The 84473-nt window shown below is 67.2% G+C and carries 81 protein-coding genes and 1 pseudogene (1 of these 82 running past the window's edge); 42 read left to right on the forward strand and 40 right to left on the reverse strand.

Annotated elements, in window-relative coordinates; translation table 11 throughout:
- A protein-coding gene (locus tag DFR72_RS05615; RefSeq protein ID WP_143086631.1) for an NsdA family TPR-like regulatory protein crosses the window boundary here: on the reverse strand, window positions 1-756 show its 5' portion. Its footprint begins 618 nt before the window's first position; 756 of the gene's 1374 nt are visible here — the first part of the coding sequence; it begins with the start codon at window positions 754-756; its stop codon lies beyond the left edge, outside the window.
- 543 nt (window positions 757-1299) lie between these two features.
- On the opposite strand from DFR72_RS05615, the gene DFR72_RS05625 reads away from it, so the two are divergent.
- The gene (locus tag DFR72_RS05625) at window positions 1300-1533 is read left to right on the forward strand and encodes a hypothetical protein (RefSeq protein ID WP_143086630.1); all 234 of its coding nucleotides are present in this window, start codon (window positions 1300-1302) and stop codon (window positions 1531-1533) included.
- Window positions 1534-1835: 302 nt separating this feature from the next.
- Here DFR72_RS05625 and DFR72_RS05630 read toward each other — a convergent pair whose 3' ends face one another.
- Both DFR72_RS05630 and DFR72_RS05635 read right to left on the reverse strand, forming a co-directional pair.
- On the reverse strand, window positions 1836-3071 hold the full coding sequence (locus DFR72_RS05630; RefSeq protein ID WP_090063713.1) for a pentapeptide repeat-containing protein: 1236 nt from the start codon (window positions 3069-3071) through the stop codon (window positions 1836-1838).
- 144 nt (window positions 3072-3215) lie between these two features.
- Complete coding sequence (locus tag DFR72_RS05635) at window positions 3216-4028, reverse strand: DUF5677 domain-containing protein (RefSeq protein WP_090063712.1); 813 nt, start codon at window positions 4026-4028, stop codon at window positions 3216-3218.
- A gap of 200 nt (window positions 4029-4228) precedes the next feature.
- Here DFR72_RS05635 and DFR72_RS05640 point away from each other — a divergent pair, with 200 nt between their 5' ends.
- Window positions 4229-5104, forward strand: coding sequence for a hypothetical protein (locus DFR72_RS05640; protein ID WP_090063711.1), 876 nt, complete (start codon window positions 4229-4231; stop codon window positions 5102-5104).
- 53 nt (window positions 5105-5157) lie between these two features.
- On the opposite strand, the gene DFR72_RS05645 is transcribed toward DFR72_RS05640, so the two are convergent.
- Both DFR72_RS05645 and DFR72_RS05650 read right to left on the reverse strand, forming a co-directional pair.
- A complete protein-coding gene (locus DFR72_RS05645) occupies window positions 5158-5496 on the reverse strand; it encodes a hypothetical protein (protein WP_090063710.1) in 339 nt (112 codons plus the stop codon).
- Window positions 5493-5756: a hypothetical protein gene (locus DFR72_RS05650; protein WP_090063709.1), complete on the reverse strand. Its 264-nt coding sequence runs from the start codon at window positions 5754-5756 to the stop codon at window positions 5493-5495. Before DFR72_RS05650 ends, DFR72_RS05645 begins: the two co-directional genes overlap by 4 nt.
- A gap of 117 nt (window positions 5757-5873) precedes the next feature.
- On the opposite strand from DFR72_RS05650, the gene DFR72_RS05655 reads away from it, so the two are divergent.
- From DFR72_RS05655 to DFR72_RS05665, 3 genes are all read left to right on the forward strand, one after another.
- Window positions 5874-7202, forward strand: a complete 1329-nt coding sequence (locus tag DFR72_RS05655; protein WP_090063708.1) for an NsdA family TPR-like regulatory protein — start codon at window positions 5874-5876, stop codon at window positions 7200-7202.
- A 16-nt stretch (window positions 7203-7218) separates the two neighbouring features.
- A complete protein-coding gene (locus DFR72_RS05660) occupies window positions 7219-7845 on the forward strand; it encodes a 2'-5' RNA ligase family protein (RefSeq protein WP_211335317.1) in 627 nt (208 codons plus the stop codon).
- A 494-nt stretch (window positions 7846-8339) separates the two neighbouring features.
- Window positions 8340-9089 carry a DUF3800 domain-containing protein gene (locus DFR72_RS05665; protein WP_090063707.1) on the forward strand — a complete coding sequence of 250 codons (750 nt, stop codon included), beginning with the start codon at window positions 8340-8342 and terminating at the stop codon, window positions 9087-9089.
- Between the two features lie 534 nt (window positions 9090-9623).
- On the opposite strand, the gene DFR72_RS05670 is transcribed toward DFR72_RS05665, so the two are convergent.
- Window positions 9624-10496 carry a hypothetical protein gene (locus DFR72_RS05670; protein WP_143086629.1) on the reverse strand — a complete coding sequence of 291 codons (873 nt, stop codon included), beginning with the start codon at window positions 10494-10496 and terminating at the stop codon, window positions 9624-9626.
- A 557-nt stretch (window positions 10497-11053) separates the two neighbouring features.
- Between DFR72_RS05670 and DFR72_RS05675 the strand changes: the two genes are divergently transcribed.
- Window positions 11054-13345, forward strand: coding sequence for an ATP-binding protein (locus DFR72_RS05675; RefSeq protein ID WP_143086628.1), 2292 nt, complete (start codon window positions 11054-11056; stop codon window positions 13343-13345).
- Between the two features lie 31 nt (window positions 13346-13376).
- On the opposite strand, the gene DFR72_RS05680 is transcribed toward DFR72_RS05675, so the two are convergent.
- A complete protein-coding gene (locus DFR72_RS05680; protein ID WP_090063704.1) occupies window positions 13377-14594 on the reverse strand; it encodes a cytochrome P450 in 1218 nt (405 codons plus the stop codon).
- Window positions 14595-15331: 737 nt separating this feature from the next.
- Between DFR72_RS05680 and DFR72_RS05685 the strand changes: the two genes are divergently transcribed.
- The 27 genes from DFR72_RS05685 to DFR72_RS05815 all read left to right on the forward strand — a co-directional run bounded on the left by DFR72_RS05685 (window position 15332) and on the right by DFR72_RS05815 (window position 44692).
- Window positions 15332-17575: a LuxR C-terminal-related transcriptional regulator gene (locus DFR72_RS05685; RefSeq protein ID WP_170176133.1), complete on the forward strand. Its 2244-nt coding sequence runs from the start codon at window positions 15332-15334 to the stop codon at window positions 17573-17575.
- A gap of 695 nt (window positions 17576-18270) precedes the next feature.
- Window positions 18271-19494, forward strand: coding sequence for a hypothetical protein (locus DFR72_RS05690; protein WP_143086626.1), 1224 nt, complete (start codon window positions 18271-18273; stop codon window positions 19492-19494).
- Between the two features lie 376 nt (window positions 19495-19870).
- Window positions 19871-21793 (forward strand): S53 family peptidase, encoded by a 1923-nt coding sequence (locus DFR72_RS05695; RefSeq protein WP_245982536.1) that lies wholly within the window; start codon window positions 19871-19873, stop codon window positions 21791-21793.
- Between the two features lie 136 nt (window positions 21794-21929).
- Complete coding sequence (locus tag DFR72_RS05700; protein WP_090063700.1) at window positions 21930-22250, forward strand: hypothetical protein; 321 nt, start codon at window positions 21930-21932, stop codon at window positions 22248-22250.
- A 54-nt stretch (window positions 22251-22304) separates the two neighbouring features.
- Window positions 22305-23360, forward strand: a complete 1056-nt coding sequence (locus DFR72_RS44855; protein ID WP_143086625.1) for a hypothetical protein — start codon at window positions 22305-22307, stop codon at window positions 23358-23360.
- Window positions 23357-24088, forward strand: coding sequence for a hypothetical protein (locus tag DFR72_RS05710; protein ID WP_090063698.1), 732 nt, complete (start codon window positions 23357-23359; stop codon window positions 24086-24088). The genes DFR72_RS44855 and DFR72_RS05710 overlap by 4 nt, the downstream gene beginning before the upstream one ends.
- A gap of 25 nt (window positions 24089-24113) precedes the next feature.
- A complete protein-coding gene (locus DFR72_RS05715; protein WP_090063697.1) occupies window positions 24114-24731 on the forward strand; it encodes a DUF3558 domain-containing protein in 618 nt (205 codons plus the stop codon).
- Entirely contained in the window at window positions 24728-25852 is a 1125-nt protein-coding gene (locus DFR72_RS05720; RefSeq protein WP_090063696.1) for a hypothetical protein, read from the forward strand. The genes DFR72_RS05715 and DFR72_RS05720 overlap by 4 nt, the downstream gene beginning before the upstream one ends.
- A gap of 99 nt (window positions 25853-25951) precedes the next feature.
- Entirely contained in the window at window positions 25952-26941 is a 990-nt protein-coding gene (locus tag DFR72_RS05725; RefSeq protein WP_090063695.1) for a L,D-transpeptidase, read from the forward strand.
- Window positions 26942-26989: 48 nt separating this feature from the next.
- Window positions 26990-27682 (forward strand): hypothetical protein, encoded by a 693-nt coding sequence (locus DFR72_RS44860; protein WP_090063694.1) that lies wholly within the window; start codon window positions 26990-26992, stop codon window positions 27680-27682.
- Window positions 27683-27796: 114 nt separating this feature from the next.
- Window positions 27797-28375: a hypothetical protein gene (locus DFR72_RS05735; RefSeq protein WP_143086624.1), complete on the forward strand. Its 579-nt coding sequence runs from the start codon at window positions 27797-27799 to the stop codon at window positions 28373-28375.
- Between the two features lie 8 nt (window positions 28376-28383).
- The gene (locus tag DFR72_RS05740) at window positions 28384-29265 is read left to right on the forward strand and encodes a thioesterase II family protein (protein ID WP_143086623.1); all 882 of its coding nucleotides are present in this window, start codon (window positions 28384-28386) and stop codon (window positions 29263-29265) included.
- The gene (locus DFR72_RS05745) at window positions 29262-29747 is read left to right on the forward strand and encodes a GNAT family N-acetyltransferase (RefSeq protein ID WP_143086622.1); all 486 of its coding nucleotides are present in this window, start codon (window positions 29262-29264) and stop codon (window positions 29745-29747) included. Before DFR72_RS05740 ends, DFR72_RS05745 begins: the two co-directional genes overlap by 4 nt.
- 369 nt (window positions 29748-30116) lie before the next feature.
- The gene (locus DFR72_RS05750; RefSeq protein ID WP_143086621.1) at window positions 30117-30806 is read left to right on the forward strand and encodes a YczE/YyaS/YitT family protein; all 690 of its coding nucleotides are present in this window, start codon (window positions 30117-30119) and stop codon (window positions 30804-30806) included.
- Entirely contained in the window at window positions 30806-31573 is a 768-nt protein-coding gene (locus tag DFR72_RS05755; protein WP_090063689.1) for a GP88 family protein, read from the forward strand. Before DFR72_RS05750 ends, DFR72_RS05755 begins: the two co-directional genes overlap by 1 nt.
- An 82-nt stretch (window positions 31574-31655) precedes the next feature.
- A complete protein-coding gene (locus DFR72_RS44865) occupies window positions 31656-32291 on the forward strand; it encodes a hypothetical protein (protein ID WP_143086620.1) in 636 nt (211 codons plus the stop codon).
- Window positions 32291-33412: a C40 family peptidase gene (locus DFR72_RS47430; protein ID WP_090063687.1), complete on the forward strand. Its 1122-nt coding sequence runs from the start codon at window positions 32291-32293 to the stop codon at window positions 33410-33412. The genes DFR72_RS44865 and DFR72_RS47430 overlap by 1 nt, the downstream gene beginning before the upstream one ends.
- Before the next feature lie 195 nt (window positions 33413-33607).
- Entirely contained in the window at window positions 33608-34222 is a 615-nt protein-coding gene (locus DFR72_RS05770) for a hypothetical protein (protein WP_090063686.1), read from the forward strand.
- A complete protein-coding gene (locus DFR72_RS05775; protein WP_090063685.1) occupies window positions 34216-35406 on the forward strand; it encodes a MinD/ParA family ATP-binding protein in 1191 nt (396 codons plus the stop codon). Before DFR72_RS05770 ends, DFR72_RS05775 begins: the two co-directional genes overlap by 7 nt.
- 23 nt (window positions 35407-35429) lie before the next feature.
- Window positions 35430-35759 (forward strand): hypothetical protein, encoded by a 330-nt coding sequence (locus tag DFR72_RS05780; RefSeq protein WP_090064473.1) that lies wholly within the window; start codon window positions 35430-35432, stop codon window positions 35757-35759.
- A 19-nt stretch (window positions 35760-35778) separates the two neighbouring features.
- Window positions 35779-36486, forward strand: coding sequence for a DUF8175 domain-containg protein (locus tag DFR72_RS05785; protein ID WP_090063684.1), 708 nt, complete (start codon window positions 35779-35781; stop codon window positions 36484-36486).
- 22 nt (window positions 36487-36508) lie between these two features.
- Window positions 36509-38701 carry a hypothetical protein gene (locus tag DFR72_RS05790; protein WP_090063683.1) on the forward strand — a complete coding sequence of 731 codons (2193 nt, stop codon included), beginning with the start codon at window positions 36509-36511 and terminating at the stop codon, window positions 38699-38701.
- On the forward strand, window positions 38698-40194 hold the full coding sequence (locus DFR72_RS05795) for an SCO6880 family protein (RefSeq protein WP_090063682.1): 1497 nt from the start codon (window positions 38698-38700) through the stop codon (window positions 40192-40194). Before DFR72_RS05790 ends, DFR72_RS05795 begins: the two co-directional genes overlap by 4 nt.
- Window positions 40194-40586, forward strand: coding sequence for a WhiB family transcriptional regulator (locus DFR72_RS05800; protein ID WP_090064472.1), 393 nt, complete (start codon window positions 40194-40196; stop codon window positions 40584-40586). The genes DFR72_RS05795 and DFR72_RS05800 overlap by 1 nt, the downstream gene beginning before the upstream one ends.
- A 251-nt stretch (window positions 40587-40837) precedes the next feature.
- A complete protein-coding gene (locus DFR72_RS05805; protein ID WP_177224503.1) occupies window positions 40838-42064 on the forward strand; it encodes an ATP/GTP-binding protein in 1227 nt (408 codons plus the stop codon).
- A gap of 278 nt (window positions 42065-42342) precedes the next feature.
- Window positions 42343-43959: a type IV secretory system conjugative DNA transfer family protein gene (locus DFR72_RS05810; RefSeq protein ID WP_170176134.1), complete on the forward strand. Its 1617-nt coding sequence runs from the start codon at window positions 42343-42345 to the stop codon at window positions 43957-43959.
- Window positions 43952-44692 (forward strand): hypothetical protein, encoded by a 741-nt coding sequence (locus tag DFR72_RS05815; protein WP_143086619.1) that lies wholly within the window; start codon window positions 43952-43954, stop codon window positions 44690-44692. The genes DFR72_RS05810 and DFR72_RS05815 overlap by 8 nt, the downstream gene beginning before the upstream one ends.
- 152 nt (window positions 44693-44844) lie before the next feature.
- Here DFR72_RS05815 and DFR72_RS05820 read toward each other — a convergent pair whose 3' ends face one another.
- The 10 genes from DFR72_RS05820 to DFR72_RS05865 all read right to left on the reverse strand — a co-directional run bounded on the left by DFR72_RS05820 (window position 44845) and on the right by DFR72_RS05865 (window position 52678).
- Window positions 44845-45090, reverse strand: coding sequence for a cell division protein SepF (locus DFR72_RS05820; protein ID WP_170176135.1), 246 nt, complete (start codon window positions 45088-45090; stop codon window positions 44845-44847).
- 18 nt (window positions 45091-45108) lie between these two features.
- Window positions 45109-45303 (reverse strand): hypothetical protein, encoded by a 195-nt coding sequence (locus DFR72_RS05825; protein WP_090063678.1) that lies wholly within the window; start codon window positions 45301-45303, stop codon window positions 45109-45111.
- A gap of 632 nt (window positions 45304-45935) precedes the next feature.
- The gene (locus DFR72_RS44870) at window positions 45936-46205 is read right to left on the reverse strand and encodes a hypothetical protein (protein ID WP_143086618.1); all 270 of its coding nucleotides are present in this window, start codon (window positions 46203-46205) and stop codon (window positions 45936-45938) included.
- Window positions 46202-47080 carry a cytochrome c biogenesis CcdA family protein gene (locus DFR72_RS05835; protein ID WP_090063677.1) on the reverse strand — a complete coding sequence of 293 codons (879 nt, stop codon included), beginning with the start codon at window positions 47078-47080 and terminating at the stop codon, window positions 46202-46204. Before DFR72_RS05835 ends, DFR72_RS44870 begins: the two co-directional genes overlap by 4 nt.
- Window positions 47077-47448: a TlpA family protein disulfide reductase gene (locus tag DFR72_RS05840; RefSeq protein WP_170176136.1), complete on the reverse strand. Its 372-nt coding sequence runs from the start codon at window positions 47446-47448 to the stop codon at window positions 47077-47079. The genes DFR72_RS05835 and DFR72_RS05840 overlap by 4 nt, the downstream gene beginning before the upstream one ends.
- Window positions 47449-47667: 219 nt before the next feature.
- On the reverse strand, window positions 47668-48390 hold the full coding sequence (locus tag DFR72_RS05845; RefSeq protein ID WP_090063675.1) for a DUF169 domain-containing protein: 723 nt from the start codon (window positions 48388-48390) through the stop codon (window positions 47668-47670).
- A gap of 62 nt (window positions 48391-48452) precedes the next feature.
- Window positions 48453-50456, reverse strand: a complete 2004-nt coding sequence (locus DFR72_RS05850) for a heavy metal translocating P-type ATPase (RefSeq protein ID WP_090063674.1) — start codon at window positions 50454-50456, stop codon at window positions 48453-48455.
- 51 nt (window positions 50457-50507) lie between these two features.
- Complete coding sequence (locus DFR72_RS05855; protein ID WP_090063673.1) at window positions 50508-51563, reverse strand: HgcAB-like fusion protein; 1056 nt, start codon at window positions 51561-51563, stop codon at window positions 50508-50510.
- Entirely contained in the window at window positions 51539-52219 is a 681-nt protein-coding gene (gene cpaM, locus DFR72_RS05860) for a corrinoid protein-associated methyltransferase CpaM (RefSeq protein ID WP_090063672.1), read from the reverse strand. The genes DFR72_RS05855 and cpaM overlap by 25 nt, the downstream gene beginning before the upstream one ends.
- 12 nt (window positions 52220-52231) lie before the next feature.
- Entirely contained in the window at window positions 52232-52678 is a 447-nt protein-coding gene (locus DFR72_RS05865; protein ID WP_143086617.1) for a hypothetical protein, read from the reverse strand.
- Window positions 52679-52884: 206 nt separating this feature from the next.
- Between DFR72_RS05865 and DFR72_RS05870 the strand changes: the two genes are divergently transcribed.
- Window positions 52885-53850 carry a GntR family transcriptional regulator gene (locus DFR72_RS05870; protein WP_170176137.1) on the forward strand — a complete coding sequence of 322 codons (966 nt, stop codon included), beginning with the start codon at window positions 52885-52887 and terminating at the stop codon, window positions 53848-53850.
- A 24-nt stretch (window positions 53851-53874) separates the two neighbouring features.
- Here DFR72_RS05870 and DFR72_RS05875 read toward each other — a convergent pair whose 3' ends face one another.
- Both DFR72_RS05875 and merA read right to left on the reverse strand, forming a co-directional pair.
- Window positions 53875-54555, reverse strand: coding sequence for an alkylmercury lyase family protein (locus DFR72_RS05875; RefSeq protein WP_090063669.1), 681 nt, complete (start codon window positions 54553-54555; stop codon window positions 53875-53877).
- Window positions 54556-54566: 11 nt separating this feature from the next.
- On the reverse strand, window positions 54567-56045 hold the full coding sequence (gene merA / locus DFR72_RS05880) for a mercury(II) reductase (protein ID WP_425459870.1): 1479 nt from the start codon (window positions 56043-56045) through the stop codon (window positions 54567-54569).
- A gap of 27 nt (window positions 56046-56072) precedes the next feature.
- On the opposite strand from merA, the gene DFR72_RS05885 reads away from it, so the two are divergent.
- From DFR72_RS05885 to DFR72_RS05905, 5 genes are all read left to right on the forward strand, one after another.
- On the forward strand, window positions 56073-56465 hold the full coding sequence (locus DFR72_RS05885; RefSeq protein WP_090064471.1) for an ArsR/SmtB family transcription factor: 393 nt from the start codon (window positions 56073-56075) through the stop codon (window positions 56463-56465).
- Window positions 56466-57668: 1203 nt separating this feature from the next.
- The gene (locus DFR72_RS05890) at window positions 57669-58373 is read left to right on the forward strand and encodes a DUF169 domain-containing protein (protein ID WP_170176138.1); all 705 of its coding nucleotides are present in this window, start codon (window positions 57669-57671) and stop codon (window positions 58371-58373) included.
- 154 nt (window positions 58374-58527) lie between these two features.
- Window positions 58528-58968, forward strand: a complete 441-nt coding sequence (locus DFR72_RS05895; protein ID WP_211335318.1) for an ArsR/SmtB family transcription factor — start codon at window positions 58528-58530, stop codon at window positions 58966-58968.
- Window positions 58968-59183 carry a hypothetical protein gene (locus DFR72_RS05900; RefSeq protein ID WP_143086616.1) on the forward strand — a complete coding sequence of 72 codons (216 nt, stop codon included), beginning with the start codon at window positions 58968-58970 and terminating at the stop codon, window positions 59181-59183. Before DFR72_RS05895 ends, DFR72_RS05900 begins: the two co-directional genes overlap by 1 nt.
- Entirely contained in the window at window positions 59183-61432 is a 2250-nt protein-coding gene (locus DFR72_RS05905; protein WP_143086615.1) for a peptidase domain-containing ABC transporter, read from the forward strand. The genes DFR72_RS05900 and DFR72_RS05905 overlap by 1 nt, the downstream gene beginning before the upstream one ends.
- Window positions 61433-61800: 368 nt before the next feature.
- Here DFR72_RS05905 and DFR72_RS05910 read toward each other — a convergent pair whose 3' ends face one another.
- Both DFR72_RS05910 and DFR72_RS05915 read right to left on the reverse strand, forming a co-directional pair.
- Window positions 61801-62235 (reverse strand): hypothetical protein, encoded by a 435-nt coding sequence (locus DFR72_RS05910; RefSeq protein ID WP_090063664.1) that lies wholly within the window; start codon window positions 62233-62235, stop codon window positions 61801-61803.
- Window positions 62232-63101, reverse strand: coding sequence for a hypothetical protein (locus DFR72_RS05915; RefSeq protein WP_211335319.1), 870 nt, complete (start codon window positions 63099-63101; stop codon window positions 62232-62234). The genes DFR72_RS05910 and DFR72_RS05915 overlap by 4 nt, the downstream gene beginning before the upstream one ends.
- A 143-nt stretch (window positions 63102-63244) precedes the next feature.
- On the opposite strand from DFR72_RS05915, the gene DFR72_RS05920 reads away from it, so the two are divergent.
- Window positions 63245-63604: a hypothetical protein gene (locus DFR72_RS05920; protein WP_090063663.1), complete on the forward strand. Its 360-nt coding sequence runs from the start codon at window positions 63245-63247 to the stop codon at window positions 63602-63604.
- 38 nt (window positions 63605-63642) lie between these two features.
- Here DFR72_RS05920 and mobF read toward each other — a convergent pair whose 3' ends face one another.
- Window positions 63643-68082 (reverse strand): MobF family relaxase, encoded by a 4440-nt coding sequence (gene mobF, locus DFR72_RS05925; RefSeq protein WP_170176139.1) that lies wholly within the window; start codon window positions 68080-68082, stop codon window positions 63643-63645.
- Window positions 68083-68390: 308 nt separating this feature from the next.
- Here mobF and DFR72_RS05930 point away from each other — a divergent pair, with 308 nt between their 5' ends.
- Complete coding sequence (locus DFR72_RS05930; RefSeq protein WP_114773612.1) at window positions 68391-68900, forward strand: hypothetical protein; 510 nt, start codon at window positions 68391-68393, stop codon at window positions 68898-68900.
- A gap of 169 nt (window positions 68901-69069) precedes the next feature.
- On the opposite strand, the gene DFR72_RS05935 is transcribed toward DFR72_RS05930, so the two are convergent.
- The 9 genes from DFR72_RS05935 to DFR72_RS44875 all read right to left on the reverse strand — a co-directional run bounded on the left by DFR72_RS05935 (window position 69070) and on the right by DFR72_RS44875 (window position 76842).
- Complete coding sequence (locus DFR72_RS05935) at window positions 69070-69990, reverse strand: hypothetical protein (protein ID WP_143086614.1); 921 nt, start codon at window positions 69988-69990, stop codon at window positions 69070-69072.
- 885 nt (window positions 69991-70875) lie between these two features.
- Complete coding sequence (locus DFR72_RS05940) at window positions 70876-71358, reverse strand: single stranded DNA-binding domain-containing protein (protein WP_090063659.1); 483 nt, start codon at window positions 71356-71358, stop codon at window positions 70876-70878.
- Window positions 71359-71516: 158 nt separating this feature from the next.
- Entirely contained in the window at window positions 71517-72047 is a 531-nt protein-coding gene (locus tag DFR72_RS05945) for a hypothetical protein (RefSeq protein WP_090063658.1), read from the reverse strand.
- Between the two features lie 133 nt (window positions 72048-72180).
- Window positions 72181-72675, reverse strand: a complete 495-nt coding sequence (locus DFR72_RS05950; RefSeq protein ID WP_090063657.1) for a hypothetical protein — start codon at window positions 72673-72675, stop codon at window positions 72181-72183.
- Window positions 72672-73040: a hypothetical protein gene (locus DFR72_RS05955; protein WP_090063656.1), complete on the reverse strand. Its 369-nt coding sequence runs from the start codon at window positions 73038-73040 to the stop codon at window positions 72672-72674. Before DFR72_RS05955 ends, DFR72_RS05950 begins: the two co-directional genes overlap by 4 nt.
- 117 nt (window positions 73041-73157) lie before the next feature.
- Window positions 73158-74336: a hypothetical protein gene (locus tag DFR72_RS05960; protein WP_090063655.1), complete on the reverse strand. Its 1179-nt coding sequence runs from the start codon at window positions 74334-74336 to the stop codon at window positions 73158-73160.
- Between the two features lie 242 nt (window positions 74337-74578).
- On the reverse strand, window positions 74579-74917 hold the full coding sequence (locus tag DFR72_RS05965) for a hypothetical protein (protein WP_114773613.1): 339 nt from the start codon (window positions 74915-74917) through the stop codon (window positions 74579-74581).
- Between the two features lie 65 nt (window positions 74918-74982).
- Window positions 74983-75840 carry a hypothetical protein gene (locus DFR72_RS05970; protein WP_143086613.1) on the reverse strand — a complete coding sequence of 286 codons (858 nt, stop codon included), beginning with the start codon at window positions 75838-75840 and terminating at the stop codon, window positions 74983-74985.
- Window positions 75841-76032: 192 nt separating this feature from the next.
- Window positions 76033-76842, reverse strand: a complete 810-nt coding sequence (locus DFR72_RS44875) for a hypothetical protein (protein WP_143086612.1) — start codon at window positions 76840-76842, stop codon at window positions 76033-76035.
- Between the two features lies 1 nt (window position 76843).
- Between DFR72_RS44875 and DFR72_RS44880 the strand changes: the two genes are divergently transcribed.
- Window positions 76844-77032, forward strand: a complete 189-nt coding sequence (locus DFR72_RS44880; protein WP_147290323.1) for a hypothetical protein — start codon at window positions 76844-76846, stop codon at window positions 77030-77032.
- Here DFR72_RS44880 and DFR72_RS44885 read toward each other — a convergent pair.
- The 9 genes and pseudogenes from DFR72_RS44885 to DFR72_RS06025 form a co-directional block, all read right to left on the reverse strand.
- Entirely contained in the window at window positions 76999-77559 is a 561-nt protein-coding gene (locus DFR72_RS44885; RefSeq protein WP_143086611.1) for a hypothetical protein, read from the reverse strand. The genes DFR72_RS44880 and DFR72_RS44885 overlap by 34 nt on opposite strands.
- 250 nt (window positions 77560-77809) lie before the next feature.
- Window positions 77810-78730, reverse strand: a complete 921-nt coding sequence (locus DFR72_RS05995) for a bifunctional DNA primase/polymerase (RefSeq protein ID WP_245982538.1) — start codon at window positions 78728-78730, stop codon at window positions 77810-77812.
- A gap of 169 nt (window positions 78731-78899) precedes the next feature.
- Window positions 78900-79985 (reverse strand): hypothetical protein, encoded by a 1086-nt coding sequence (locus DFR72_RS06000; RefSeq protein WP_090063649.1) that lies wholly within the window; start codon window positions 79983-79985, stop codon window positions 78900-78902.
- A gap of 3 nt (window positions 79986-79988) precedes the next feature.
- A complete protein-coding gene (locus DFR72_RS06005; RefSeq protein WP_090063648.1) occupies window positions 79989-80537 on the reverse strand; it encodes a ParB N-terminal domain-containing protein in 549 nt (182 codons plus the stop codon).
- Window positions 80534-81328 carry a hypothetical protein gene (locus tag DFR72_RS06010; protein WP_143086610.1) on the reverse strand — a complete coding sequence of 265 codons (795 nt, stop codon included), beginning with the start codon at window positions 81326-81328 and terminating at the stop codon, window positions 80534-80536. Before DFR72_RS06010 ends, DFR72_RS06005 begins: the two co-directional genes overlap by 4 nt.
- 308 nt (window positions 81329-81636) lie before the next feature.
- Window positions 81637-82092, reverse strand: coding sequence for a gamma-glutamylcyclotransferase family protein (locus DFR72_RS06015; protein WP_211335320.1), 456 nt, complete (start codon window positions 82090-82092; stop codon window positions 81637-81639).
- Between the two features lie 463 nt (window positions 82093-82555).
- The gene (locus tag DFR72_RS44890) at window positions 82556-82852 is read right to left on the reverse strand and encodes a hypothetical protein (RefSeq protein ID WP_143086609.1); all 297 of its coding nucleotides are present in this window, start codon (window positions 82850-82852) and stop codon (window positions 82556-82558) included.
- A gap of 692 nt (window positions 82853-83544) precedes the next feature.
- Window positions 83545-83733, reverse strand: coding sequence for a hypothetical protein (locus DFR72_RS06020; RefSeq protein ID WP_090063645.1), 189 nt, complete (start codon window positions 83731-83733; stop codon window positions 83545-83547).
- A 560-nt stretch (window positions 83734-84293) separates the two neighbouring features.
- Window positions 84294-84473, reverse strand: a pseudogene (locus tag DFR72_RS06025) (single-stranded DNA-binding protein); the annotation flags it as partial.

Raw genomic sequence — 84473 nt, forward strand, 5'->3', positions numbered from 1 at the left:
GGTGGAGTTGGTCAGCAGCGCCTTGGTGCCCAGCGTCCATCCCAGCAGTTCGCGATGGCCCGAATCCTGTGCCCACAGCAGCGCCGCCTCGGCGTGCACTAGACCGTCGTGGGGTCGGCCGCGCACATGACACAGGTGCGCCAGCACTACGCAGATCATCCCTGCAACCAGGTACACCTCGCGGCCCTGGTGCTGGCGCAAGCCGCCCTTCACGTGCATCGACACGTCTTTCCACAGAGCAAGCAGCTTCGGTCCCACCTCCTCGGCTGGCCGGTGCACGAACTCCACGGACAACCTCGCCAGCCGTGACCTGTAGGAGTGCAGCGCGGTCGACGACACCGTCCGGGCCTCGGTGATCGACGCGGCCTGCTCCACCCCGCTTGTCGCCTCATCCAAGATCGCGTCCAGGTCGGCCCGCGGCTCCGCTGCCAGCCCGCTGCGGTCACGAACACTGGTAGCGCCAGAGCACGGTTCGGGCCATCCCAGCTCAGCGTGACTGCGTCGACCAAGCACATGAAGCAGCGCCTCTTGGACCAGCGCTCCACGAGGCACCTTGCTCTCACCTCGTTCGAGCTTGCCGAGCCGGCCGACCGTCATCAGGTGAGCAGAGTTGTTCCCGTCTCGTTTGCAGATGTAGGTGTTGACCCCATCGACGAGCTGCTGCCGAGTCATGCGCTGCGCTTCGCGCGCGGCCATAAGCGGGTTTTTGCCCAAGGGAAGAGCCTCGCCGTCCGGAAACGCGGCACCGTCACTCATGTCATCTCTTTCGATTCGCCGCAGAAAGGCACGGAAAGGTTCACCGTACTGTCCGCCGCAAGACCCAGGGATCGTGTCGTTCAGGATTCGCCCGGTAGGACGATCGTGTCAGCCGATTTCCAGAGGCGCGAGTCGGCGATGATCCAGTCAGTTGTTGACGTCGACGAATGAAGCGGACTGGCTGATGCTTCGGCCACGGGGACGGCACTTCACCACGCAGAGGACTACCAGCGCCACTTGAACAAGCGCCTGGCAGCGGACCCGCAAGGAACCAGGCGGGGGAACTGAGATCAGGCGCGGCAGCTTCCGGTGAGCACCGCGCGGACATTGGCGCGATTTACATGCCGTAGCCCGCGCCGTTGTCCGCAGGGTTTGGCGGAGACGATCCTCGCTCGGGCTGGCGTTGATGAGAAGGGCTACCGCGACGATGCCACGGCGGTCGCGTTGATGCGCCGCCGGCCCGCCGAGTGACCCCAGCACGATGCGCACGCCACCAGCACCGGACCACGGCGGTCCCGCGTCGTCAACTGGTTCGTGCCGGAGATGGTCGAGCTGCCGGAGGTGCTCGCGTTGCTCGTGGATGTGATCGCCGACGACAAGTACGGCATCGTCGCGACGGCTGAGCTGGCGGGCCGCATCGAGTGGGAGGTGAAGGCTCTCGGCGAGGCGCTACGTCGAGCCGGAGTTCCTTCTGCGGGTAAGCGGCGCCTAGAAGGCCATCCGAACGCCGTCGCGGTCGTCGACTTGGACGCGATCCGCGCCGCGATCAGCGGCTAGACGGCCGGCAAAGGGGTTGGAACGGGTCAGCACGCCCGTTCCAACCCAGAAAACGGCCTGTTCCAACCTCGAACCGCCGCTTAAGCGGCGCTGAGCTGCACAAAGTGCAGCGTTCCGACTTGACCAAGCTTCCGCGTCTTCCTTTGCGAACAGTTGCGCGTGGTCCGTTTCCAGCCTTGTTCCGACCGCCCGGCACGGTCTCAAGGGTCGACACAACGACGACCAGCGTCCTGAGCATCACGTCCTGCGGATGTTCATATGTGGCAACGGCCCGCAGTGCCACCCCGAGGCTCACTGCATCGTCAGGTATCGACAGAGTCGACTCGTGCGACGCGGTGCCAGGTGCCTGAGCGCCCCCCAGGGGCAGCTTGCTTCTCGGCCGTTCGCCAACCGTCAGGCCAGCGCGACGCGATTGGTGTCGGATGCCGCACCGCACACTCATCAAGTACGACATCTCCAATGAACTGCACGCCGTCGAAGTCGGCGTTCTTGCCGAAGATCACCCGCGCAAACTGGGCGCTACCTGCGAAGCGCGCCCCGCGGAACCAAGCAGTCTGCTCGAACACGACATCGCCGAACCTGACATCTCGTTGGAACACAGCAGACCCGAACATGGCACCTTTGCTGAACTTCGCCGTCGAGAACCCGACATTGTCGAACTGAACGTTCACGAACCCGGCGAACCCGTGGAACGTGGCACCGTCGAACGAGGTGCCATCGCTGAACACCGCGCCGTCGAACATGCCGTCCCCCTCGAACACGGCCTCCCGAAAACTGGCGTGTTCTACGAACCACACCGCGTCGAACGTAGCTTGTCGGACTCTGCACCCCGTGAGACGGAAGTCCATGAGGGTGGCACCGGTGAGATCAAGGTCGATGTCAAGCCAAAAGGTCATGTCCTGCTGATCGAAGTCAAGATCGGGCCGCAAGTGAGCAGCGAGGATGCGTTGGGCGGTGAGCCGAACCTCGCGCTCCTGCGTCCGCTCGTCGTACCTAGCGCGAACCTGCTCATCTGCGTCGTCACTAGGACGATCACCCGGCAGAGTGAACGGCATCCGCAAGTACGCGCACAAAACATCCACGACGGTCTGCCGTAGAGCGGGCCGGTCAGGGTTGTCTTGCCCCAAGCGTTCCAGCGCGTAGAGGCCGCCGAGGCGGACTGGTGCCTTGTCCGAGCCCAACTGCTCGACGGACTTGGCGTACAGCTCCGTGATCCTGCGAGCAGCGGCATCGGCGTAGGTATCAGCTGCAATGCGCTCGGCGTGCAACCTATTGGTCTCGGCGACTTGCTCAGCATGGGCCTGTATCCGGTCTCGCTGGGCCAACTCGGCTTGCCGAGCATCCAGTTCCAGTTCCTGCGTGTGTTGCCGACGGGCGGCCAGATAGAGCGCAAACAACCCGCCGCCGCCGACAACGATCGACGCGGCAAGCTTCAGCGCGTCAAGCTGCGTGGTCGCCCGCTTCTCTGGGTCAGTGAGCGCGAGGCCGTCGATCCACCGCCACAGCACCACCAGCACGGCCACGGTGACGACCGACACCAGTACCGCGACTACAGGAACTCGCCACCGCAGTATCCGAGGGCGGGGCTTCGCGTTCGTGGAAGCGGGCGGGACGGGGCGGGGTGGCGGGGCGGGAGGCTCATCGGTCACGTCGGCATCATCGTCAGAAGCGGCCTCGCTGTATCAGGCGGAGCTGCTCTTCGACTTGGCCTTCCGGGTCACACCCCGGCTCCGCAGCCATGCCTTGGAGTGGAGGTCGGGCGTGCCGGGCGTTCGAAGGACCCGTGCGATGCGGCGGAGCGCCTGGCGGTGGGGGCGGTCGCGGTCGAGCATGTCCGCCGCCCGTGAGGCCCACATGCACCCGGCGCACAATGTCCATAGCCAGGTGGCTGTGGACAGCGGCTTCTCAGGGGCAATGCGGATGCTGATGGTGTCGCCGGGAACCAGGTAAGCGTCCACGATGTGGTGTCCGGCATGGGTGTAACCGGAAAGCGCACGGTAGATCACATACATGCTGGAGCCCAGCGGTGCGAAGTCGTCGCAAAGCTGTTCGAAGTGCCTGGCGGGAGCATCACCGGTCGACGGGATCACCTCGGAGTTCTCGATGATCTCGGTGACCTCATCTAACTCGCCCCAGCCAACCCCCAGCATGGCCTTCCCCAGAGCTCGACGCTGACGCCGCTGCGCGTTGACGAAGCCCGCCAAGGCCTCCGCGTCATTGTGCAACATCCACTGGGCGGTCAGCCCGTGCTCTAGTGTTCCCCTGACCAGGGGCATCGCCTCCAGGACCATGCCCGCCTTGCTCAGGTGAAGGGCGGCACGCGCCAAGCGGTGGGCATGGGACGCGAGCCCCAACACGACCGCCAGGCGTGGAAGTTCCATCTGCCGTCCGCGACCGACCGACGTCTTCTCCGGACGGTCGTCCCAGATCATCAGCAGCTCGTCGAGGGTGCTACACAGCTCCTCGACGCGTTCGGCTTCGGCGCGCTCGGACATCGGCAGACCATACGTCCAAATGGATGCAGACGCTGCTGATTAACCCCGCCACCAAGCATATGAGCTGCGACGACCTTGCTGTGCCACTTCGGCCGGCAACCGCCGTGTTCACCATGCACTCGAACTGTCGGTGCACGCCCGTAGCCTGCTCGCCAACGCAGAAGTGCACCGAGCCAGCTCGGTGAGATGAGGAGCTTTGAGTGGACGCGGGAGACGTTGCTGCTTGGGTCGGTGCGCCTATCTCGGTGGGCGCCGCGTTCATCTCGCTCATAGCCGTGAACTACGCCCGCAAACAGGCAGAGATCGCGCAGAGGGCCCTGGAGAAGGCTGGACGAAGCGCGAAGGCTGCCGAGGAAAGCGCTGCTGAAGCCCGCAAGGCGAACGAGTTCTCACGAGAGAAGGACACCCGCGAGCTAGCTGAGCGCGACGCGGCAGAAGTCGCGGAAGCGAGCAAGATCCGAGTGACGCGGCATGGCGGAGGAGAACTCAGGGTCGACGCCAGAAACCACTCGACCGCGAAGGTGTTCGACGTTTGCCTGGTGAGCGTCATGCCCGTCGACGAGCCAGATCACCAGTGGTTCCACAATCCCCGAATCACCTCTAGGCCAGACGTCGTGCCAGTCATCAAGCCCGAGGGTCTTGCGCGGTGGTACGTGAACTTTCTGTCTCCGGCAGGAGAGGTAAGGCCCGTGGTGGGGAACCGCTACGACATCGTGTTCCGCTTCACCGATGGCAGCGGGCAACGGTGGCAACGCACCAACGACAACGTCCCAGAGCGAGTGGAATCCACTGCGGTCGAGACGCCGCACGCTAGCCATGCGGCAGTCGCACCGACCGAGGAGGACATCAGATTCCAGCTGCTCACTCTGATCGTCGAGCGAAAACGCAGTGGAACACGGACAGAGGTTTCGGTGCTGCACGAAGAACTCGGCTTGGACGAGGCTCTCGTTCAACGGTGCCTGGTCCACCTTCTCACCGAAGGCATGATCATCGGCTTGGGGGGTGATGACCGCGTTGTCGCAGTGCAGGGACCCACCCCTGGGGGCGAGCGGGTCATCGACGGAGTCGACTTCTGAGTTCCTGTTGACCAGGCCGCACCGAACGTTCCACGCATTGCGGCGTGGTCACGTCAGCGCGGCCCCCGGCCCTTAGCCAGACGTGGCGCGAGCCGTTCGCCGGGGTGCGGCAACAACATCAGCTCGCCGACGATCACGGCCAGCGAATCCGAGCGCTCCCAAGTGATCCTGTTGTCAGGGTCGGTGCGGATCGCGAGCACGTCGCTCTCATCGCGGAACCTGATCGAGTCGGTCCACGGGCCCGGCCACTGGCGGAACCCGTCGAGGTACTCGTCCTCCGGGCGAAACGGCAAGAACGTCCACGCGGCAAGCTTCAAGTCGAGCAGCGGTCGCAGGAGCGGGAACAGTTCAACGGCGGCGGCCTCCGAGGACCCCGGCACGATCAACGTCATGCGGCACGCACCGGAGTGGAGCCGCGCACGGCGACGGGGTCAGGGGCACCGGTCGCCGGACGCGGAGACGGGAAGCTCGGCAGCGGGTCCGCGCCGCATCGGGAGCGCAGCTCGGCCAAGGTGGTTCGGCCGGCCAGCGCCGCGCGGACACGGTTGACCTGACGTCGGCGCCGCGTCTCGCGGCGGACGTGGTGGCCGAGCCAGCAGAACGAGCCGATGGTGACGGCCCCCAGCAGCATCACGATCGCGATCGCGCCCATACCTCTAGGGTCGACGGATTCCAAGGCCGCGAGCAGGGCATCACGCGGGGCAGGTCGGGGCAGGCCGGGGCATGCAGCGCCATGACTCACCGGGTCACGGAGGTTACGCTCGGAACCGTGCCGGAGCCGAACAGCCTCCTCCGGGCGGTCCGCGAAGCCACCGCGTCCCGCCAGGTGACCGGCGCGCGCATGAGCCGCCGCGAGCTGGCCGAAGCCGCGTGTGCCTGGCTCTGGGAGACCACCCGCCAGCGCTTCCCGCTCGACGCGCACTACATCGCGAAGATCGAGCGCGGCGCGGTCGGCGTGCCCTCGGATCATTACCGGGCCGCGTTGCGCGCGGTGCTGGGCGTCGCGACCGATGCGGACCTCGGCTTCGCCACGACCCCCAAGACCTCGTCGGTACCGGCCGTCATCGTGTCGACTCCCGCGAGCGTGAGCACGGTCAAGGAGGTGTTGATGAGCGCGGCCGACGAGTCCGCCGAGTTCCTCGCGTGGGCGGAGTCCACGAACGTCGGGGAACTGACGATCGAGCAGATGCACTCCGAGGTGCGGCGCATCGCCCGCTCCTACCTCAAGATGCCGACGCTGCCCCTGTTCGCGAGAACGAAGGCGTTGCGCGACAGGGCCTTCACGTTGCTCGCCGGGCACCAAGCGCCGCAGATGTCGCGCGAGTTGTACGCGGCGGCAGGCTGGTCGCTGACGGTGCTCGCGTGGATGTCTGTTGACCTTGGTCGGCCAGACGCCGCCGAGGACCACGCCCGCACCGCCTGGCTGTGCGCCGAACGCGCTGACTACAACCCGTTGCGCGCCTGGGTACGGGCGACGCAGCACACCGCCTCGTTCTGGCAGGACGACTACCTGACTGCGGCCGACTACGCGGCGGACGGGTTGAAGTACAGCGCGACCGGGTCCGCCGAGCTGTACCTCTCCAGTGCGCTCGCGCTCGACCTCGCGCGCGCTGGTGACGCCGCGCCAGCGGCCGAAGCGCTGCAACGCGCACAGGACGCGGCGAACCAGCTCACCCGTGCCGATGACGAGCTGGCAGGGCCGTTCACCTGCTCGCTGGATCGTGCGGGATCGCTCTGGGCGGACACGCGGCTCTCTCTCGGCGAAGCGGACGAGGCACTGGCCTACGCGGACCGCGCTGTGGCCGCGTTCGAGGCGACGCCCGTGCACCTGCGCAACCTCGGCTCCGAGCGCATGACCAGGCTCGTGCAGACGAAAGCGCACCTCGTGCGCGGCGACATGGGCGGCGCTGAGCACACCCTCGGGCCGGTTCTGGAGACCGCGCCCCAGCACCGCGTCCGGCCCCTTCTGCACCGCGTCGCCGAGGTCGACATGATCGCGGCGCAGACCGGCAACCCCACGGACCCGATCACCCGTCGCGTGCGGAGCTCGATCGCCGAGTTCCAGCGTGACAGTGTGATCAAGGAGCTGTCCGCGTAGTCCTGGGAGGCATGCCGTGACCGAGCTGGAGCCCATGAGGAACCACTGGTGGTGGCGTCCAGGCTGGGAGGTCGGCCGCTCCTTCTATACCTGGCACATCACGTTCGCCGACCAGCCGCAGGCGCACGTGCTGGTCGAGCACTACGCGCCGGTGCTCGCGCAGCTCCCCCAGCTCGACCCCGTGCCGGTGAAGTGGCTGCACCTGACGCTTCAGGGCCTCGGCTTTACCGACGAGATCGACCGCGACGACGTGGACCGGATCGTGGAGGCCGCGCGTACGAGGTGCGCGGCGTTGAAGCCGTTCACGCTCACCATCGGTCCTGCTCACGTGGATCCCGAGACAATCCAGATGCCCGGCCGGCCACTGGAGCCGGTGGCCGAGCTGCGCCTCGCGATCCGGGCCGCGATCGGCGACGTGTGGGGCGTGGAGAACATCCCGGAACGACAGGACGGGTTCCGGGCACACGTGTCACTCGGGTACTCGAACGCGGCCGGTCCCGCCGAGCCGGTGCGCGACGCGTTGGCCGCGCACCGCGGCACCACGGCCGAGGTGACGGTCTCGTCGGTATCGCTGATCGACCTCAATCGGGATCACCAGGCGTACGAGTGGGACGACGTCGCGACGGTCCAGCTTGGCGGCTAGGCCGTCCCCAGCGACCAGCTGCGCACAGAACCGCAGGTAGAAGGCATGTGCGCGACCGAACGCGTCGTAGAAGTTTCCGTGAAGAGATCTAAGTTCGAAACTAATCCGGGGGACTACAAGTGCGTTAATGCGCGTTAAAGAGCGTTGATGTGCGTTAAAGACACTAGATGCGGGATTAAGACTCTGGATTAGTCGGCTAGAACGACAGCCTGTGACAGCAACTCCGACAGTTATAAGTGCAACAGTGCGATGATGTCGTCCCGGACTACGGGCAGCGGCACACATGAGACGCGTACCGCATCTCACCTGCAAGAACCCGCAACCAAGTGCGATCCACCCCTTTCGGGTGATAACTCAACGTGATCAAAGTGGATTCACTCGGGCTAGCTGACGATCCGAGGTGACACGGCTCATCTCGATCGTCTAGATTCGTCCTCCTAGAGCGCGTGCCGGACGTCGAGGCCAGCCTGCGCCACAAGGCAAAAGGACGCAGGATGGCAAGCTCACGACCTACGCTGCACGCATTCATCGACGAGTCCGGTCAACGCTCGAAGTCCAAGGCTTCGAGCGACCACTTCGTCATGTCTGCCGTGATCATCGGGGACGAGGACCTGCCCACGTCAGCGGGGATCCTCGACCAGCTCCGGACCGCCCTCGGTCGGCGGCCTGAAGATGCTCTGCACTGGAACCAGATCAAGGCCCACTCCCAGCGCCTGCACCTCGCCAAGACCCTGGGCGCGCAGCGGTGGCTGACGGCCTCCAGCGTCGTCGTGGCGAAGCGCCACCTCGACGGCGGCGACGACATGAACGACGACCTCCTGTACTGCTACACCCTCCGCTACCTGCTCGAACGGCTGTCGTGGTTCGCGCGCGCCCAGGGCCGCGTCCTGGACTACACGCTGGCACACGTCGTGCGCTTCAAGCTCGCGACGCTGCGCGAGTACGAGGCACGGCTGCGAACGTCGCACGGGTGCCAGATCGACTGGGCGTACCTCGACCCTCACGGCGGCAGGCTCGACCAGCCCGGAACGCTCGAACAGCTCCAGCTCGCGGACGCTGTGGCATCCGCGACGGCGGCGGCCTTCAACGTCGACTCCTTCGGCAACACCGAGACCCGGTATCTCACCGAGCTGGCGCCTCGGCTGTACCGACGTAGGAACGCGCCGCTGACGTCGTACGGCCTGAAGATGCACCCGTGGCGTGACAGCACGAAGGCCGCGTACCCGTGGGTCGCGGCCTTGTGATGCGCGTCAGCCGCCTTTGCCGCCCTCGGCGGGTGCCCATGTTTCCATCGGCAGACGACCATCCACGCACGTCAGAGTCTAGGGTCACCCGATTGGGACCACAACCGCGCAGTCGAACATGCGTTCGATTCTGGCCGCTAATTCGTTGTAAGTTGGATGATAGTTCGCCCCAGGACGAACTTGGTTAGAGTCACTTGACCAGGCCGTATACCAAATGGGGGGACGCCATTCGGGCACATGTTCGATACCGCCACCTAATTGGATGTCACTCAGCTCAGAGGCGTGACGGCACAGCCTTTGCGACGTAGGACGGCAACGGCCCGCCGGATCACCGGCGGGCCGTTGCCGTCCAGCTACTCATCGTCGCGCCTCCGTCGGGCCAGCTGACGAGCACAACAGCTAGCCCGACGAGTGCGGTCAACGCCTCCAGCACCGCGGTGACATCCATGCCGATCTTCAGTCAGGACCGGACGCCCGCCAGCCTCTAACTATTTCCACCCCACGTGGATGCACTCAGCACGGCGTGAAGCGTGTTCAGTCGTCGGGGAGTTGGGACGCGCAGTCGCGCATGCGTGCCGCCATCTCCAAACAGACAGCCGAGAGGTCGTCGCAGTCCCGCGCCCAGTACCCGGCCATGGCTTCACCGGCCTGCACAAGCACTTCCGCCACCTCGGCTGCCATACCGAGGTGCCTCTTGTAGCCCCGCTTCGTGTGGCTGCGGAAACCGCGGCCGTCCTCGGCGATCTGGTAGGCCGACAAGTTGCCGACCGCCCATGCAGCGTGGTGCGCGACGCCGCTCCACTCTGCGTACAGAGCGCTTCCGGACTGCCCCAGCGTCTCTCTGATCACGCTGGACTGACCGAAGGTCCGCACCTTGCCGTCCACCTTCACACCGAGCTTGTACCCGGCCTCCTTGACCTCCAGGCCGCAACTCGTCACCGCCTTCTTCCAGTCCTCCTCCGTCCACACGTCCGGGTCGGCGGACGGAGGACGGCGGTCCTCCTTGGCGGACCACAGGCCAACAAGGCTGGCGCGAAGCACCCGCTCGTCCAGATCGATGTCAGGGGCCATCAGCCACGCGACCATGGCAGTGCCCTCCAACACCGCACGAGCCACGGAGTAAGCGCCCGTCCCCGGCCACTCGTCCTGGTCGAGTTCGGCGCCGGGTCCGCCGTCCGCGCGATACATCTTCGTGAGGGAGCGCAGGTGATGCAGGACGCTCTTGCTCGCGTCCACCGCCATGAGTTCGGCGCCCTGGAGGAGCAACTCCTTGTCCGTGATGGGAGCATCCTCAGCACCGATCACCCGCTCGAAACCGGGTGCGTTCTCGCCACTACGCCGATCTTGAAGGGTGTCCCGCCATCCGGTGCGCAGGGCGGCGTACGCCAGGTGCAGGGCGTCGGTCACTCGCATGTCGGTCACCGAAGAAGCCTCCTTGTGTCGTACCGCTGTTGCAACAGAAGGAGTACATGGTTTCGCAGGGATGCGAGATCACGCACCGGGTTTACGCGGCTACTGCTCCTGCGAACGGCGGCCTGCTTGCTGCCACAGCCCACTACGCGACCGCCGATCATCTACCAGCACTGGACGCGGATGGACCACCTCGGCCCCTCCCCGTCCGTCGCCGCCCTGCGGCGCGCCGGGCGCCAACGAAATCCACGTGCTCATGACCGCGCTCGAATGGCACTGCCAGCGGCAGATCCTGGTCTACCAATGACTAGTGACGCCGGATCACAGCACGCTGATCAGGGTTTTGATCTCGCCTGGCGGACATCGGTGCCGGCGGGATGGGATCGGCCGCCAGTCGGGCAGGCGACTCGGCCAAACGTCCAGCACGCCAGACGTTGGTGTCGTAAGTTGGAATAATGCCTGGTAAGCGGGGGGACGTCGGGGCGCAACAGCGGCTGCCAGCTCCGGTGTCGACATTCATCGGCCGCGAATCTCTCCTAGCGGACCTCGCGGTCGTGCTCACTCAGACCCGTCAGCTGACGCTGACCGGCGTGGGCGGCGCTGGCAAGACCACGTTGGCGCTAGAGCTGGCGAGGCGAAACCAGGACCTGTTCACCGACGTACGGCTCGTCGAGCTGAGGACGCTGAACAAGAAGGACCTGCTGATCCCGGAACTGGCCAGGCTGGTGATCGGGCGGGATCAGTCCATCCCCAACTCGATCGACGCGCTGATCGACGTGCTGATCGACCAGGGCGAGCTGCTGCTGATCGTGGACAACTGCGAGCACCTCGTCGACGACGTCGCGCCGATCATCGCCGACCTGCTGGAGGGCGCTCCCTCCTTGCACGTGCTGGCCACCTCACGTGAACCGCTGGACATCCCAGGCGAGAGGACACGGCGGGTCACCCCACTGGAACTGCCGACGAGCAACGACCTGGAGACCGCGAGGAAATCCGAGGCCATGCAGTTGCTCCTCGACCGGGCGGCGAGCAAAGCACCGAGCTTCCAGATCACAGAGGACAACTGGCGCGACGTGCTGGCCCTGCTGCGCTGGACCGCAGGGATTCCCATGACGATCGAGCTGGCCGTGCCTCCGCTGGAATTGATGTCCGTACGTGAGCTGGTGGCGCGGCTGCCGACGAGCACGAAGTACCTGAGCCGCAACCGATCTGGGCTCCGCTACCATCAGTCCAACGACCTGATGATCAAGTGGGGGTACGACCTCTACAGTCCGCAGGGCCAGCTGCTGTGGCAGCGGGTCTCCGTGTTCGCGGGCGGGTTCACGCTCCACGCGGCGGAGGCTGTCTGCGCCGATGAGCGGCTGCCGGTCGAGGAGATCAGCGTGGTGCTGACCGACTTGGTGCACAAGTCGGCGATCATCCGTTCCCACAAGGACGATCGCTACGAGCTGCTCACCCCGATGCAGCAGTTCGCCGCCGAGAGGCTGCGGGAGTCCGGGGACGAAGGTGTGCTGCAGGAGCGGTACCGCGACTACTTCCTGGGCATGGCGGTGAGTGCGGCCGAGGGATGGGTGAGCCCGGACGAGGTCGCGATCATGCGGCTCCTGGACGCCGATCTCGCGAACCTCAGGTCGGTGATGGACACCGCGATGAAGTCGCCGGCGACCGCCGAGTTCGCGCTCATCATCGCGGTCAGTCTCAGCCGGTGCCGGTTCTTCTTCTTCAGCGGCAAGCTCGACGAGGCCCGGATCTGGTTGAGGGACGCGATCAGCGCCGTGCCAGCGGAGAAGCGGATCTCCCCGCTGTACGTGGGCGCGATCGTGATGGACGCGTTCGTCGCGCGATGTATGGGCGCCGATCCTCGCGAGATCGCCGCGGCGATCGACGCGGCCGCAGAGATCGCCGAGAAGATCGACGCGCCCATGCCATCCCTGACCTTCATGCGTGGCTGCTACCTGCACTTCAACGACGCCACCACAGATGTGGTGATCCCTGTCTTCTGGCAGGCGGTGGCGGAGTTCGACGCCCTCGGCGAGGCGTTCGCCGGGGACCGGAACATGGCGTCCATGCTGGTTGCCCTCAGCGCCGCGTTGCTGCTGGACGACGAGGACAGCCCGGCCGGGCGAGAGGAAGCGTTGCGGCTCACCCAGGGCTTCCTGGCCGAATGCACGACGGCCGGCGCCCCCTGGGCGACCAGTTGGGCGGTGTGGGCCGTCGGTATCGCACAGATCCGGTGCGGCGACCTGGCGCTCGGCACCGAGACGGTGATCGAAAGCCTGCGCCAGCAGCGAGAGATGGACGACAGCTGGGGTCCCGCGTTCGGGGTTCCCGTGCTGGGCTGGGCGTTGGGTCAAGATCCCGACCTGACCCATGACGACGCGCTCTTCGCCGCGAGTCTCATCGGCGCCTCGTACGAACTGGAGCGGCTCACGGGCATCAGCATCAGCACGCACGTTCCCCACACCCGCTTCCGCAACGAGACCATCGCGCGGCTGAAGAAACGCCTGCCCAGACAAGAGTTCGACCAGGCGCTCTGCAACGGCGAGATGGTGCGCAACATGGACGAGGCTGTCGCCCTCGCGCTGGAGCGGAAGTTTCCCGGACGTGCGACGCAGCCGAACTCAGCCACGTCGCACGACGCGGCGCCACCCGGTTGGACCGAGAAGCCATGGGTGGTCGCGCAGATGGTGGCGCAAGGCATGACGAACCGGCAGATCGCCGTTCAACTGGGTGTTGCCCGGCGGACGGTCGAAAGCCACGTGCTCACCGCGTATCGCCTCGCCGAACTCCCCCGGGGCTCCCGAGTCGGCCTGACCAGCTGGGTCGAGGAGTACAGGCACCGCTGAGACCGCGCCGCACCCACACCTGCGAGCGCTGCTATTGCAACAGCACCTGCAGCTTGGCGATGCCACCGACGATCGAGGCCTCCATCCGCGGCGGTGAGGTGTCGAGCAGCCGCGCGTTCGGGAACCGGGCGGCCATCTCGGTCACGGCGGCGACAGCCTGCAGAAGAGCCAGGTTCCTGCCCAGGCAGTTGTGGGGCCCGTAGCCGAACGCGAGGTGTCGGCGGTCGGCTCGGTGCAGGTCGAACTCGTCAGGACGGTCGGCGGTGCTGCCAGGATCGCGGCCAGCGGCGCTCAGGGACACCATGACGATCGCGTTTTTCGGCACGACGGTGTCGCCGATCCTCATGGGTTCGACAGTGACCCGGTGCGTGGTGTTCCTCGTCGGGGCGTCGAACCTCAGCGTCTCGTCCACTGCGGCCCGGGCGAGTGCCGGATCTTCCACCAGGCGGCGCCACCTGTCCGGCTGCACCAGCAGCGCGTACATGGTGTTGGCGATCAGGCCGGACGTCGTTTCGTGCCCGCCGACCACCAGCAGGAACAGTTGCGCCATGAGCTCGTCGGCGGTGAGCATGTCACCGTCGACGCTGGCGTGGACCAGCGAGCAGATCAGGCCGTCATCGGGCGTGTGTCGTACCCTGGCGATCTGCCGCCCAAGGTAGGCCTCCATGGCACGTGACGCCGGCATTGTGCGCTCCGGGTCGTCGAGCACCAGCGCCGAGGTCCATCCGTGGACCTGCTCACGATCCTCGACCGGCAGCCCGAGGACCTCGCAAATAACGGTGATCGGGAGCTTGTAGGTGAACTCGCTGACCAGGTCGAGTGGCACCCCGGTAGGCAGGCCGGCCAGAAGTTCGCCGGTCAACCTGTCGACGAGCGGCTGCAACCGGTCCACCTGCTTGGGTGTGAAGCTCTTGGAGACCAGGCGCCGCAATCGAGCGTGATCCTCGCCGTCGGAGTACATCATGGACGGCCCGAACATTCCGGACAGCTGCACCTCATCGGCTTCCTGGCCGGTCTCGGCCAGTTGCTCGCGAATCACGCTTTGCAGCAGTGGCGAGCTCTTGCTGAGTCGGGGATCGGCGAGCAGTTCTTTCGCCTCGTCCACGCCGTCGGTGACCACCCAAATCTTGATGCCCCGTGGTACCTGCGCCAGGTGCACCTTCCCGGCAGCGGCCAGTGTCCGCTCCGCGACATGATTCCCATAGCCCGGTTGGTTAGTGACAAGGGCGCTCGTGTCCACTGTCGACATTCCCCCGCTGCTCCTGTCTCGCTGTGAAGTCTTTCCCCAGTTGCCCGGTGAGAACACGCGTGCGTGCGCCGGGCTCCCCCATCGTGCCTGTACCGGGCCTGCGCTGTCTTCAGTAGGGCAATTCAGTAGCCCTACTGAATGCCCTACGTACTACGGATCGGACCACCCGTCCCAGGCAAGCGCGGACTTCATTTGAAGTCCCGTAGCTAATTCAGTAGTTCTACGGTTGCGGCAAGGCGCTGAATACTCCAGAGTAGGTACTCGGCTACGAAGGGTGGTTTCACAGAGAAATTCGGCTGCGGAAGCCACGACGACGGCTGAGGCCGGTTTGCGGGGAGGCGAGCCGATTCTCACACGTGGCGCGTCACGAGGCGTCGTCCCCTTTGACAGCAGAACAAACATGTAACTCGCGACCGTTCCATGGGCATCGGTTCTGGAACCGACCGGCCCGCCGACACGAGTGTCAGCACGATCCCCGCCAGAGGGCTGGACCGTTACCACGGCCAGCACTACCTGCGCTCGAATCGGCACGGCGCGGCACAGCACGTGTCTGGGGGAAGAGAATGATGACCATCGAACGGCCATTGCCCGGAGAAGACCTCTTCGGGAGCTACGCCGTTCCTGCACCGCGCCGGGCCGTCCCAATGGACGAGTCCTTGGTGCCAGGTGAGTTGACAAGCCTCATCGGGCGCGGGAAATTCCTTGAGGAAGCCGGCCAAGCCTTCCGGTCCGCCCGAGTGCTCACCTTCGTGGGGCCGGGTGGCGTGGGCAAGACACGCGTTGCCGAGCGCCTCGTCCACGCGGCGACGGACGGCGACGATGCGTTCGAATGCGGCCGTGTACATCTGGCCGAACTCCTCGACAGCGAGGACCGGCTCGCCTCCGTGATCGCGCAGGCGTTCGGCCTTCATGAAAACTCGGCTGTACCCGCCGAGAAGCTAGTCACCGAGCACCTGCGGTCACGCCGGACGCTGCTGCTGCTCGACAACTGCGAACACCTCGTGGGCAACCGTCCTGGCAGCGGGCCGGTCCCGCAGCTGCTGCGCCGACTGCTGCGTGCGGCCCCAGGTCTGCGGGTGCTGGCGACGAGCCAGATCCGACTCGGTGTGGAAGGCGAACATCTGCTGCAGGTTCCGCCGCTGTGCACCGGCACGGAGGAGTCCGCCGATCCGGAGGCGCTCACCACGGTGCACGAGGCGCTCCGGCTGCTGATCGTCCGGGCGCGGTCCGTCGGTGTCGAGATCACCGATGCGGACTTTCCCGTGGCCAACCGGCTGTGCCGGATGCTCGACGGTCTTCCGCTCGCGATCGAGCTCGCCGCGAGCCAACTCGACGTTATGAGCCTGCGTTCGATCGTCGAGCACCCGGACCTTCTCGAACTTCTCGTCGACGGCCCCGCGGAGGAGGCACGTCACCGCACGCTGCGCACGATGCTGGAGTTGTCACAGAAGCTGCTCAGCCGTGACGAGCAGCGCATGTGGATGTTGATGACCGTGTTCGAGGGCGGCTTCGACCTGACGTCCGCGCAAGCGGTGTGCGCCGGGCAGGAGATCAGCCGTGCGCAGGTGCAGCCGCTGCTGTCCCAGTTGGTGCGCAAGTCGCTGCTGCGGGTCACCCACCAGGACGGCGTCACCCGCTACCAGATGCTGCATGTGATCCGGCAGTTCGGACATGAACTGCTCGCCGTGGCCGAGGATGCGTCGCCGACGCGGGCGCGCCAGGACCACGCTGACTTCTTCAGCGACCTCGCACGGCGGGGCGCGGAGTTGTGGCTCGACGGCGAAGTCGAGTGGATGCACCGCCTGCTGACCGAACTGCCGAACCTGCGCGCCGCTCAGCGACACTTTCTCGCGCACCCGCAGCAGCGGCTGCGAGGACTCGAACTGGCGATCAACCTCACCCGGACGCGATGCCACATCTTCGCCGGTCAGATGAACGACGCCCGGCGGATGCTCACGCTCGCCCTGCAGGCCAACGCTGGGCCGCCAAGCCCCGAGCTCATCGGGGCCACCTCGATGCTCACGTGGATCGCGCTGCTGCAGGGGCAACACGACCTGGCCAAGCCACTGCTCGACCGCGCGGAACGGGACGCGGCCGCGCTCGGACTGCAGGACGCCATCAACCCGCTGCTCTACGCGTCTGCGACGTCGATCTTCCTCTGTGAACGCGATCCGGCCCTTGCGCGCGAGGCACTGCCGGCGCTCGAGCGCGCTGAGCAGGCCTTCCAGCGCGGCGGCAACGCCGGCGATACGTTCATGGGGGCCTTGTTCAGGGCGATGGCGGTCGCGTTCATGGGCACGCGTGAGCAGGCAGTGCCCTTATGCGATCGGTTGATGGCCTCGGTGAAAGACTCCGACGCGCAATGGTCGATCTCCTGGGCCACGTGGACGCGCGGCCTGGTCGAGTTCGTCCACGGCAGCGTGCACCGAGCCATCACCCTTGCTCAGACGGCGCTGCGGATTCAGCGCCAGATCGGTGACACCTGGGGACTGACCTGGAGCACCTGGTTGATCGCGGTCGGCGCAGGAAAGCTCGGTGATCACGAACTCGCGGGGCGGGTCCTGGGTGTGGTGAACAGCGTCCAGCAGGACTCCACTACACGCGTGCGGAACATGCAGCCGTTCATGCGAGTGGACAGCCAGATCCGCAAGCACGGCTGCCACGTTCTCGGCGAGGATCGGTTCGAGCAGGCCATCGGCGACGGGGAATCCCTCACGGTCGAGGACGGACTCACCCTGGCCTTGACGCCGGTGTGCGACATGCACCGGATGCGGGTCGGGGAAGAGCTGTTGACGCCGAAGGAGCGCCAGGTCGTCGAGCACATCGCCCAGGGCAAGCGGTACGCCGAGATCGGCGACGAGCTCGACATCTCCGATCGCACCGTCGAGGTCCACGTCCGCAACGCCAAGCGCAAGCTCGACTTGCCCAGCAAGAGCCAGCTCATCGCCTGGTTTCTCGAACCTCGTCGCGCGTCGGCCTGACCGGCGCCGCTGGTCCACACGGTGGCCGTCGCACTCAGGTGCGGCGGCCACCTCGTTGCACGCGCCCTTGCATCAGCACCGCGTGCGTAACCGGATGAATCGTGCGCACCGCGCCGGGATTCGCATGCCCAATGTCGCACCTGGCTCGCCGCACACAGCTTCATCTACTGGAACCAAATGAGCGTTCCGGATGAATTCCTCTTTCTTGCGCGTAGTACCACTCACCCCGCAGCTCCGTCTCCGGAACCCGTAGACGTCTACACAGGTCACGCATCGCGCACTAGCCGCATGATCACACCTGCGCGGCCACACGGATGGACACAGATGGATATCCGGGCGTCGAAAGCCCGGTCGGCACTCTGATTCAGCGCACCGCCCGAGTCGCCACCCAGCGCTGTCACGCCCAGATCAGGGCGCTGTAAGGGCCGCGTCTACGGGTTTTCTAACGCTCGTCTACGGGGTTTCCCGTAGACATTCTTTTCACTAAGGGAAAAAGTCCGAAAACTACCTTCCTTACTACGCATTGACAATCTAGATGATTCCAATAGTGTTTGTCCCGACGGGTTGCGGAGCGTCCGGCCGAGTGGCCGGTGGGAATATGTGAGATGTCAGGCACTTGCTGGAGAAGCGGCGAATGCCACCTCACTGGTATCGGGTCTCCGCACCGTTCTGACGAGCACCTGGGGGTGAGTTAGATGAGCGAGCAGATGACGCTGCCAAGCGCAGGATTCGCGCGTTCAGCGGCCGCGGAGAGTCACATCACGGCCTTGCTCACAGCCCACGGCGCACCAAAACCTCGCCGTCGAGTCACCGACGTCGGCGAGGCGGCCAAGCAGCGGACCTGGGAGGGGCCGCTGCTTGGCCACCGGCCGGTACACCACGACCGGCCGATGGACGAGACGTTGGCCGCCGTGCCGCAATCGCCCGCTCGCCGGTCGACGAGCGGCGGCGCGGCGGCCGACGTCTCAAAGCCTTGGGGGAGGACGACATTGCCGACACATCATCAGCCGCGCTGGGTACACAGCAGCGGCGGCCTGGCGGTCGTGCTGGGCATGCGAGCAGATCCGGTCCCTGACGAGCTCGTCGCCCACCTGGAACAGGGCACCACTGCCGATCCGGCTGAGGACCTGATCGAGCTGGAAGGCAAGCTGCGCGCGACGGTGGCCACCCTGACGAGGCGGACCAACCAGGCCGAGCACGCGCTGGCGGATGCCCGCAGCCTCGTTGCCGACGCGAAGACCGACCGGGGGTTGTCCGCCTGGCTGCGTCGCCGCAGGACGAAGGCAGATCTGGCCGGTGTCATCACGGCACAGTCGAAGCTGCGGGACCTCCTGGACGACGCCGTCGCGATGCGGGACGTGCTACGAGAGTTCGTCATCCGTCTCGATGCCCCGTCAGGCTTGCTGCGTGAATCCGCAGACGGCTGGCAGCATTCGCCCAACGTGCCTCCGAGCGTGGTCGTGTTCGGCCCGGAGGACAGCTTCGTCGCCGCGGACTCGCGTCGCCTGGAAGCCGGCTGGGGCGGTTCGCGCATCGCCGGCGTGGTCTACGGCGAGCAGTGGCGCCGCGACGGCGACGACGACGGTCCGTACAGCCAGCCGCTGGACCGCGCCGGTCCATGGCGGGTCGCGTTCATCCCCCGCACCGGCGAGATCTACGCGTCACGACGCTGCGGCTACCTGTCGCAAGAGGTATGGCTGCTGGGCAGCGACTTCGAGCCAGACCACGCCCACGACCTGCTGACCGGCCTCATGCCGCGCATGCGCGAGCCGAACTCCGTGATTCTGGCGGCGGGTGTCGTGCACGCCACCCGCTCGCTACGGCCACGCGGGCGTTGCGTCGCACTACGCAGGCCGCCGGCGCGCTTGAGTGCACCAACCGGCGAGGTCGACGAGGAGGACACCTTCGTGTCGGATTAGCGCGATTCGCTTACCTCTCGATAGATACCTCAGCCTGAAATCCGTGGATCTCAGGCCGGTCGAGGCACTCAAAAACACGTCGAATCAATTTCTTCAATAAATCCGATGGAACCCCTTGACTTTCCCTGAAGGCTCGTCGCAGGGTGAAGATGCGGGACATCAGCGCAGGTCGGAGCAGTGCATGAGCGCGCTCCTCCGCCGCGGAGCGGCCTTACCGCTCACACGAGGAATCACGGCACGAGAACACAACTCATGACGTGGCTTTTCGTTTCTCACTCTTCTTAGACTGCGGGTAACTCGCCGCAAATCTCCGGCAGGTCCGGAGGACGCTATGAATTCGGGGGCTTTGCAGATGTCAGTACGACCATCCCGTGTGGTGGGTGTAGTGGGGGCCGTCGCGTTGCTGACGAGCCTGGCGATTCCGTCGGCGTCGGCGCAGGTCATCGACGCCGCGCCCCTCATCGACGCGACTCCTGGCTGGGCCAAGCCTGAAGCGAAGGTCGGTCAGGCCGATGCCGGGCAGCGACGGCGGGTGCAGATCGCCTTGCAACTGCGCGACAAGCGCGGTGCGGAAGCGCTAGCGAAGGCGGTATCGACGCCGGGTTCCGCCCAGCACGGCAAGTACCTGTCGCCGGGGCAGTTCGTCGAGCGGTTCGGCCCGGCGCAGGCCACTGTGGACAAGGTCAGCACCTGGCTGCGCAGCAAGGGTTTGGCCGTCAAGGACGTTACCTCGAACCGGCACTTCATCTCGGTCGAGGCGAGCAATGGTCAGCTCGAAGCGGCGTTCGGCACGTCGTTGTCGTCCTACAAGCGCAAGGCCAAGGACGGGCGTGAGCACATTCTCGTGGCGCCGGAGAGGGCGCTGACCCTGCCGCGTGAGCTCGCCGGCGTGGTGACCGCGGTCGTGGGAATCGACGACAACGCGAAGACCGTCACGCCGAACCAGGTCTCGATGCGCGCGGTCCCGGGACGGCCTGGCCGTCCGCTGACCGCGGCGGCTCCTGGTCAGGAGTGCGCACCGCATTGGGGCGCGGTGAACAACACCGCCGTGCCGCAGATGCATCCCGCCGGGCAGCAGAGCAACGACATCTGCGGCTACAACGCCAGCCAGATCAGGGCGATCTACGGCCTGACCGCGGCCAACACGGGCGCCGGTCAGCACATCGCGATCACCGGCGCCTACAACCTGCCGTCCCTGGTGTCCGACACGGACCGGGCAGGCCGCACCTACGGCTGGCCGGCGCTGACGGCCGGGCAGTACACCGCGAAGGTCGCGCCGACGTTCGACAGCGAGAACGAGTGTGGCGGCGTCGAGTCGTGGCACGCCGAGCAAGCCCTGGACGTGCAGGCGATCCGGGCGTTCTCACCCGCAGCGAAGATCACGTACTACGGCGCGCAGTCGTGCTTCGAGCTGTACTCCGGCCTGAACCAGGCCGTCGCCGACAACACCGCGTCCGTGGTGACGAACTCGTGGCTGTTCGAGTACGAGGCCGACATCCCGGCATCTGACCGTGAGCAGGTCGACGCGATCGCGTTGCAGGCCGCGATCCAGGGCCAGGCCGTGCTGTTCTGCAGCGGCGACCAGGGCGACAACTCGCGCATCAACGGCCGCCCGGAAGCCAGCTGGCCGGCGATCCACCCGTGGGTCACCGCCGTGGGCGGCACCACGGTCGCGCTCGGCGGCGACAACAAGCTGAAGTTCACGGCCGGGTGGCAGCACTCCGGCTTCACCCAGAACGGCAACCAGTGGGCCGCTCAGCAGGACAGCGACGGCCGCTTCGCCGGCGGCGCTGGCGGCGGCGTGTCGATGCGGTACCCGGCGCCGGACTACCAGAAGAACGTGGTGCCCACCTCGATCAGCCAGGGACGACGCGCGATGCCGGACATCTCGGCGATCGCTGACGCGCTGACAGGCATGGGCATCGGTCACACCCGCCCGGACGGCGTGTACGAGCTCTACCCCAGCGGCGGCACGTCATTGGCCTCACCGGTGATGGCGGCGCTGGTCGCGAACGCTCAGCAGACGCAGGGCGTGGCCCGGTTCGGGTTCCTGAACCCGGCGATCTACAAGCTCAAAGGCAACGCGGCGATCACCGACGTCACGCCCGTCAAGGCCGGGATCTGGGCCCCGTACATGATCCAGTGGCGCAACGTCGACGTCCCGACCCAGGCGAACTCCTACCTGGTCAACGTCGACGACAAGCCGCAGACGCTCGTCTCGGCGACCGGCTGGGACAACGTCACCGGCATCGGCACCCCAGCGTCCAACGGCGCGTTCCTCACCGCACTCGGCAAGTGAGCTGAGTTGCCCCTTCCACGTCAGTCCACTCGGGACTGACTCCCCCAGGTCGCGCCGCCCGTCCCCGTTCCCCCCAGGCCGGGATTCATGGCGGGCGGCGCGCCCACCCACGGTTCTCACGGCAGGAGCAGGACCATTGACGGTTCGATCGATCGCCACGCGGCTGCTGGCCACCGCCACGGTGATGGCCTCGATGACGGTGGCGTCTGGCGTGGCCTGCGCGCAGGTCCACCCGCGCTCCGGCGCCCCGGTATCGCAGATCCAGGTTCAGGCCGGCGCGGCCGAGACCGCAGGCCTCGCCGCGTTCCACGCGGAAGCGACCGGGAGCACTAGCGCGGCGACGCCGCGAGCGCCGAGCTGGATCACCGCCGTCCGCGCGGCCGCGTCGAGGGTCACCGGCATCGCCGCTCTGGTGCGCGGCGGGCAACGCGCACCGCTTTCCACCATCCACTTCTAGGTCTCTTTCTGTGCCGCCCGCCGGCACATCTCGTTCTGATCGGGGGGATCGATCATGGCTCTACGACAGCGTTTCACGCTCGGCGTGCTACTCGGTGCGGTTGTGCTGACCACGGCCTGCACCGGCTCGGGCGGTGACCAGCAGCCGCAGGACAACGGCGCGGCACAGCAAACCGAGGTCCAGGTCGAGCCGGGCGTATCGGAGCCGTACAAGGCCAAGGCGCTCGCCGACGGGAAGAACAGGGCGATCGACGCGTGCGGGCTGCACGACCCGGACGCCGCGCAGAAGGCCACCGGCGACGAGCCCGACGAGATCCTGCCGTCGAGCTCCGGTCTCAACGAGTGCGACCTGCGCACGCACCAGGGCGAGTTCAAGTCCACCTGGACCTTTTACCTGGAGATCGGCGCAGCCTACGACGCCGCCCGGCGTCGCGACGATGCGCCGGAGAAGCTGGGCGGGATGGACGTGTTCGTGTCCGAGGAGGAGCGGACGTGCACGATCTCCAGGCCGATCGACGACAACCACGCGGTGCAGGTGCGTGTGAGCGCGTCGGTCATGTCGAACGAGAAGCCCGCGAAGCCGGCGTGCCAGGTGGCGCGCGAGTACGTCACCGCGCTGGCGCCGGTCTGGCAGGACATGCCCAAGCACGGTTCCGGCCGCACCCAGCCCGAGCTCACGTTGGTCAAGCTGGACCCGTGCAAGGCCGCGTCCGCGACGCTGGACATGTTCGAGGAGGGCTACCTCGAGACCGGCGGGCCGATGTCGTGCACGGCCCGGTCGGCGAAGGTCACCCCGCCGCAGAAGCGGGACAAGGGTGTCGGCCGGCCTGAGGTCAACGTGCTGTGGACGATGAACAGCGACCCCTCGAAGCTCATCAAGGCCGGTGACGACACCGCGCGTGAGGTCACGGTCGAGGGCCGCAAGGTCGTGCTGTCCAAGGGCTCCTTCGGGTGCACGAGCTACATCGTCTGGGACGACCAGGTCAAGGTCGACCAGGACAACCGCGGCGACGGTGACGAGCTCACCCAGCAGATCCGGGTGCAGACCGCGACGTGTGACAACGCCGAAGAGGTCGTGAAGAAGATCCTGGCGAAGGTGGGTCAGCGATGAGCCGCCGTCACACCACCAGCTTCGCACTGACGGCGCTGGCCGGGTTGCTCGCAGGCTGCACCAGCATCGTGCCCGGCTCGCCGGCCCCACAGTCCGCCCCCTCCGAGCAGGCCACGACCGCCGAGGGTGGCTCGTGCGCACGCAGTGAGAGTCCGGACCGGTGCGTGGAATGGCAGGACACCAAGCCCAAGACCGGGCAGGAACTGCTCGAACAGGCCGCGCAGGACCCTCTGGCCGCGGCGCAGATGCTGTGCTCGGCGGTCCCGGCCGCGGTGTGGGACCGCCACCTCGGTGCCGGAAACTACCGGGTGATCAACGACGGTCAGACCTGCACGATCAGCTCCGACGACACGGCCAAGACCAGCGACGGCAAATACGCGCCCGTCCTCGAGGTCCAGGTCTACCTCTCCGCCAGCGACTCGATCGCCCGCGACCTGCAGATCCTGCGATCACGCAAAGACACCGCGGCGATGGTGACCGAACTGTCGATCGCCGGCAAGCCGGTCATGCGCGTCGGTGACGGAGAGGACGCCAACGGCACAGGCCGGGACAAAGAGGAGCTCAACATCGCGGTGCTGGGCGACGTCGGCAAGGCCGGTGTGCTGCGCATCCGGTACAGCGTGCGGCCGCCACGCGGACAGCCCACCGAAGCGCCGATCGACCGGTCGAAGTTGGACGCAATGCGCGATCCCGCCACGACCGAGTTCCTCAAAGTCCTTTTCCCGTAATCCTTTCATCGTCTCGGGGGAGATCATGAACTTCACCACCACGGCGCGGACAGCGCTGACGCTCGTGGCCGTCACCGCCGCGTGCCTGTCGACGGCGCTGCCGACGCAGGCCGGGACCGCCCAGGACAAGAAGACGATCACGCTGGGCGACCTGGACCCGAAGGTCGACGCGAAGTCCGTCGGTGCGCCATTCGACCCGTGCCAGGTCGGCTGGGAGTCGATGCCCGCGGAAGTGCGTTCGGCGACGAACGCCAAGCCGAAGCTGCGCGCGCCGAAGAAGGACGACGTGTTCGCGGTCGGGTGCAGGTACGACAACGGCGCCGCCGACGAGGTCAGCACGGAACAAGGCGCCGCCCCCAAGGTGGGCAAGAACTTCTTCGTGTTGGTCGTCTGGGCCAAGCCGGGACAGATGGCGACAGCGCAGGCCGACCATGCGGGTTCTCAGTCCGCGCAGTTCGGTCCGAAGAGCGGATTGCTCAAGCCCACCACGAACAACGCCAGCCAGGAAGCGGCCTGCACAGCGATCATGCCGCTGGCCAACGGCTCGGCGGCCGTCGGCATCACCAACGGGCGCTTCCCACAGGTCGACACGTGCTCGATCGCCAAGACGATCGCCACGTCGATCGCGGAGAAGACGCCGTGAGCGTCCGGCTCGGCGATGGCCCGCTCATCACGCCGTTGGCCGGCAGCGTGACGGTGGTCGGATCGTCCAGTACCCCGGTGGGCAGGCTGGGCGCCGGTCCAGAGACCGATCCGGAGAAGACACTGCCCATTCCGCCGATCAGCGGCTGGGTACTGCTGTGGCAGGCGACGTTGTTCCGCTTGCCGTCGTGGTGCCGGCCGCGGACCGTGCTCAAGCTGACCGCGGCGGCGGTCCCGGTGGTGCTGGCGGTGGTGCTGTTCCGAACGCCCGACACGGACTCCCGCAACACCGCCCAGGCCGGTACGGACACGCCGGCCACGGCCATGTCGACGGGCACTCCCGCGCCGCCCCTGCCGGTGCCGCACGGCAGTGTCCCGATCACGGCGCAGGAGGACCCGTCCGCGATCGCGCCGCGTGTGCCGTCTGCGCAGGAGCTCGCCGGGCTGCCGAAAGCGGTCATCGGTGCGGCGATGCAGGCCGCGCCGGTCGACCCGGCGCCGTCGGTCACGCCCGGTTCGACGGTGTTGCACCCCACGCAGGACGTGCCGGTGTACTCAGAGCCAGGTGGATGCGCGTTCGCGGTGCTGCCCGCACGGCAGGTCGTGGCACCGACGTGGGTGCCGGTGGTCGAGCGCAGGCCTGGGTGGGTGCTGGTGCTGCTGCCGACGCGGCCGCAGCCTGCCAGCGCCGCGCCGGTGGGCTGGATCCATCTGCACCCCGCGGTCGAGCTCGCCGAGAGTGATCGCCGCGTCGAGGTCGACGTCACGACGGGCCGGGTGAGCGTGCTCGCGGTGCTCGGGGGCACGACGACCTACGGGCCGCTGGGCGCGACGCGCCCGGCGGAAACGGTGGCGCAGGCCGTTCCCGCGACCGGCACGCGCAGTTTCGTCGCGATCGGTGGCCCGTCCGCCGAGCTTCCGTGGCCGCTGCGGCTGGTGTGGCCGTTCGTGGTCGACACCGGCCGGGTGTGCACCGGCACGTTCTCCGCCGTCTCCATCCCGGGGATGCCCGCGGTCTCACCACTGGGGTCGCTGGACGCCGACGGCTGCGTGCCCGCTCCCCCAGCCCTGCACTCCGCACTCGCACAGGTTCCCTCCGGCACGCCCGTTCTCCTGCGGTGACAAGGACTTCCCGGTCGTGGATGTGCGCTCCGCCGTTGTCGGGGACGCGCGGCACGCACATCCACCCTTATCCCCCCTTCCAGTAGAGAGGAGGCACTGATGATCGACGACGGCGACCGGCACACCGCGCCCGGCCAGGGCGACGAGCAGCCGGCAACGACCGGCCCGGAATCCCCCTCGGGTACGCGGCCCACCCAGCCGCCCACGGAGACGCGCCGCAGGTCCGCGCTGGCATTGGCCGGCGTGCTGGTCGTCGTCGCCGTTGTCGTCTCCGCCCTGTTCGTGCACACCAGGTCAACGACCTCTGCGGACCCCGCGCCCCTGGCCAGCAGCCCGAATCTTGCGGGCGACAGCGCCATCAGCGCGGCGGAGATCGTGTCGCCGCGCCCGGTGACCGACGAGCAGCTCGCTACTCTGCCGCAGGCCACCACCTACAGCACCACGGCGGCCGCACCACGCGACCCCGCTCCCGGCCACGCACCAGGCGGGCGTGTCGCACACCCCACGCGAACGGTGCCGGTGTTCGCCGAACCCGGCGGCGAACCGGTCGCCGCGGTGCCGGCACATCAGCCGCTGGGGATCGAACCGAACCTCGTGCACAGCGACACCTGGTTGTCCGTCGTGGACGAACAACCAGGCTGGGCGCTGGTCACGCTTCCGTCCCGCCCCAACAACTCCGTGGCGTGGATGTTCACCGACACCGACGCGGTGACCCTCGCGACCACGCCGTACCTGATCACCGTCGACCGCGCCGCGTTCGAGCTCACGCTCACCATCGGCGGACAGGTGAGCGGACGGTGGAAGGTCGGCATCGGCAAACCTGACGCGGTCACTCCGGCAGGCCGCACGTTCCTGCTCGCGGCGCTGCGCGACGAGAAGTCGCCGTTCAGCACAGTCGTGCTGCCGCTCGGCTCGCACAGCGACACCCACCAGAGCTTCGGCGGCGGGCCCGGCACCGTCGCCTTTCACAGCTGGCCGACCGCCGACGTGTACGGCACGGCCTCCTCCGACGGCTGCGTGCGAGTACCGGCCGACGCCCTGCAAGCCCTCACCGACGTCCCGTCCGGGACCACGGTGTTGATCAAGTAATCACCTGTTCTCCGGCCACAACGGCCATACGAAACAAGGGGGGACCACGTGGTCCGCAGTATCGAATCCACCCGCCGCGTCCTGGCCGCGGTCGGCATCGGCGGCCTGCTCGCCGCCGGTGCCGCCGCGACGCTGCAGTCCGCCAACGCACAAGCGGCCGCGTCGACGGCGTACGGCGTCTCGGCGTCCGGAGTAGAGGCCAAAGCCGCCCAGCCGTCGGTGTCCAGCGACGGCGCGGTCAAAACCGCACAGGGCTCGGTCGCGGGCATGGGCTGGAGCGTCAGCGGCCTCACGGTGAAGGCCGGTGCCGGCCTGGCCGAAGCGTCCGCCGGCAACGTCGTGGTCGCGGGCCGGGCGCTCGGCGCGGTCTCCGCGACCTGCGCGGACGGGGTGACGAGCTACAAGGGCCCGAACGTGACCGAGGCCAAGCTCAAGGTCTCCTCCGGTGGCGGCGCGGGCGCGACCATCCAGATCCTCGGGGCGGACGGCAAGGCCGCGCAGACCATCACCGTCGCGGTCGTGTCGTGTGCCAAGGGCTCGGTGCCACCCACCACGACACCGCCCACGACCACTCCGCCGGCAACCACCACACCGCCCGCTTCGACGCCGCCCACCGGACAACCGACGCAGCCGCCGACGAGCTCTCCCAAGCCGACGCAGAAGCCGTCCGGCACGCCCGTGCCGCAGCAGCCCGCGCCCAAGCCGCAGCTGCAGGAAGGCCACCACCCGGTCACCGGCTGACCTACCCAGTCACCGGCCGACCGCGACCGGCACAGGCCGTGCCGCGGGCGTCCCACCCCCACTTCCCCGGGGGTGGGACGCCCACCGAACCCCAGCGATGTGAAGGAGGACAACGTGATCCCGACGAAGTCCGGCGTGGCCGTCGACGAGCTCGCCGAACGTGCTGCCCGGCTCGCGCGAGGAATCCGCCTGGCGAGCAAGTTCTCCGACATCCTGAGCTGGTGGGCGGGCTACCCGCTCAGGCGGGTTCCCGTCGAAGCCGATCGCCTGGACACTCTCGACGAGCACGAGGGCATGCTGTTCGGTCTCCCGGCAGGCACGGAAGTCCTGCGCCGCAACGGCATCTTCGTCCCGCTGCACGGCGACGGCCCGGCGCTGGCCTCGATCAAGTCACTCATCTACGTCCCGCGCCTGGGCCTTACTCCTGAGCAACTGGTCTTGTTGCGCGATGGCGCCGTCCCCGTCGGCTCACTCGTCCCGGACGCGCCGCGCGGCACGCACTACGCCATCGAAGTCGACGGGCCGCGCGAACCCGGCGACGCGGCGATCGTGTCGCGCGGAATCCTCTTCCCCGGCGGCATGCCCGCGGTACTCGCGGACGAGGTCGTGTTCTGGCGGGTGCTGCACGATCGCGCTCCGCAACGCGGCGCCCTGTTCTCCCGTCCCGCCTCTGCCTCTGTGCCGGTGTGGTGATCACGATCATGCCGACGACCTTGACGACCACGCTCCCCGCTCGCGCCATGCCGGCCGGTCCGGACGCGGAGACCTCTTCAAGCGCGGTGTGGCTGACGCGCCACCGTGCCGACCCGGCACCCGCTCGGCACACACTCGTGACGTTCCCCTGGTCCGGCGCCGGAACCAGCGCCTACTCGTCGTGGCTTCCGGTGCTGCCCGACGACATCGACCTGATCACCGTCACCCTGCACGGTCGTGACGCTCGCCGCGACGAGGCAGCACTGACGAAGCTGTCCTCCCCGACGGTCGATGCGATCGCCGACGAGATCCTCACCACGACGGACGGATCACCGAACGTCGCGCTGTTCGGCCACTCCTACGGCGCCCTGCTCGCGCACGCCGTCGCACTGCGGTTGCAGCAGCACGACCGCACCCCGCAGGCGGTGATCGTGTCCGGCAGCCGTGCGCCGATGATCCGGCCACCGCACTCGCTGCACCTGCTCGGCGACCGGGAACTGCTCGCGAGGCTGACCATGCTGGGCGGCCTCCCAGCACGATTGCGGCGCCACAAGCAGTTCCTGAGTACCTGGCTCCCACGTGTGCGTGCCGATCTCACTGCAAGCGAGACCTACTGGCCCGGCAAGCCCGCCGTCCTCGACTGCGCCCTGACCGCGTGGAGCGGAGCGCAGGACTGGTACGCGCCGCCGGCCACCGCGCGGCGATGGCTGGCCTGCGCGAGCGAAGCAACGCACACCACGTTCCCCGGCTCGCACTTCTTCATCAGCGGCGACATCGGCGCGACCCGGCTGTTGACGACCCTGCAATGGCCCCGCCCCGCCGTCACCGCTGTCCGTCCGCTGCGCCTGTTGCAGACGCAGCCGCTGCTCAAGCGCGGGTGGGGCTCGTGACCAGGTTCGAGCTGTTCGACGTGCATTCCGACGACGACGCGGCCATGCAGGAGTTGCGGCGCCTGCTGGCCCGGTGTTCCGACGCGTCGCTGCTGGCCCGCTGCCACGGCGGCGGATCACCCGACGCGGCACGGCTGTACCTGGAAGCACTGCCCACGCGAGCCGACCAGCTCACCGTCGCCGTGTGGACCGAGCACGGCATGGTCGGTGTCGGCTCCATGACGTTCGACGCCGGTGGCATCGAGATCGCCGTGCTCGTCGAGGACGCCTGGCAGCGGCACGGCGCCGGCGCCGCACTGGCGGCCCGGCTCGGTGAGAAAGCCGCTCGTGACGGCGCACTTGCGGTCACCGCGTCGGTGAGCACGACCAACTCGGCCGGTCTCGCGTTGCTGCGCAAGGTGGTTCCCTTGCTCGCACTTGCCGCGCCGCACGACGGGCTGATCACCGCGGTGTGCCCGGTCGTGACGGGAGCGAGCCGGTGACCACGAACGTGCCGGCGCGGACGTGCCGGCTGGGGTTGGGCACGTCCGCGTCCGGCGCCCCCGCGCACACGCCCTGGGACTCCTCCTCGGAAGGGCAGGCGCCCAGGCACATTTTTGGCCCTGCGCCTTAGGTGCCGACCCCGCGTCGTGCTCTCGCCCCTCCCTGACGCGCCCGCACCAGCCGGGCCACAGCGAGATGCCACGCCGCACCACCTCGGCGCGCAACCCCGCCGCATCGCGGGATCCGCCCGTCCGTGATCCACCACCGTCAGGGAGAGCTTGTGCACTTCGATACACGTCAGCTGCAGATCCACGCCGAGCACTTCGACCGCCGTGTGCTCGTCCCGCAAACCCAGTGGGTGAGCGGCCATGCCCAGTGACGTCCCACCCAACGTCCCCAGTGAGGCGCCCGGCGCGTCAACCCGGCCCCTCGTGATGCGGTTCGCGCAGGTCGTGACCGGCACCGCGTTGATGGGCGTCGCCGTGGCGCTGCTGATCAACGCCTCGTTGGGCCTGCTGCCGCTCGACATCCTGCACAGGGCGATCGGCGACCGGTTCGGCTGGACGATCGGCGGCGCGATCATCGCCGTGCAGTCCACGCTGTTGGTGCTCAACCTCGCGCTCGGCGTGAAACCCGGCGCCGGCACGCTCGCGGCCGTCGTGATCCCGGCCGTCGTCGCCGATTTCGCCCTGTGGGTGCTGCCCGCACCGCAGCCGGTGTGGCTGCGGCTGATGGCGATGCTGCTGGGCGGCGCGATGTTCGCCGTCGGCACGGCCGCGTACCTGTCCGCGGAGCTCGGCGCGCTGCCCCGCGACGGGCTGATGGTCGCGATCCGACGCCGCAGCGGATGGGGCCCGGCACGTATCCGGATCGGCGCTGACGTGCTGTGCCTGCTGGCCGGAGTGCTGATGATCAATCCCGCGCTCGCGGTCGCCAACGGGTCACTCGGAGTCGGAAGCGTGCTGCTCGCCGTGGCTCTCGGCCCCTCGATCGCGTCGCTTGTTCCGCTGTTCACCCATCGTCCGCAGTCCGACGCGCGCGTGCGAGGGGAGAACTGATGCCGCGCAACAACGCCCGCAGGCCCGAGCGCATGATCACCCAGAACCGGTGGCTACGCGGGTCTGGCATCCACAACTTCTCGATCCCCGCGCTCGCCGGGAAACTGCCCGACGGGCGCAAGTACGTCACATGTCCGGCGGCGGGAGTCTGCGCGCGGGCCTGCAACGCCCGTACGGGCACCTACCGCTTTCCGCAGGTCCTGGCCAAACACGAACGCAACCTGGCCCGCATCCTCGACGACCTCGACCAGTGGGCCGCCGACATGCTCGCCGAGCTCCACACGCCGAAATTCGACGGTGCAGCCTTGCGGGTGCACGACGCCGGCGACTACTTCTCCGACGCCTACCTGCTGGCCTGGATCGCTATCGCGCGTGCCACGCCGAAAACGCTGATCTACAGCTACACCAAGGAAGTCTCCCGGTTTGAACGGCTCGCCGTGCCGCGCGCGCCGGAGAACTTCCGCTGGGTCTACAGCTTCGGTGGCCGCGAGGACCACCTGATCGACCTGTCCCGGCACCGCGCGGCGGACGTGTTCCCCTCCGAGGAGGCGATCGCTGCGGCGGGGTGGCACAGCAACGCCGCCACCGACCTCGACGCAGTGCTCGGCCCGTCTCCGGTCGGGATGACGCAGAACAACATCCCGCACCTGCAGAAGCGCATCGGCGAACGCACGTTCCGGGAGTGGCAGGCCTCCAAGCCCCGCGGCCGCCGCGCGCTCAACCGAGGCCCACGCGACACCCGTCCGCCCAAGCTCGGCCCGCCCTGACCGGCCCTCACGGCCTGCGCGCACCACACAACCAGCCCCGTCCGCACACGACCTGACCGCCTTCCCCGGAAGGAGAAGCCCCTTGCGCACCTGGACATCGACCAGCCTCGTCGCCGCGCTCGCCGCGCTGCTGTGCGCGGGCTGCTCCTCCCCCACGCCCCAGGCGACCGTGCCGCCACCGAGCGGTTCCACTCCAGCCACCAGCCCGTCGCCTCCGCCCGGATCGGGTCTGCGGCTGCCGAGCGCCTCGCCGATCACCCCGACCGCGCCGGCGGGGACACCGTCCACCGTGCCCCCGCCGCCCACGGCTCCTACCGCCGCGACCACGGACTTCCGGGACCCGGTCGCGGTGACAAGGGCGTGGATGACGCAGTGGTGCGCCTCGGACTACCGCCAGCCGCGCAACAACAACGTCGAGCGGGCAACGGTGTTCGCCACCACGGCGGGCAAGACCGCGGACCTGCAGGCCGGTGACAGCGAGGCCTCACACCGCGCGGTGGTCGAGCAGAAGCTGTCCACCCGCTGCGACCGGATCACCGCCGAGATCATCCCCGAAGCACCGCGCGGCGAGGGCCAGGTCTACGTGCGGGCCACGGCGACCCGCACCCTGCTCGCGGCCGACGTGGCCTTCCAAACCGAACCGGTCCTCACCACCCGCGCGGTGCTGCGCCAGCCCGACGGCCGGTGGCTCGTCGACGTCCATGTCGAGGCCGGCTGATGGCGAAGCTTCTCCTGATCCCGCTCGCCGCGCTCGCCGGCGCGATGCTGCTCGTGCTGGTGCTGCTGCAACCCCGCCGCGCCGACGCCGACGCGATCATCCCGCCCGCGACCTGCCAGGTACCCGGCACCGGACCGAGCACCCCGGCGCCACCGCAGGGCGGCTCGTTCGCCGGGGTGACCCTTTCACCGACGCAGACAACGACGGTGCAGCAGATCCTCGGGGTCGCCAAAGCCATGGACATCACCCGACGCGGCGCGGTCGTCGCGTTGCAGGCCGGGATGCAGGAGTCGACGCTCAACCCGTTGGCGCGCAACGGAAACGCGGTCGGCGTGTTTCAACAGATCGCGCCGGGCCCCTGGAACGCCTACGTCGGCTACGACCGCACCGACGCCGCCGCCGCGTCCAAGGGCTTCTTCACGGTGCTGCTCAAACGCGCACCGGGCTACGAGACCGACGCGCGCTCGAACCACGAGCTCGCCGAGGACGTCGAGCGCAGCGGCGAGGGCTGGCGCTACCAGCGCCACCAGCCGTTCGCCGAGGCCGTGGTTGCCGCGCTCTACGACGGCTCCGGGCCGCCGCTGGACTGCGCGGACCGCTCGTTCAAGGGCCGGATCCAGGTCACCGTGACCGGCTCGGACGTCACGCTGCCCCCGGAGGCCGGTGTCGTCGGCGTCGTGCACGCGGCCTCCCCGCAGGTCGCCACCGCGATCGCGGCCGGCCTGTCCTGGCTGGGCATCACCTACTCCTGGGGTGGCGGCAATGCCGACGGCCCTACGAAAGGCGTGCGTGACGGTGGTGTCGCCGACTCACACGGCGATTACAACAAAGTCGGATTCGATTGTTCGGGATTGACGCTGTACGCGTACGCGCAGGCCGGAGTGCAGATTATCCGGCCCTCGGACGCGCAACTCACCCGCGCGAAGCTCGTCGTCCCTTTCACCCAGGCCAGGGCCGGTGACCTGCTGTTCTGGGGCACGCATCACGTCGCCATGTACCTGGGGCAGATCAACGGACAGCACCTGATGCTCGAAGCCCCGCAAAGCGGCGATGTTGTGAAGGTGTCCAAGGTGAGAACTGGCGGAGATTTCCGGAATGTCGGCGCCCGGCCGGTTCCGTAAACGACGGCAGCCAGTCAATTCGAGAAGGAGTGCGCACATGAAGCCACAGGAAAACTTCGAGTGGCACGAGTTCAACACGAAGGGGGAAGTGGAATGGAATTCCGACCAGTAGACATCCCTCAAGCGGAGTGGGACAAGGAGCCGCCCGTTCGTCTCCCGCCTGGCTGGGATCCGCAGAAGTGGGGCTGGGAACCAGTGTTCGGCACCCATGTCCCAGATCTGAATCAGGATTTGGAGATTTTCGTCCGGGCCGGGGACGACCCCAGCCATGGGTGCTCCGTCAGCACCTACTACGCCCCTGGGCAACCCGAGGCAGGCCGTGGGCACGAGCTGTTCAACCCAGTGATCATCCATCAGGAGAATGGCGATCATTCCGCTTTTCGAGTCAGTTCTGTGGAGGAGCTTCAAGAACTACTGACGCAGGTCGAACAGCACGGCTACGCCGACGCCCATGCCGGCGGTTGGACTGTTCACGCCGCGCCGACCGCGGCCATGGCGCAGGATGCGGTCGAGCAGGACCATCAGCGCCGCCTGGTCCGCTGGGACCTGAACAGCGCCGACTGGGTCTTCGCGGACGCCGCCATCCCGGCGCCGGTTCCCAGTGTCGCCCCGCGACCAGCGCACCAGGCCACCGTCCCTGGGGACAACCGGGCGTCCCGGCCTGGGCCGGCACGCGGGACACGGGACACGGCCACGCCGCTCCGCGACGCCGCGAAGGCCATTCTCGCGGCGGTGCGCCCAAAACGCGCGCCCGACCACGACATCGCGGGGCCACGGCAGGGTCTCTCACACGGGGTGCCGCGGTGGTGACCGGCAACGGCTACAACGCCGAGGAACCCGTCGACCTGCACGGAGCCGCCCCGCCACGGGCTGCTGCGGCCGGGCCGCCCAGTGCCGTTCCCGCCGAACGTCCGGGCCCGGAGCAGTTGGTGGCTGTTCAGCCGCCGGTGACAGCCGATCCGGCGCTGTGGGGGTGGCGTGCCCGGTTGAGGAAGGTGACCGGCGGGCTGATCAAGCCTGGCCCGGGCCGGGAGGAGGCACGGCACCGGCAGGCCGAGGTCGCGGTGCGCCAGCATCTCGGGGGCGGCCGCTTGGTGATGGTCGCCAACCCCAAGGGTGGCGCACAGGTCAGCACGACCACGTTGATGCTCACCCACACCTTCGCCGCGCTGCGCGGCGGACCGGTGGTCGCGTGGGACAACCACGAGGCGCGCGGCACCCTCGCGCAGCGCGCCGAGGTCACGGCACCGGACACGCACGTGTGGCACCTGCTCGGCGCTGCCGAGCGACTCATGGCGGTCGGCACGGCGGGCGACCTCACCCACTACCTGCGCTCGCAGCCCTCGCGCGCCGAGGTACTGGCCAGCGACACCGATCCGGCCCGCGCCGAGCAAATCGGGCCCGGTGAATGCGGCCGGATCTGGTTGCTGCTCAGCCGGTACTTCGGGCTGACGGTGATGGACACAGGCAACAACGTCCGTGCGGGGAACTGGCAGTGGGCCGCGGCCATGGCCGACCAGCTGGTCGTGCCGATCACGCTCGAGCCCGACGTCGCGCAGAGCGCGGCGTGGATGCTCGACCACCTCGACACCCGGCGGCCGGACCTCGTCTCCGGCGCGGTCACCGTCGTCGGGCCCGCCACGGCCGCAGCGCCTCCGCCGCTGCGGCGGCAGATGCTCGCCTACTTCGCCGCACGCACCGCCCTGGTGGTCGAAGTGCCGTTCGACCCACAGCTCGCGGGCGGCCAGCCGATCGTGCACGCCCGGATCAGCGACGCCTCCCGCCGCGCGTGGGTCGGCGCCGCGGCAGCGGTCGCCGACCGGCTCGCCGCCCAGCGCACCCCGCGCCCAGACCAACTGCAGCCCCAGACAGGCACAACACCCCCTCCCGCACCGGAGGGCCACCTACCCGAGCAGCCCGCTGACACGGGACGGCCGCCACCACGCGCCGCGCACGCGTCAGTCACCGAGCTGCATCTGCGAAAGGCAACGTGATGTTTTACCGCATCCACTCGGAAGTGAGGTTCCTCGCCCAGAACGACCCAGGCCCACCGGGCGCTCCCACCGGGTCGCCCAACCCCTTCGACGGCGTCCAGCCCGATCTCGGGGTGTGGGGCGAGGCGTTCAACTCCACCTGGAAAACGCTGCTCGGCGGCGTGTGGGGCATCGCGTTCCTGATCGTGGCGTTCGGCTTCATCCGGGCCACGGTCGAACTGCAGCGCGCCAAGAAGGGCGGCTACTCCGCAGACGTGCACGAGCACACCGAATCCGCGAAGAAGTCGGTATTCGCTCTGATCGCACTGGCCGGTCTGGGCATGATCTTCGGTGCAGTGATCGCGATCTTCTAGCGGAACCGGAGACAAGCAGATGTCCCACACCACGCCCACGAACGCGCCGGCCGGTCCCCGGCCGGCGACCGGCCGCGTGCTCGTCCTGATCCTCGCCGTCGTCGTCGCACTCGTCGCCGGAGTGCTGGTCGGCCGGTACGCGCTGCCCGCGTCCAGCGAGCAGGCACAGCCCGGACAGACCCAGCCCAGCGACGCGCCCAGCGGTGCGGGGGCCCGCGAGCACGGGCCAAAGACGATCACCAAGGGGGTACCGAGCGGATTCACCCGCGACCGTGAGGGAGCGGCGAGCGCGGCGATGATCGCCGTGCAACTGCTGCCCGCCGTCGCGCACGGCCACGCCGACCCCGAGGTCGTGAAGACCACGTGGATCGCCAGCAGCGCCGACCAGCCCACGCGGCAACTGTTCTCCGAAGCCAGGGCGAGCAGCGGGAACGGCCGGACCTCCAAGGCTCCGGCTGACTTCGAGGTGAAGGACTTCACCGGCGACCAGGCGGTCATCGAACTGTGGGTGTCCTCGGTCGGCATCGGCCCGGGTCTGAGTGGCCGGGGCGAAATCCGCGCTCAGAGGTGGTCGACGGTGACCTACCGGCTGGTCTGGGAGGCCGACACCTGGAAGGTCGCGACGGTCAAGACCGCCGACGGCCCGCAGCCCGGCACTGACGACGCCGCGCCGGCGCCCGAGCGCAAGAAGGTCGCCTTCTACAGCTTCTTCATCACGATCGAGTAAGCGATAAACCTATGGGGGGAGCATGTTCCGACGCTTGACCGTCCTGTGTGGAACGGTCCTGGCGCTACTTCTCACACTCGCGCCCGCGGCGCTCGCACAGCCACCGACGAACGGCAAGATCCCGCAAGGTTTCCCTCCCGACCTTGTCAAGTACGTCGGCGACACCAACGAGTTCCGCCAAGGACCGTGGTTCAGCACACCGGAGTGCAAGGACAAAGGCGGCGACCTCAGCCTCTACCTCAACGAGGTCATGAAGGTCGAATCGCGTCTGCTGTACTGGGCGACTAAGCCCAGTGAACGGGCCAAGTTCTGGCCTGACCAGAACACCGCTGACGTCAACAGGGAACCACCGGAACTACCGGCGACGTTCCCAGCGGTGTTCGGCCCCGACCACTCCTTCAACGTGGCGTTCCGCTACTGCGCCGACGAGATCCGCGACTGGACCAGCCCGGTACGCAACACGTGGGGCCTCACGTGGGCGGCCAAACCGGACGCCGAGTCGCTGGAGCGGATGAAGCCGTACGCCGCTGGCGACAGCAACCTGGTCAAGAACTTCAGCGACCCCTGCTCCGACGCCGTGTCGTCCTACTGTCAGAAGGCGTTCTTCGTCGACTGCGGCCGTGTCGTCATGGTGCCGGACAAGAAGGAACGCTGCATCCGGTGGAACGAGTCGATCGCGAACTTCTTCCACGGGCTGTCGCAATTCATCGCGGACAACACGGACTGGCTCGAACGAATCGGCCAGTTCTTCAAGATCGTCGGTGAGGCGCATCTGGCGGCCGGGCGCATGCAGATCGACGCGTTCGCCTCGATCCTGTCGGTCGTCGTCGACATCGCGAAGTTCGTCGCCAACCCGGCCGGCGCGATGGACGAGCTCGCCAACAGCCTGCACGCCTCGGCCGTCGACTTCACCGTCCGGGTGTTACTCGAGGGCCTGGCCACCGTCGGGAACTTCGATCCCAGCTCGCCGTGGTTTCTCGCCACCTACGGCGCGTCGACAGGCCTCGGGTTGACGGTCATGGCGCTGATGTCGGTCCTGATGATCAGCCGCGCCGCCTCTGGGGGTGGTGGCCGCGAGGAGCTGCAGGAGGCGTTGTTCAAACAGCTGCCGCTCGGGCTGTTCCTGGCTGTGTTCGCCCCGGCGATCGCCACGGTGCTGCACACGACCGTACGCAAGATGACCAGCGGCATCGCCGCGTGGCAGTCCGACTACATCGGCAGCGCCATCACCAAACTGGCCGCGCTGTCCCAGGTCACCGCCGTGATGATCCCCGGCGGCGCCGGGGTGGGCAGCATCGTGTTCGGGCTGCTGATCTTCGGCACCGGCGCGGTCTTCGTGGGCTTCGCGCTGCAGTCGGTCGCGTTGCCGTTGTCCGGTCTGGTGGCCGGGATCGCGTGGGGCATGCGCGTGCATCCCAAGTGGCGGCCGAAGGCGGCCCGCCCGGTCTACACGTACCTCGGGCTGCTGCTGTCCAAGCCGCTGCTGTACTTCCTGCTCGGCGCGGTGTTCGCGATCATCGACGGCAACCTTTCGATCCCGGCGATGAAGGCCGGCGGGATGCCGCTGCTCAGTCAGATCGTCGTCGTGATCGTCGCGCTGATCGTGGTCGGCTTCGCCCCGTTCGCGTTGCTCAAGTACGCGCCGTTGCTGCCGACCGCCGAGGACTCGCACGACTCACAACCGTCCGCCGGATTCGGCACCGCCGCAGTGGTAGGCGCGAGCATGGGGGCCTTCGAACGCCACCAGCACAGCCGCTCTGCGAGTGAGGACAAGGACGGCAAGTCCGGGCAGAGCACCGGCACCGGCCATTCCATCGCGCAAAGCTACAGCGCAGGCCAGACACCGCAGGCGCGGCAGCAGCCGTCGTCGAAGCCGCAGGCGTCGGCCGGACAGTCGGGCGGCTCCGCCGGGACAAAGCCGGGCACGTCGGGTTTCCCGCAGATGAAAGGCAGCCTGACCGACCAAGGCTCTACCGCCGGTCCAGGTGGCGTGACGCCGGGAGCGGGCAAGCCGGGAGCGGCGACCGGTCTCGGTGGCAAGGCGCCCGCGGGTACCACCGCGCAGGCCTCGCAGGCGGGATCGGCGGCCGGGGGTGCGATGGGACCGATCGGTATCGCCGCGCAGGCCGCGCTCGCGGCCGGAAACAAGATGCGCCAGGGCGCGCACCGCGCAGTCAAGGCCGATGAAGAGACAGTCCGGGGGGACGACAAGTGAGGATTTCCGTACTGGGCGGCGAGATCAGCCGCCGGGGTCTGCTGGGCTCGCTGAGCACACCCGCGTCCGTCGCGCTGGGCGCGGCCGGGGTGATCGCGTTCGTGCTGTGGCTGGCGGTTGGCGATCTCGCCGGCGCGATCAGCGGGTTCGCTGTACTCGCCGGCACCTATGGTGTCGTGAGGCCGTGGGGGCGTCGCTCGATCGCCGCGCAGCTTCTGTGGTCGTGGCGGTGGCGGCGGCGCAGCATCCGCGGCGAGACCACGTTCGTCGCGCCGCACGTCGCACGCGAGTCCGATCCAGGCGACCTGTTCGGTCCGCTGTGGACGCTGCCGACACCGCTGGGCCGGGTCGAGCCGCTGGATCTGCGGGGCACTGCGTGGGAGCACATGTTCATTCTGTGGCACCACAATCCCGGTGAGCGGTCCTACCTGAGCGTGCTCATGGAGGTGCAAGGCCAGGCATCCGGGCTGCGCGCCGAGCGCGCCTACGAAGTCGCCTCAGTCCGCTATGGGGTGCTGCTCTCGCAGCTGGGCAAAGCGGGCTCGTTCCTGCGCGGCTTGCAGCAGATCAACCGGATCGTGCCGCACGACCCCGCACCGCACCGCGATTTCATCTCCCAACGACTCTCGACCCGGCCCGGACTCGAACCGCTGATCGAGTCTTACGAGGAACTGATCGATCTGACTGCAAGCACCGCTGAACAGCACCGCAACTACCTCGTGGCGCGGTTCCCGCTGACGAGCGAGTTCTACGACGAGGCCCGCTCCCACGATGACGGCCCGGCCGGCTGGGCGGCGCTGGTGCGCGACGAGCTCGCGCGCATGGCGGACCTGGCCGTACGCGCCGAGCTCACCCGCCCGCAGGTGCTGGGCGAGCAGCGCACCTGCGCGGTGCTGCGCTCGCTGCAAGACCCGCGATGGCCGATCGACCAGCACGAGGGCGTGCGGTGGGAGACCTGCTGGCAGAGCTACACCACTGAGCCCGACTACATTGTCGTCAACGACGAGTGGCACACCCGCACGGCGTTCCTGCCCCGCGACGGCATTGCACCCGCACCACTCGGGCCACGCTGGCTAGCTCCGCTGCTCACCGCGGTCACGCCCTCGGTGATCAGAACCCTCAGCGTCAGGATGGAGTTCGTGCCGGACCGGGTCGCCCGGGCCAGGGCACGCGCGGACGTCGCGCAGGACGGCGCGTCGCTGCTGGGCGATGCGAAGAAGGGCCGCGTAGACGACGGCACCGACGCCACGATGCTCTCGGCGTCGCAGCGCCGCCTGCACGACCTCGCGCCCGGCTCCGGGCACCAGGGGGTCGACTGGTCGATGGCGATCTCCGTCACGGCCGCGGGCGCCGCCGAGCTACGTCGTGCGTGTATGCGTGTTGCGAACGAGGCGGCCCAGTCCGCGCTCACCGAGTTGTGGTGGCAGGACCGCGCGCAAGACGCGGCCGTCATCGCCACATATCCGCTCGCCCGCGGCATGGCGGTGGCGTGATGCGCTCCCCCACTGTCTTCCACTACGCCCGCCTTGCGGAGGCACGCCGGTACGCCCATTGCACCTGGCAAGACCTCGACGCGGTGATCGGCGCCGCGGAGCGACTGCGGTGCCGCGACAACGATCCTGACGAGTTCTTTCCCGGCGAGGGAGCACGCTTCGCCGGCAAGCAAGCTATGCGTGCGGAACGCGCGCGCGTCGCTGAGCTTTGTCAGGGCTGTCCGGTTCGAGCGCAGTGTTTGGCCAGTGCTCTGATGCGAGGCGAGGTGTACGGATCATGGGGTGGCGTGTGTCAGCCAGATTTCCAGTTGATTCAACAGCTTTGGGCCGAGCGCGTTCACCCAGTCTCGCCGCCGCCCGCAGGTAGCGCTGCGGTGAAAGAAACACGCTGATGGCGCGCCGAAGCAGCACAAGCAGAGGCGGCCCCAGCCAGGATCGCGTCGCGCTGCCGAAGCTTGGGTGGCAACCAGCCCAACCGGACGTGCCGCCTCCGAAGCTCGCTTTTGTTCCTCCGCCGCCTCGCCGACGGCTGCTGGATCGGTGGGGCTGGTATGAGCCCCGTGAACAGCCCATGTCGACTACCACGCGGCAAGCTGAGGCGCTCAACCTCGCGTTGAGCTCACCTCCGACCAGCAGTCGTGGCTTGATCGTCGGCACCGACCTGTTGTCCGGGCAACTCGTCGTACACGACCCGTACACGGCTTACGAGGACAAGGTAATCAGCTCAGTGAACGTCGCCGTTATTGGAGACGTCGGCAAGGGCAAGAGCAGCCTGCTCAAGACCTGGGCGTGTATCCGGCAGCTGATGTTGGGCAACAGGCGCGTTGTCGTGTTGGACAAGAAACTGCAAGGCGGGCGCGGCGAGTACACCGCGCTCGCCCGGTTTCTCGGAGCACCTTCCATCCGGTTCAGCCTCGACGGCACCGGCAGCCGACTCAACCTGCTCGACCCTGTGATCGCGCTGGGAGGCGAACAGATCGACGACGCTGGCCATGCCCTGGACAACATCGAGCGCCCGACCGGGCAGATGATGCTGCTGCGCGCCGTGCTCAGCGAGGCCCTTGGACGCCCGGTCACCGAACGCGAGGGTAAGGCGCTGCGGCTGGCGCTACTGGCCGCTACCCGCGACGCGCGTGAGCGCGATCGGGTGCCGGTCATCGGCGACGTTGTGCACCACCTGCTGCACCCCAGTGCGGTTGATGCCGACGCGCTGAGCCGCACCGTCGACGAACTGCAGGACTGGGGACTGGACTGCGCGTTCGCGCTCGAGCGGATGATCCAGGAAGACCTTGCCGGCCTTGTGGACGGCGAGACCAGTCTCGATGTCAACCTCGACCATCCCAGCGGGCTCACACACATCGACCTCAGCGCCCTACCGACCGAAGGCCCGGCGCTGCGCGTCGTCATGGCGCTGGTCAACACCTGGCAGACCAACATGCTCGCTGCGCGATCGGAGCGCGCGGAGCAGACCGTCAACATCATCGAGGAGGGATGGCACGTCGCCGAGGGGTCCATCGGTGAGGTCTTGCGCCGCAACGCCAAGATCTCCCGAGGCCTGGGCTTAGCGACCGTTCTCGGTACTCACCACGTTCCCGATTTGCCGCCTGGCAGCCCTGGACGCGCACTGCTTCGGGAAGCAGAGACCAGGTTCATCTATTGCCAGGGCTCCTACGACGATGCCTACGCTTGCGCCGAGCTGTACAACCTGCCGCCCGGAACTGCCGAAACGATCATGGCGCTGGACCAGGGCACGTGTCTGCTCCAGATAGGCTCACGGGACCCGATCTTGGTGCGGCACGAGCGCTCGCCGCGAGAGATCGCGCTGACCGACACCGACGGCGCGCTTACCGGGATCGTCTGGCGCGTATGAGCGAACGCGACCAGGAACGTCATGTTCCTTCGTCCCCCAGGCCTGTGTTCGGGGTCTTCTACCCGTTGCTGGGTGCGCTCTTGGTGACGTTCCTCTTGGCTGTGCTTACTGGTGGCGCACTGTCTGGCTGGTTCGCAGGGCACGGATGGGCTTGGCCTCCGCCTCGCCTGATCCCGGCCACGGTAGCCGGTTGGGCGAGTCACCTGTCAGACCCTGCCGCAGGTTGGCCTACCGATCCCCGACCTGGCCACCCGTTCCTCACCTACAGTCTCGTTCTAGTGGTGCTCGCCGCTGAGTTCGTGCTGTGGACTCGGGTGTTCGCCTGGCGGTACCGGATCTACCGGCGTCGGGCCGAGCAGCGATCCGGTCTAGCCGATCGTCACGCCATCCAGGAACGCCTTGGTGCCAAGGCTGTGACGAAGGACGCTGCACGACTTCGTCCTTCGCTGGCCAAGTTCCTCGACATCAGCGCAGACGATGCAGGGGCCTTGTTCGCTCGCTGGCCGGCTACCGGCGAGGGAATCTATGGCACGCACGAAGACTCGAAGCTCGTCGTAGCACCGGTGCGGATGGGCAAGACCGGCCGTCAAGCAGTGTCCGACGTCCTGCGTGCGCCCGGTGCGCTGGTCGCTACCTCGACGCGTTTCGACCTGATCGAGCTGACGGTCATGGAGCGCGCCAAGCGCGGTTCCGTGTGGGTGTTTGATCCGGAAGATCGGGTGCCGTGGCCGGAGAAGCTGCGGTGGAACCCGATCCGCGGCTGTGAGGATTTCGACGTAGCGCTGCGCCGAGCGGTGGCAATCTGCAGTGCCCGACCGCTGGAAGACACCAAGAACGGCGGGTACTTCAGCGGCAAGAGCGAAGGCGTGCTTGCCGCGATGTTGCATGCGGCAGCCCTGAGTGGTTCTGACCTTGGCACGCTGTGGCTGTGGACGACCAGCCAGTCGTATCGGCCGGCACAGATCCTCGAGACCGACGAGCGTGCCGCGCCCGCGATCGCCGACGGACTCCGCAACTTGCTCGACAGCTTGAAGAGCACGAGCGACACCTCGGGCGCGGGCGGCATCTACTCCACTCTCGAACTTCTGCTTCGCCCGCTCACGTCTCCGACGATCATGCGGTCGCTCACGCCCCAGCCGGGCGACAAGCACTTCGACATCGACGCCTTCATCCGCAGCGGGCGCGACACCTTGTACATGGTGTCGCGCGGAAGGAAGAACTCGGCCGCTCCGATGGTCAACGCGTTGATGGTGGAGGTCTTGCACCGCGCGGACATCCTCTCCCAGCGTCCGACCGCGGAGCAGCTCAGCGCCCCCGCCTACGGCGATCTACGCCTCGATCCGCCCCTGCGGATCGTCATGGACGAAGCAGCCAACATCACGCCGGTCGACGACCTGAGCGCTCGACTGGCCGACTCCGGTGGGCGCGGCGTCCAGATCTACGTCTACGTGCAGAACTTCTCGCAGTTGCGCCAACGCTGGGGCGTCGAGGAGGCGATCGAGATCTGGGACTGCGCGTCGATCAAGCTCGTACTCGGCGGGTTGAGCAATTCCAAAGACCTGATGGCGCTGTCCGATCTGCTGCCCGAACGCATCATCGACCAGGCCAGTGTGTCCACCGGTAGCGCAGCCCGCGATCAGGTCACCGTCTCTCCCTGGCGGCAACGTGCGCTGACCGTGGACGCGATCCGCGAACTGCGCGATGGAGAAGGCCTGCTGTTCTACCGCAACCTCCGCGCGGCCAAGGTCGATCTACCGGGCTGGTGGGAGACCCCGGACCTCTCGGACCTAGTCACACACAGCCGCAACGAGGCACGCAAACTCCTCGCTGCCTACGCGAGCGTCGATACATGTTCGCCGAGTCCCAAAGCGTCCAGGCTGGCACACGATGAGTGAGGTTCCCTCCGCACAGTCCGGGCCAGAAGACAACACTGCAGCCTCGAAAAGAACGCACGTCGAGGATGTACCTGTCCTGGACATGGAACTGCTTCCCGAGGTGGTCACAGAGCTCGCGTTGACGAGCGAGCAACAGGCTCACCAACTTGCTGACCTTGCGGGTGTCGTTTCCGAGCTAGGTGGCAGCGTTGCCACGGCGCTCGACGAGGTCGAGTCGCTGCGCGAGTTCCTTCTGGAGCTGCAAAGGAATCTCGCAGAACGGGAGGACCTGAGCCGGCCCAACCGGTGGACCTGGGCGTTTCTGACCCGCGACCAAGCTGCACAGCTATGGCACGAACTGCGATGGTTCGTGAACCATCTCATCACCCGGTATCCGTTGTCCGCGGACGTGAGCATTCCGCCGTGCTGGTATCGGCACACAGTCGCGGTTGACGAGCTCACCGACCTCTACGCGGCTTGGCGGATGGCCTACTGCTCTGGCGACCGCCCATCGGAAGAGATGATCGCGTGGCGCACGCGGTGGATGTGGCCGAGTCTGCATACGCTCCACACTCAAGCCGACTGGCGAGAGTGCAAGGCGCAGCGTCAGCACATCGAACCTACGGCCCGGCAAGACCTCACCAACTCGGGCTTCGACGACTTCGTTGCGCGCTACCTTGTCGGCACGCCGCACGAACAACGCCGGGATTTGCCATGGCACGAGCAGATCCGTCGCGAACCTCCAGGCGTCTGACGCGATGCCTACGCCGGGATATCCAGAACGGATCTCTGTTACACGGACACCTCGGCGGACCGCCGGAACGGCGCCGCGAGCGTCGGCAGGATGTGCCTGCGCTTGCGAATCAAAGCCGCCACCGTCAGCACGAAGTAGATACTGTACGACACCTAGCCGAGATCACGCTGTTTGGGGTTCTTGAGCGGCGGGGTGAGGATGAAGACCCTGCTCGACACTTTGTCCATGCTGCCCCGTGCGTGAAAGACGAGCCCGGCCGAGACGTCCACGAAGCGCTTCGCGTCGGCGTCGCTGGTGTCGGTCAGATCCAGCAGGACAGGTTGGCCGTCGCGGTACGTCTCGCCAAGTGAGCGCAGATCGCGATACGCGGTCGGCTGGAACTTCGCGGTGTCGTCCAAGCGCACGAGCGATGCGAACTACTCGGTGTCGGAGGTGCTGATTTCTTCCGCTTCGTCAGCAGCGTTGTCGAACGTAGCCGTTACTCCGGCCGCGTCCACACTCGTCAGCCGCCCCAAGAGCCGGAACGCTGAGCGGCGGTAGCCGATCAGAACACCTGCCACGACGAGCGGCCAAATCAGAGTCTTGACGTACTCCAACACGATGTTTGCCACAGTTACCGAACCATCCTAGGGCGTTGATCATCCCCCGATCCGGTACATGCTCACGAGAACGCGTCTACCAAGTCGATGGGGAACCCGAACGCCCCGAACCCCAGCAGTGAGCCACTGGTTATGTAAACAGTCAAGCTGTCGCAGCCAGGTCAGTGTCGCAGACAGGTTGTCCTGTGGAGCCGGACTAGCCACTCGTGACTGTCCGATCGCTGCCTGTCAGACTCTTCGGGCCCAGCCGTGGGACGACGCAGACATAGTGACCATGCCGATGACTTCGATGAGGGTTTGAGCCATGATCACGATGCTGGCGACGCCGAGTGAGTCGGGGCAGGGCGAGTGCGAGAGGCAGCACGACCAGCGAGTTGCGGGTGGCGGCGGTGAACACGATGGTGCGGCTGTCCGAGGGCCGAGTCGGAACAAGCGGGTGGTAGCGAGGCCGAGAATGGCCATCACAGCGAGGAACACGTCGTAGAACGGTATGACGCCGAGGACGGCACCGACGTCGTCGCTCAGCCTTGGGGACCTGGGAAGCGACCACCAGCAGCGTGGCGACCATCAGGGCCACTATTGCGGCCCTCGCTCCGCGGGAGAAGGGCTCACCGGACGCGGCGCGTTGGCTCGGGTGAGAAAGGCTAGACGGCGCGGATCCGGCCGTGCTTGTCGACGACCAGCAGGTCACGTTCGGTCAGCTTGCGCAACGCGGGGTCGTGGTCGATGCCCGCAAAGTCTTGGGGCCAGGGTGATCGACTGGTGTCGGTGAAGACTGTGAGAATCTCGTGGTGCAGTTGACGGGTGGATGTTGTGAGGCTGGCGGCGGCACCGCCCTCATCCAACCCAGGCCTGTGGATTCGGCCATCGCGATTTTCCGGACGGTATGGCGTCAATAGGGCTGCTTGGCTCATTGCTCCTTGCCTGGACTGGTGCGCTCGTCAGCGCTGCCGGCGGACCGACCGACGTCGGGATCTCTGCGTGCTCGTCGGAACGCCAAGGTGACGAGGGGTGCGAGGATGGCGAGCGCGATGACGGCTGTTTCGGGGTGGGTGGCGATCCAGTCGGCGGCGGCGGCGGTGGTCGAGGTCCACCCGCGATCGTCGGGTCGGCCCTCCCCGGTCAGGGTGGGTGCCCAGAAGAGCAGAAGGTAGATGCCGGTTGCGGTCAGGATCGCTCCCGCGACGCGTGTGGCGTGGGGCAGCACACGGCGGCCCAGGCGGGTGAGCAGTCCGGCGGCCAGGGTCGTTGTGACGGCGATGGCCAGCAGCACGGTGGTGGCGCCAGCGGCGTAGCCGGCCAGCACGGCGAGCAGGCCGGGAAGGTGTGTAACGGCCAGACTCTGGGCGGTGAGCGCTACGAGGATCGGCAGGGTGCAGGACAGGGAGGCGACGGCGTAGACCGCGCCGAAGACGATCATCCTGCGGGGATGTTGTGCGGTGCCGGTGCTTATCCGGGCAGGCATGAGGCTCGGCAGCCGCACCCCGGCCAGCAGTGCGATTCCGGCGAGGGTGATCAGGATGGCGAGACCGACGACCAACCAGGGCGTCCAGGACAGCAGCGGGCGCAGACCGAGGGCGACGGCGAGGGCGGCGATCACGAACGTGCCCGTGAATCCGGTGGTGAGAGCGAGCCCGCCGCGCAGTGCGGCAAGTAGTCGCTGGGTGGGGCCACTGGTTGAGTCCCGAGTGGCTGCGGCTGCGAGGTAGCCGGGGAGGAGGGCGAAGCCGCAGGGGTTGACCGGGGTGACCACCCCTGCGGCGAAGGCGAGCACCAGGAGGTCGGTCATGTGGTGACCCCGCGGATAGCCTCGGTCAGTTCCTCGGCGGTGGGGACGACGCCACGGAAGGCGATCTTGCCGGTCGAGTCAACCACGATCGTGGTGGCCGGTGCGGTGACGCGCCAGGTTCGCAGCAGGGTCGCGTCGGTGTCCCGGGCGACGGTGAGTTGCGGGCTGCCCGCGGCGCAGAGCATCCCGGTGATGTCCTCGGGTTCGTCACCGGGATCGATAGCTACGGCGATGTAGTCGGCGGCAACGGCCTGCTGGGCCTTGCCGACGGCTTGAATGCCTTCGATGCACTGGGCGCAACTGAGGGAGAAGAAGTGCAGCACGGTGGTTTTGCCGGGAACGGGGAGGGTGACGGTGTCCCCGTTCAACGTGCGTACCTGGTGTGCGGCGGGAGCGCTTGTGGTCGTGCTGAGGCCGGACGTCGCGGGTGTGGTGCCGATGGTCCCGCAGCCGGTGAGAAGCCCGGTCGTGAGGAGCCCGACGAGGAGTACCGCAGCGCGGGCACGCTGATGGGATAGGGACATGGCCCTTCCTGTTCGAGGGATGAGGCGCCGCGGGGCGGAACCCTTGCGGCGCCCGCGAGCGGATCAGGCGGTGACGTTGGCGGTGAGGGTGGCTTTGCGGTCCTGGTAGAAGGCGGCCATCGTTCGGTTCGTGGCAGCGGAGGCTTCGGCGGCGACGACGAACGCGGCCAGTTGGGTGGCGGGGATGGCCAGCAGCATGCGGTCGTCGTCGATCTCGGTAAAGGTGCGCATCCCGGTGCAACCAAAGGACATCACGGGGGTGTCGTTGGCGACCGACAGAGGCAGGGCCGCGCACGCGGGGCGGCCGGTGGTGCGAGGCACGGTTTCGGCCGACCACTTGGCGCTGCCGTTGGCTTCGTTGCACAGCATCGCTTGCTGGGCTGTGAGCCAGACCAGTACGACGGTGGGCTCGTTGGGGTGCTGGGCCAGTGGCCCGTAGACGATGCCTACGTGCTGGCCGGTCCGGCTGGGGATCTTGGCGGCCTCGTCGGCGTCGATGTAGTCGCACTCGCACATGTTGGTCACCAGTTCGCCGAGTTCAGCGGCGATGTGGTCGGGCATCTGGAAGCCCATCACCATGTGGCCGATGGGGCAGTTGTGGTGGGCCTCGGCGGGGGCGTAGAAGGTGGTGTTCTCGGCGCGGCGCCAGAAGGCGCACGCTGCGGGCGACATCTCCTGGGTGGTCGGGATGTCGACGGGGGCGGTGTCGACGAAGGACAGCGCCACGGGCGGTGTGGTGAGCGTAAGGGCCGCCGATAGGCGCTGTGCCAGTTGACCGGTGTCCATCTGTGCTCCTTGGCGTGGTGGGCGGGCAGTGCGGTTCGTGCGCCGACGCAGAGTGGGACCGCCTAGGCGGCCGACGGTGCAGGGGCGTTGTCGTCGGCGTCGAGGCAGCGGGGCGAGGACGGCTCGTCGGGGACCTTGGGGTTGTAGGCCAGGACGAGCGCGGAGTTGACGACCACGGAGATGAAGCTGGCTGCGTGGAAGAGTGCGGCGGTACCGGGTGAGATGAGTCCTGCCAACGCCAGGATCAGACCGACGACGTTGTAGCCGGTGGCGAACAGGATGTTGATTTTGATGGTGCGGATGCCGCGGCGGGCCAGACGGGCGGCGGTCAGGACCCGGCCGAGATGGTCGCCGTGCACGACGATGTCGGCGGCCATGGCGGAGACTTCGGCGCCGGCGGAGACCATGGCGATTCCGACATCGGCGGCAGCGAGGGCTGTGGCGTCGTTGATGCCATCGCCCACCATGGCCACGACCTGCCCGTCGCGTTGGTGGCGCTGGACTTCGTCGAGTTTCGCCTGCGGCGTGGCCTGGGCCAGGTACTCGATGCCGAGTCGACGGGCGACGGCCTCGGCGGGCTTGGAGCGGTCGCCGGTCACCATCACCAGGTGCCGCACGCCCAGTTTGCGCAGCCCGGCGATGACGGCGGGCGCGGACTCGCGGGGTTGGGCGAGGAAGCCGAACATGCCGATCACGGTGTCGCCCTCGACGAGATAGGCGAGGGTGTGGCCGGCGTCCTCGCGCCGTTCCGCGGCCTGGCGCACGTGTTCGGGCGGGGTCAGGCCGCGCAGGGCCAGGAAGCGTTCGTTGCCGATCGCCACCTGGCGGCCCTCGACGACCGCGAGCACTCCGTGGCCCCCGGCGACTTCGAAGTACTCGGGTTCGGAAAGGTCCAGGCCCTTGGCGGTGGCTGCGGCGCACACGGCTCGGGCCAGGGGGTGGCTGGAAGGTGTTTCCGCGATCGCGGCCAGTCGCAGTACCTCGTCTTCGGTACGGCCGGCGAAGGCGTCGATGCCGACGAGTTCGGGGGTGGAGGCGGTGAGGGTGCCGGTCTTGTCCAGAAGGACGGTGGTGGCGCGGCTGCACGCCTCCATGCTGGCGCCGCCCTTGATGACGATGCCGCGCCGGGCGGCGTTGCCGACGGCGGCGATCAGCGCCAGTGGTGTGGAGGCCGAGAAGGCGCACGGGGTGATCACCAGCAGGATCGTGGCGACGCGTTCGAGGGATCCGGTCATGATGCCGACGGCGGCGGCGATCAGCAGCACCAGCGGCAGGAACCACTTCAGGAACAGGTCGACAGTGCGCTGGGCGGGTACGTGTTGCTGTTGGGCTTGGCGCATCATCTCCACGATGCGGGCGACGGTGTTCTGGTCGGTGGTCGTGGTGGAACGCACCTGGATGGCGGCTTGAAGGTTGTAGGTGCCCGCGAACACCTCGTCGTCCACGCCGCGGTCGGCGGGGACGGATTCGCCGGTGAGCATCGATTCGTCCACCGCGGTGTCGCCTCGGGTGACGATGCCGTCCACGGGAAGGCGTTCACCGGGGTGCACAGCGACCGTCTGGCCGATGCGGATCTGTTCGACCGGCACCATCACCGAGCCGTCGGCGGTGACCAGGCGGGCTTGGCGCGGCACGAGACTGAGCAGCGCTTCCACGGCGGAGCGCGCGTGCCTGCCTGCCCAGGCCATCAGCGTCTCGCCCAGCCACATGATGAACACGACCCAGGAGGCGTACCAGTACTCCTGTTCGTAGACCACGGCGATCAGGGCGAGGGTGATGAACACTTCGGTGGTGAGACGGGGTCGGCGGCTGAACAGGGTCCTGGCCGCCAGCCAGAACATCGGGTAGCCGAGGACCAGGCCGATCCAACTGATCACGTTCCCGATCTGCGGCCACGGTGCCGTGTCGACGAACAGGATGATGGCCGCGCCCGCGGCCATGCACGCGAACGTCGCGGCCAGGAAGCCGAGGTTGCGGTGGAACAGCCGCTGCTGGCTCAGGTCGGCTTCACCGAACAACCCGGAGGTCGGTGGTGGCGCATTGGTGGCGCATTGGTCGGCGGTCATCCGGTCCCCCAAAGTGTTGTTGGAACGAAACGGGCCAGTTGTCGGACGGTCTCAGGAGATGGCGTCGACCGGACATTGCTGGACGCATGCGAAGCAGCTGATGCATCCGTCGGGGTCGTTGAGGAACGCCTTGCTGTCCATGTTCAGGGTCAGTGCTCCCTTGGGGCACACCTTGACGCAGATGTCGCAGCCGGCGATGCACGCCGGCTCGTCCACTGTGGGCAGGAACCCCGGCGGCGCGAGGGTGGCCGGGTACAGGAAGCACAACAACTCCTGCTTGCACACGTCGGTGGGTGACCAGCTGGGGAAGTCCAAAGCCACCAGTGCACCCACCCCGGCCATGACCACCGGCCAGAAGATCAGCCCGAACAGTCCCTGCCCGAGCACGGCCGCGGCGCCGAACCCGATCGCGCCCGTGATCGCGGCCAGTGGAATGGCCTGCGGGAGACCGGGCTTGGTGGGCAGGCGCGGATAGACGACGGCGAACAACACCGACAGGACGTAGCTGAGCGCCATGACGGCGAGCCCGGCCTTCCACCCTGCGATCAGGAGACTGGGTACACCGAGCAGTCCGGCGGGCCACAGTCCCGCGCCGATCCCCATCTCGACGCGGGTGCGCAACGGGAACGTCACCCGGTCGGAGACCAGGCGCGGAAACGACTCGTCCAGCCAGGTCGGCAGGTCGGCGATGTCGATGGGGCCGAACACCACGCGCCACCCGGTCCGGCGGCGTACCTCCTTGGGGTCGACCCCCGGTGTGGTCAGCCGCGGCAGCACCAGGCGGTGGTGGTCGACCAGGTCGTCGATGCCGCTGAGCTTGATCGCCGCTTCGACCTGGTCGACGCCGAAGTGCCCGCCCGCCGAGGCGCACCAGACGTTGACGCCGTCGGTCGGGGCGACGAGCAGATAGCAGTCGTAGTCGCGCAGCACCCGGGACACCAGCCGGACGGTGTGGTCGAAGTTGCCGGTGACGAAGACCGGGGACGTGCGGTCGGGATTGCCGAACACGCGCAGGCCCGGCTCGGTCGGGAACGGGAAGGAGCGGAACAACAACTGTGTCGCCGAGCGGAGCGGACTGGTCGTCACGGCTGGGGTTGCAACCGGCATGCGGGTTTCCTCCCCGAGGCGATCTGGAAGGACTGGCCGTGCACCGTGGTGGCTTCGACCGCCTCCAGCCCGCGCTCGCGCAAGGCGTCGGCGAGGTCGCCGGTGTGCCGGGTGGTGGTCTGGGTGGTCAGGTAGGTCAGCACGGCCATCGGCATCCTGACCACGCGGTAGAGCAGCCGGCGGCCGGGAGAACGGGGAGCGACCTCGTCGGCCAGCACGACGGTGCCGCCGGGGCGGACCAGCCGGCAGAACTGGTCGAGGGCGTACCGGCGCTCGGCCTGGCTGAGTTCGCTCAGGACCAGGCAGCACACCACGCAGTCGACCGAGGACTCGGCGATGGCGTTGTCGAGCTGGATGAGGTTGAGTACCCGGACCTCCAACCGGCCGCTGTCCAGGGCCGTCCCCAGCTTGCGTCGGGCGATGTCGAGCATTCCCGGTGAGCGGTCCACGCCGATCACCCGGCAGCCGCGCTCCAGCAGGTGCGCGGTGACGCCGCCTGTCCCACACCCGACTTCCAGTACCCGGCTGCCTTCGGGCACCTGCAGCGCCACAGCCCGGTAGGTGTCCTGGATGCGTCCCAGACTCAGCAGGCCCATGCCCAGGTCGTAGCGGGCGGCGCGGGTCTCCAACAGCTTCATGAACACGAACGAGGACATCTCGTGTCCCCCTCAGGCGCGCTGCGCGTCGGACGTGCGGACGGCGACCGGCGCACCCGGTGAGGTGACCGGCCGCCGAACGAGGTCGCTGACGAGTACGGCGGCCACGACCACCGCCGTGATGAGGGGCAGACCGGCTATCGCGATCACCACCAGACCCACCGCGACCAGCAGCACAGGCGTGACCTTCCGTGCTGCCAGCGCAGCCCTCGCCGCACCCAGGAAGCGGGGAAGCCCCCACACCGCGGCGGCCCATGCCAAACGTTCGGCGGTCTCGGACCCGACGGGCACGGAGGGAAGAAGGGACACCAGCGCCGCGGCGCACGTCATCACGCTGCACACCGCCGAGATCCGGCGTACCAGTATTAATCGTCGCTGTCCCAGCACTGCCCGGTCGTCGAACGTGGTCGGGCAGTCCGGGGCGGCGCAGCACCCCTGCTGACGTGCTCGTTCCCCCATGATCAATCCCCTGTCGCGGCGCGGATGACTGTGGAGGACGACGCTATGACCGGGTTTGTCCTATGTCAATGGGACATATTCGGCTAGCCGAGTGAAACCGAGGAAGGCAACGGCCGAACCGATGGGAGAGGCCCACCCGCCCAGGCAGCGTTCGGGGGCGCAGAATGGCGGGATTCCACGAGACGAAGGCAGGGCCGCAGTCGATGATGAGGATCGCGATCAACCGGACGATGGGTGTGCCGCTGGCCACGCAGATCCGGGACCAGATCGTCGCGGCCATCGCGAGCGGTCAACTGTCCCGCGGCGACAGGCTGCCCACGATCCGACAACTCGCCGAGTTCCTGGGTATCAACCGCAACACCGTGGCCCAGGGCTACCGCCAGTTGGAGGCGGAGGGGTACGTGAGCACCAGGGCCGGAGGCGGGACGACGGTGGCCGAAACCGCGGCGACGGCCGACGCCCTCCGGGCCGGGGCATTGCGGGAGTTGGTCGCCACGGCACTGCGCACCGCGGAAGCGGCCGGGTTCGATGCCCGCGAGTTCGCCGAACTGGCCTACTACCAGAGCGCCCAACAACCCTTGCGCCCCTGGATTCTGGTGGTCGACGAATACGACGGCGAACTGGCGTCGCTGTCGGACGCGGTGCGGGCCGCCCTGCCTGACAGCACTGTCCACGGGATGACGCTTGCCGACTTGGCGTCACTGACCGTCTCCGATCGTGCAGCACGATTGCGGCGCTTCGACTTCGCCCTGGTGCCCTTCTACTGTCTTGAACACGTCAACTCCCTGCTCGCCGGAGCCGACCTGCCGACACTGGCCGCGGGCGTGGGTCCGTCACTGAAAGTGCTGCAACGCATCCGCGAAACCAGCGCCGACAAACGCGTCGCGATCGTCTGCAGTGAGCCCGAGGGGCCGTCGTACATGGAGCGCTCGCTGCGGCGGGCCGAGGTCATCCCGGCCGAGGTGCGCCACGCGCATCTCGGCCAGGACTCGTTGGCGGCGGTCCTGCTCGACGCCGACCTGGTGATCGCTTCCGAGGGCTCCGTCGACACCGTCCGCGGCCTGGTCGACGCCGAGAAGGTCATCACCTACTCGAACATCCTCAGCGAGGAATCGCTGGCCACCATCCGCAGCTACGCCGAGTTCGTCTCCCGCCAGCGCGCCCAGCAATGAGCATCCGGCCCGGCCGTGGCCGCGTCAACCGAGGAGGTCCCCGAAGACGTCGATGCCCAGGCGCAGCGCCCGGTCACGATCGACCACGCACCCCCGCACGTGCGGATGCCCGGCAGCCCAGGCGTGCGCGTGCTCGGCGGAGGTGAACACGTTGAGGTAGTCGCAGCACACCTGCGCCGCCGTGCCCGCGCAGCAGTCACCGGCCGTTCCGATGAACGCCACGCACCCGCCTGGCTGCCACCGGGCGGTCCTGCCCTTGTCGGTGACGGTAATCGTGATCGATTCCCCGCTGTAGGGGTCCACCGAGGTGATCAGCGCGTCGCTGTTCAGCATCGCGGGCATGCCCAAGGCGTCGACGGCGCACATCGCGTACGGCTGCGCGCCGTCGACGAGGTGCACCCGGTGTGCGGTGGGGCGGGCGGAGAACGGGTAGGCGTAGACGATGTCGCCGCGCCGCGCTCCCATGCCGATGATGTCCCGGTCGACAAGGCCGGCGAGGCTCTTGCGCGGGTCGAGTCCGAGTTCGGCTGCCGCGGCGGCCACGGCCGGGACGGCCGGGGGCCCTCCGGTGGCGGCGAAGGCGCGCAGGATCATCCGGTGCAGCGCGCGCGTCGCCGGATCCAGGGCGGTGATCCGGCGACCGGGTGCCACGTCGAGCACGGACCCGCAGACGGTGTCGGCGGGCGGTGCCGAGGTCCTCGTCACGGGCGTTCCCTTCACGAAGCGCAGCAGGACAGCGTGGCGACGTCCCGGGTGAAAGTCTGCGCGGTCAGTTTGAGTCCCTCGGTCATGGTCAGGTAGGGACACCACAGTGCGGCCATGTCAGCGACGGTCATCCGCCCGCGCAGCGCGTACACGGCGGTCGCGATCACCTCGCCCGCGCCCTCGGCGACCACGTGCGCACCCACCAGTCGGCCGGTGTCGCGTTCGGCGACCAGCTTGACCAGGCCGCGGGTGTCGCGGTTGACGACCGCCCGTGGGACGAACTCCAACGGCAGCACCCGGCTCTCGCAATCCAGTCCCTGCCGGCGCGCCTGCTCCTCGGTCAAACCGGCGGAGGCCAGGGCCGGGCCGGTGAAGGTCACCCTGGGCAGATCCCGGTAGTCCAGCGACCGCCCCGTCTCCGTAAAGGCGTTGTCGGCCATCAGCGCGCCCTGAGCCGCGGCGACGTAGACGAACTGGGGCTGTCCGGTCACGTCCCCCGCCGCCCAGACCTGCGGATGGCTGGTGCGCAGGTACTCATCGACCAGCACCTGTCCCGAACCGCCGAGCCCCACACCAATCCGCTCCAAGCCCAGCCCGTCGGTGACCGGGCGTCTGCCGGTCGCCATCAGCATTCGATCGGCGGACAACTCGCGCCGCGTGCCGCCACCCATTACTGACGCGACGATCCGCCCAGACTCGGTGCGCACCCGCTGCACCTCGGTTCCGGTGTGCACGGTGACGCCCTCGTCGGACAGCACCCGCTCGATCATCGCCGAGACCTCCGGCTCCTCGGCGGGCGCCAGCCGCCCCAGCGTCTCCACCACGGTGACCCGGACCCCGAGGCGCGCGAACAGCTGCGCTTGTTCCAGCCCGATGTAGTTGCCGCCGACGATCAGCAACGAGGCCGGCAGTTCGGCCAGTTCCATGACCGTGGTGGAGGTGAGGTGGTCGATCCCGTCCAGTCCCTCTATCTCGGGCACCCACGCCGTGGAGCCCGTGGCTATGAGGTAGTGCTCGGCGACGACCTGCCCGCCTGAGCCGTCGGGCGACTCCACCCACAGTGCCGGCCCGTCCACGAACCGCGCCCGACCGGACAGGATTTCCCAACCGTGCTCGGCGGCCAGATCGACGTACTTGCCCGACCGCATCCGCCCGACCAACTCGTCCTTGCCGGTGATCAGATCAGGGAAGGCCACCGGGCCGGCCGTGGCGTCGATACCGGGGAACCTGCCGGCCGACAGTGCGACATGGCGGGCTTCAGCCGCGGCCAGCAGTGCCTTGGACGGCACGCAACCGGTGTTCACGCATGTTCCGCCGACCGTCGCGCGCTCCACCATCACCACCGACTTGCCTCGGCGACGGGCCGCGATGGCTGCGGCGAAACCCGCTGCACCCGATCCCACGATCGCCAGATCGACGTCTACCACATCGCTCCATCCCGACTCTTCATATTCGCTTACCCGGATTTGTCCTAGCAAGGTAACATTCACCAGGCGACGATGTCGGAGGACAACACCATGGCTCCCGCAGGTTCATCCGCACAGTTGACCGTCGTCCCGGTGCCCGGCAGGGGCGAGCAGCCCGTAGTCGTGGCGAAGTTCTTCCGCGCACTGGGGGACCCCACCCGCCTGCGCCTCCTGGAGTTCCTGCTCGACGGCGAGCGCACGGTGAGCGAGTGCGTCGACCACGTCGAGTTGTCCCAGGGCCGGGTCTCGGTCCACCTGGCCTGCCTGGCCGACTGCGGCTACATCCAGGCCCGACGGCAAGGGCGCTGGTGCTATTACCGGGTGGACGATCCCCGCGTCGCCGACCTCGTCGGCCTGGCTCGCTCGCTGGCGACCGACAACTGCACCGCCGTGACCGCCTGCGGGCGCATCGACGCCCGCGGACCCGACACGGCAATCCGATGAGCACCGGTCCACGCATTCCCGCCGGGTTCCGCTCCGCATCCCGCGGCGGAATCGGAGTCCTCGTGGCCGTGCTCGCCTGCTGCGGGTTGAAACTGGTCCTGCTCGGTGGCGGGATCTCCGCGATCGCAGCCTGGTCGGGATCCCTTCACGTCCTGCCCGTGGCCGTGCTGGTGGCAGTCGTGGTCGTGGTCATTGCTCGCCTTGTCCACCGCAGGCGACGTGCCCGCCGTCTCTGCGGAACCGACGGCGACATTGCAATCGCAACCCCTGCCGTACGCGTGGCCACCGAACGGAGTCGCCGCGGAAGCGATCGGGATCGACCGTCGCCGTGATCGCGGTGAACCTGCTTCGTGCACATCGCCGATGTGTCCGCAATCGATCGATCGCACTGACTCCCTCCATGCTGGTGGGCCTTGCAGTACTGCTTGCCATCGTCCGGAGGCCACGATGACCGTCTATCCCGAAGCGGTCGGCGTCCCACCAGCCGCTTGATGGTGCTGCGATGGCGAGCATCCGAAGTCCGGGTTGCCGCGCTTCGGCCGGCATCCCGAGGCCGGCGTGTGGGGTGCGCGATGGTTACGACGTCGTGCGGTCAGCGCCACGACGAGCGGCACCCGTCCCTCCTCGGCCGAGTACGCGCCGGAGTGTGTGCGGTGATCAGGAAGGGTTGGCACGAGCGCGGTGCCCTGGGCGCATTCCTACGGCGGATCGGCCGGCACCTGCCGTAGCGACACTCCCGCCGCCGCGACGACATACGGCTGCTCCCGGACACAGGAACCATTCAGGCCGCAAGAGCAAATGAAACACCCCGCATGGGTGTACCGGTCGTGTTGTCTTGGCGGAGAGTCACACAGCAGGCCCTTGGTGGCCCCAGCAAAGTGCACCCGTCTGGCGGGTATGACACCGATCACGGAAGGGTTCAGACTGCGCATTCGGCATGCGCATTCGGCATGCCGAAAGGCCATTCAGGGGGAACGTCATCATGACGTTGAGTCGGTCCGACGATGTCCGACGACGTTGCGCGGTACATGTGGGAGCGGGTGCACGGCGACATGTCTGACCATTGGTCAGCCGTGCTCGCTTGTCGCATATTTGCGCGTTCACCTGTCATGTCTGCGGTGATGCGTTGTGTCACGCCCTGACTTCGCCGCATCCGGCGATGCGGGCCGAGTCGAAAGTCTCCACGTCGAAAGGATGCAGTTGATGAGTCATCCCGAGCTGGCCACCACCCTGACCGAATTGCTCTCGCTCGACCTGCCGCCGGTCGCGCTGTCCAAGGTCGACACGCGCCCGGAGGGGGTCGCGGACACCGGCCGCCCGGTGCCGTCCAGTTGCGCGATGTGGCGCGTGGCGGAGAAGGGCGTCTTCTACGCCGAGGCTGCGGAGCACTTCAACTGTCCGGTCGGGGCGATGGTGATGGGTTTCGAGATGCCCGAGGAGGTGAACGCCGAGTTGGGCGGCCTGGTGCAGTCGATGTGCGACGCGCAGTACTTGGAGATGTCGGAGGCCGCGAACATCCCGTCGGTGCGCAAGGCGGGGGCGGGCGTGGTCTACGGGCCGCTGGCGGACCTGCCGGTCGAGCCGGACGTTGTGCTGCTGTGGCTCACCCCTGCGCAGGCGATGGTCTACAACGAGGCGTCCGGCAACGCGAACTGGACCGCCGAAGCGGGTCAGGTGTCCGGGCGTCCGGGATGCACCGCCCTGGCGTTGGCGATGGAGTCCCAGCAGCCCAGGATGGCGTTGGGCTGCATCGGCATGCGGACGTTCACCGGCATCGCGGCCGACCGGATGCTGGCGGTCCTGCCGGGCGCCGAGGTCGGAGAGTTCGTGGAGGCGTTGAAGGTCACCGTGCAGGCCAACGCCGGCATGAAGGCGTTCTATGAGAGCAAGCTGGCCCAGTTCGCGTGACGGGTTGATGTCGCGGTCCTCTGTCACCTGGCTCTTGACCAGTCGGCAGTGACAGGGGATTGCGCATCCCGCCACGATGGTTCTACTCTCGGTCACATCGAGAAGGTTCGATCGCAAGCGGATCGACAGTATTCGATGTGGGGGATGGGCGACTGTGGCAACCTCGGGCAAGGCCATCGGCTTGGACATCGTCGAGACGCGCTCTGCGGACGCGCCGCACTGCAGTGTTCCGCTGACCACGCCGCGGTTGTCCCATGACCAGGCCCACGACCTGTCGGTGGTGTTCAAGGCCCTGGCGCACCCCACGCGGGTGCAGCTGATGAACCTGCTGGTGTCCAGTCCGTTCGCCGCGTGCGTCTACGACATCCAGGTCGCGATGGGCATGCCCCAGTCCACGATCAGCCACCACCTCAAGCAGCTCGTCGGCGCCGGATTACTGCAACGCAAGCAGCGCGGTAGCTGGGCCTACTACTCGGTGGACCGCGAGGCGATGCGCCGGTTGGGTACCGTCATCGATCTGGGCGAAGCGCCCCCGCAGCCCCTGTCGCCACAGGCACAGATCGATCCGCCGGCCGAGCAGGCGGAGGACATGTGATGCCGTCGACAAGCGGATCCGCCGCGTTACCCGGCGGCAGCGGCAACGATCGGGTGCTGTTCGGCGACGAGGCCGCACGGTGGCTCGCAGGACGGGACCACGACCTGCTGCCCGACCAGGCCCGTCCCTCGGCGGTGCGCCTGATGTGGCTCGTCCTGGCCGTCGCGTTGCTGGTTCTGGCCGGTATCGGCGTGGGCATCGGGACGGTCCTGTGATGCTCGACCTTCTCCCACGCCGGCGCAGCAGGGTTCCGGTGGTGTTGCAGGCCAGCCGTGCCGAGTGCGGCGTCGCGTGCCTGACGATGGTGCTCAACCACCACGGCCACGTGATCTCGCCGCAGGAGGTGCGGCGGTTGTGCCCGGTCGGGCGTGACGGGATCAGCGCCGGCGTCATGGTCCGTGCCGCCAAGCAGTTGGGCCTGCCGGCTGGCGGCTACCCGGCGGTCCCGGCCGTATTCGACCAGCTGCCGCTGCCGGTGATCGCGCACTGGGAGGACGACCACTTCGTCGTCGTGGAACGCATCTCCGACCGCGGCGTCGACCTGGTCGACCCCCGGCTCGGACGACGCCGGCTGCCACCGGCGGACTTCGCCGCCGGGCTGGGCAAGGTCGTGCTCAGCATCCGACCCGGCGAGGGTGCGAAGCCCGGCGGTCGGCGCCCCGAACCGTTCTGGCATCGCTACCTGCGTTCGCTGCTCGCCCTGCCCGGCACACGCAGCCTGCTGGCGCAGGTACTGCTGGTCAGCCTGGTCGCGCAGGCGCTGGTGGTCGCGATGCCGCTGGCCACCAAGCTCGTGATCGACGAGACGGGCACGCTGCGGGACTCCTCACTGATGACCCTGCTCGGCCTGGGCGTGCTGGTCGTGGCCGTCGCGCAACTGGTCACCGGTCTGCTGCGGGCGGCGTTGCTGGTCGCATTGCAGGGCAGGCTCGACACCCAGGCCCTGCTCGGGTTCAGCGCCCACCTGCTGCGGCTGCCGATGCGGTTCTTCGAACAACGCAGCACCGGCGACCTGGTGACCCGGTTCAGCAGCATCGCGATGCTGCGCGAGCTGATGACCGGGCAGACGCTGGGTTCCCTGCTCGATGCCGTGTTGGTGCTGACCTACCTCGGTCTGTTGTTCTTCGTCGACCTGACCGTCGCGCTCGCGGTGCTGGCCGTCGCCGTCGCCGTGGTGGTGCTGTTGTGGAGCACCACCCGGATGGTGCGCGAACGGATGGCGCTGGACCTGGCCACGCAGTCCGAGGCCCAGGGCTACCTGGTGGAGATGCTCGAAGGCATGTCCACCGTCAAGGCCGCCGCAGCCGAGGACCGAGCCATGGGCCGGCTGTCGACCCTGGTGTCCACCTGGACCTCGGTCACCCTGCGCCGGGGCTACCTCGCCTCCACCATCGACGCGGTCACCTCGACGCTGCGCTTCGTGACGCCGCTGCTGGTGCTGTGGCTGTGCCTGACCCGCGTGCTCGACGGCACCCTGTCACCCGGCACCATGCTCGCGGTCACCTGGCTGTCCGCCGCGATCCTCACCCCGCTGGCCTCGGTCGCGGCCAACAGCCAACGCCTGCAACTGGCCGGCGCGCAACTGCAACGCCTCGCCGACGTGCTGGACACCGCCGCGGAGCCGCGGCCCGAGCCCGCCAGGGACGCAGCACCGCTGCGGCTGCGGGGAGCGATCGAACTCGACCGGGTCGGCTTCGGCTACGACCCCTACAGCCCCGCCGTTCTGCACGACGTCACCGTCGACATCCGCCCCGGCCAACGCGTGGCCGTGGTCGGCTCCACCGGATCGGGCAAGACCACGTTCGGGATGCTCCTGCTCGGCCTCTACACCCCCACGACAGGCACCATCCGCTTCGACGGCCACGCCACCGGCACGCTCGACCCCCGCGCACTGCGCGGCCAGATCGGCGTGGTGTTGCAGGAGCCGTTCGTGTTCAGCGGCACCATCCGCGACAACATCACGCTGCACGACCCGGCGATCACCGACGAGGAGATCGTGCGAGCCGCGCGCCTGGCCGGGCTGCACGACGAGATCACCGCCATGCCCCAGCGCTACGCCACCCGCCTGGCCCAACGCGGCACCGGGCTGTCCGGCGGGCAACGCCAACGCCTCGCCCTGGCCCGCGCCCTCGTGCACCGCCCCGCCGTGCTGCTGCTCGACGAGGCCACCAGCCACCTCGACGCCGTCACGGAGACCGAGGTCCACCGCAACCTCGCCGACCAGCGGTGCACCCAAATCGTCATCGCCCACCGGCTGAGCACCGTCCGCGACGCCGACCAGATCCTCGTCCTGCACGACGGCCGCCTGGTCGAAACCGGCACCCACGACCAACTGCTCACCCGCGACGGGCACTACACCGCGCTGGTCACCGCACAACTCGACCAGCCCTCGACCACACCGCGGGTGCCCACACCAGCCACCTCCGCGACAGCGGAGACCACCCACGGCAACGGAAGGAGGTGAACCCATCATGGAGGAAATCCTGGAGCTGACCGACACCGAACTCGACTCGGTCGTCGGCGGGCAGGGCGACGTCAGCACGTGCGCCGTGAGCCCGGACGGCGTCTGCGGGTGCAGCGCCGCCGTGTAACCCCGACCAACCCACTGCAGGTGGTCGAGGTGCAACCGGTGGTGAGCGGGCCAGCTTGACCCTGGTCCGCTCACCACCGGCCCTGACAGGGCCGACGACGTCGACCCGCGCCCATCCTCCCAGCCACATGCCGAAGGCAGCCACCCGACCGCCACAGCTTTGCGATGAGCCGTCTGGGAACATCGACCATGGCTCGGACTGGATCGCCGCTCCGCTGCGGCACGAATTGATTCCGCTGGTGTCAGGATCGGTCGGGCAACGCGGTGACGTCGGGGTCTGTGTCGGTCAGTCGGCGGTGTAGTCGTTCTACCTGTTCTTCCAGTTCGGAATTTCGCAAGGCGAGAATCTGGATTCGGTTGGCGTAGACCCTGACCGTTTCCTCCATTTCACGCACCGTGGCGGCGTGTTGACCGGCGGTCTGCTTGCGTTGCCCTTTGAGGATGGCGATCTCGTCGCGCAGTGCGACGAGTTCCGGTTGACGCGCGTCGCGATTAGCCTGTGCTGCCGCCACGGCGTCTTTGAACTCCTGAGGCGAGCGGTAGAACGAGTCGCGGCCCACACCGGCTTCCCGACACAGGTTGGACACCGTCAGTTCGCCGTCGGTGGCGGTGGGTTGGCCTGCGAGCAACCGGGTCAGCGCCTGGTGCAGACGCACTTGGGTGGCGGCGCGGGTCACGGTTGAACCTGCTCGCCGTCGAGGTCGCCGATGAGACGGTCGAGTTCGGTGATGTAGCCGGTGAGTGCGATGTGCTGGAGCTGCGGGACCGGGCCGGCTTTCGTGCACGACGTCTGCAAGTCCAGGGCCTGGTCGCGGGCGGTGGCCAACCGGGGGCGGTGCACAGCCGATCGTCGGGCGTTCGGACAGCGCAAGCACATGTTGTGCTGCGGGACGGGCCGGCCGACGACCGTGGCTCGTTTGACGCAGACCGCGGTTGCCGCGTTGAAGAAGCAGTCGTTGAGCGTACCGGGATGCAGGGTTTTGGTGAGATGGCGCAGCATCGTGCGCAATCGCAGCTCGTCGGACACGACGCCGGGCAGATCTCCCAGCTCGCGTCGGATGCGCTGGAACTCGGCATCGATCCGCTCAGCCGCTCCGCCGCCGCTGTGGGCGCCGTCGTTCCAGTCCCGGTAGAGGTCCTCCACGTAGTCGAGCATGGCGACCGTCTCCTCGGCGGCGACCTCGGCGGCGAACCCGGAGTCGGAGGTTCCGGCATAGCCTTCGAACATAGTCACCTTGGCGTGGTGGTACTGCCGGGCTCCCGCGACGACGCCGAACGGCTGGTGCGCGATGTGCCACGCGAGTGTGCGGCGGAACTGCCGGGTCGTGAAGGTCCATGGCGCGTCGCCGTCGGCGGAGATGAACGGGTTCTGCGGTGAGCCGAACAGGTCGTTGACGTGCTCGCGGAACACCATGATCCGGTTGGTGATCTTGCGGGCCAGCCGGGGCGGCGTGGTCGGCCAGAGGCGGTAGCCAAACAGATGCGTCGGATCGTCGTTGATGTGCAGCAACAGGTTCACGGCATCGTGGACGACGTCGAGCACGACCCACTCGGCCTCGTCACCGGAGAGCTGACGGCCCTTGAACACCCGGCCGCGCAGCTTGTGCCGCGTGCGGCCATCGAGGGTGGGCGCGGTGATGGCGCAGTCGCGGCGGAGCTCCATTACATGCGTGCGATTCTGATGGCATGGCGAAGCGGATCACCGTGCAGGAGAACGCGCGTTACGACGCACTCGTATCCGCGTTCCGGCAGCTCGTCCGGGGTGTTCCGCGCTTGGACATCCGCGAAGGTGCAGATGGTCAACCGGTGGTCGTGGACACCGGTCTGGATCAGCCAGTGTTCGTGGCCTGCGGCGTGTGGCAACCGAAAGTCCTGCGCTACCTCACGCACTTGCAACACGACTCGCTGATCAAGCTGCTCGGATTACTCGAGGCCGCACGCGGTACGGACGCGCGCAGGGAAGCGGTGACCTTTCTCGAATCGCTGCGTCTGATCGACCCTCCGGCCATACGAACGGGCCACAGAGTGCAGGGCCCGCTCGAATGAGCAGGCGTGTCTCGGAGGTCGCCCTCGTGACGGGCGGCCTAGTGACCGTGACGTGGCCCCTGCTCGGGACCTTGCGGCTTGCGATGGAGCTCTTGTCGGCGCCGAGCAGCGCCTGTCTGCTGCGCCTTGAGGAACGCCTGCATCTCGTGGACGTCCTTCATAGACTCTGACTGGGCGGCTTGGCGGTTCGGCGGACGTTCCGACGCGCTGGACTCAGTTGCTCCTGAGCCGGGCTTGGTGGCTCGTCTGGCCTGTTGCTCGGCGGCCAGTGCCGCCTCGTAGCCAGCGTTCGCCTGATGGCCTGGCAGACCTTCACCGAGAGGGTCCGGCGTTGTGATCTGGTGCTGTTCCCGATAGGCACTGAGGTTCGCAAGAGCGGCGAGGTACCGAGCTGTCTGGGCGGCGCCTTCGGGCGTGGGTCCGAGTTGCTCGACCCATTCCGGACGGTCCCTCGCAGCAGTACGTGCGAGGTGAGCAACTCGGGCCCGGATGCGTTTGGCATCAGTGGCAGCTGCGGCGGCTAGCGCTCGTTCTCGTCCTTCCCGAGCCGTCGGCTTGGGAGGATGCGGCAACCAGGATGGCCACATCCCGTAGATCCTGTTCTCCTTGGGACCGTTCGTAACTGCTTGCGGGCTCTCGCTCGCGCGAGGTTGCAGTCGAGCCATTGTGCGCTCGTAACTCGGTATCAGAAGCTCCAGACCAGCGGCGTGATGTGGGCCGGCGGACTCAGAGACCGTCGACGTCACGGAAGCGGCGGTGGTTGTCGACGTTCGGATGCGCCATGCGACGAAGGCTGCAGGATTTTGCTTTCCTCCAACCACTTCGGGATCTATGCCAGCGAGCAGGTCTCGAGGGTTGTAGCCGCTGTCTGCGGCTTGTGCGAGGTTCTGTGCGAGTGCGGCGAAAGCTGAGCCGGCGATGACGACGTCAGTGTTTGGGTGGTCGTCCCAGGCCTCACGAAGTAGGTCTGCCACCTGATCCCGCATCTGCGCCTCGCGCGTAGGGGTGGAACCGGCACCGGAGGGTGCTGGCTCAGTCGTCCGACTCTCAGCGCGTTTGAGTACAGCGATGAGGAGTCGGCTGGCGTCCTGTACGTCGGGACGGAGCATGATCTCGGGGTTGATGCGTGCGAGTGTGTTGCGAGGATCTGCCGCGCTCGAACTCATTCGGCCGATCAAGCGGGCGACCGTACCGAAGGCTTTTCCGTTCTTCACCGCGTCAACGCCGGGGTGGCCGTTCCAGATGTCTCGGAGCAACTCCTCGGCGAATGCTCGTTGTTCGGCGCCAACGGGGAGGCGCTCTTCCATAGGTGCGTCTGGGTCGAGAGCCCGTCGTTCAGCGAACCGACCGTCCAGCTTCTTCAAGTCGACCAGGACTGGTCGGTCGTTGGCGTTGACCTCTGTGTCGGCGGCGCGTTCGACCATTTTGGTGATCACGCGGCGTCTGCGGGCGAAGGTGGAGTTTGGTTCGCCGAGTAGGTAGATGTCCTGTGAGGTCTCAAAGTCTTGCTGGGACGCGAAGGTCCACACGGCCTGGGTGTGACGTGAGGTGGCGACTAGGAAGCTGCGGTTGTCGGCGCCTGGGGCGTGGAAGAGGACGGCGCCACCGCGTTGTTGGTCGTCCTCGCCTGTCCAGGTTTTGTCGATGTTGAGGCCTTGGCTTTTGTGGACGGTGAGCGCGTAGCCGTGCGTCAAGCCGCCTTTGGCGACGTAGGAGGGGTCGAAGGTTCGGCTTTCGCGGGTGTGGCCGCCGGGGACTGCTCGAGTCCAGGTGACGGTGAGATGGCCGGTGTCGTCGATGTGGTCGATGACGCCGCGGTAGCCGTTGAGCGCGTCGGGGTCGTCTGTGTTGCGTTCGTTGATGCGGACGAGGACATGGTCGTTTTCGTGGAGGTGGACGGTGTGGCCGCCGGGCAGGTCGTAGGTTCGGCCGTGGCCTAACTCGCCTTGTACTTCGCGGATGGCTTGGGCGCTGGCGTTGAGGCGGTCAACTTGTTCGTTGGTGCTGGCGACCATGAGCAGGCCGCGCATTTCGGTGTGTGGGTCGGGTGCGCCGATGCGTTGGTCGATCCAGGTGGCGAGCATCGCGGCGGTGGTGTCCTGGCTGGTTTGGCCGATGATGAGGCGGTCGCGGTCGGCCCAGGAGGTGAGTGCTTCGGTGTAGTTGCCATCGCGCCATGCGGCGACCGCGGCGCGTTCGTCCTCGTCGGCCTGGCGGCGGTTGTCCAGGAGCGCACCACCGTCGATCATCTGGTGGACGACGGTGATCATGGATCCGCAGCCGACACCGCGGAGCTGCTTGGGGTCGAAGATCTCGACGATCTTCGTGCCGCTGGCTTGTGCTGCTTGGTAAAGCGCGGCGCGGTCTCGGTCATGGGTCATGCCAGCCTCGTCGACGATCAGTACATCGATGCCGTCCAGGCCGTTGCCGTTGTCGATGCGCCATCTCCATTGAGCGACGGTGCGGCTGGGGATGCCGGAGGCTGCTTGCAGGTTTTGCGCGGCGACGCCTTGTGTTGATGTACCGGCGACGACGAATCCGCCTGCTTCATAGGCGACGCGGGCGGCTTCCATCAGGGTGGTCTTGCCGGAGCCCGGTCCGCCGATGAGTGCGTCGAGTGCCTGGCCGGAGGTGACGATGTTGAGCAGTTCGCGGCGTTGTTCGGTAGAGAGAGCGAACCCGTTGGTGGCCCCGATCGTGGCAGCGGCCAGCTCCGCAGTGGCCTTGGAGACGCGGATCGGGGTTTGGTCGTCGTGGCTGGCAAGGGCCGTAGCGACGATGGTCTTCTCGGCGGCGATGATGTCCGCGGTGGTGTAGAGCTGGGCGTTGGCCATGTGGTCAGCGCCGAGTTGGTGGCGCTCCCCCATGCCAGCTTTGTTGTCGTCGCTGCTGCTGTGGACGATCGGGACGAAGCCGTTGTGTTCCAGGACGCGGTCGGTGAGTGCTTCGACGCTCGCGTGCGTAGCGCCGTTGGGCAGGGCGTCGACGACGGCGGCGATCGCGTCAACGCGGGAGAATCTGCGCGAGTGCGCGGTCAGTCCGCGTTCAGCGTCTTGCAGCGCGATCGCGAGATCGAGGACTGTGGGGGTTCGAGTTGCCTCCTCTGGCATCACCGGGACGTGTGCGTTCTGCACCATCAGATCTGGGTCGAGGCCGGCATCGAGGGCGCGTTGTCGATAGTGCTCGCGGCGTGTCGACTGTGGCTCTGTGGAGTTCTCCTTCGCACGACGAGTTTCCTGCTTGACCATGCGTTTTACCGAGCGCGAGGCGTCCTGTTCGGTGAAGCCGAGGTCGAGGAGCATGGCCTGGATGTCGGCGCCGCGCTGTGAGAACTCCTTGATGGCGGCGTCTGGGATGGATGCGACTTCCCATTGGTCGGTGCGTTCGGAGCGGCGCCAGGCAATGCCGTATCGCTGGGTGAAGACGTGTCGGACACTGCCATGCAGGAGCTTCGCAGCTGCGGGGATGTGTCGCATGAGGTCACGTCCGCCAGCCGCTACAGTGCTCCACTGGCCATCGGGGCCTTTGGTCATGTTGGCGACGGTGTAGTGCACGTGCCAGTGCGGGTCGCCGTGAGTTCGTCCGGCCGCGGGCCGGGCTGCGGGGTGGATCATGGCCCATCCCGCGAATCCGTTGCCGGGCACCTTGATGGCCGTTGAACCGTCGCCGTGGTGGCCGCGCATGCCGTAGGCGGTGTTGGTCTCCAGCCAGCCGAAGGTGGCTGCGCCTTCCTCGATGTAGATGACGTCGAGGGCGTTGCCGGTTTCCTCGTCGACGAATTCGCGGAGTACTGAGAAGCTCTTCGGCAGGGTGAGCGTGATGTCGTAGCCGCGGTTGCCGACGATGATCCGGTTGTCGACTACCTTCTCGCTCTGCGTTCCGTCCTCGGCGGTGATCGTGACGGTCTTGCTGAGCTTCGCGGCTGCGGCTTCGAATACTCCGGGCTCCCAGACCGTCGTGAGCCGTAGTTCTGCGGCGTCTGCAAGCTGGCCGGCGTGGTCGGCGCGGAGCATGGCCACTTCGCCTTGGCGTGCAACCGCGCGTTTGGCGCGGTTGAACATGTCGAGCATGCGCTTGGAGGCGGCTCCGGCCCAGCGGCCTTGGCGATGGCGGAGGACTTCGGAAACGTCCACTTTGGCCTCGCGCGCGACGCCCTCGATCATGCGAACGAGCTGTGCGACAGGCACTTTGGCTTCGACCGGCACACCGAGTTTGTGCTCGACGAGCTGCTCGCCGGTGCGGGGGTGGTAGCCGTCCATCATGGCTCGGGCGAGCGGGAACTGTTCCGGTGTCAGCTCTGTCCCGGCTTCGACGCCGAGGTCGGCAAGGGCTTGGCCGATCCAGATGAGCGGCCGTTCGGCGTCCGTGCGGTATTCGAGTTGGGCGTCGCCGGAAATGCCTACGACACAGCCATGTTGCTGTCCGAGCCGGTAGTCGATCTGCTCTGGAGCGCTACCGATCGGTGTCACCCAGGACACCGGACACACCTCTCCCGTCGCGTTGCGCGTGGGAGGGTTAGAAGATCATCTTCTTCGTATCGCGATAGCGATACCTTAGTCCAAAGTAGTTGTCCTTCGCAGGCGCAAAGCGCCTGCGCCTGATCGCGCAGCGATCAGCACGGGTACTGCCGGCCCGCAGGGCCGTCGACTTCCTCGGGCCAGGCGGATCCGCCTGGCCCGGTGCTGGCGTGCGTGTGCGTCGTGCTCCTGTCGCTTGCTTGGGCGCGTGGTGGCGCGTGTGTCCTATGGTCCGCATCGGGAGACCGACCACTCCGGAGGGGGTTGGGGTGAAGACCGCGCGACAGATCAGGCAAGAGCTGCGGACCGAGGAGCAACAGCGGCGGCGGGCGCGGCAGGAAGCCGTGTTGGCGGTGGCGGCGACAGGTTCCGCCGCTGCGAAGGAGCTGGAGGCAGCAGAGCGTCGTAAGCAGGCTCTGCGAGAGAAGCTGGAGCAGGACCTGGCCGCAGAGGACGCGAAGATCGACGCGAGGGAACTTGCTGCGGGGCGGTCGGTGGTTAAGGCGTTGACCGGGGCGACGCTCGGTGCGATTGGCGCGACTTTTCGGGATACCGAGCTGCACAGGCACACGGGGATTCAGCTGGCGGTGCTGCGACGATGGGCAAAACGCGCTCGCGAAGCTGATGAGCAGTCAGCCAGTGAGGTCGGATCGCCCGAGCGCGACTCGCATCCGACTTCTGAACTCGGCACGCACGGGGGCGCGGGTGAGCGGGAGTCGATGAGTTCGAGTGTGGTCGACGCGCCGGTGCCAGCTGTTGATCATGGCGGCCGCGAGTGAAGTGCGCCGCCGCAGGCGGTCCGATGCGCCGCAGGCGGCGGGTGTGCGAGGGCGGCAGCCCTCGCTCGGGGTGTGCCGGGCTCGATGCCCGGCACACCCCGGCTTCGCGCGCGGCGCTGGCCGGTGACGCACTCTTGGGGAGCGTGCGTCACCGGCTCTGGCAGGGTTGTTATGCGGCGGTTGCGTAGTGCGTGATTCGGGTGGTGGGCTTGTCGGCTTCCCATCCGAAGTTGGCTCCTACCAGGGTGACCATGTCGTGTTGGTCGGCGGGCGCGTATGCGGGGATCTCGTTTCGGAGCATGGTTAGCGCGGTCTTGCGGGTGAAGGTGTTGGCGATGAACTTGCACCGTGCGGTGATGACCTCGTCGCGCCACGCGGTGGCGGGCAGGGTTGGCAGGCCTGGGCGGTTGGCGCTCCGACACCAGTCACAGAGTCCGTCGTTGTGGTTGCGGTTGTCCTCCGCACTGCGTTCGGACCAGCAGTAGACGCACAGGTGACCCCGGATGGCGGGAACGGCTGCCTTGTCGTAGTCGATCTCGTAGTTGAACGGCGTTTCGGCAATGGGGGGCTGGTCGTCGACGCCTGCGCGGCTCCACTGGTAGGTGTGGGCGGTCCTGGCGCACCGAATGGCGGTCGCGATTTCCTCTTTGGTCCTGCGGCCGATGCGGGTGGAGGGGTCGAACTTGCGGCGGATGGGGCCGAAGTCGGCGTGGTCCTTCGCGCGGCGGGTGCGCAGCTCTGATGCTTTGGCGCGGACCGGGAGGTGTACGTCTGCGCGCAAGACCTCGGGGTTGTCGGGGGTCTTGACCTCGGCGGGTGGCGTGGTGGGTTCGATGTACAGCGTGACGCACGTTTCGATGAGTTCGCGGTGTTCGTCGTTGCTGCGCTTCCACGCGTCGCGCAACCGGGCGTCAACGGTGTTGTGGTGGTGCTCGCGGGTCCACGCGATTCGGGCGAGCACTTCAAGGGTGTCGGGGTCTGCGGTGTCGAGGATCTCGGCGGCCAGTTCGCGGGCTTCAGCGAATCCGCCAAGGTCGAGCATCAGGTCCATTTCTTCGAGGATTTCCGAAATGGAAGCGTCGTTCTTCATGAGAATTAACCTCTTGTGGTGTCTTTTGGGTCACCGGGGGTCGCGGTCCCCGGTGCGTTTCTTTCTTGCGGTTCGATCTTATAAAGAACGGGCCGTCAATGCAAGTCGTTTGCGGCCATCATCAGCAATAATTTGGCTTCTTTTTGCTGTTTAACGCCTGCGAAGTCTGGCAATTGCGAGGCAGTGATGAAAGGGGCGGCGCGTCACAAAAGGGCAGGCCAGGGGCCTGCCCTTGTCTTACTGACCGCGGGTCGGTGGCGGTCTGTCAAATCGACGGGATGGCCGATGATTTTTGGCGCCCGAATTGCGTGGCGGTAGGGGCCCCGCGCCATTCGGGCGCCAAAAATCATTGGACAGGCGATTTGACAGGCCGTCACCGGCCCATACAATGCGCCGCCCCTTTCAGCGCTTCCGTAGGTGAGTCGAACATCGGAATCAGCTACCGTTTTCGGGTCTTCACCATCGTCAGACGGGATGTTCGGCCGTCCGGCGTCGGGGACCGCGTAGTTCCGGGCCGACTGTGGGCGCACGTTCTGCCGAGGTTTCGTGCCTCATGGTCGCTTGTTGCGGACGACTGCCGGCGGCGAAGGCGTGCACGCGGCTGCCGTAGCCCTTGGGCTTGCCGATGGTGTGCGTCACGCGGAGTGCCAGATGCGAGAGTTCGGAAGTGCCTCGCACGACTCTGAGAGCGGGCGGTATGGTCTGAAGGTCTCCAGTGAATTGGGCATGGTGTGCCTTGGGCGCTGGAGCATCGTGCTGGCGGCTGACTGTCGCGGTTCCGTCTTCGGGCGGTGGGCCTCGTGCCTATGCCGCCAGCACACCCCTCTTCGTCCTGTCATCCGCTGTGTATCCGCGTTGGCAGGTCCACCAGCTCACTGGCACGACTCAGGCCGCTGCGGGAGTTTCAGCGGCAGCCTCGCTGCGGCGGCGTTGCGCTTCTTGGAGCTGACGGGTGATGTGGGCGAACGTGTCGCCGACTCGAACTGGTCGCTGGCGGGGTTTGGCTGCCCGCGATGCGGTGACAGGGCCGCGCTGTGCACTGGGGCCGGCGTGGACCGCTTTGAGGAGGAAGGCGGGGATCGTCTTGCCGGTGGCGGGGTCGATGGAGTCGTTATTGGCCAGGTGGCCGTAGACCATGATCTTGAGCCCGCTGGTCCAGTTGCTGTCCAAGATGTGCTTCGCGAGAGAACCGAAACAGGCGACCTCGAGGAAGGATGCAGGGCCGTCGACCCAGCCTCCAGCGTTCTTGTCGTACCGCCGTTCGTTGTTGAGTCCGAGGGTCATCCTGACTTCGAAGCTGTCGGAGTTCTCGATCTCGCGCGGCTCGCCGCGCAGGTCGCCGATCTGGGGGATGAGGTTTTCTGCCATGGTGCAGCTCCTGTACGAGGCTGGTTGAGTCGACGAACCGCGAACGTGCTCAGCAGCGGTTCATGCGTCCGCGCTGAGTGGCGGTTGGTTCGCAAGGGGTGGCTTATCGCCGGATGGAGAGATCCGCGGGCGATGAAGGATGCTCACGAGCTCGGGGGTTAGGGCAGGTCGCCTTCGTGTACGGCGGCGGCTAGCCGTTCGGCGTAGACGTAGCGGTGGGCACCGTGGCTGAGTTTGATCGTGTACCAGGTGTAGCCGACGATGACGCCGCCGCAGTCTCTGGTTTCGTCGTGGTCGTCCATCTCGACGCCGGGCCACCACATTCCCCAGGCGTGGAGCTGCACGGCCTGGCGGAGTGCGGCGTCGATCCACGCCTGGAAAGGTGCTGTGTACCAAGGCGTTCCATCGGCCTCATCCCTGTGTGGCAGTGCATGGCTGCGAACTCGGACGAGTAACGGGTCTGGGGAGTGGGCTCGCAGAGATTCCCGGACGGGCTGCAGTTCAGCGATCACGGGTTGCGCGAGTGCTGGGCGCCCGCAGCTCAGGCAGTTGTTCCACATCGGGTGTGAGTGCCGGCAGAGCAGAAATCCGCTGAGATAGGCCATCGCCTGGTCCAGGTCGGCGGCGTGGTCGCGGACGATGTCGCAGACGAGCGCGTGCATCGCGTCCGCGGTGCGGGTCGCGTCCATCGCGAGGCTGTGTCTCCTCTCTGATCCGCGCTGCTGGTGAACACGCGACATCGCCTCCGGGCCCGTCTGTGGCGGCAACGCGACGTTCTTTGACCTTGGTGGGGGCTGAGGGTGCCGAGTACATCGGCGATGGCTACTCCTCGCAGGAGCGCGGCGGCATGAAGAGCAGGCGAGTAGTGCCGCGCGGGCCGGAGTCGGTTGGTGCGCGTTCAGCGCGAGGACGACTGGTGCGGGTGTGCTGGCTGCGGATGCTGTTGTCGTGGGCGTAGTTGACGTATGGGCGTGGGCTTCCAGCCAGGACGTGAGGCAGGGACAGATTCGCGATTCCGACGTTGTGTTTGATGATCGGTTCGCTGGTGCGCGGGCTGGTTGCGGCGAGGGTTGCCTCGATGCCGCGGAATCCCGCGTTGGTGAAGGCGAGGATCTGGACGTGCTCGCCCACGCTGAGATCGCCGTGGGCGTCCCAGTTCCCTCCGTTGGGGGTTGTCCACTCCCCCACCATGAACGGGGTCCGTACGATCGCGTCCCGCTTGTAGTACTCACGGGTCATCTGATCGGCGAGACTGTGCCCTGGGTACTTCCTGTCGAGTGCGGTCTTGATCACCGCGTTCGGGTAGTGGATGCTCACCCGTTTCCTCGCTTCTGTTCCTCGTGGTGTGGGGCTTCACGCCCGCATTCGGCGCACGCCTGCCATGCGAGGCACCATCCGAGGAGGTGTCGCTTGTGGAAGGGGTTGTTGAGGGTTCGCCATCCTGTGCGAGGCAGGACGTCGCACGCCTCGACTGTGAGCTGCTCGCGTGGCGTGAAGCCGTTGCGCGGCTCGCGGATGGTGATCATCAACCGCACCTTGACGATTTCGCGCCCGTGGTCCTGTGTTCGGTGGGTGCCTAGGATCTTGGCGGGCAGGTCTCCCACGAACGACGCGTCGTAGTGCACGAGGTCGCCGATGGCGAGGACGGGGTGCCCGGGGTGGCGAACCATGTTGTCGCTCATGCTCTTGCCTCTGGGGTTACAGGCATGCCTACGTTGCCGCGGCAAGGCGAATGGGTATGTGGTGCGGGGAGTTCAGCCACCGAGGCGATGATCTTTGCCGGGCCGACTGTTGTCCTGCTACGGGCGGGTCGTTTGCTCGCCCTGTGGTTGCGCGGCCCAGTCCTGTTCGGGGACGAGCGGGTAGCGGCTGATTCCCAGCTTGCCGGTGGCTTCGCGGACGGCCTTGACTGTGCCGCCGTACTGGGAGCGGGCGCATGCGTCGCACAGCGGTGTGTCGTCGCCGCTGTCGTGGACGTAGCGGGTGGCGAGGCTGGTGCAGTAGTCGCACCGCGGCTGAGCCTTGACCCACATCACCGCGGTGCGTGGAGCGTTTTCGGCCGCGAGGACCATGTCCACTGCGATATGTGGAGTGCTGGCGAGTCCGACCGTGATGGTGACAGTGCCTCGATCATGCCGCAGCCGTATTGCGTAGACGTGGCCTGTCCCGATATCGGTGGCCGAAGGCTGCCCGGCGTGGGAGCTCACGTCACGCCCGGCGTGGGCGATGATCGGCTCATGTCCGTGTTGGTGCTCCAGGCAGATGCCGTCGGTGCGGTCGATGATCCATTGGCCGGCCGTGTGCACGGCCGTGCCGGCGGAGCGGCGCCGGTTGAACCATTCCGCGCCTGCCATCGTGAGCTGGTGGATGTTGTGATGGCAGTGCCGACAGGCCTTGAGCGGCTGGAGGAGGGGCTCGCTACCGGCATGGCGTTCCCATTCCGCGCAACGTTGGCAGATCGGGATGGGACCGAGCCCGCTGTCCGTAGGTGTGTCGCGCATGGCTGCCGCGGGTTCGAGACACATCAGGCTCCAGTTGCACTTGAGCTGACGGTCTGACAGGTAGATCAGTTCCTGGGCCTCGTCGTAGTAGGTGCCGGGCAACAGTGCCGCGATGTCGATGGGCATGGACCGTCCCCGCCACGGCGGAATGTCACGGGTGGGGCGGATCGACCAGCCGTCCGTGGCGTAGTAGAGCCACCTACCCGCGGTGGCCGTGAACTCTTCCGTGGACACCAATCCTCGGTCCCAACGATGTACTCCGCAGTGCAGCAGAGCCGCCATGCGCGCCATCGCGATCGGCAGCGACGGGAACTCCTCGGACCACTCGTTGACCACGAGGTCCGACCACGCGAGCTCGTACCGCTCGGCAGCCAGCTTGGTGATACGGACATCGATCGCCTCATCGGTGTAGGCCAGGCAGGTCTCGTCGGGACTGTGACCGGCGCTCTCCTCGTCAGGCCTGCTCTCAACAGGCATGGGCGCCCCCTTTCAGAGCAAGTCGTGTTCGGGTTAGTCGAGACGTGTGGTGCCGCGCGCCGTCGACAGTGGCGCGGGTGCGATTGCGAGCCCCGGTGCGGGCAGCACGGTGGGCTCGGTGAGGGTGAGAAGAGCGCGTGTCCGGATCCGGATCCGGTTTGCCCCGGCGGCACACGCCGTGCTGGGGCCGTGCGCGGATGGCTACTCGGCCAGGGTGCTCGAGTGAGTGTGCGTGGGAGGTGTCAGTCTCCGATGGGGTAGCCCGACACTCCTCCGCAGCGGTCGCACTCGGTCGCGTTGTACCAGGCGTACTGGCGGTTGTGCACGGTGCCGGCGTCGTTGGTGCCGCAGTAGTCGCACGACGTGCGCGGCCACACGCTGTGTCCGTCGGTATCGCGCGAGTCCGCGTGCACCCATCGCTGGGACGGGTGGGCCTGGCCGGTCGGCTGGGTCACGATGATCCGGTCGCAGCCCTGGTGCTGGCACACTGGTAGTGGATTGAGGATGGGTACGTCTCGTTGCGGCAACGTGCAGTAGTTGTGTGCCTGCTTGCCCGCGTACTTCTCCCGCGTCGTCGTCATGACGCAGCTCCTCTCCGTAGGGTTGCTCGCTGGAACCGGGCCATGTGGGGAACTCTTGTGGCGGGCTAGTAGAGGTCGCCGTCCTTTGTGAACTCGAAGGAGGATCCGGCGATGCATTCGCGTGCGTAGGACTCGCTGGACTTGAACTCCTCCTGCCTCTTGCCGGCCTGCCACGCGTCGCCGAGGGCGTTGCGCACGGCCTGTTCCATTGCCGTGCACTGCTTCTCGGTGACGCTGTCGGCGATGCGCGCCGGGCAGAGCGGTTCGCATCGGGCAGGTCGCGTGACGACGACCAGTAGGTGGGGCTGTCGCAGCAGCGCAGCACGCAGGCGTGTCACGTGGCGCGTGGTCCAGCGCGGTGCACGCCGCACGGGTGGGCGTGGCTCGCAGGTGCAACAGTCGTCCTCGACGTGGACGTCCACGATCGTTGCTTGGAAGCGACACGTGAGCTGAACGTGGCTTATCCCGTCGCTCCAGGGCAGACGAGGCGCGTTCGTGCGGTCGAGACGCCCGCCGACGGCCAAGTCCTGCGACCGGTCCAGACTCCACCAGCCCACTACTACGCCCTCGATGCCCTGGAAGTCCGCGGCGCCGTGCTCAGATGCGTCTGGGTTGCCCAGCAGGATCGCCAACTCGTAGGTCATCTCGTCGGTGACGTCCTGCGAGTCGCCGTCGTCCCACCAGTCGGACGACAGTTTCTGTCGGATGACGTCAACCGCGCGCTGTTGGGCTTGCTCGTTTAGTTCGTCGAACCCGTACACGTCGGTCCTGGTGATGATCGAGTGCATGGTCAACTTCCCTAGTGGACTGATGCGTCTGAGAGTTATGGCGCGACGAAGCGCTTCGTTGCAGCCCAAAGGGTTCAGTGTTCTTGCTGTGACAGCGGTCAGGATCTTCCGTGTTGTGCCGGTGAGTCCGTCCACTGCGATAGGCGTGTGGAGGGTGGGTGTGCCGCGCGCCCGCACTCGTCCTGGGGGAAGGAGACGAGGGGCGGCGCGGCACACCCGGACGGTGATGCCCGGCCTGTGCGGCCGTGGCACCACGAGGTTGGTGTACGCGTCAGCGGAGAAGGTGGTCGAGCTGACGTGCTGATGCTTTGACGGCGGTAGGACGGTTCAGCTCGGGATAGTGCGCAGAGCGTGGGCGACGTGGTCAAGCCAAGCTCCTGCTTGCTCCGCGCTGTGCCTGGTCGTCAGGTAGAGCGCGACGAGGCAGCGTGTTCCCTGAACACAGGTGTCTCCGTCCATGGCCAGGGCGAGGCTGCGGAGGTTGTGGTTGCGCATCGCCTCGTCGGACTCGAAGCGTTCCAGCCATCCGCGTGCTCCGAGTTCGATGAGCAGCGGTCGAGTTCGTGCGTCGAGAGGTTCGCCTGTCTGCACTCGCTCCATGATTTCCGCCCAGGGGCTGAGGACGCTGATGCGCGCTGCCTGCCACGCAGAGCTCAGCACGTGTTGTTGTGCACGGACGCGGTCAGCGTGGTCGGTTCGGCGGCTGTACTCGCGAGCTGCGTGCCCGAGTCGGGTGAACGGTTCAGCGGTGGGAAAGTCGATGTGATCGGCGAGCTCGTGAAATCCACGGAGGAAGTCGTCGAGCGCGGCCGGCGCGTTGCACGTCCCCCAGCCCAGACCGAGAGACATCGCCTGGTCGATCCGCACAGCGTCAGCGTTGACCACGACATGACGATCGTGAGCGAGTGTGAGCTCGACCGGGACTGAGGGTGCTGAAGCACGGTGGTATCCGAGTTGGCTGGTCCAGCACCACGGGTCACGTTGAAACGCTGCGGGGAAACGAGGGTCGTCGACGACGTCACCGAGAAAGGGCTGACAGGTGTGGTGGACCGCGACGGATTCGGCGTTGGGCGGTGTCTGCACGAGCTCTTCCTTTGGTGTGGCGGTGCCGTTTGCGGCTGGGCTGAAGGTGGTCACCGTGTCAGTGCGTCGGGCAGAGTTCGTCGCGTTGTGCGGAAGAGTCACCAGCCTCGGCGCGTGCGTGGCCGGGCTGTCGTCGCTGCACTGGCTAGTGATCGAGAACCTGTCGGTGCTGCGGCGTGACGGGCTCGTGGCGGATCTGGCGGATCATGATCACTGCGCGAGGTTTCCGGGCGAGGTTCCTTGATCAGTGTGCGGGGTTGCCGTGGTCAGGTCGGAGTGCTGTGTCAGGTAAGACTCGTCGTTCCCGCGAATGCGGAGTTGCTCGACCCGGTGGCGGAACGCCGCTGCGGAGAGGATCTGGGTAGCGAGTTCGGCGTGCAGGAGAAGAGAGTCGGCCTCGACGTAGCGGTTGAGGGCCAGCAGGCTCAGCGTCGTTGACGGGAGTTTGTCCACGTGTGCGACGTTGGTTTCTACTCCGTGGCCGATGCGTCGTCGCAGGACGGCGTCGATGCGGTCGACTGGGTTGTCCACGCGGTGGACAAGTCCGGCCGGTACGAGGGCGATGGAGCGGCGACTGACGTTGCGCAGCAGCAAGGCATCGTCGCGATAGGACGACAGGTCGTAGCTGTGTCCGTGGGGGCGTTCGGTGATCGCGGCGACGCGGTACCGGCCCCAGAATTTGTCTAAGCGGCCTTCGTAGACGACGTAATCGCCTACGGTGGGTGATGCTGCGCCGAGTTCGCCGACGCTGGGGCTAGGCAGTCCGTACATGGTGACCTCCGGGCAGGCCCGCTTCGCGAACCTGTTGTCAGGTAAAAGCTGCTGCGCGAACTGATGCGCGAACCTGGGCGAATTGGTGCCATTGCCACTAGGTGCGAGCCGCCGGTACCTCCTTGAGGCAAGGAGGTACCGGGATTGCGCTGATGGCGGCGGCAAGGGGCAACGAGCGCTAGGAGTGCTCCAGGTGCCGACAACGTGAGTTCTGGTGCTTGCGTTGAGGGGTTCTCGAAGCGCACGTGCGCTAGGCGGCGTCAGTGATGACGCGTGGCTCCCGGATGCCGCGGGTGATTCCGTTCTCGATGTGGTGCAGCGACTCGCCGCGCGTCCACCTGCCCACACCTTCGTGACGGGCCGCGGCGGTGAGCAGAGCGTCGACAACGTCCCGCTCGTCGAGCCATCCGCAGCCGATGATCTGGCCGAGCTTGATGGCGGCGACGAACAGAGTGTGTGCGCGGGTTCCTACTCGGGCGTCTCGGACTTTGGCGGTCTCGCCTTGTACCGCGGCCGCCGCGTAGGCGGTAGCGCGGCGGGAGGGCACCACGATGCCGGAAGCCACGAGTGGACGAGGTGGCGGCGCTGGTGGAGGCGTGAGCGCGGCAACGAGCCACAGCGGTAGCGGCGCGACCGGACGAAGGGGGTGCACGGGGCGATACAGGCGTAGTGCGCCGTGAATCCTGCGGATCGATCCGGCCGCGATGATGCATCCGTACTGAGCGCGTGTGTCGATGTGCCAGCCCAGTGTCCCGACTGTGTTGCGCAGCGCGACGTCCCGAGGGGCTCGGAAGTAGCGGTGTTCGCCACCGGACGGCGTACATACACGGTAGGTGTCGAGTGGGTCGGATTCGCCGAGGTCGTGAGCAAGTAGGCGCAGAACGTCGCGACCGTGGCGGGCGCCCCGGCGCGCCCACTGTTCGGGCGCAAGCTCACCGTGAGCGGGATCGAGGTCGATGACGACGAGCCCGGCGGGACGGCAGGCGATGGCGACGTTGTAGGGCGCTTGCGCCCACCAGGCCGCGATCTGGGTGGGGTCGGTCGTCGCGACGGAGTCCCAGTGCTTGAAGATCGGGACCTGGCTGAAGGGGTGGGCCGGCACTACGGGCCAGCCTCGAGCCGCCGCGGCGAATGCGGCGTCACGCCGCGGCAGGCGTGGTGCCGAGTTCACGACGCGTCCCCTGCCTTGGCGTGTGCCGGCAGGTCAGCTCGGCATCAGGACCCGCGCACATGTGAGCATGTCCCATCATTGGTGAGGGCTCGGTGCCTGTGGAAAGCGCGGCGGGCCGGGCGGTCGTCGACCTGGGTGGGGGCCGCCGCGTTGGCGGCCCCCACCCAGGTCAGGCCGCGGCCAGCTCGGCGCTACCGGTGGAGTCCGCCGAGTCGACCTGCTTGCTCGTTGCGGCGGGGTACGCGGGCCCGTCGAGAGGATTGCCCTGTTCGTCGAGGCCGAGGATGTAGTTCTCGACTTCGGTGAGCTCTTTGCCGAGCTCCTTGAGCACCGTCATCAGCAGGACCAGCTCAGCAGATCGAGCCTTCCACGCGTTCTTGTGCCGGGAGTGGTTCTCCTCGACCGCGAACGCCCAGAACCCGAGGGTGATCATTGCGGCGCGGTCTTCGCTCGCGCCATCGATGATCTTCTGCAGCGATGCGTGGTCGGCCTGCCGCTGCGTACCGTTGCCGGTCTCCGCCTTGCTGGCCAGGCACTGCCTGAGCAGCTGGTGCCCTCGCTCGTCGGCCCGCTTGAACTCGTAGCCCGCCGCGATGTGCAGCTGCGCGATGCGCCGGTGGATCCGGAAGCCCTTCGGGTAGGTGTTTCCGCTGAACGTCTCCAGCATGAAGGCCCGACGCGCCTCGACCGACAGCGGCCACTGCTCGTTGAACTTGATCGTCAGCCGGCGCTCAGCCAGCTCTTCGGGCGTCATCTTGCCCGCGGGCTTGGCTGCGGCCACGCCCTTGGGCGCGTCGAGCTGAGCGTGCCCGAAGGTCCGGAAGTCACGACACAGGGGCACCTGGACCGCCTTGCGGTCGGTGCCATGGCCCACGAACTCGATCCGCACCGCGTTGCCTGGGCAGTTCTTGTGCGCGGCCGCGGTGAGTGGGGTGCCCGATTCGTGTCCGGGGCTGGGACGCAGCTGCGTCAGTTCGGCTGACAGGTTGTCGCCGGCGAGCTCTTCGTCCGTCACGATCGGCGTGCCGCTCTTGGCGAGCTTGCCCTGCTGCGCCGTGAGCAGAGCGGCATCCCGGCGCTTCTGGCGCAGTTCGGAAGACTTGTTCGCCAAGGTCCGCGGGTAGGTCTTCGCCACCTCGGTGAGGGTGGCGAGAGCCTCCTCGTCGTCCTTGTGCTCCTCGAACACCAGCAACTGGTCGAGAGTCAGCTCATGCTCCGCGGCCTGGGCCGCCTTGACCGCAGCTTTCGAGCTCACGGCCTAGTGGAGCTTCTTGGCCTCCTTGAGCGGCATGTGACGCTGTGAGGCGATCTCCTTGGCCGTCACGTTGAGCAGGACGAGCTGATGCAGTGCCGCCAGCTTGTCCGCGTTGGAGATGTCGCTGCGCCGCTCGTTGATGCGCAGCTGGGAGAAGATGCGCTTGACGGTGGCGTCACGCTCGTCGTCGTTGTCGTTGGGCCGGACGAGGACCAGCACCTCGTCCATGCCGGCCTTGCGGGCGGCGAGCGTGCGCATCTTGCCGTCGTGGACCCTGATGACGCCTTCCTCGTCGCGGCGCGCTTCGATGACGACATCGACACCGAACTCCTTGACGTCGTCATCGAAAGTATCGTCCTCCACGACGGTCTGACGCGTGTTGTCCGTGATCGTCTCACCGACGAACAGCGCGTGCGGGTTGGCGAGAAGCAGCTCGTAGCCCTCGCTGGCCGTGATCACCTTGATGGAGTCACCAGGCGCCCAGGGGGTGATCTCCGCCGGAGTCGTGTCTGCCGTCGCGGTCTGGTCGGTGGATTCGATAGCGGTACTCATATGGACCTTCTCCTTGCAGTAGAGACAAGTGCCGATCGGTCGCATGCGAGCCGGACGGCCGTGCGCGTTAGGCGAGAACGCGGACCCGGTAGGATCGAGTCCAGGTCATGTCGCCGAGTCACAGTGTTTTTGTGCAGAACGAAATCGGAGCGGCGGCAGGATCGGTCGCTGCGGACAAGCCGGCTGGTCACCACTGTGTGGACGGACTCCACTGCCACACCGGGACCTTCTAGCCTGTAGTCCAGTCCCATCCCCGCGCCTGACCAGCCGTATCGCCACTCCCAGCAGCCGATGGTGAGCCGCTCTTCGGTCGCGACCAGTTCAGCGACGTCGGTGCCGATCGTGCCGGGACCGCCACTGCACGAGACGACACTGTCGTCTCGGAATGTCGAGGCGTTGAAGGTGATCTGTGCGTAGCGCAGGCGCCTGCCTACGCTGCCGCCGATGACGCCGATGGCACCGGCCGGCTCTCCGCCCCAGGGTGCGCCGAGACGGACCGCGTCACCGGCCAGCGGCATTCTCGGTACCGGCGATCCGGTGCACACGTTCTGCGGGTCGGTGTGAATGATCCAGTGCACCGGGCAGTGCAGGTCGAACGCCCACCCTCCATCAGGTACGTACAGCATGTACCGGGAGCCTGAAACCAGGTGTCCAGCGGCGCGGTCGAACTCGACGATCGTCTGCACCTGGTCGAGCTTGGACGGCGCGACGAGCAACCTGCGCTCGACGTTCAGCACGCCTCCTGGCGCGAGTACGGCGTCGTCCGACGGATCCTCGACACGGACAGTCACGCGTACAACGCCGAAGTCTTGTTGCCGACCGTCACCGAGCAAGGTGACCGGAGTCCAGTGATCCGGGCGCGTCTCGTCTGCCGGGCTCCAGAGGGTCAGACGCTCACCGACCTCAACGACCGGTTGTTCCTCGCGCCGTGCACGTGCGCACGTCCACAGACTCATTCCTGTCCACTCTCCCAACCTTGGTGTCCTCAGAGGACGGATACGTGCTGATCACTGGACGAAATCGCGCAGCTCTCAGACCGCGCTGACGCCGAGACACATTCACGTGAGAGCGCGAGCCGTCTTCGTTTCGGCGGATCCCGTCAATGCCGGGTCTGATGCGATGCCCAGTCACCGCCGGGAATCCGGTCAGAGGGGGTGAACTCCTGCTCGACGGTGTCCCCGGCTTCGTACATCCACGCCTGCGTGGAACCGGTGTTGGTCCAGACACTGACCGTCACTCGTTTGAAGAGGGATCCTGGATCAGTGGGGTCGTGCCCCTCGAGTTCGTCGAGGTGAAGAAGCACCTGTTCGTAGTCAGCGGGCCGGATCGTCATCAGTTCGCCGATGATGCTCTCGTCGCAGTCGGTCTTCCTGACGGCGAAGGGGAATCCGCCCGCGTCATAGAGGACGCAGCCGGTCAGCCGAGCGGGCTGCTCTTCAACGGTGCGGCCTTCGAGGTGCTTCTCGTAGTTGAACCAACCGCGGCGCAGGGTCCCGTAGGTGAAGACCGGGAGATGCGTGCCCTGCTTTGCGTCGCTCATGTTGCTTGGCGGCACGACGGAACCTACCCTTCGTGTGATCGGATTGGGGCGAGCAACAGCGGCGGCTGTGTGATGGGCCCGTGCCATGTCGACACGGTGTGCCGCTGCCAACGCCGGTGGTACTGCTTGTGTTCTCGTGCGAATCGGCGACGGCAGCGCGATGTGTTGCCGGCGATGGCTGGTGCGGATCGAGGATCGTGTAGCCGAGAGTCCGGACCGTTCGTCACAAGCCGTGCGGTGAGCTACACGCGGACGTCCTAGCCAGGACACCGACGTTCACGAGGGCGCGAGGAGAGGCTGAGCGGCCGGCAGCACACGGCACCAGATCCATGCTGGTCGTTCCGCCGAAATCCACAAAGGACAGAGTCTTCGTGGAAGTGAGTCGAGTCGACGCTAGGAAGGAAAAGCGCATCGCGGACGAACAGCGAGTGCGATCAGTGTTTCGCGGGTCGGCTGGTTGGCTGCCTGGGGGCTTGGGCTACAGCTGCCCTGACAGTCGTTCGGTCCCTGCGACGACGAGAACGTTGTTGAAATGGTTGATCTTCACCGCGAGAGCGGAGGCCTCGGTAGGCAGAACGTAGATCTGCTCGACGCCCAGGCGAACCGCGTCCACCCATGGCTGATGTTGTGAGGCAGCCGAGACCACGAGCAACACTCCGCGTCGCGGAGGAAAGTTGCGCCCAAGGCAGAGCGCAAGCATTCGCTCATCGAGCAGAACGACAGAAGCGCTGAGCCAGGCTTGCAGCGGCGGAACTTCTGCTTGAACGAGCCGCACTCTCTCAGACTTCTGATCGTTGCGACAGGTCCGGGAGATGAACTGGTGCAGGAGGTCGGATGACCTTGGGACAGGGGCGGAGGTTCCGCCTATGACAGCGGGTTTAGGCACGATGGGCTCTCCTGTCCGCCAGTCGAGTTACGCCACCTCAAGCTAATGACGGCGGCCAGGTTGGGGATTCGGGCCGCGACGGATCTCGCGACGCCCTGGTGATAGGTCCGTGGATCTCCGTGCTGGCGGCGTTGCGCAGTGCGATGCGCAGTGTCAGTTGCTCGGGGTAGTAGCCGTTCCAGCGATCGGGGTTGTCGAGTGCGTACCCGCGTTGCGGGCCGCGGGGGCAGCGGTGATCGACCTGCCCCACGAGGGTCAGCAGGGTCCTTCGAGGAGTGGATCTCCCTAGACATAAGGAGTACGCCGTGTTCCACGTGCGTGGACACGGGTTGCTGTCGAGCTCCGCGATGCGACGGCGAACGCCAGGAGAGAGGGGCTGGCCCAATCCGTCGACAAGGCGATCAAACAGGTGATCTAGGCGCTGTGCCATGACATATTCCTGATCTTGCCGGTGAAATCGTCCCCGCTGTGCTTGCCAGGCGGAGCAGCGATCCTCAAGCACGCCATCACGACTCCGGGCCGGATGAAGTGTGAGGCCGGACAGAGCACGGTTGCTGAACCACACGTGGCGGCCGAGCCCATCAAGGTCCAACCACAGCGGAGCCGAGGCACAGCGGGCAGTGGTTGTCGTAGAGATCTTCTGGGCACCGGGGGCAGTTCACATAGCGAGGGTTCTCATCCATGCTGTCGAGCAGGTCTGCGTGCTGGGCGAGGATTTCTTGAACCTGCTCCTCGGTGTAGCCGCTGGAGCGCTCGTCTTCGTCGATCATCCAGATTCCTCGTTCCTGGTCGTGACGGGTACGTGTCCGGCAGTTCCTTCGCCGTCCTTCTGCTCACCAGGCTGAAAGCCGGAGGCGTGGGACGTGGGGGAAGGTTCGACGCTTGGTTGCGCGAAGGACGGCTCGGGATCAACGCCTGCTCCGTTCGACACCGGAAATCAACGAGACGTCGGGCTGTAAGCACACGAGGACACGAGCGGGGCAGGGCACTTGAACACTGACTGTGTTGCGGGCAAGTGCTCATGCTCGTCCTTCGATTGACAGCAAGCGCTGCTCGAACGATCTCAGTTCAGGCCTCTAGTGGCAGCTTCACGATCACGAGAACAAGGGCGACCAGCGCGCCTGGTTGTAAGCCGGTTCCGTGCGCTCTTCGTCGCTGAGATTGCGTGCTGCGTCGTGCAGTTCGGCGAGAGCGAATGTCACGTCTATTTCCCTCATCCAGAGGGACGTCAGCGTGAGTGCGGGCCGACCTTGCAGGTGAACCTCAAGTAGCGGCGGAGGCCGTGAAAGTGGCCCGTCGATTTGACGGCGGGCCACTGGACGGTCGTTGATCAGAAGGGTGGCTCGTCGCCGAAGTCACCGGGGCCAGCCGGTGAGGCTGCACCGGATGGGACGTCGGCCGGCGCACCGCCGTGGGACTGCTGACCGCCGCCGCCGCCGAAGCCGCCGCCACCGCCGCCGTCTCCACGGCTGACCTTGTTGACCTTCGCGGTCGCGTAGCGCAGCGAGGG

It is taken from the genome of Lentzea flaviverrucosa (genome assembly GCF_003350445.1).
Classification (GTDB): Bacteria; Actinomycetota; Actinomycetes; order Mycobacteriales; family Pseudonocardiaceae; genus Lentzea; species Lentzea californiensis.

Coding starts and splice junctions, on each gene's coding strand:
- DFR72_RS05725 (WP_090063695.1), top strand. CDS start 25,952: ATGATCGACGACGGCGACCGGCACACCGCGCCCGGCCAGGGCGACGAG.
- DFR72_RS05710 (WP_090063698.1), top strand. CDS start 23,357: ATGAGCCGCCGTCACACCACCAGCTTCGCACTGACGGCGCTGGCCGGG.
- DFR72_RS05755 (WP_090063689.1), top strand. CDS start 30,806: ATGCCGCGCAACAACGCCCGCAGGCCCGAGCGCATGATCACCCAGAAC.
- DFR72_RS06020 (WP_090063645.1), bottom strand. CDS start 83,733: ATGATCGACGAAGACGAGCGCTCCAGCGGCTACACCGAGGAGCAGGTT.
- DFR72_RS05940 (WP_090063659.1), bottom strand. CDS start 71,358: ATGGCAGAAAACCTCATCCCCCAGATCGGCGACCTGCGCGGCGAGCCG.
- DFR72_RS05945 (WP_090063658.1), bottom strand. CDS start 72,047: ATGGACGCGACCCGCACCGCGGACGCGATGCACGCGCTCGTCTGCGAC.
- DFR72_RS05845 (WP_090063675.1), bottom strand. CDS start 48,390: ATGGACACCGGTCAACTGGCACAGCGCCTATCGGCGGCCCTTACGCTC.
- DFR72_RS05870 (WP_170176137.1), top strand. CDS start 52,885: ATGAGGATCGCGATCAACCGGACGATGGGTGTGCCGCTGGCCACGCAG.
- DFR72_RS05955 (WP_090063656.1), bottom strand. CDS start 73,040: ATGAGCGACAACATGGTTCGCCACCCCGGGCACCCCGTCCTCGCCATC.
- DFR72_RS05635 (WP_090063712.1), bottom strand. CDS start 4,028: ATGTCCGAGCGCGCCGAAGCCGAACGCGTCGAGGAGCTGTGTAGCACC.
- DFR72_RS05690 (WP_143086626.1), top strand. CDS start 18,271: ATGAGCGAGCAGATGACGCTGCCAAGCGCAGGATTCGCGCGTTCAGCG.
- DFR72_RS47430 (WP_090063687.1), top strand. CDS start 32,291: ATGGCGAAGCTTCTCCTGATCCCGCTCGCCGCGCTCGCCGGCGCGATG.
- DFR72_RS05790 (WP_090063683.1), top strand. CDS start 36,509: ATGTTCCGACGCTTGACCGTCCTGTGTGGAACGGTCCTGGCGCTACTT.
- DFR72_RS05650 (WP_090063709.1), bottom strand. CDS start 5,756: ATGGGCGCGATCGCGATCGTGATGCTGCTGGGGGCCGTCACCATCGGC.
- DFR72_RS05890 (WP_170176138.1), top strand. CDS start 57,669: ATGAGTCATCCCGAGCTGGCCACCACCCTGACCGAATTGCTCTCGCTC.
- DFR72_RS05935 (WP_143086614.1), bottom strand. CDS start 69,990: ATGAAGAACGACGCTTCCATTTCGGAAATCCTCGAAGAAATGGACCTG.
- DFR72_RS05855 (WP_090063673.1), bottom strand. CDS start 51,563: ATGCCGGTTGCAACCCCAGCCGTGACGACCAGTCCGCTCCGCTCGGCG.
- DFR72_RS05885 (WP_090064471.1), top strand. CDS start 56,073: ATGGCTCCCGCAGGTTCATCCGCACAGTTGACCGTCGTCCCGGTGCCC.
- DFR72_RS44855 (WP_143086625.1), top strand. CDS start 22,305: ATGGCTCTACGACAGCGTTTCACGCTCGGCGTGCTACTCGGTGCGGTT.
- DFR72_RS05850 (WP_090063674.1), bottom strand. CDS start 50,456: ATGACCGCCGACCAATGCGCCACCAATGCGCCACCACCGACCTCCGGG.
- DFR72_RS05740 (WP_143086623.1), top strand. CDS start 28,384: ATGCCGACGACCTTGACGACCACGCTCCCCGCTCGCGCCATGCCGGCC.
- DFR72_RS05665 (WP_090063707.1), top strand. CDS start 8,340: ATGGCAAGCTCACGACCTACGCTGCACGCATTCATCGACGAGTCCGGT.
- DFR72_RS05785 (WP_090063684.1), top strand. CDS start 35,779: ATGTCCCACACCACGCCCACGAACGCGCCGGCCGGTCCCCGGCCGGCG.
- DFR72_RS05920 (WP_090063663.1), top strand. CDS start 63,245: ATGGCGAAGCGGATCACCGTGCAGGAGAACGCGCGTTACGACGCACTC.
- DFR72_RS05835 (WP_090063677.1), bottom strand. CDS start 47,080: ATGACCGACCTCCTGGTGCTCGCCTTCGCCGCAGGGGTGGTCACCCCG.
- DFR72_RS05960 (WP_090063655.1), bottom strand. CDS start 74,336: ATGCCTGTTGAGAGCAGGCCTGACGAGGAGAGCGCCGGTCACAGTCCC.
- DFR72_RS05625 (WP_143086630.1), top strand. CDS start 1,300: ATGGTCGAGCTGCCGGAGGTGCTCGCGTTGCTCGTGGATGTGATCGCC.
- DFR72_RS44870 (WP_143086618.1), bottom strand. CDS start 46,205: ATGAGCCAAGCAGCCCTATTGACGCCATACCGTCCGGAAAATCGCGAT.
- DFR72_RS05905 (WP_143086615.1), top strand. CDS start 59,183: ATGCTCGACCTTCTCCCACGCCGGCGCAGCAGGGTTCCGGTGGTGTTG.
- DFR72_RS05715 (WP_090063697.1), top strand. CDS start 24,114: ATGAACTTCACCACCACGGCGCGGACAGCGCTGACGCTCGTGGCCGTC.
- DFR72_RS05750 (WP_143086621.1), top strand. CDS start 30,117: ATGCCCAGTGACGTCCCACCCAACGTCCCCAGTGAGGCGCCCGGCGCG.
- cpaM (WP_090063672.1), bottom strand. CDS start 52,219: ATGTCCTCGTTCGTGTTCATGAAGCTGTTGGAGACCCGCGCCGCCCGC.
- DFR72_RS05680 (WP_090063704.1), bottom strand. CDS start 14,594: ATGTCGACAGTGGACACGAGCGCCCTTGTCACTAACCAACCGGGCTAT.
- DFR72_RS05815 (WP_143086619.1), top strand. CDS start 43,952: ATGAGTGAGGTTCCCTCCGCACAGTCCGGGCCAGAAGACAACACTGCA.
- DFR72_RS05965 (WP_114773613.1), bottom strand. CDS start 74,917: ATGACGACGACGCGGGAGAAGTACGCGGGCAAGCAGGCACACAACTAC.
- DFR72_RS06005 (WP_090063648.1), bottom strand. CDS start 80,537: ATGAGTACCGCTATCGAATCCACCGACCAGACCGCGACGGCAGACACG.
- DFR72_RS05645 (WP_090063710.1), bottom strand. CDS start 5,496: ATGACGTTGATCGTGCCGGGGTCCTCGGAGGCCGCCGCCGTTGAACTG.
- DFR72_RS44885 (WP_143086611.1), bottom strand. CDS start 77,559: ATGTACGGACTGCCTAGCCCCAGCGTCGGCGAACTCGGCGCAGCATCA.
- DFR72_RS05900 (WP_143086616.1), top strand. CDS start 58,968: ATGCCGTCGACAAGCGGATCCGCCGCGTTACCCGGCGGCAGCGGCAAC.
- DFR72_RS05800 (WP_090064472.1), top strand. CDS start 40,194: ATGCGCTCCCCCACTGTCTTCCACTACGCCCGCCTTGCGGAGGCACGC.
- DFR72_RS05865 (WP_143086617.1), bottom strand. CDS start 52,678: ATGGGGGAACGAGCACGTCAGCAGGGGTGCTGCGCCGCCCCGGACTGC.